Below are 103,560 nucleotides of genomic sequence, written 5' to 3'. Positions count from 1 at the left end.
CCGCCGCCGATGACGCCAAGGCCCTCGTTCCCGAACTCGAAGCCGTTGTCGGCACCGTCAACGCCGCCTACCCCCAAGGCCGCGGCGGCGAATCCATCCTCGAATGGATCCAACCCCTCATCGACGGCCAAGGCCCCGACAAAAACGGATCCCTCGCTCACCTCGCCGACCACTGGACCAAACTCGCTGCCGCCGCCGACTCCGGCGGCGACCAACTCCAAGCCGCCAAACTCAACTTCTACATCGCCGGCGCCTGGCTCCTCACAGAACTCGCCTGGGCCGCCGCCGCCGGACCCGGCGCACCACTAGCCCACGCCATCGTCATCGCCCAAGCCCGAAAACTCTTCACCTGGATGGGCAACCGCCTCGCCAGAGCCATCGCCCACACCGTCGCACGCAACGTCACCGAAGAAGTCCTCGAACGCATCAGCGTCAAACTCGTCTACGAAATCGTCCAAGAATCCCTCGTCGAACTCGGACAAGGCACCAGCCAAGAACTCGCCGTCCAACACATCCAGAACACAACCGGCCACATCAACGGCTACGACTGGAAAGCCGTCGGACTCAACGCCGGCATCTCCGCCATCGCCGGCGGCGTCGGCGGCGCCGCAGGCTTCGGCCTCGGCCGCAAACTCCCCACCACCAACGGCGGCTGGACAGGGGCCCGCAACGGCGCCACCACTGGCGCGGGCGCAGGCCTCGCCGGCGCGACCGCCGCCTACCTCGTCACCGGCGCCTTCACCGGCCAATGGGACTTCGACCCACGCTCCTTCACCGGCGGCGCCGCCTCCGGCGCCGGCCCCTCCGCCATCCACGGCTACCGCGGACACACCGACAACGCCGGACCCATGAATTACACCGGCAACACCACCCGCACGGGAAGCCCCAGCCCTACGAACAACACCGAAACCAACACAGGCAACGGCAACGGCGCAGGATCGGGCACCGCCGGCACCACGAACGACACCGACACCACCGATGCCAGCGCCTCATCTACAGCCGATCCCGCCGAATCCGTTCAGAACTCGTCCTCCACATCACATACCAGCCAACCCGCCGAACAAGCAGCCACCGTCCCAGCCGGACTCGGCACAGACGCCGCGACCGAACCATCCATCGCTGCCGGACCCACCACCGAGTCCATCCAATCCCCCACGGTTACCCCACAAATCGGCACAGCATCGGCCGAGACCACCACAAACCCCGTCGCAGGCGACTCGCCCACCCATCCAGCAAACGAGACGACCGGTTCCGGCTCGCCGAGCGGCACGACGACGGAACCGGACAACGGCGCTCCCACCTCGCCGGGCGTGACGGCCGAATCCTCTGTCACCAGCGACGTCGGAGACTCGGCACCGACGACCACCAGCGGTGCGATGCCCGCCACGGGCGTCGATTCCACACCGGTTCAGGCCGATACACCCTCGTCCGCAGAACCGAGCACGCCCACTGCGACAACAGCGATCAAACAGAGTTCCGCACCTCAGGTCGGCGCACCGCCCGCAGCAACGGTCGCAGGGTCGACGCAGACGAACTCTCCTGCAACGCCCACACCCAGCGGCGGATCGGCCCCCGAGGCACGTATTCGACGCAGACCATCCCGCCCGGGCGTCACTCCCGATACCACGCCGAACCCGATACCAGCGTCCACCGTCGACTCAGCGTCGCGTGGTGGACGGGTGCCGGAACCGCTCGCGGGAGCGAACACCACCCCGATCGACGTCCCTCTGCAGGCACAGGCGACGGAAATCGAATCCCCCACCAGCTCATCCGATCCCGCGATCATCGACGACACCGAGAATCGCGTCCCGCCGACGCCGCCCACCACCACACCACGATCAGAACCGGCTACGACGCCCGAACCCACAGCTCCACCCGGTGCAGGGGTCGAACCAGCCGACATACACGTACCTGCCCACGGCCGAATCGATGACGACGGCGCCGGCCGAGCGGAACAACCGAACCCCGACGATCATCGAACACATCGGGCCGAGCGAAACCAGCTCGACGACAACGTAGCCGGAGATCGTCGTACCCCTGAACCGGGCACGACTCCATCCCAACCCGCCCGACCGGAGAGCGGCGGCCTGCCAGATCCTGCGCGCGCGGACACACGCATCGAACCCAGCCTCCACTCGATCCGATTCGATCTCTCCGAACAGACACTGCGTCGTGTCGAATCGCTTGCGCGAGAACGTGACCAGCTGATGGATACGATGCGCACCGAGTCGGCGCTCGCCTACGACGATCCGCGCATCCAACAGGCCGCGGTCAAGACCGCGGCGGCCGCCGCACTCGCAGGCGCCGACTATCTCACCGCGATCGGTGCGGAGTTGGTGACCGAGCGCGTCGCGCTGCTGCGTTCCGAGCCGACCCGGATCCTGCTTCTCGCCAACGGCGACATCCCGGACCGATCACGGATGCAGCAATTGCTTACCAAAGCTCTGACGAGCAGCCCAGAGTTGTCCGCCGCGCTGGCACGTCCCGACACCCGGGTCGAATTTCTCCGCGTCCTGCTCGCCGATTCGGCAGCTCATATCCGAGTCCTCCGCACTGAGACCGCCGCCGACGTGGCGGCCTGGATCGAGGCCGGGCCACTGTCGAGTGCCGACCCGGATGCGAGTCACGCCGACGCGGTCGAGAATCTGGTCAGCCAACGCGACGCGCTCAATCACGAGCGTCACCTGCAACGGATCAAGCGGGACGAGCGGGCCGAACGCTTCGGGATCGATGACCCCGCGCAAGCCCTGAGCGCGAGCAATATCGAGACGACCATTCGCCGGCTGTCCGACAGCATCGTCGGTCGCGAGTACGTCGGTGCGCGAGTGGACCTCGACGACTACACCGTCGCCGAGGAGGTCTCGGAGGAGACCTTGATCGACCGGCGCAAGGAGATCGCCAAACTTCAGGCGGCCGCGTGGCGAGTGGTCAAACTGGACTGGGACTGGTCGGCTTACAGCCGACGGATCTTCGAGTCGACCGGCGAAACCAACGACACAGCGATCTCCCCCGCGGTGCTCACGGAACTGGATGCCCTGGCCCTGGCGCGGGTCGAGGCCACTGTCGCCGTCGAACCGTACCGGGTCATGCGCGACGACATCACAGCCCGACTGGCCGAGGACAACATCGGGCCGCTGGGACGTCAGCACCTCACCGAGCTGCTCGCCGAGGCCACGCACCGAGTCGAACTGGCCGAGAACGCGATCGGCCGCGTTCTCGACCAGATGTCACTGCTGCGCGGTGCGGGCCGATCCGAGGTGCTCGAGCAGGGCGGTCGGATGCTCACCGAGCGCGTCGGCCTCGTCCCCGGTGAGACCCCACGCCTGATCGTGTTCGCCGCCCGCGAGGCATCGGACACCCCGCTGCACGAGTTGGACACAGCCCTCGAATCGGCCCTCCTCCGGTCCCCGGCGGCGGCGATCGCATTTCGTACGCCCGCCACGAGTATCGAGTTCAAGCGCGTGCTCGCCGACGAAAACGGCGGGTGGCGACTCGCCGACGTGCCGTCCCCGCAGCGGCTCATCGCCGAGCCACAACGAACCCGCCTCGCCCAGCACATGCCCGCGACGATCGTCGGCTGGCTCGACGCCACCGGCAATCATCGGTTCGTCGACGAGACCAAGCCGTGGACGACGGGCCACAGCCGCGAACCGGAGTGGTTCGGCGACGGCAAGGAACGCGACCCGACCAAGGAGCCGCCGAAGGGAATCACCGGCTGGGCGATGGATCCGCTCCAGACGTCGGTGCTCGGCAATTTCGAAACGCTCCCACCGGGACACGTATTCACCGAGCTCACGCCTGCCCTGCCGGGCGCGCCGGATCACTTCGAAGTACCGATGGATGTCTACTCGTCACCCATCGACGGCCTGCTCTACAACGCCGCCCGCCTGGTGCTGGAGACGGTCGGCGTGTTCGCGGGAATGCGGCTGCGTCGCGATCCGCTCAATCCCGCGCGACTGATGGTCACCTTCAAATGGCACCGTCAGCTGAGTTGGTTCGCACGCAGAACCAACCCCGACTACCGGCCGCCCATCGATGTCCAGCCGCGTATCCATCAGTGGGACGCAGCCGAGCACGCCACGGTCCTCGATCCGCCGTCCATCCCGCTGCAAGAGCGCGAGCGTGCGGAACAACAGGCATGGGCTCGTGTCCAGGAATGGGCGGATACGGAATATCGTCGATTCCGTGCCGGCGATCACGATATCGATCGCATCGTCGCCAACCTCGCGGCACGCGACGAGGATTATCGAATCCGGCACGCGGACAAGGTCATCGACAAAGTACAGGCGACCATCGCACGGCTGAATCCTGACTTCGGCCGAGCCAACGACGAAACCCTCGCGAAACTCACCGACTGGGTCGCCGAACAACTACACGAGGACTTCCGCGAGCAAGCGCCGGACATCGTCGACGCCATCGTCCATCGCGAAACGAGTATCGCCGGTACGGTTGCCGATCGCCTCGCCGGGTCGACCTTCTCGCACAGCGAGATCACGCAGATCAAGAACTATCTGATGCGCGATCTGCATCTGGCGATCGATCGTCGCACCGGAGATCCGGTGCGGCAGCGAATGGATGCCGTCGCGGATATCGCGGAAGCCTGGATTCGGCTCGCGTACGGCGTACCGGTGGACGAGGACATCCTGCTGCTCCGCAACAGCTCGGCCGGCAGCCGGTATCTCGCCGAGAACCCGGACGCGCTGTGGCGCGAGGCTGATCGGCACGCCATCGGTCAAGGCTTCGACTGGAACAACCATCGTCCGCATGCCGCGCCGTGGCGCATCGACATCAAATACGCGCCTCAACCGCTCGAGGCCCCGAGTTCACCACTCCCCCTCTCACGTCGGGCTACCGCACCGGATCCGACACCAGCGATCCCGTCCGAGCCCGGGGCGAGACCGACAGCGTCGCTATCCGGTCTCCTGGCGCGGGCCGAGGCGGCCGAAGCCGAGCAGCGCAGGGCCGCCGCCCGAATTTCCGAGATCGCCGCTGCGGTAGCCGGTCCGGTGACACCGGGCCCGAGCCCGCGCGCACTCGGTCGCAGTGTCATCGACCACATCGATGCCGAGCTGACGCGCCCGGAACCGGAACCGAACACCGTGCCGACCGGCCCGGACGACATGGTGCGCTCGGTCTGGGAGCGCTTGGCGCGCGACCGGGAGCACGAGCGCCTGGCAGGCGTCCGGGCCGATGTCGAGCAACAGCTCACCCGCTACCTGGATGCACGCGCCGCTGAACGCGAGCTTCGTCGTCAACTGCACGACGTCGCCGCAGGCGAGGCATTACGGGCAGCCGGCGCACGGGTGCTTGCCGACCGGATCGGCATCATCGACGGAGACGTCCCTCGCGCGCTCGTCCTGAGCACGAACTCCGCAACCGAGCCCCTCGTAGACGACCAAGGCTGGCGGGGACTCACAGACGCCGACACCGAGATCACTTTCAAGCGGGTAGTACTCGACGACGCGGGACGACCACACCTGGTCGATTGGCAGGTGCCGCGCGAGGACGGACGGTATCGCACCGCCAATGAGCGCCTCGACGTCATCGAAGGAAGCGCGCGCCGCCGGATCGACGAGATCGCGCTTACCGCAACATCTTCCGTCAGGCAATTCGTGGTCGATCCCGCGTTCGCAGAGCGGATCGAAGAGGCTCGACAGCAGGCGATCGCCCGACTCGCGGCCGCCCGCCAGTCGGCCGTGTCGGAAATGGCCGAAGGCCCCGATGTCCGGCCTGTGCAGGCAGGTGCGCATCTGACCGCCGAACTTTCCGACGTCGTACACGAATTCACCGCAACGGTCGCACAGGAGCAACAAGCCCACGAGATTTCTCGCGCACCGGACGCCACCTGGTTCTACGGCACCCCCCGTCCGCACACGACCTCACCGCAGGTCGCCGCGACGATCACCGACCAGACCGCCCAGGCCGCCCGGGCGATACGGCGCGCGAAGTCGGCCGCTGACGCACTCACCGGAATTCACAGCGCACTCGACAACGGCGCTACGGCAACCGGGCCACGCGTCACCCGCGACCGGATCGATCAGCACATCGAGACGGCGATCGCCGCAGCGCGGGAAGCAGTCGGCCGCGACGGTGCACCGCAGGCCGACCAGATTGCCCTCTATCAGGAAATCCGCGCCCTCAACTCGCTGAAAAGCGCAGCGGCAGAGCATCTCTCGTCCTACCTCTCGGCGCGCGCCGAAGCCCAACGATTGTCGGACGCGGCCACTGAACTGGCCATCGCCGATGTCCTCGCCGCGGCAGGCGTCACCCAGGCTGTCCAAGGGATCGGTGTACTGCCGGGGGCGCCCGGCCGCATACTGGTCACCTTCGAGGGAGCCGATCCACACCTGAGCGCCCTGTCGGCCAAGGACCATCGGCAACGACTAGCACGCGGTGAACAGCTTCTTTTCCAACGTGTCTTCGTCGACGAACACGGCCAGGTGCATGTCGTCGACGCCGAGCTTCGCGGCGGCACACGCGACGATGGACTCGATACTCCGGTCAGAGGCCCGAACTCGGGCGGGTCGCCATCGATCACTCACACCACTGTGGCCGTGACACCCACGGCCCCTGCGGTGATCACCGGTCCGCACTACGACATCATCCGCGGGCCGACCAACGACGACGCAGCTTTCGAACTGCGCATCCGGCTGCGACTCGAGCTGGATCCGTCCGAGTCCGGCGAACTGGCCCAGTCGATCGTGGACGCGGCGCAGAGCATCGTTTTCGGGCCCGGAAAATGGTATTCACCACTCACTGGCGAGCCCTATCAGTTCACTCTGGACCCGGTCGATTCGCCCACCGCGCACCTGCGCCTCGGTCTACCTGCCGAGACGACCGATATCGGCGACGCCGCGCGGCTGCTCGCAGTCGCCCTACGCGATCACCTCGGCCTGCCTCCGACAAGCTCCATGTCGAATGGGCTCACCGTCGACGAGGGTGATGTCGAGGCACTGACGAGGGAAGCCCGGTTGGGCGGCCTCCGGCTGGCGGTCCCGGACGCCCACTACGCGTTCATGACCACCAGGGGGCGAGAAACGCTGGCGCCACTGGAAAGTCGGTCCCTGCAGGCCGCGCTGGAACAGGCGGCTCGCGTACCCGAAGGCGGATATGTTCGTGGGTTCGATCCACGAACCAGCGCGGTTGCCGACCTGATCAACCCTGGCGGCGACACCGCGCCCGGTCGCGGCGGCAACTGCTGGGCAGTTGTGGCGTCGGCGTTGCTGACTTTTCTCGGTGATCCGCAAGTCGCGCCGCCCGTGCGCGGCGACAGGGCTGCCGGGACCGCGGCCACCATGGCTGATTGGTTACGCGCGGGCCTCATGTCATGGGGCAACCGAGAAATCGACCCGTCTTCGTTCGAGATGCTGCAGCGACAAGTAGCCGAACTCGGGCCCGGTTCCGCCGCACCAGTGTTCGTCGGTTGGCAGGACACGGACCAGGACGGCAATCTGGAGTACCGTGCGGACGGAACCCCCGTCCTCATCGGCCACGCCCTCCTCGTTGTATATCCCCTCGACGCGCCCCATCCGGTGTGGTGGTGCCCGCAGGAACAAGCCACCTGGGATCGGCCCCCGAGCAAATACGTCGAGAACGCGCGAATCCTGACCGCCATTCCGCTACTACCCGATGGGACAGCCGCACTTGAATACACCGATCCGAACGCCGGAGGAAGCCCAGCAGTACATTATCCGAGCTCTGCGGCTCACCGACCCCGTGTCGGTCTACCCGTTCGAGTACGGCTGGATAGCGACGTTGGTACTGCCGACCCCGGCGGACCCACTGGACATGCCGGCCGGAACTCCCCGATTCATTCTGAACTCCCGAACCGGAGTGATCACCAGCCTTCCGAGCTCGGCGAAGAATCCCTTGATCGACCGATACATCGAGGCGATGAAAACTGGGGCACCACTACCCGGGCACCAGCTGTACCCACCGCTCACGCGGGTACACCTGCAACTGACGTCCAACGAAATAATGCAGGTCCGCTACCTGATCCGGCTTCAGTCCCTGTCCGAGGACAGCGCACCGGCCCCGGGATACCTGCTGACGATCGACAAGCTGGACTCGGAATACAGCCCGACGTCGCTTCTCGACACTCGAGCAGCGGATTGGATTCTGGAGCAGCGAGCCCGGACGGGCGACTGGCCGGAGACGGGCGTACTGGAGATCTAGATCGTGGCGATCAATACGCGCCGGCCGAAGATACAGCCGATCGGCACGACCTCGCCCCTGGCGCCTCACCCCTGCCCGATATAGCCGGAACCCGGGAGTTCGGACCGGGACGCATAGCGCCGTTGGAAACGGCGGCGTATCAGGAAGCGGTGGAGCGAACAGCGGGCGGTAGAGCCGGATTCGATCCGCGGTCCGATCCGGTGCCGATCAACGACGGTGGCATGTCGGTTCCGGGTCGCTTCACCAACTGCGTCGAATGTGTGATGGCAGGCCTGTCGTCGTTCTTCGGACGACCGACAGTCGCCTTCCCTCGTGAGATCCAGCTCCGCTCGGACGGCACCCAGGGCTACACCAGCGGGGAGAGTCCACAGCGGGTCGCGCAATGGGTCGGCGCGGAGCTGCTGCACTTCGACCCCGCGCTCGATGTCACCGAGCACTATCAGCAATTGCACGACCTGATCACCGAACTCGGGCCCGGCTCCGCCGCATTCGTCGCCACCCGCTGGCAACGGATCGACGGGGCCGGCCGGCGGGCGTTCCGGTCCGACGGCAGCCGAGTTCTCAAAGGTGGACATGCCAGCACCGTCGTGTTCCCGCTCGAAGCCGACGGCCCGGTGTGGTGGGATCCGCAGTCGGGTGCCACCGACGACCATCCGTCGGCGAAGTTTCTCTCCGATGCCGGCCAACTACGAGTCATCGTCCTGCGACCCGACGGGAGCATCTACCGTGCCGAAACCGATCCGAACCGAGGCCGAAGCCGAGACCTACCTGTCGACAGCACTTGGCCACGGCCGGAAATGGCAGCTCGTCCCGGCGGAGTTCGGCTGGATCGCCTCACCGGAACCGACGGACCAGGAACTCGCGGACGAGGAGTACATGAGCCTACCGATGCTGGTGCTGGACAACCGGACTCGGCAGATCCTCCAGTATCCGAGTTGGTCGGAGCGAGCGGTGGCCGAGAGTTACCGAGAATCGATGAGATCGGGTATGCCGCCGACCGGGGTGCAGATCTACCCGCACCGCGTCCGGTTGCGTCTGACACTGCGGCGACACGATCCGGCCGAGCTGGAATACCTGATCCGGGTCGAGTCCCTGGAGTCACCGAAGGCACCGGTGACGGAGTACTCGATGCTGATCGACCAGCGCACCGGTCATCACCGACCGACATGCGAGGAATCGGCACACGCGGCAGCGTGGATACGCATGCGGAACCACAGCGAGAGCAGTTGGCCGACCCACGGGACAGTCGTGTACTGAGTCCCCTCGTCGCCGAAGCCCACGCACAGTACGGATCAGACACCGAAGCCGGCGTCGCGCACCATTCCGACGACCCGGCGATGGCCGATCTCGCGGACCGCGTACGCCGCGACGACCGGTACTTCACCGCCGATGTCCACCTCGACCACACCGGCTCGGCGGTGATCGGCGGGCGGCGCTTCGCCCCGGAGGAGTACGGCGACCTGCTCAGGCACCACACCCGGTGGGACGGACGAACGCCCATCCGTCTCATCGGCTGCGACGCCGCCTCCGTCTCCTTCGCCGCCCGCCTGGCTGCCCATCTGGGCACAGACGTCCTGGCACCGACAGCCCGCGCATGGACCGACGAACATGGCCGCGTCTACACCAGCGGCTTCGAGATCGACTCGACCGGCAACCGCCGCCCGCGCATCCCACCCGATGGCCAATGGATAACCCATCACCCCGACGGCACAACCACACGCACCACCACTGACGGCTTCGCGCCCAGAACCCCTGCGACGGACCGCTCGTCACTCGACCCGAACAGTGCCCGTGAGCGCGGTTGGCGCGACCGCTTCCGCAGTCGACCCGGGTCTGCACAGGATGCCTCGACCGAGACTGCCACCACAGACCCCCACCAGCCCTCGCCCGCCGCCACACCTGAGCACCCGAGCCGCGAGTCGAGCACCTCGCAGTCGGTCGCCGAGCCGACGAATGCGACGCAGCAGCCGCCGGCCGATGTGCCGTTCACCCTGTCAGCGGCGCCGACCGTCGCCGAATCGGCGGCTGTGGACTACGTCGCACCCGACCTCTCCGCGATGCCGCCGCTGCGTGATTTCGTCGAGGGATCGAGCGACGACGAGCTCATGAGCATCCTCTCCGCGATGAACGGCCGTTACGGGCCCTTCGACGTGCGGATCGATGAAGCCGAATATCATGATGTCGCCAACCTCCCCACTATGGAGGCTCGATTCGATGTGAAAGCCACGGTCCACGACCCCGAATCCGGGAATATCGGCAGAATCGAATACTTCATCTATCTCAACGACGATGGAGAACTAGTCCTCTTCCACCAGCTCATCAAGCTGAACGATTCCGCTCGAGGCAAGGGGTTCGCCGGCCACTACACGCTTGCCATGAACGCATACTACCGACGCTCCGAACTGGATGTTGTCGAAATAAAGGCGGGGCTGAGCGAGGGCGGCTACGTGTGGGCCCGGCGAGACTTTCTCTTCGATCCGTCACCCAGCAAGTTGAAGAGTTCGATCCAGAACATATTGAAAAGAATTCGCTCCGTCTACCCTCGGTGCTCACCTGCGGAACAGGTGGTCTTGGATGAGATGACGAAGCGACTCTCCACCCGTACCGGCGATATCGACCACTACCCCAAGCCGAGGGAGATCGCCGATCTGGCAGGCGACGACGGAACGCTTGGAAAGCGAATCTTACGAGGCTCCGAATGGTGGGGCAGGATCGAGTTGAACCATGGACTCTGACGACCTGGAATTCATCGCCGAGCGCGACAAGGCGATGTCGGATCATTTTGCGGACTTCGTCGAACGAAACGGTCTGAGCTCGGACCGCTCGCTGTGGCCGGAAGATCTCGAAGTGGAGTTCTTCGTCCAGCGGACGGAGCTGGAATCCACGTGGCACCAGAAGGCCGACATACGCGCCGAGCGGCGCAGAGCCTTCACCGAATCTCCCCGTGTCGCCCCGGTCTTCGACGGGCACGAAGAGGGTGGTCGCCCATTGCACCGACGCCCGCTGCTGAAGAAGCTGCACCAACCCCTTCTGAACTACCTGGAATCCGCCCCCATCATCTGGTCGGAACCAGGGTTCGGCGAGGACGAATTCGCGCCGGGCGCATTCGACGTACCGCTGAACTACCGCACCGACGGAGCCTGGATCTGGGCCGGCGCCGTCCCCCACTACTTTCGCAAGCACGGCTTTCCACCGGCCCGCGAACTCAAGCGACACATCATCGACAACGAGTTTCCCCCAATCGCCGTCGACGACGACAGACTGTCGCACGCCAGGGAAGTCGTCGCACGGCTCCGGACATCAGGAGTCGGCGTTCCGCGTCTGGCACACGTCTACGACGGACGTGGCGCCGACGGCAGGCCTGTCGCCGACCGACCACCCGTGCCCCACGAGATCCTCACACCCCTGCTGACCTACCTCGAGTCAGCCCCGATCATTCTGTCCGCCCGCAGTTTCGACGCCGATGAATTCGTCCCCGGCGACCACGATGTCCCCTTGAATTTCCATACCGACGGCACCTGGATTTGGTCCGGCGCCGTTCCGCATTACCTGCGCAAACACAGGTTCCCCCCGGAACCCGGGCTGATCCAGCACGCCATCGACCACGGATTCCGAGTCGCTGAGGTCGATGACGAGACCGCACAGCGTGCCCTCACGGTGATCACCGAGCCATGAATTTCGCTCGGCCGCATCGCTATCCGGGCGTGCCAGGCCGCTCGGTGGCGAACTGGTTGACGGCACGTCACCTGTGCCTCTGCTTACAACGGCGGCAGATGTGCGATCTGAATCATCTCTTCCCCACGCGTACGCGAGACAAGAATGCCGCGTCCGGGCGGCAGCTTGGACGGGCGCACATCGCCGAAGATCCGCCCCTCGTCTCGTGGACCACTCATCACCAACGCGTCGACCGACATGTTCTTCATTGCACCGAGCACGCCGGCGAACAATGCTCGCGAGACACCACCGGCACGGCGGGCGATGACCAGGTGCAGTCCGATGTCACGCGCCTGGGGCAAGTACTCCAGCAAGGGAGCCAGCGGGTCTGAGGCTGGGCTGGCACCGGCCACCATGTCGTAATCGTCTACCACGACATACAACTCGGGCCCGGTCCACCAGTTGCGTTCGCGCAGTTGCTGCGGGGTGATGTCGTCGCCGGGCAGCCGGGTGCTCATGTAGTGCGCGATTTCCTTGACCAGTGTTCCCGCGGTCTGCGACGTCGACGAGTAACCGGCCAGGTGGGGCTCGTCCACCACGCCGAGCATCGTTCGCCGGTAGTCGATGAGAACTACCTTGGCGGCCTCCGGCGTGGAGTTCTCGATGATTCCCATCACGATGTTGCGCAGCAGGGTCGTCTTGCCCGATTCGACATCGGCGAAGGCCATGAAGTGCGGCTCGGTGCCGAAGTCGAGGACAAGTGGCTGCAGTTCGGATTCGCCGATGCCGACGATCACCCTGGTCGGGCCGAGCTGTATGCCCTCGGCGCGGGCTCGGTCGAGCAGTTCCGTGCGCTCGATCTGGTGTGACAGCATGCGCACCGCGGGCGCCCGGACGTCGCCGTACAACGCGACGAGGTCGGCTTTCGCGCGGGCCGCTCCGTCGGACACGGTCTGCGGGTCGGAGTCCGAGTCCAGGCGAGGTAGTGCGATCAGCAGGTGCAGCTGGTCTGCGGTTAGTCCTCGACCGGGACGGCCGACCGGAACCAGAACGGCTGCGCGGCGGCCCATTTCGGAATCGGACGGGTCGCCGAGCCGCAGCTCGATGCGGGTGCCGATCTGGTCTTTGACAACGGGGCGGATCTGCGCCCAGCGAGAAGCGGCGATGATCACGTGGATACCGTAGGAGAGCCCACGCTCGGCGAGGCCGTTGATCTGGGTCTCCAGCGACTCGAACTCCTCGCGGATCACGCTCCAGCCGTCGATGACGAGGAACACGTCGCCGAACAGGTCGTCGGCGAGCGGGTGGTCGGCGGGCAGCACCCCACCGTTCGCGGCGAGCGCGGAGAACTTCCGCCGCCGGAAGTCCGCCATCGATTCGATCCGCAGCGCGCTGAACCGTTCCTCGCGCTGGCGGGCCAGCGTGCTCAGTTCGGCGATGGTGCGCCGGACCAGGTCGACGTCTTGCCTGCCCGCCACCGAGCCCACGTGGGGAAGTCCGACCAGACCGGCCAGGCTGCCACCACCGAAGTCCAGGCAATAGAACTGCACCTGTACCGGTGAATGTGTGGCGGCCGCGGCCATGATGATGGTGCGCAGGGTGGTCGACTTGCCCGACTGCGGGCCACCGACCACCGCGATATTGCCCTGGGCGCCTGCGAGATTGAGGGTGAGAACGTCACGGCGCTGTTCGTAGGGCTTGTCGATGATGCCGATCGGCATCACCAGCTGACCGTTGCGGTTGACCGGCGAACGCCAATCGGGTTCGGGGAGCAGCATGTCGACCGACGGTGATTCCTCCAGCGGCGGCAGCCACACCTCATGAGCGGGGCGTCCGTGTCCGACAAGCCTTTTCACGACGACCTGGAGCAACGTGTCCGGCACGCCCTCGTCCGGTGAAGGTGGCAGCCCGAGTGGGTCGTCCAGGTCCGCAGGCTCCGGTGCCCGTTCGGGAAGTTCCGGCAACTCGACCGGCGCACCGGTGAAAACGCGGGCGGGCAGGTCGAGAACGACCTCACCGTTGGAGCGACGCGTGACGGTTCGCGGCGCGATGTAGGCGCCGGACACATAGGTCGCGTTGAATCGCAACGGGTCCGCCGAGTCGCTCTTCAGATAGGCCGAACCGGGGACGCCGGGGAGGTGATAGGCGTCGGTGATCCCGAGTACCGCGCGGGATTCGTTGGCGGAGAAGGTGCGCAGACCGATCCGGTACGACAGGTGTGAATCGAGGCCGCGCAGCTTGTTCTCCTCCAACCGCTGCGAGGCAAGCAGTAGGTGCACGTGCAGCGACCGGCCGAGCCGACCGATCATGACGAACAGGTCCGCGAAATCCGGCTTCTGCGAGAGCAGTTCGGAGAACTCGTCGACCACGACGAACAACGCGGGCAGTGGGTCGAGTGGCTGGCCTGCCGCACGCGCCTTCTCGTAGTCGTTCACATTGGCGAAGTTGCCAGCCGAACGCAGCAGCTCCTGACGACGGTTCATCTCACCGGCGAGCGCGTCCTTCATGCGGTCGACGAGTTCGAGTTCGTCCTCGAGGTTGGTGATCACCGCGGCCACGTGCGGAAGCGGGTCGAGGCCGAGGAAGGTCGCGCCACCCTTGAAGTCGACGAGCACGAGGTTCAGCTGGTCGGGCGAGTGTGTCGTGACCATCGAAAGCACCAGCGTCCGAAGGAATTCCGACTTGCCAGAGCCGGTGGCACCGATGCACAAGCCGTGCGGGCCCATACCGTTCTCGGCGGATTCCTTGATGTCGAGCTCGACCGGACTGCCGTCGGGTGTGATCCCGATCGGTACCCGTAGCCGCTCACGACCGGTGCGCGGCCGCCACACCTGGGCCGGGTCGATCTGGGCCGCGTCCGGGATCCGCAGCAAGGCCATCAGACCGGGATCGGTCGACCCCGACGTGTTGTCGCCGAGGCTGACGATCTGGGCCGCGGTGGCCAGCCGATACCGGGCAAGGTGCCTGGCGAACGTCGCGGCCTCCTCCACGGTGACCAGATCCGCGGTGGCGAATTTCTCCGTCCCGGCGGCGCTGCGCGCGAAGAGCTCATCCGCGACGGCCACCAGCTGCAACCCACGTCGAGCGGCCAGACCGTTCTCTGGCGCGGTCAGGTCGAAGACGGTGACCGCGTCCAGGCCCGATTCGCTGATCAGACGCTCGGAGCCGCTGACATACCCGTCGTCGATGACGACCACGAGATGCGAACGACCGTCGGGAACCTGGGAGTTGCGCATGAACCGGCCACGGTCGAGGAGCTCGTCGCCCATCGCGGTCTCGAGTTCGGCGAGGGATTGATACATCATCCGCGCCGATCCCATTCCGTCCTTCACGGTTGGATGCTGCAGATGCGGCAACCACTTCGCCCAGGACCACGCGGGCCCGTCGGCCTCGGCGCACACGATGGCGACAGACAGGTGGTCCGGCCCGTGGAAAGCGGTGAGCTCCATCAGCACCACCCGCATCAGGCCACGGGCGTCCTCGATCGAGCCGCCGACATTGATCGCCGGAAACGCGCGAAGCGATATCGCGGTCGGCAGCAGATGCACCACCGAATGGGTGCGCACGAAGCGTCGCAACGCGACGGTCGATACCGGCTCCAGATCCTCGAGTGGACCGGTCTCCGGGCGGGCCAGCTTGGTGGCGAGACGATGACTGCCCAGGCCGACCCGAACGTGCCCGAAATCGGGATCGTTGGGCCTGCGCTCCCACATCCGCCGGGTGCCGAGCAGCGACCGCAGGTCGGCGGGGGCCGGATGGCTCCAGATCAGGGTTTCCAGCTGCTTGTTACCCGTCCGGCGCACGTCCTTGCGGATCTGGTCGAGGTAGCGGAAATAGTCCTTACGCTCCTCGTTGAGCTCACCGGCCGCCTTCGGGCCGCCCCCGCGTCCCATGCCCGCGAACATGCCGACCATGGACATCAGCATCATCATCGGAAACATCATCATCATGGGATTGGCCAGCAGGTTGCGGCCCATCATCACGAACATCGCGAGCATGCCGACCACCGCGACGACCATCACCACCGGCATCAGCTTCAGCAGCATCGGGGTGGGAATCGGTCGCTGGATCTCCGGCGGCGGGCTCAGCGTCACTTCGCCCCCCGGTGCCCTCGGTGGTGCTATCCGTGGGCGTCTGACAAAACCTTCGGTAACCATGGTTCCCCCTCCGGGTTACGAATCAAATTCGGGCAGTTGCTCATTCGCCTGCCTACGCCGGTACGGCGCCGCGGCCGCGAAGCCGATCACCAGACCGCTCAGGCAGGCCAACGACCCGAAGACAGCGATGCGCCGAGGCCATGGGCTCTCGGCCGCGGGTGGCGGCGGCGGCACATACGCCTGCGGGCTCTGCGCGTTCGCGCTGATCGGCAGATCGGGCAACTGGTCGGTCAGTGCGGCGGTCGGATCGATGAGGCCCGCACCGATCCGGTCGTCGCGGCCCGCACCCGGCTGGTGCGCCGTCCGGACGATCCGGTCGATGACCTGCTGCGCAGTCAGATGCGGAAACCTCGCCCGCACCAGCGCCGCCAGGCCGGCGACATAAGGTGCGGCGAAACTTGTCCCCTCGATCGTGGCCGGTCCCTCCGATGTCTCGACGGCATCGACCAATCCGGTACCGCCCGGCTTGCTGTCGAGGGAAACGATCTGCCTGCCGATCGCGGCGACACCGATCCACGGGCCGTTGAGCGACAGCTCCGACGGTGCCCCGCTCGGATCCACCGACGCGACCGCGAGCACATACGGCGAGAACCAGGCCGGGCTCGCGATCGTCTTCACGCTCCCCCAGCCGGTGCCGTCGTTCTGCGCCGCACACCCACCGTCGCTCTGCACATTTCCGGCGGCCGCGACCACCACCACATTGCGCTCGTAGGCGTAACGAACGGCGGCACCGAGCGCGCCGTCGGCGGTGTCGCTACCGGCCGCCGCACAGGCGACCTCGGAGATATTGATGACCGTCGCACCGAAATCGACAGCGCGCACGACCGCCCCCGCCAGCGTGAGCACGTTTCCGTAGCCGGAGTCGTCGATGGTGCCCGGTGGCGGGTCGCCCCGCTTGTTCTTGGCCTGGTACGCGAGACTGAGCTGTCTGATGGTCAGGATCTCGGCCTCGGGCGCCACCCCGACGAAGGCGTCGTCCGGGCTCGGCCGCGCGGCGATGATGCCCGCGACCAGGGTGCCGTGACCGTCGCAGTCCACTGTTCCGTCGGAATCGGCGACATAGTCCCCACCGCTCTGCAGGGCTGGCAGACGCGGATGCCGATTGACTCCCGTATCGATGACAGCGACCTTCTGACCGGCACCTCGACTGAACTGCCAGGCCGACTCGAGGTCGAGAACACGTTGCGCGACAGGTGCTTCCTTCGGCGGTGAGCCGATCAGGCGGGGCTGAGCGCAGACCGTTCGCTGCTCCGTCGGTTCGAGCGGTGCGGCCCGTCCGCTGATGTCCTGGGCGACACCGAGCGCGGCGGAGTCGATTCCGGGCGGCAGAATCGTCGGCAACAGCGGTGCGGCGGCGGCCTGCTGTCCGCCGAGCTGCGCCACGATCGGTGTCGATGCCACGAGAAGTGCTGCCGCACAAATCATTCGCACTCTTGTGCGGCGTGCGGGTACTCGGCGCGTCATAGATTTCGGGCGATCGAATACACATCCATGATCCACACCACCAGCGGCACCATCGAGATGATCAGGATGTATTCGAAGATCTCGATGGCGCGCTGCGTCGGCGGGGTCGCCTCGGTGTGCGGCCCGAGGACACCGAACACCACCGAGCCGATCGCGAACAACAGCAGCAACCCGACCGAGGTCAGCAGCATGTCCGAGTCGCCGAGCGCCAGCGTGACGATCAGCGCGATGAAGCTCAGGCAACCGGCGGTGATCATGACGCATGCCTGGGCCAGGTCCGCGAACGAGCGGCCACGCAGGCAGAGGATCGTCGCGGTGACAACCGCCAGGGCGATTCCGGGGCGCCCCGCGTCACCGAACGGGTCGGCCGCGACGACTGCGGCCGCTGCCGCGACGAACGCGGCGGCGGCGACGATTCCGGTCTGAAAGTTGTTGGCGTATCGGGCTCTGAGGCCGAGGCCGGTCGCCGAGGGCAGCACGGTCGCACCGATCGCGCCGATGCCCTCGATCGTCGGGCGCGGCTCGTGGTCGGCCGGGTCGATCGCCGCGCCGGCCGTGGGGACTGGTGGGATGGGCAGCTTGGCGAAGCCCGCCGCCAGCCTCGCCGCCGCGGAGAAGAGCACAGTCGCACCGACCACGAGCCCGGCGGCGATCGAGTCGAGACTCGGCTCCCAGAACAACCGGACCGCGGCCGCGACGGCACCGAGCGCACTCACGGTCCCGGCCGCGGCGATCATCGTCGTCCCCACCCGCGCGAGGCGATAGCAGCCGATCGCGGCGACGAAAGTGGCTGTGCAGCCGAGCAGAACGTGCGGCGCGCCAAGGGCTCCCGGCACGATCAGCGCGCCCGTCCCGAAAACCAGCAGCAGCGTGTACAGCACCAGCATGGCGCCGACGAACTCGGCACCGAGCTTGCGCACAGCGATCACCGCGGCGACCAGCGAGCCGATCGCCCCACCGGCCAGCATGATCGGCGCGATCAGGTCGGCGCCCTGGCCACGGGTCAGCGCGGAAAGCCCGAGACCGGCGACGATCGCGATCGCGGCGAGGACCAAGCCGACCAGCCGCGCCGCGTCGGCCGACCAGCCATGGAACACCTCGGCGGTCAGCCGGGAAACGGCATCGATGACATCGTCGAACAACGCCGGCGATTCGGTCGAGGCTACCGACCGCAACACCAGCAGCTCACCGTCGAAAACCTCTGCCTCGGACAGTGTCTGGTTGGGCGCGAGCGCGTCGCGGCCGAGCCGGGCGAGCGTGTGGTGACGCGCCTCCAACGGCGCCGCGCCGTCCTCCTGATCGGGCTGCTGCGGATCCCGTGACTCGATCAGGGCCACCAGGTCGTCGATGAATGCGATGATCGGAACATTTGCCGGTAGGCCGACGTCGAGCTGGGTGTTTCCCCCGATGACGGACACACGGCACAATTCGGGTTCGGTGGTTCCCAGGCCACCGCTCGATTGTGCTGACACTTGCTAACTACTCCCCCTGCATGTCAGGTTTGCCCGAATCGGGCAATCGTTCATAATGTATCCGACCGTTCGAGTCGGTGCACGGCCACGACGTTCGGACGCTACAGTGGCGAAAGCTACACGGGGAACAAAGATTTCGGGGGAAGCGCGGATGGCTGATATTCGCCAGGCACAACGGGCATTCGACGCGGGGGTCCTATCGCTCGGCCTGAGCATCGACGGACAGGAATCCAGCCGCGACCTCGAGTACGCGAGATTGGCATTCACGCGAGCCACCGAATGGGACGACGGAATGTGCGACGCCTGGCTGGGCCGCGCCGCCGCAGGCGAACTCACCCAGGAAGTACTCGTCAATCTGCACCGGACGAGCACCATTTCACTCAATCGCGAGCAGCGCAGGGTCGGTTTGGCGCCGCGTCAGCTCGCGGGCCGGTTCACACCCGGTCTCTACATCGACTACCCGCTGTCGAGCTTCACCGAGATCTGGCTCGCCTACGCGGCACATCTGATCGCGGACAAGCAGTACGGCGACGCCGAGCGGGTCCTCGACGAACTGGCCGCGCATCGGGCCGCGAAACCGGCCGATCCCGACAAAACCGCCGACGACCGGATCTGCGCCTACATCCGCGGCGTCCTGCACTACCAGACGCAACGCTGGTCCGACGTGATGTCGGTGCTGCCAGGATCCGCCGAATGGGACGACCCGTATCTGGCCGCGGGCGCGCACGTCATGGTCGGTTCGGCCTGTGCGCAACTCGGTTTGTTCGGTGAGGCCATCCGGCGGCTCGAGCAAGCCGAGGCGGGCCCCATTCCCGCGGCCCGCACCACCGCCATGTTCTGTCGCGGCCTGTGCCTGCGGGAATCCGGCAAGGCCGAGGAAGCGCAGAAACTTTTCGAGCAGGTCTATTCGCAGGCACCGGACTTCGAGGCCAACACCGCTGCCATGCGGGACAAGACCTACCGGCTCACGGTGACCACCCGCGAGGCCCTCGAAGCGAGGACCGACAAGTGGGATCCGGCCTCGGCGCCGTCGATGTCCGATCTCGAGGACGCGCAAATCCAGGATCGGGCCAAGTCCGTGCTCGCTGAGGCGCGTGCCGAACTGACCAAACAGATCGGGCTGGCCTCGGTCAAAACGCAGGTCGCCAAGCTGCAGTCCACCGCCCAGCTGGCCCGGATCCGCGCGGAGAAGGGTTTGTCGAGTGCGCCTCGCGGACAGCATCTCGCGTTCACCGGTCCACCGGGAACCGGCAAGACCACCATCGCGCGGGTCGTCGCCAAGATCTATTGCGGCGTAGGCATTCTCAAGACCGACAAGGTCGTCGAGGCCAAGCGCGTCGACTTCGTCAGCCAGAATCTCGGCGGCACCGCGCTCAAGACCGAGAAGGTGATCGACAGCGCGATGGACGGCGTGCTGTTCATCGACGAGGCCTACACGCTCATCCAGACCGGCCTGTCCGGCGGTGACGCCTTCGGACGTGAGGCCGTGGACACCCTGCTGGCCCGCATGGAGAACGACCGCGACCGGCTCGTGGTGATCATCGCCGGCTACGACGGCGAGATCGACCGCTTCCTCGCCGCGAACGACGGTCTGGCATCGCGCTTTTCGAAGCGGTTGCAGTTTCCGTCCTACACACCGGAAGAGCTCGGTCAGATCGGTGAGGTGATCGCGGCGTCACGTGACTCCACGCTCTCCGAAGGCGCGCTCAACCGACTGGTCCTCGCCTGCCGGGATCTGTACGAAACACACAGCACCGATCAGAGCGGCCAGCCTCGCCGCGGTGTCGACCTCGCGGGCAACGGCCGTTTCATCCGCAATGTCGTCGAGGCGGCCGAGGAAGAACGCGAGTTCCGGCTCGCCAACGACGATTCCCTCGACCTGGCCGACGTCGACGACTCGGTTTTGATGCGCATCGAGGAACCCGACATGGCGGTGGCTCTGGACGGGCTGCTGGCCTCGCTGGGGTTTTCGGCGAACTAGCGCGCGGCGCACCCGCGCGGCTCGGGATCGACCTGCGCGGACACCAACTGAGATAGGCAGACGAGCGCACAGCTGTCGGTGATGCGCTCGGGTCGGGGGAGATCGGTGAGTATTCAGCAGCTGTCAGAAGACCGGACATCCCAGGAGCCGGAACCCGAGGAGCCCGGCACCGCCGGGTTGAGCTCGCAGGAGTTCTGGTTGTTTCGGCACCTACCACTGGGCTTGGTCATCCCGATGGCCCTCATCGAGGTCGCGGCATCGCTGATCTCGATCGCGCTCGACGCGCCGTGGTGGGCGACGATGATCGTCTGCCTCGTGGTGGCCGCCTGCGGATTCGCTCCGGTGCGCGGGGTGCCGATCGGTCTGCGGATCGGCGCCTGGGTCCACTACCGGTGGCGCCGGCGCACCCGTACCATCATCGAACAGGATTCGACCTTCGACGTTCCACTACCCGACGGCGGCAGCGCCGGTGTGCGCTGGGACGGCCGATGCCTGGTCACCATGCTGCGCGTGGACTCGCCGCCGGACACGCTGACCCTGCTCGACCGTGGTTCGCTCAGCACCGATCAGGTGCTGCCGCTCACCGAAATCGCCCATTGCCTACGGCAATTCGATATCGCGCTCGACTCCATCGATGTGGTGAGCACCGGGACTCGGACCACGAGCACCGACGCCGTGCTCACCGGGTACGCCGCCCAGGTGGCACCGCTGGGCCGCATGTACGACCAGATCCTCGGCCCGTTGCCCGCCATCGCCCAGCGCACCATGTGGATCGTGCTCCGCCTCGATCCGTTGGCCAACGCCGAGGCCATCGCCAACCGGGGCAGCGGACACGAAGGCACGCTGCGCGCGGCCATCATCGCGACCCTGCGGGTGGCCAACCGGCTCGCGACCAACGGCATCAAGGCCGCGATTCTGACCTCGGCCGACATGAGCGTCGCGATCAGGGAACTCAGTCGCGGCATCGCGATCGACCAGTTCGACGAACGCCCCGACACCCTGGAGCAAGCCGACGTATTTCTGACGAGCTACCAGATCGGCGACGAACTCATCACCGCCGACGGCTTCGCGCGGGTGTGGGCGGTGCCGAGTCTGGCGACAACGGTGATGGTACGGCTGCTGTCCGGCGACGACACCCGGGCCCGACTCGGGCAGCGGCGCAGGATGATCGAAGTGGACGCGCGAGTTCGCTACGACACCTATACCGAGTTCGAGGAAGTACCGCTGGCGGGCCTGCGACCGCTGCCCCGCCGTCAGCTCTGGGCCTTGGCCGACAGCCTGCCGATCGGCAGCCGCGACACCGGGGCGGTGGGCTATCGGGGTGGGCTCGACGCGCTCGCCGACCTCAGCATCCCCACCACCGGATGCGGGCAGCTGATCGGTGCCGACAGCTCGGGCCGGGGCGTCGCCATTCCGCTGGTCGGTGTCGGCAGCCGCCGGATCGAGATCGTCGGCAACCTCTATCTGGCCCAGCAAGTGATTCTGCGCGCGATCGCGCTCGGAGCCGGTGCGATCGTCCACACGGATCGTCCGGCCGCGTGGCACACGATGGTCGCCAATGTCGGTGCGCCGAACGCTCTTACGTTGGCACCGCGCAATGCGGGTGCCCGGGTGACGCCCGCCGGCGGCGGACCACACGCGCCCGCGATCGTCATCGTGTTCGACGGTGTTCCGGCCTCCGCACCTCCCGGATCGGCGACCGTTGTGAATATCGCCCGCGAATTCACCTCGGTACCGAGGCCGGAAGTCGATGTCACCATCATCCAGGATCCTCGGTCGGCCACCACGATCACCGTGCATACCCCCGCCTCGAAGGCCACCGCCACCCTGGTCACCACGCCCACCGAGCAGTACTATCTCGGGGCCTGAGCGGTCCCCTGCAGACAACAGGGCCCGTCCGGCCGGGTCGGCTGGACGGGCTCTGTTGTGTCGACGGGCTCAGCTGCCGGTGGGCAGGGAGTCGTATTTCGTGAGGGCCGACTGCTTGGACAGCGTCGCTCCCGGCACGAGCTGGCCGACGATCTCCCACGGAGCCAGCTTCGGGGTACGTCCGAGGCCGAGGACTTCGGCGGTATCGAGATCGGGGATGCCGTAACGGATTCCGTTGTCGGCGACGTAGAACAAACTGCCACGTCGCGGGCTGCCCGAGCTGATTCCCGTGATCTGGATGAACTCGCCGGACGACGGCGGGATGTACGCACCGTCGATCCGGTCTCCGGTGCCGTCCGAGGTGGCCACGGTCACCGCCTTCGCCGAGTCCGGGAGCGGCAACCGGGTACCGGCCAGCAGTGTGACAACGGCCCGGTCGGCGGGCGCCTCGGTGGCATCCGGGGCTTTGGTCGGGATCGCCTTCGCCTTCGTCCACGACAGGCAGGCCACCGGAGCGTCCTCCGCCGTGAGAATCTTCGGAATCTCGTCGGGGAACTCGTTCACCGGCAGTCCCGACACCGTCGCCATGCCATCGAGGATGTCCGGCGGCATCGATTTGATTTCCGACATCCCTTGGGAATTCGCGTTCCTGATCACCTGCGCGGTGAACGGCGAGATCCGCTGCACGCCACCGGCCTGCACGACATACAGCGCTTCCCCCTCCGCGGTGGACACCTTGATCACGCCACCGATCGGCACGTCGCTCAACCTGCCCGGCCCCGGCTGACCGGCCAGCGCGATATTCGGCGGGGTCAACACGGGCACCTCCCGCGCGGCATCGAGCAGCCCGGTGCTCACCGCCCGAGGCTGATACTCCGAAAGCCGCAGCGTCCGTGCGATCGCCGTGTTCTTCGTGTCGATCTCGGCGCGCTTGCCGTCGTAGATCAGGTAGGTCTTGTCACCCCGGCTCACCAGCAGCGTCGCCGCCGGATCCGCGTCGCGGATCACCGCGTTCACGTGCGGCCGGCCGGCAACCAATGTGGTCACCACACCGGGCGAGGAAATCGCGCTACCCGACTTGGACAGCTGCACCGTGTCGCACAGCGTCCAATCCGATCGTTCGCTCTGCTTCGAACCGGGCAGCGCCCCCGGCGCACCCGGCAAGCCGAGAATAGGCCCGCGTGGCGCCGAATCCAGCTTGCGATCCTTCACCGAGGTAGGCGTTTCACTACTCCCGGTGATCAACCGGGCCGACGCCAGATTCAGCACCGGATGAAGCGCGGTGATGTTCTTGTTGTTGTCCCGGACAACAACATAGAGCGCACCACTGTCCTTCCCCATGACGATATTCGCATCGCCGATCGCGCCCTGCGGCCGCAGAAACGCCATGATCGCAGCCCCGGCGACGATCAGCAGTGCGAGGATCGCGCCGGCCACCAGTGAGCGCAACTGAGAACGCATGGGGTCGTGCAGCATTCGCACATCACGCCGGATCAGGGCATGGTCCAGCCTGCGCAATAAGAAGCGGTAGCCGTTGACCTGCGCGCGGGTGGTCAGCTGGGCAGGCACTGTTCCTCCAATGAACTATTCGAACCGGTGCACAGTAGTCGCCGATATGGCTAGGCACCCCTTTCGGTTGTTCGAAAGGGGTGCCTAGCCGATGGCCGCTACTGGATGAACCAGTCACCGACCTTCTGGTCGGTGGTGGTCGCGTTCTGCAGCGCGGTCTCCACCTTGTTCGCCAGGTCGGTCAGCTGAGCCGCGGTGTCGCTGAAGTCGGTCTTCCAGACCTGGTACACGGTGTTGAAACCGGTGAAGGACTCACTGGTCTCGCCGGAATTCGGATCGATCCAGGCGTTCTGCATCTCGGTGTAGCCGTGCTCCATCTCGCCCGCGACGGTGTTCAGCTTCGTGACCTCGTCACGAAGCGAAGTGATCAGCGGGTTGATGTAAGTCGGGTTATAAAGCTGTTCGGACATGATTGCCTCCGTTTATAAAGTTTGCGATTAGACTTTGAGAACTGTGAACTCTGCGGCGTTGGCCTGGTTCATCTGCGACAGGCCCTGGGTGCCGCTCTGAACTGCCTCGTGGATCGCATCGAGCTTCTGGTTCAGATCCGCGGACTCCTGGTTCCACTGGGTGGACACCTTGTCGAACTGAGTCTGCGCGTCACCCACCCAGCCGGGCCGTGACGCTTCGATAGACGACGTGATCTCCTGCAACGTCCGACGGACGGACGCGATAGAGGTCTCCATTACATTGGCTGCCGCGACAGCCTTCACTTCATCCTGAAACTGAGCCATGAAAGGCACCTTCCTGAAAGTGTTCCGGACCTTCCGGACCGATTCGCCGAATTCGGCAGCACCGGCTTCTACTTCTGGTGGAGAAACCCTGATCTAGCTGGGCATCCACCTCCCCCCCGGCAGAGATTCGACCAACCCCGCAATCGCCTGCGCGACCCGGTGATCGGTCCCAGGCGTGACGGTCGACCACGCCTGCTGGTCCGGGGCTGAACCGGGAGCGGCCGCGATGCGGCCCTGCGCGGTGTCGTAGACGACAACGGCTCCCGGAGAACTTGTGGTGGCGCCGTCCTCGTGCGCATAGGCAACGATTTCGGCGTATGAACGGCACGAACCAAATGCCAACCCGTATGCCGTGGCGTCACGTCCCTGCACTCCGAGGGCGTATACCGCGTCGGCGTAGTCGGATGACTCCGTCGCACCGTCGAGTCGTTCGGCGACCTCGGCCGCCGGTGCGCTGAAACTCGCCACCTGGGCGGCGTCACAGCGGCCGAGAGCGTCCAGGATCGGGCGCGCGAGCGCGGCCCCTGATCCGTCGCTCCAGATCGAGCTGATCTCGAAGTGGTCACCGCGCCGGATCGCGAACGCATGGTGCTCGCCACGCCGGACCAGACACATCCGCACGGTTTCGCCCTCGCCGTAGACACGGACGACCAACTCGCGTTCTGGATTGGCGAGTGCGGTCAGCGCGTCGCTCAGCTCGAGCGCGACCTCGCCGTAGGCGTCGATCGAACCATCGGCTTTCAGCTCGACGAACGCATCTTCGCGTGCTTTCAGCAGTTCGTCGTATGTCTCCCACCGCGGCCATACCGCGAGCACGGTGGGCAATGTCTGCACGCCGAGCCGATCGGTCAGCGTCAGCAGCCCGTCGGTGGTCAGAGTCGTCACGCGCTCGCCTCCTGCGCCGGTGCGGCTGCCTGCTGCACGTTGGCCGCGGAACCACCGAGCACGGCGGGCGCGGCTTGCACTCCGGCGTCGACGAAATCACCCTCGCCCGCCGACAACAGACCTGCCCGGCTCGTGTGCTCTTCTTCCGCCTTCGACGCCGCTATGGCGCCCGGTGCCATCGGCACCGAACCCTGCGGCACGGTGACGGGCTGAGCAGTAGTCACCGGTGCGGCGACCGAGGTCACCCCGGCGGCAACCATCCGGCCACGATATGCCGTCTGCCGCATCGGAACCGACAGTGCGCCGAGGCCGAGCGGCATGGCGATGCTGCCGGTCGAGGTGGGTGTCGTTGTCGCCGTGGTTGTTTCAGCGTGCAACGCGTCGGCCGTCGCGATGACCGGCGGCTGCGGCTGTTCCCATGGTGTCGCCAACGGCTCGGTGACGAGCTCGTAGGTCCGCATCACCCGCGCGGCTGTCGCCTTGGCGAGGTCGGCTTCCCCGTCGATCTGCGCGGCCTTCGCCAGCATCGGCGCGCCGAGGGTGGCACTCACCGCTTCCAATGCCTGCTGTGCGGACTGGATCGCGGCGATCGCGCCTGCGTCAGGCATCGCCAGCCTGGCCACCTGGTGGGCGGCGGCGTGTGCTTCCGCTTGCGCGGCGTTCGACGCGGCGGCGGTCGCCATGTCGAGGAACCAATGCCGCAGCGCGGAAATCTTCTCGACCGTTGCTCTGGCCCCGTCGGACTGCCACGCACCGTCGATACCGCCGAGAATCTTCTCGAATTCCACCACCGCGAGTCCGAGACCGGCGCCGAGCCGCGCCCACGCCAATCCTGTCTCGGCCGGGGTCCGTGCGCCTGCCCCGGTGGACAAGTCCCGGGAAAGATCCTGAGGCAACTTCGCCTCCCAGACCTGGCCGGTGAAACCCGGGGGTGCCGGTTCGAGCATCAGCGAGTCCCGTCAGACGTTCCGCGAACGGAACTCGTCGGCACTGATTTCCTCGTTCTGCACAACCCGATCGGACTGTGCGCGCAGGTTCGCGGCGATCTTGCGTAGCTCGAGCACCCCGTCGATCAGGTTGCGCTGAAACGATTCACCGACGGTGGTGAGCGTCTGCGCGGCCCGCACAGACACCGCGTCACTGCCCGCCGGCGCGGGAGAAAGTGCGTGCTGTTCGAGACGCAGATCGTTTTCGAGCCGCTGAGCCAGCGCATCCAGCTGCGCGGCCGCGTTCGTTGCCGCTACCGAATCGAACCGGATCTCGCCCGACTCACCCCCGACAGAAGCGTTTGTATCAATCCCCATTGCCACTGCTCCTAATTGCGAACGAAAATCCCGCTCCGAAATAGTTCGCAGCGGTTACGAATTCGACCGAAAGTCAGCGCGACCTGACGGAATTCATTGCGGCGGCGCCGAGCTGCTCGTCGAGCTGAACCGCGCCGACAGTTTGCGCCGATACCAGGGCAGTACCCGCATGCACCGCCGCGATCTCGGTCACCGATGCCAGGTTGTTGCCCTGTGCGACAGCGAACGCGGCAAGAAAATCCTGCCCGATCAAACCGAAGATCGGCACCGCGGCCGCCATCGATGCGCCGGCATCGGCAGCGCCGGCGGCCGCCACCTGCGTAGCCATAGCAGCGTTGGCGGCACCATAAGAATAAATCGCCGCAGTATCGGTACGAATCAGAACGGCCATCGTCCCCTCCAGAATATTTGATGGTCGACATCAGCATACATTGCTGAAAAACGTTGTGCTACAAGGCTTAAGGTAATCATAAGGAGCTCGAAAGTTAACGAGACATTACCGCGCGACCTCGGCGTTGAACTCCTCGATCAACTGCGCGCGGCGCGCAAAAGCGCTGGCCGCGGCCGCGGCGGCGGTAGCGACAAGGGCGGATTCGAAGCCGTCCGGCGTCATGCGGGTGACGGCGTCGGAGAATTCCAGCGCCGTCATCGCACCATTTCCGTCGACCTCGACCGTCATCGCATCGTCCTCGGACGCCTCGCGCTCCCTGATCCGCGTGAGTTGGTCATGCAGATCGCGCATACGATAGACCTGTCGCTGCACTCGATCGACCAACTCGTCCATGGAATCGACCACGATTCCCCCCTTCCATCTCGTCATCTACCGACGAGACTCCAAACCTGTTGTTACAACTACCATCTCGGCGCCGAAAACACCATAGATCATCGTCTTTTCTGCCACCATCGGCGGCAAAACGGTCGAGCCGACGGGTCGCAATACCTGAAAAGTGTTCATGGCATTCGACAAGCGCCGAAATGATGACCGCTGATCATGTCCGACATTTTGTCGGCGGGATTTTCGATTCTCGCGCAGCGAGTCATTCACTTCGGGAGTTCATCGGCGACTACCCGCGCGCGTCGACCAGTCCCGCCAGCGAAAGCTGATACCACGCGCCGTCGACATCGCCGACTGAACCCAAAGCATCCTTCAGGAGATCGCGGGTGACCGCCCCCACCTCCGCCGCCGCGACCAAGACCGCCGCAGCGGACCGCGGCGCATCGGCGGAACCAGCGGCACACACGGCGTCCACGACCTCCTCGGCAGTCCGGATCCCCGGCATCGCGACAGCCAACTGCTCGACCTCGGCCGACTCGCCCCGATACCACTTCCCGCGATCCCACCAGAAGCAGAACGACAAGAGCCCATTCGCCGCACGGGGATTGAGTACCTGGTTGGCCACCCACTCGGGAGCACCCGCGTAGTAGTCCGGAAGCACTCCGGTGCTGTTGTACGCCACCTCCAGATCCGGAGCCCCCCAGACACCGCCGGACAACACGGCACGGTCCCCCGGCAGCAGATACAACGTCGACCCGCTACGCCCATCCCCCTCGAAGATCCCCATCGACGGGAACACCCGAGGCCCCCGCTCCGACTCACCCGCGACGAACGCGGCCGAGAGCACTGCCCACCGTCCCCACACCGCCGCCAACCCAGGCAGCCCCTCCACCTCTCGCGCCGAAGCCACCCCTACCGAACGCGCCCGCGCAGCCGCCTGCCGCGCCGAGCGTCGCTGCGAATCCTCCTGCCGCACATAGGCCGCCAACCACACCGGGACTCGGGCGCGCGGAAACGCCTGCAGATCCGCAAGATACGCATCGGGAGTCAGCAACTGATCACCCGGAAACGGTTCGTCGCCGTAGTCGTACTCGACCTCGGAACGCCCGTCCGCCGACGCCCGCACGACCATCCGCCACCACGGCCCACGGAGCGAACCGATTTCGCGCACGCGTTGCTCGCGAATCAGATCGAGCACATCCTCCGGCACCTCGGAACGCACCGCCCGACCTTCCCGGTCGAACCAGTCGACTCTCGCCACACCCGTGCCACCAGCCAATGCGACAGATGCCTCGAGCCTCCTCCACCCCGCTGGACCGACCTCGCCGAGCCGACGAATCAATGTGTCCGCCAGTGGCTCCCGAGCCGACAACACCGGACGACCGACTCCCGCAGTATCCGAACCGAGCTCGTCCGAAATCGACGCCCCCTGTGAACCGAGCACCGAGTCGACGCCGTTTGCGGCTGGGCGGTTCACCGCCTTCTCGTCGTCCGCAGGCGTCACCCCGAGCTGGAATCCGATGTCGGTGGAACCGAGCAGCCTGCCCCCAGTACCCTCAGCGTCCGACGCTGCACGGACTCCCCGTTCGCTCACCTCGGTTACCCTCCCCACTCCACTCGGCATCCAGATGTAGCTACCCGATCCTGCCCCGTGTCCCCTACGGACGCCAGCGCACGGCGCCGATGCCGAAACCACCTGCCCTGTGGCACTCACCCCGCCAGAGCGGCATAATCCCCAGAGGTAGCTCGCCAACGCAAGACGGGCTACCGGGGGGACAGGACAGGCGGGGGGAGACATGATCGCTACCGTCGCACGACCAACTCCGAAGCCAAAAGAAGCACTCGAGGGGAGCTGGCGTGACCGACTGGCGAGAGCTACAAGCCAAAGCGCAATTACCGAGCGATGCGCTGATGTTCAACTCATCGGTGACAGCCACTGCGTTGAACTCTTGCAACCAACTCCTCGGATATCTACTGCTCGTCAAGCAGCACATTCCGAATGTGAACAATCTCAAGCCGTTCGCAGGCCCGAGCTCTATCTTTTGGTCAGGAACCAAGCTGGCGATGGAATTCTCCACCCAGGCCGACAATCTCGATCGAATAGTGCAGTCGCACGTCGATATCGTCAATGCGATGGCCGATACATTCAAGGCTGCCGGTCTCGCTTACGCAAAGGCCGAAAACCAGTCGACTGACGCGTTCAAGGACATCTTGAACACCACCACCGCAGGCCGACCCACCACACCGAAACCTTTCCTTCCGGACTCGTACCGGCCGTCCTACGACGTGCCTGTTCCAGGAGCACCACGCAAGACACCCGAGCTCGGTTATCCAGCCAAGACGGTGAAGCCCGAGGTTCAGACGTATGGGCCACTGCTGGACAGGAAGAGACGCAATCTCGGTAGTGACCACAAACCTCCGTCGGACACCCGCGCGGTGCCACCCGAGAACGCCTTCTCCAAACCCTGGGTTTCCTTCTACCAGCTCGGCGAAAGCATAAATGCGGGGACGATCGCATTCGCGGCGGAGAATTGGGAGTGGATGGCAAACCAACTGGCCAACGGCTTCGCCCAGTTCCGCTCCGATGGCCCGAAAATGCGGTCGGGCTGGACCGGTGCCGGGGCAGATGCGGCGTTGAAAGCCATCGAAGACTACACCGCCGATACCGAAGGTCTGACGCTCAATATGAAGTACGTCAGCAGCCGACTTTACGACTTGGCATCGTCTCTCAGAGAGACACGAGTGCGCATGCCGACTACGCCGCAGGATCCAGCTGAACAAGACAAGAGTGGAAAAACTGAAAGCAGACTGAAGTACATACAAGAGGACTGCGATGCCTACTACATCGCCGGCATCATTCGGTACAATTCGGAACTCTTGACTTTGAAGTCGCCGAAGAGCAGAGCAGGTCTTGCTCTCCCACCGCAGGAGGCCGCACCGGAGGTACCGGCACCTGCCGCTGTACCCGGCGCGAATACCGGAGGTGGCGCGGGCGCAAATGGAGGAGGCGGCGGCACTCCTCAACTCACCACGCCTGAAACCCCCACTACTCCAACGACACCGGAAACACCGACGACGCCGACAACGCCCGATACCGGTGACCTGACTTCCGCTCTCGAAAGCGCGTCGGAGGCCGCCCAGAATCTCCTGTCATCCGCCACGGATTCTGCGGACACCTCATCCCTCGAAGACGCAGCGAACAGCGCGCAGGAAGCCGCGCAGGATGCGACCGAGGATGCCTCGAGCGCTCTCGAGCAAGGACTGGAGGCTGCGCAGCAGGCGGCCGAAGAGAGCTTGCAGGCCGCCCAGGAGGGTGTCGAAACGGCTCAGGAGAACAGTGCGCTGAACGGTGTGGTACCCACCGGACTTGCGGAACTTCCCACATCGGCCGGCGGTGCCGGTGGTGGCGGTGGCTCCCGAGCCGGTCTTGGGGGCGGAGCGGCCGCGGCGGCTCCACTGACTCGGGATGCGACCCAGTCCCGATTGTTCCCTCGCGCAGCAGCGATCACGACGGCCGACGCCATGGTGAGTCGTGCCGGGATCGCGGCTGGGGCCACCGGTGCGGCCGGCGCACCGGGCATGAGCCCCGCCGCCGCTGGGCAAGGGCAAGGCCAGGGCAAAGAGCACAAGCGCCCGCAGTATCTGAATTCGACTGAGAATCTCGATGAAGCACTTGGCGACGCACCGGTCGTGGTTCGGCCGGTGGTGGAACGATGAGCCGGACGTGGCGGCTCACCGATCTGGAGCTCGTGGTGATCTGGGAGTCGCTCGGTGAAGCCGGCACGCTCCCCCATCCACTCGTATTCATCAGTAGGACCCCCATGTATTACGACTACTTGCGTGAGAAACGGGAAGTTGGTGAGGGTTTGAGCACCAAGCTGGACAGCTCGTTCAAGAACGTCCTCGAAGCACTGACCCAGCCAGATATCCGGATCGTGGTCAACGGTCTGGATTCGCGCGACCCCCATCGCGCCGACGGCCGGGTCAGGATGTTGGCGTTGCGCCGCGCGAATCGCGGCTATCTGATCACCCAATTGCCCGGCGAGACGTATATGCACAGCGGAGGGTTCACGGTGACCGAATGTGATCCGCTGAAGCTGGCGGACATCATTGTCAGCGCGTTGCCCCCGGCCGAGGCCGGAAAGATGCCGGAGATTCCGTTGATCGAGACTGCCGTCACCGATGTCGAATACGACTACGGCCGCTCGTTCGTGGAGGACGATTTCGATGAGCGGACGAAGGTCCGTTCCAGCAAGTTTCTCGCGAAGCCGACAGCATCCGTCGGATCGATAGGTGTGGTGCAAGGCCACTCGGAATTCGGACCACGCGGGATCACCGAGCGCTGGCTCCAGTGGCGGGATCTAGAAGACGACGGCCGATACGCGGTGACTCCGGGACCGAGTTCCACAGCGATCCCTGCGGATTCAGCTCAGTTGATCTCGATGGTCAATGCTCGGATCGCCGCGGTCATTCGTGCGATCAGGGATGAACGCAAGTCCTACAGTTGACTCTTGGCGCAAGCGCGGGTGTGCAGTCGCGGGCCGCAACCAAGACTATTGTGCCTTCATACTCGTTGTGGCACAGTCGAATAGGTGGCCACAGGTGCGGTCACTGTGGGACAGTTCGGGGGGAACCGATGACAGAGCCGATCGAAGTGAACACCGCCAAGCTGGCACAAGTCATCCACGACATCGCCGCGATCGCGGACCAGTTGGATACGATCGCTGCCGCCGGTAAGGCAGCTGTCGCGCCGGGAGCGGCCGCTTGGGGTGATGACCGGTTCGGCAGCAAGTTCGCGGACGGGGCAGACGGTTTCGAAGCCGGGGCTACCAACATCGTGGAGAGCACGAGCACGCTGTCGACCTCGATGGGCAACCTGTCCAACGGGATCTTGTCGGGCAGCAAGCGTAGCGACGAACGCGAGCAGGAAAACGTCGACGGCTTCGGGAAGTAGACTTTCGATGAACAATGAAGCCGAAACCGCCTCTCTGCTGGCCACTTTCAGCCAGCAGATCAGTGCGATCGCGGAAGCGGCGCAGAAACGCGCTCTGCTGACCGGGACCGGGATCACCAACGACAAACGTGTCACTGTGACGATGAACGCCGATGGTGCGGTGATCGAGACGAAGTTCTCCTCCGACATCGACGAACTCACCTATGACGAAATCGCCAAGGCTGTCACGACTGCCGCGCAACGCGCTCTCGCCGATGTCGGGCGTCAGACCGAGGAGCTGATGCAACCGATCGCGGATCAGCGGGCCGCGATGCCGAAGCTGCACGAACTCATCGACAACCTTCCCGACCTCGATAGTCAGGCGCCTACGCTGCCGGCGGCCTCGATGGCACCACCCAACTCTCCCGAACGCGTCAGAGCCGAGGAGGCGGCGCCGACCTTCGACAATGCCGAGGATCACGCCAGGTGGACGGCCGAACGTCGTACCGGGGTCACAGATTCGGGCTGGTAGCCGGATTGTTTACCGGGCCGGTGGACTCGCGTCCAGTTGCCGCGCCCGGTTCGATGGTGCGATGTCGTACAGTCGAGACCCGGTCGGCCCGGGGGCGAATATTCACTCATAAGTCGCCCGTCCGGACCAGCTTCCCTACCCCACCGAGTCGACGCCGAGAGGACAGATAGTGATCGACGACGACGAGGCGTGCCGATTCTGTGGCCGATTCGTGCTCGAGGTGGACGGATGGGCGGAGTCCATGCAGCCCTACCACCAAATGCGTGCCTCGTGGAATGAGAACGCGAGCTTCTTCTGGGGCTCGTTCCACCTCGTGTGCATCCGAAACTTCCCGGAACGGGAAACGTTCAGGCGGGAGGCTGCCGCCTGGGTTTCGACGGTGGAGGATGTGGTGCTGCTCCGGGGCGGTGACGGCGAAACACACGAAGTGCCCCGCCGCGGACTCGGTTTTACCGATCTGGTGGCCCGCCTTCCCAGTGGGGAGCTCTACGAGAATCCTCGGTTCAACGAATGGGCGTATGTCGAGGAATCCGGCCCCTTTCATTTCATCGACATGCACCGTGCAGAGGCTCTCGGTCGAGGCGAACGTGTGCGCGGTAGCGCCGGCGGGCGATCGATACTGTTGAGCAAGGACCCACAGGTCGATGTATCGACATGGGACCTGGTGGAACTGTTGGACTTCCTCGATGTGCGCGACCTCTATCAGGAGATGCTGGACACGCTCGAGCCGAAGTACCGCTACGTGGACTCCGGGCGAAACCGCTTCGGCCTGGTGCTCGATTATTCGCTGTCCTGCATTCAGGCCTACCCGTCGGACCTCGCCCGCTTCTTCGGTGAATACCTGTCCGGCTATGTGCCGAAGCGGCTAGAAGACGCTTGAGCTCGCGCCAGACCTGCCGTGGCCTGGCACCCGGCCGTAGCCCGTGCCCACCTCCGCTGAATCATGCGTGATGGTGCAAGCAGCTCGAATCACTCGGCAACAACAGCGAATTGCTGCGTTGTAGTTTATATCTACTTGTGGCACAGTCGAACTCGTCGACACCGCGATGTCGGCTAATGTTTGGTTGCACCAGCCGTGGGGGGCTTCGATGACGAGTGCTGTCGCCTACCCATATCTGCCGTGGGTTGTGCCGGTGGATGCGCGGGTGTTCCGCATCGAGTACCGGTAACCCGCTGTGGCACTCGGATTCCCGTCCTGGCTCGAACCCGTGGAATGGCTCGTCGGAGCCGACTGGCCACACGGCAACGAAGACCTCATGTGGCAAATGGGCAAAGACCTCCAAACCGCCGCCGATGACGCCAAGGCCCTCGTTCCCGAACTCGAAGCCGTTGTCGGCACCGTCAACGCCGCCTACCCCCAAGGCCGCGGCGGCGAATCCATCCTCGAATGGATCCAACCCCTCATCGACGGCCAAGGCCCCGACAAAAACGGATCCCTCGCTCACCTCGCCGACCACTGGACCAAACTCGCTGCCGCCGCCGACTCCGGCGGCGACCAACTCCAAGCCGCCAAACTCAACTTCTACATCGCCGGCGCCTGGCTCCTCACAGAACTCGCCTGGGCCGCCGCCGCCGGACCCGGCGCACCACTAGCCCACGCCATCGTCATCGCCCAAGCCCGAAAACTCTTCACCTGGATGGGCAACCGCCTCGCCAGAGCCATCGCCCACACCGTCGCACGCAACGTCACCGAAGAAGTCCTCGAACGCATCAGCGTCAAACTCGTCTACGAAATCGTCCAAGAATCCCTCGTCGAACTCGGACAAGGCACCAGCCAAGAACTCGCCGTCCAACACATCCAGAACACAACCGGCCACATCAACGGCTACGACTGGAAAGCCGTCGGACTCAACGCCGGCATCTCCGCCATCGCCGGCGGCGTCGGCGGCGCCGCAGGCTTCGGCCTCGGCCGCAAACTCCCCACCACCAACGGCGGCTGGACAGGGGCCCGCAACGGCGCCACCACTGGCGCGGGCGCAGGCCTCGCCGGCGCGACCGCCGCCTACCTCGTCACCGGCGCCTTCACCGGCCAATGGGACTTCGACCCACGCTCCTTCACCGGCGGCGCCGCCTCCGGCGCCGGCCCCTCCGCCATCCACGGCTACCGCGGACACACCGACAACGCCGGACCCATGAATTACACCGGCAACACCACCCGCGCGGGAAGCCCCTCCCAAACGGACCACGCCGGATCGAATACGGCAACGAACAACGGAGCAGGCGACAGCCGGAACAACGGCAACAACAGCGGCTCGAACAACGGAACTGACACCGAGGCCGGCCCGGCCGACACAGGCACCAACCAAAACTCTGGAAATGCCGACACCGTTGACCAAGCGTCCTCGGAGAATTCGGCCAGCACACAACAGACAACCTCACCCGCCGGACAGACTGATCCCGGCGTCGGTACCGGGGCCCCCGCTGCACAGTCCACAAGCGACGTCAGTCCCTCGAACGCCAATGCTGATACCGCTCACACTCCAACGGATTCAGCTATCGATGCGGCGTCGACCGGAGTGGAAGCCCCATCGAGTGTTGTCGACGAGAACTCCCATTCATCCACAACCGAATTCGGTGGGAGCCATGCCGACCCGACGGCACCGGACAGCGCCACAACCAGCACCGACAATGCCGTGCCGCAGACAGATGCCACTCGCGATCCACAATCTCAGGTCGGCGACCCGGGTACTGTCGCACCGGCCGCGCACACCGCTGCGACCACGGTCGATCTCGCAGCATCGGCTGCCGAAACAGAAACCACAACATCGCCGGTAGCCAGTGCTCCTGCGGCGCCGTCGCCCACCGCGCCCGTCGCCGCAGCGGGCGCCACTCCAGCGGCTATGCCATCGACGCCGGCTACCACACCCACGTCGTCCCAGAAGGCGACTTCGAATCGAACCGATTCCGAACGGCACGCGCCTGCTGCCGAGAACAGCGCGCCCACATCGCGACCCGGTCACCCCGGTCCGCTGGTCGCTCCAGCGTCCGGCCCTCGGGCCGCCATCGACTCCCATACGCCGGCGACAACCGCGCCCGTCCAAGCCGCCAGCACGAATGTCGTTCCGCCCTCGTCGAATTCGACGGCCACGACTTCCCACCATCAGGAGACCGCTCCGCCTCCGGATCCGTCGACCGACGTCACTCGGGAGATGGCCAAGCACTACAAATCCAACTCGCGGATGCCGGGCGGTGAGATCACGTTCGGCGAACTGTCGCCCAAGGCCAAACAACTGGTCAACGCCTTGGCGACGAACGAGAGCATTCCGATCCGGCCGGGCGAGGTGAACATCACCCACCTCGCCGAACTGCAGAAGTTCGCGGACAACGAGCATGCCGTCGTTCAGAACGCCGACGGCGACCTGCGGCTCTTCCGCGGTGAGAGAACCCGTTCGATAATCCCACCCGGCTTGGCATCCACGTATAAATTCATCCTGCACACGCATCCGGAGGATCGGCTACCCGGTCCGCCGTCGCCGGAGGAGCGTCGACTCCGACCCGACTGCGTCAACAGCATGCACCAGGATCTCCGGTTCAAAAGGACGCCGCATGTCGAAGCCGTCGTCAGCCGTGACGGCCAGGTTCGCTTCTTCGACAACGAAGGTGTATTCGACTTACCACCGGGAGAGTATCCGCGCGGCGGCCCGATCAACGACCGGGGATACGTTGTCCCGGTCGCAGGTTCGACTTCACCGGCCACGGCGAACCCCGGCCGGGCGATGTCCGGGGATCCCGACAATCGGCAAGAACGGCCGGCGCCCTCAGCCGACGTACCACCCGCCGACGCGCACGAAACCACCAGCCCGACAAGTCAGCCCGCCCAGGAGATCTCCGATGACCGACAGCAGCGTTCCACCACTGACCGAGGCTCAACGCCAAGCGTTCTGGCGGCGGCGGGGGTGGACACCGGACCTTCCGACGGACAAACGGACAGCGATCGAGCAGTACTGGACGGACGAGATGATCGAGGAAGCGGAGGCCCACGGCTTCTGACCGATCTCGGCGACATCACCCCGGTCGGGGTCAGCTCGCTGACGACCGCCGACGCGGACCGTCTCGCCGCACTCGGACACAGCACGCCGGACCTCTTCGAGCTGGCACCGGCCGACGCCGACTTCTTCCGTCGGCGAATGGTCCTGCTCACCGAGAACAATCGTTTCGCGGCGTCGGTGCACGTCTACAGCACCGAGGAATACCGCACCATGCGGTTGTTCGTCACCGACGACGGTAAAGCCGGCATCGCCTTGAAAGGCGACGAGATCGTTTCGGTCTTCGCCCATCGCGATACTCGCTATCCTGGCGCGTCGATCGCGATGCTCACCATCGCGATCGATCAGGGCGGCCGCAGGCTCGATTGTTTCGACACAGTTCTGCCTCGGCTCTACGCCGAGGCGGGCTTCGTGCCGGTGGCCCGACTCGCCTGGAACGACGAGTATGCTCCGCCCGGTTGGGATTACGAGACCTTCCGCAAGCACAACGGTGGTCGGCCCGACGTGGTGTTCATGGCCTACGACCCCGCGGCGGTCGGCTCGGAATACCATCCGGGCGCGGGACGATCGGTCACCGACTACGACGCGGGTATCGAAGCTGCGCGCACCCACAGCCACACCGTGGCCGACCATTCGGCCGCTACCGATCCACTCGCCGATGACGACGCGCGTACTCCCGAGCACCGCGTGGATGTCGGTCTGCCCGTCCAGCACCGGCCCCACAGCACCACCATCGGCGACGACCCCACCACGCGTCGTGTCAGCGAGAACCTCCGCAACGAGGGTGCCCACGACGTCGTCGTCCACGGCAACGACATCGGCCGCCCCGTCGACGATATGGGTATCCCGGTCGATCCCCAGCGGGTGGTCGAGGCCATCCGCGCCAATCCCGACTATGTGCCGGGCACTCCCGTCCGGCTCGTCTCATGCCACAGCGGCAACGACGCCGGGTGGGCACAACACATCGCGAACGAACTCGGTGTGCCTGTCCACGCACCCACCGACATCGTCGGTGTCAGGCAACGCCCCGACTCCCCCGCCGTCGTTCACAACGACGGCAATTGGCGCACGTTCCATCCGGCGGATGCGGACGGGAATCATCGGCCGCCGACCACGCTTCCCGTCGATCCTGCGAACTCGGACCCCGGTCGGCAGGGCGACTGGGACCTCATGGCCGACGACTCCCTGCCGACGGATCCGCTGACATCCGCCGACATCGAATCGGTCTACGGCATTCCGATCAGAAACCAACGCCGTATCCAAGGATTCATCGACAGATTCAACCTGATCATCCAGGTCCGCCCGACCAATCCTGATTCGGTGCCGCACCTGAAAGCCGGCGCCGCGCCCAAACCGATGGTGATCAAAGACAAGACGATCAACGATCTCGATGTCGCGCTCGGCGCACCGGCGCACGCCAAGGGGCTGGTCGGGCGGTTCGAGCCGGGGACGTTGCGTATGCCCGACACCACCGGCATGTCGGACACGCAGATCGAAGCACTCGAGCAGCGACTACATGACCGCGCCGAGGACTTCGTCGCGTATGCGGCGGATATGGCCGAGCTGGCGCACGATTTCGTGGTCGAGAACGGCATCGTCCATCAGAAGATCAACGGTGACAAGGTACCCGTAACCGGCGACCACGACATGTTCGAAATCCTGCACGCCGACGGAACTCGCCTGACACCAGCGGAGCTGAGTCTCTACGAGCGCCGGCTCGCCGTGATCGGTGCGGGCATCATGCACGGTCCCCACGTCTACTGGAACCCACAGAGTTCCTTCCAGCGGGCACGCAACTACGAAAGCATCATCGACCAGCACCAGTTCGACCCAACACCGGAGTCGAAGAACGAACCCCTGATCGAGTTCCGGCCGGGTACGCAACCCGCCGTCACCTGGGCAGCGAAGACCCTGCAGGAAGTCGATCGGGAAATGACGCCGTGGCATGTGGCCGCGGTCATCGATGGAATGGAACGTGCCCGGCTGGCAAGCATTCCCGGGCTGGTCGACACGCATTTCCGGGACTCCGAAGCCGGCGAGAGCGAACGAGCGCACCACACCGAAAAACTCCGCCGACATGTCGAAACCGAGGTCGAGCACCTTCGACAGCGCGCCGCCGAACTCAAAGCCCACCCTGATTTCGACCTCACGGTTTTTCACGCCTGGGCAGACAAGAACACGAAGACTTCCGCCCCGGACGGGCCGAACGGGCAATCGATGACGGCCATCCGAACTCAGCAGGACCATCCCCCATTGGTCGTCCCGACGGATTCGCCCGAACACGAGTTGGCGGCCCTCGAGAAGCAAGCCGCAGCACTGCGCCATCTCGCCGACCGACGAGACGAAGCATTCACTCACAGTGGACAACTCGCCGCCGAGCGCGGTGAGCGCACCGCCGCGGGCATCGCCCATCACACCGCCGATCCCGGCCGCGCCGACCTCGCTCGCCAGGTGCCGGCCGCCCCCGGTTACTTCACAGCCGACGTTCATCTCTCCGACGACGGCCACGCGCTCATCGGCGACCATGCCTACACCCCTGCCGAATACGGCGACCTGTTGCGCGCACACGGCTGGGACCACACCACCCCGGTCCGGCTCATCGCTGGCAATGCGTCCTCGAACGGGTTCGCCACCCGACTCGCCCAACATCTCGGCATCGATGTCCTGGCCCCGGCCCGGGCGGTGTGGATCGATGCCGACGGCAGTATCCACAGCGCTACGGCGGCCTACCCGGCCGGGCCACCCGTTCAGCAGCCGACGACCGTCAGCACTGCGCGGTACGACTTCCGGCAAACCATCGACGGCAATGGCCGCCGGACAACCGAAGTGAAGATCCGTGCCTACCTCGAGCAAATGCCGGGGGTCACAGCCGACCGAATGCAGACGGTCGCGCGCACCATGATCGAGGCGAGTTCACAGCTGTTCGGTGACCCGTCGAAAGCGCCACCAGCCGCGTTGTTCCCCGAGAAGGCAGGTGCGGCAGACACTTCCGCGCCGAACCACATCCTGCTCAACGGTGACGGCTTACGGGTCGATATCGAGTTCGTCGACAATCCCGAACACGCACACCTACGAGCGGCCATTGCGCCCAGCACCGAGGTGACGGGCCCGCACTGGGACCCTGATGTCCCCGTCGAAACGGTAGTTCGAGCCATCGGCGAACACATGGGACTCGTCGACGCCACCGCAGGCGTGGACTCCACGGACATCAACCGGCTCAGCCACGAGCTCGCTCACGCGGTCGCCGGGGCACCGCAGTCCACCCTCGCAGGGGTCTCCTTCTCGCACGGCACGCACAGCACCACGATTGGTTCCGACCCCGCGGCGCGACGTGTCACCGAGAACCTGCGCAACGACGGCGCGCACGATGTGATCCTGCACGGCGACGAATCCGGGCACCCACTCGACGGCAACGGTGCCCCGCTGTCACCACAGCAGGTCGCCGACGCGATCCTCGTCAACCCGAATTACGTTCCCGGAACACCGGTCCGGCTCGTTTCCTGCTTCAGCGGCGGTGACATCGGGTGGGCCCAGCAGATCGCCGACCGGCTCGGTGTTCCAGTACACGCGCCCACCGATATCGTCGGTGTCCGGCAGCGCCCGAACTCCCCCGCCGTGGTCCACAACGATGGCAGTTGGCTCACCTTCTCGCCGGAAAGCGCCTCCGAGGAGCGAGCTGACGCCACGTCGGCGCCGGGCGAACGCACATCGGAACGCGCCGAGGTAAACGGGCGCGACGGCTGGGACTTCATGGCCGACGAATCGAGCGATCCGCCTGCGATCGACGGTCTTTACGCGATACCCGAGACAACGCACGACTCCCGAAGCTCAGGGCCGCCAGGCCCGGCTCCACATGTGGGATCGATACCGGCCGGCATGATCGTCGGTAATGACGGACTGCTCCACAAGCCAGATGATCGAGCCGACAGTTACCGCACCGAAGACGGGCGCCTGCATCATCTCCTGGACGCCCCCGGTACATTCCGGGACACGAAATTCGCGCTGCACGACGGGAACCGGTTCGTCACGGACCCACTGACGTCGCAGGACGTCGTGCACAAGGCGCAGAAAGAGATTCCGGAAACCTATGTCGTGCGTGACGAAGCGGTTCGTGAGGAACTGGAGCGGCATTCGCAGGAGCGCCGAGCGCAGCAGCATGAAAGAGACCGCGCCGGGGCTGTCGTCAAAGGCCACATGGCGGAATTCGGGATCGAACGCGTCCACGATCTCAAAGCCGCGGAACTCGACAGGATCATCGTCGCCAAGCGCGAAGCCGTGCTCGCCGATCGGGAACTCAGCGACGCACAGGTAGACGCGAAACTCGATCGCCTCGACGAACTGCGCGACAACGCCAAAATATACAACCGCCTCGGAAACGAGATGGTTGCCACCTCCAAGGCGATGGGCGAGCTGGGCGGAAACGCCTACGCGGTCGACAGCGAACTCCGCCCGAACGCCACGCTGCTTTCACCCTTCGCAGGCGCCTTCGACGGCTACAAGACCATCGACACCATAGCGTTCGTTCCGGCTACGGAAAGCACCCCTCCGACGCTTATCGGTACCGAGAACAAGGGCCTCGGCTCGCCATTGGGTGACGCGCTCACAGTTCATGGGAAAGCCGAGCAGGGTTCGACCGAGTACGGACTGCACACGTTGAACATCGACCAGAACCTCCAGCGCATCCTGACCGAAACCCACGACGAGATGCGGGCTCGGGGGGTGGACCCCGACAGCCCCGAAGGTAGACGGGTCATCGAGGCCCGTGAAGATCTCACGCGGGCGCTGCACGATGGAACCCTGCGCATGGAGTACCACTACGTGCACGCACGTATGGACGGCTCCATCGAGGTATCGAGGTTCCTCGTCGACGGTGGCCCGAACACCAGCATCGCCGCAATCGGTGGAGTGGTGCGTGACGCCGAATACCCGTACCGAAGCCGCGACGAATTGGAGCAGGTCCTCTCCAGAGAGATCGAACGGAAAAGGGAAGCGCTACTCCGCGGTATCGACAGTCCCGATCTCCTTCGTGCTGTGCCAGATGCCGTCGGCTTCAGCTATGGAGCACGCGACAACAGCACCATCGGCAAGGCCACGGACATGGCTGACCGGCTTTCGGCCCAGCAAGCAGCAATCAGTCGCGACTTGCAACTCGGATTGGCTCCGGAGGCTGCCAGCCGACTGATCGCCGCCGCGCAGGAACAGGCTGCCCGCATGCAGGAAATCGAAATCCAGAGCAGAATAGCCGTGTTCAGAGACGTGGAACTCGGCCCCCACCGCGACCTGGTCGAGAAACTGATCCGACTCGATGTCGAGAGTCGCGCGCTGTCGCTGACTACAGAAATAAAATACAACGAACGTGTGATGCTGCGCGATGCGAAATCTCTCGCGATTCGATTCCGTGAGCACGAGGATCCGGCACGGGCGAGATTCGTCGAGCACATGCTCGAGTTGACTCGCGAGATTTCCGTGGCCCGAAGCCAGGGCGCCGAACTCGAGATCACTGGACTGGTCAAGGAATACAGTGCTTTGGCACAGGTGATTCAAATCGAACGTGCCGCCGAGGTTCGCACTATCGAGGCGATGGGGCTCGACGCCCGGCACGCCGAACAACTGGCCAAGATTCTCGATATGGACCGAACCAACGACTTCGGGCGTCCCGTGGAGGCACTCGGCCGAGAGATCGTCAGGCAGGGCACCGCCCGGGCCGTCGAAGCCCGCGAGCTCCCGGCGCTGGAACGAGGCCGGGTGGCCGAATTGGCCCTGAGCCGCGTTCAGGAGATCGAACGCACCCTGGAGCAAGGGCGCGAACCCGGTCCGGCCCTGGTGCGCGAAACGATGGATACGCTCGGCGGGCTGGTTCAGGCCGAGCGTGCGGCCGAGGCCCGCACCCTCGAAGCACTCGGCCTGAGTCAGGAACACCGTCAGGAAATCGTCAAGACGCTGGAATTGGAACGCACCGAACTTCTCGGCCGGTCCATGGAAACCCTCGACAGGGAACTGGTTCGACAGGACCATAATAGAACCGTGGGCGATTCCCGTTTCCGGATAGGCCCGGAGCTCGCGAAGACATTGGATGTCCGTGCCTATCGGCAGATTTCCAACGATATGGGGCGCGCTGTCGAAGACAGAGCACTCGATGCCGGCGACAAATCACGTCAGCCACCCGTCGTCGAATTCGACTCGCCGGAACGCCGGCTGGCGCTCGCTGCCAATCTTCTCAGCCGTGGGTTGTCACTCGAGTTGACGGAGGCGAGGATGCTGGTCGAAATGGGTCAAGGTGTCCCGCCGAGTCTCGCCATCCGGATGGAACAGGAGGGGCGTAGTCCGGCGCGGTTGAGGCAGGTGGCGCGGGAGCGCGAACGGGCGCGCGATCCACGAGGAATGGAACGTGGCCGATGAGTTATTCTTGCCGAATACGTCCGGCGGGGAAGAACAGGACTCGAATATGAAAGAGTGGAAAACACTTTCGGAGAACGAGATCGCCGATCTGGCTACCCGGTTGCGCGACCTCGACTGGTCTTGGCAGATGACCGACGTCGACGCCCTCGCCGCGCGTTTCGGTTGGCGGGTCGAGGCCACCCGACCGCACTCGGTGCGCCTGGACACCGGCTTCGGTCGCGCCAGTGGTTCGGTGCAGGGCTATCGGGGTCGCGCCAACGAGATCGACCTGGCCGTCACCGGGTTCACGAGCGAGACAACCGCTACCCGTGCCGATATCCGAGACGCCTTTGTCGTGATGGCAACCGCGATCACCGGTGCGGTCGGCGCGCCGACGAACAGAATTCCCGGCGAGTACGCCGAAGTCCGCTGGGCCGGCCCTGACACCACACTCCGACTGATCGAGATGACCAGCAGCATCCACCTGTATTTGGACACGAACGCGGGCTTGGCAGTACACGACGAAACCGTGCGGCTCGAAGCAGAAGGAGTGATTTGACCGACTGGACCGAGTTCGCCGACGGACTCGCACAGCAACTGATGTGGCTCCCCGCCGGCGCCTTCCTCGTCATCACCGCGTCGCGACCACCCCACGATTCACGCAGATTCGTCCAGTTCGCCCAGACCGATGACGAACTCTACGGCCAGCTGGCCGGCGACGAGTCGACAGATGAGAGCGATCGCATCACCGCCGAGGAATATCGACTGCTCATCGAAACCGGTTGGCAGGAACCTCATCCCGATCACGTCGACAACTGGTGGGTCGAACTTCCCTGGCCCGCGCCCTCGACCAGCTACCAGAAACTGGCGTCGATGGCGGTTGTCGGTCTGCGCGATGTCTTCGGTATCGCGGCACCGGCACTGCTCACCTACCGGGCGTGGAACGGCAAGGCGGGCAACAGGGATCTGGACCTTCCGCTGCTGGGCCTTGCCTCCACGAACTCGGGCGACGATGCATAGGATTCATAGGAAATGAGCGATACCTTCAGGGCGGAGCGCAGAAATCTGCTCGACGCGGGGAACCGGATAGTCGAGCTGTACAAGTCGGCGCCCGATACCGAAGAGGGCGACGCGATCATCTACGACGCCTTCGAATACTTCGAACGATATGTCGAACTGCTCCCGGAAGTACTTGTCTCGCGATGCCCGTTCTCCGGCGCCGCTTTCCGGTGGCCGATGGACAACGTCGACCTCGACGGCTGGTACTGGGAATACGACAAGCCCCATCGTCGTCGGTCGAGTATCGTGCCGCGCACCTGGCTCGCCATGGGTGGCGCTGTCCGCCTCACCGAACCTGTTGCCCCCGCGCCCTTCTCGCGCAGGCCCGGACCCGACGTTCCCTACGTCATCCCAGCGATTCTGAACCACCCGACCGTCCGTGCGGTCATCACTCAGATCACCATCGGCCCACACACCGGGTGGGCCACCACCTACTACAGCACCGTCCGCGAGCTGGGGGTGCCCCTCGAAAACACTTGGGGCGCCGACAACTACGACACCTATGACGTCGATGGGGTCTGGCGTGGCTGGGACGAACACACCTGGGCACTCGGTGATCACGACTTCGACCTTCGCCCTTGGTTCGACACCGGCAAGCTGCTCTGGATCGCCCCCGACGACCCCACCGCAACTCTCCGTGAAGGGGCGACCGACTGCCCTTACATCGACCTGGACGGAACGCGCCTACGCCAGAGAATCGACGGCGGCACCGTCAGCAGGTATTGACCGACCGGGTGCCCGGACACCGCGAAGTGTTTCCGGGCGCCCGGGTCAGACCACCAAACTTCCCGACGATTCGTCGAACGTCTCCTCGTCCGCGCCGATCACCGGCATCGACGTACCGCTCACAGCACCGACGAGCTCGTCGCCGTGTGAACCGGCGACCAACCCGGTGCGCTCGGGGTCGTGCGTTCCGGCGTCACCCGCGCGACGGGCCGCGCCAGCGCCGGGAACCATACCGCCCGGTGCACCGGCCGTTGTCTGGCGCGCGGAGTCCGCGGCCTGGCCGGTTGCTGCCACGTCGATACTCTGCCGACCGGCGAGCGGGGTGCTGCTGAGTGGGGAGCTGCTCGGTGGCATGCCGCCGAGTCCGCCCATGCCACCCATGCCGACCATACCCATTCCGCCGCCTCCACCACCGGCACCGGCCGAGGCGGAGCTCGGGTCGGTGGACAGTGCGGCACTGCCGTCTTCGGAACCTGTGGTGGCACCGAGGTTCTCGGTGAGGCTGTTGGCTTCGGCGAGCTCGGAGGACACCGTTTCACCGAGCTGGGTGGCCGCGTCGGTCAGGGTGCTCATGACATCGGCGCCGGTCGATGCCGCTTCGGTCGCCGCGTCGACACCCTCGCTGACCGCGCTGGTGGCGCTGCTCGCCAGGCCCGACAGTGCCTCCACGCCGGTCGAGGCCATGCTCATCAGGGGTGTTGCCACGTTGAGTGCGGTGGTCAGCCCGGAGATGATGTTGGGCGCCTCGGTGACGGCGATCTTCTGGCCGGCAGCGGTCATTTCGCCGGCCTTGGTGGTGAGCGCCGCTTGGGTTTTCGCGACGATCGCGCCGCCCTCGGCGATGCTCTCGTTGGCCAGCGCGATCGCGGCGGCCTGACCCCACGGGGTCCACAGCATCGGTGCGAGCGCGGTGATCCCCGCGACGAAACGTGCGATGACGGCGTTGATTTCGGCCACGCCGGTGCTGACATCGGCAGCGCCCGCCGCCACCAGCTGGTTCATCTTCTCCGCCTGGGCGGCGGTATCGGTGGTGTTCTGCGCGACCTCGGTGGACTTGGTCGCCGCGGCATCGGCGCCGGTGCCCTCCCAGAGCGCGGTCGCCGCCGACAGCGCGTCTTTGGCCAGATCGACCACCGTCGAGAGCGTGTCGGTGATACCGGACAGTGCCGAGGTCGGAGAGCTGCTCGAACCGCCGCCTGAACCGCCGGTGGAACCGCCGCCCGAGCTACCACCGGTATCACCGCTGCCGAACGCGGACGCCATTTCCAGCACCGGCTCGATCAGGCTCGACAGGGGAATCGAGGAGGCCGCCTCGGCCACGGAGGACAGATCGGGCAGCTGCGGAAGCTGCAACGAGCTGAGCGCGTCCGGCACCGACATGTCGAGCAGCGATCCCAGACCGTGGGCTTCGAGCAGCTCGCGGATGATCTCCTCAACGGTCTGCTGTGTCTCGCCCTCGGCGGTTTGGGTGGCCGCGGCAGGATCTGCGACCATCCCTTCCGCGGGCGCGCTGTCTTCAGTCGCCATGGCTAGGGCATAACCGTGTTGAAATCGGCCGCGGAGCTGACTTCGGTGGTCTGGTACGCACCGGCTGCGCTGACGGCCGCGGCCGAAGTGGCGGCGTGGACGGCCGCGATCTCACCGATGGTGCTCAAGTGGTTGCCGGAGGCCACCGCGAACGACGCGAGGAAGTCCTGGCCGATGAGGCCGAAGATCGGAACCGCCGCGGCGACCATGCCGGCCGCACCCGCGCCTGCGCTCGCGACCTGACCGGCGAGAGCGGCGTGCTCGCTGCCGAATTGGGTGATCGCGGCCTGTGAGGTCTGCAAAACCTGGTTCATTGAATTCTCCTTCGAGCTTGGATGAGTAAAGTCGGCAACGTCAGGACGTGGTCGCTTCGGTGAATTCGGCCACGAGCCGGTTGTGTTGTTCGAGTGCGCGTCTCGCGCCTGCCTCCGCCGCCGCGACAACCGCCGTTTCGAACTCGGTGGCCGTCAGTTCGGAAATGTCCTCGGTCAATTCGAGATCGACCAGCGCGCCGGTGCCGTCCATCACGACGATCACCGCTCCGTCCGCGGCACCGACGCGCACGCGGATCGCCGCGAGCTGATCGCTCAGATCCTGCAGCCGGTATGCCTTGCGCATTACCCGATCCATCAATTCGTCCATCGAACCGACCATGATCGCTCTCCTCAGTTCGACGGGGACCAGATCTGCGGGTCGGCACCGTATCGCTGTTCGTACTCGAATTCCGCGCGCGCGACCTGTTCGCGTGTGGGAACGCCGATGGTGGCGAGCGACTGCGCGCTCATTCCCGCGGCTTCCAGCTGCGCCCGCCTGGCCAGCGCACCCCGGTCGGCGGCGCGGCGGCACAGCGCGACGATCTCGGCGGCGAGGTCGTCGGGCTGTCGGTAGAGTTCGTCCTGGCGAATCCGCAACCGCAGCGGCTGGCCGCGTTCGGTGGCGCGAACCGCGATCGCCCCCGATGCGGATGTCGCCGTGAAGGTCGCCGGATCGGCCTCCGGCACACCGGAATCTGACTGAACCACGAGATTTCCCCCCTGAAAGATCTTGCTCCGTACAGCATTCCGCAAATGCGACGAATGGGCAACCTTTGATATAACTTCCGGCGGCTCGCCTGTGATCTTCGAAATGTAGATCCGAAAATGCAGGACCCGCACTGACACAACGGGTTCGACAACGTCGCGCGCTATGCTCACGTCGACGAACTTCGCGAGGATCGGAGGGCCGCGGCCTCCGCTGCGGGAAGCAAATCGGGGAATTGCTCCTGAAAGGAAGCACATGCTGGAACTCGAACCGGTCGGCATCTACCGGGAAATGTATCGGAGTGGTCATGACGACCTGCCCTCGCTGCGTGAATCACGCACCACGCATCAGCTCGAAGATCGCGCCCGGATCCTCGAATACATGGTCGCTGCCACGCCGGTATTCGACGTCATGGGTAGCGTGGTCGACCTGTTCGACCCGAATACGTCGATCAGGAGTGGCCAGTCGTTGATCTCGGACGGCACGTGGCTGTGGCGGGTCGATTCGATTCACTATCTGACCCGCTACGATCTCGCGATTCCGGATGAATTCGTCGAACATGTTCGCGCGCGGAACTATCAGCCGGCAGCGGATGTCGATCTGGCCGACGAGATCTACGACGCGGCCATCACTGCCTACTTCTAGACGATCCGGTTCGCAGCACCCGCTCGAGGTGCTGCGAACCATCGCATCGCGATTGTCAGACCGAAAGGTCGACCTGCCCCGATCGCGGTGCGCGTTGCGCCGCCGCACCGACCACCGGCTGGGCCGTATCGGCGATATCGCCGATGACCTCGTCACCGTGCTCGCCGGTGACCAGGTTGGTTCGCACGTCCAGACCGCTGCTCGCGTCGCCCGCCCGGGCGGCGTTGGCCATGCCCTGACCGAGCGGCAGCATGCCGGGCCCACCGGTGACCGCGCCACGACCACCGCTCGACGCGCTGGCAGTGGCCTCGGTAGCGGCGCCCGTGGTGGTGGCGCCACCGGTGGACCCACGTCCACCGGACCACGCCCCGAGAGCCGGTGCGACCGCACTCACCGCGCCGATACCTCCGACGCCACCGCCGGCTCCCCCACCGAGGCCACCGGCCGATGCACCGATATTCGCATCCTGTTCCAGTGCGACATCTTCCACGTTGTTCGTGTCGGTGGTCGTCTCGCCGGTCAACGCGGAGGTGAGCTGTTCGGATGCGGTCGTCGCCAACGAGAGCAGCGGCGTGATGAGGCTGGACAGCTGCGAGAGCATGTTCGAGGAATCCATACCGGAGGGTGCGCTCGTCACATCCACTTTGGTGCCTGCCGCGTTCATCGACGCGGTGTGGGCGGTCATCTCCGCACGCGTCTGCGCGACGACCGCCAGCGCCTCGGCGCCGGCCTCGGCTGCGAGACCGAGCAGCGCCACCTGACCACCCGGTGTGGCCGCCAGCGGAGCCGCGGCGGTCGCGGTGGCGATGAACCTCGCAGTGATGGCTGTCAGCTGCGCCAGCCCTTTGGCCACCGAGGCGGCCGCCTGGGTGACCACCGACTTCTGTTCGGCGCTCTGCGCGGCGACCTCCGTCGAATTCTGCTGCACGGCTTGCGCTTTCGAAGACGCCGCGTCGGCGCCCTCGCCTTCCCATTCCTGCATGAGCGTCTGTAAGGCGCTCACCCCGACTTCCAGCGCCGTCTGCAAGATGGTGCCCGCGTTCGACAACGCCTCGGTGGGATCGAAAGCCGTGCCGGTCCCGATCTGCCCGGTGCCGAAACCAGCGGCCAGGTCGGTGAGCGGTTGGACGAGAGCCGACATATCGATCAGGGGCAGCGCGGGCAGATCCGGCAGTGCAGGCAACGCCGGAAGTTGCGGCAGGGTGGGCACTCCCATGTTCGCGAGCGCCGAACTCACCGGGAGATCGAGCGCCGGTCCGATCGCGCTCGCACGCAACAGCTCCATGGCCGAAGGCTCGGTAGCTACCGTATTCATGACAATCTCTCCTAGCGATTTCTGATCACACCGACCGCAGCCAGCTGTCCGGCTCGGTGTCGTAGTCCTGCTCGGCAACGACCTCCGCGGCGGCCACCGACTCCGGAGTGGGCAGACCCAACGACGTGAGCACGTCGGAGCTCACACCGGCAGCCGACAGCTCGGCTCGGCGCGCCAAAGCCGCGCGATCGGCCGACTGCTTGCACAACCGCAATACCTCGGCGGCCAGCTCACCAGGCGCACGACGCAATTCGTCGGCTTCGATGGTGATTCCCAGCGGCAGTCCCTGTTCGGTGGTGCGAACCTCGATCGCCCCCGTGCGAGACAACGCGAAGAACACATCGGCGTGCGACGCCGACCCCCCTTGTGCTGACATCGATACTGCTCCCCTTCGATTCCCCACCCGAGCGCTGTTACGCACAGCGTTTCACGGCGACGATACCGCGATTATCAGCCGTAACATAGTGTGTGGCAGAAGATTTCATCTGCTGCCCGGGTGGGGGTTCGATCAGAGCGGTGGCAGGTCGGCGATCTGTACGAGTTCGATGCCGAGACTGCGCGAGACGAGGGTGCCTCGACCGGGTGGCATCTTGCTCGGGCGTACGTCGCCGACCAGTTTTCCTTCCTCGCGTGAGCCGCTCATGATGAGCGTTTGCACCGACATGTTCTTCATTCCGCCGAGTACCGAATCGAAGAGCGCGCGGGAAGCGCCACCGATGCGGCGCGCCACGATCAGGTGCAGGCCGATGTCGCGCGCCTGGGGCAGGTACTCGAGTAGTGGGGAGAACGGGTTCGTCGATCCGGTGACGACCATGTCGTAGTCGTCGACCACGACGTAGATCTCCGGGCCCGACCACCAGCTGCGATCACGCAGCTGCTGCTGGGTGATGTCGGAGCCGGGGATGCGTTTGCTGAGATAGCCCGCCACCTCCGAGATCATCGGCCCGCAGGTCTGTGACGACGTGGAATATCCGGCGAGCTGGTCGCCGTCGAGCACGCCGAGCATGGTGCGTCGGTAGTCGATGAGGATCACCCGCGCCTCGTCGGCGGTGGACTGTTCGGCGATGCTCATCACGATATTGCGCAGCAGCGTGGTCTTGCCGCATTCCACGTCGGCGAAGGCCATGAAGTGCGGTTCCACAGCGAAATCCAGCACCAGCGGCTGCAATTCGGACTCGCCAAGACCCACGACGATCTTGCTGCGGTCCAGGTGCACGCCCTCGGCCTTGGCGGCGGCGACCACCTGGTCGCGGGGCACGCTCAGCGGCAGCATGCGCACTTCCGGGGCCCGCCTGCCCTGATAGAGGGTCGTGAGTTCCTCGCGGGCCCGGGTGACACCGTCGGCAATGGTCGTGGGATCGGAGTCGGAATCCAAGCGGGGCAACGCGATCAGCATGTGCAGCTGTTCCGGCGTGAGACCGCGGCCCGGCCTGCCGACCGGAACCTGGTGGGCGGTACGGCGATTCATCTCCGAGTCGCCGGGGTCACCGAGGCGCAGCTCGAGCCGGGTACCGATCTGATCCTTGACGACCGGGCGGATCTCGGCCCAGCGCGACGCACCAATCATCAGGTGGATGCCGAAGGAAAGACCCTGGGTGGCAATGGCGTTGATCTGCGGTTCGAGTACCTCGAACTCCTCGCGGATGGCGCTCCAGCCGTCGATGACGAGGAACACGTCGCCGAACAGGTCGGCGGCGAGCGGGTCGCCTGCCGGGGCCTTGGTCCCGTTGATCTGGCGGGCCTCGAGAGCGGAGAACTTGCGCCTGCGGAACTCGGCCATGGATTCGATGCCGAGTTCGGCGAAGCGCTCCTCACGCTGGCGCATGAGCGAGGTGAGTTCGGCGACGGTGCGGCGCACCCGGTCGCCGTCGAGGCGACCGGCGACCGAGCCGACATGCGGGACGCCGACCAGGCCCGCCATGCTGCCGCCACCGAAGTCGAGGCAGTAGAACTGCACCTGTTCGGGGGTGTGGGTCGCGGCGGCGGCCATGATGATGGTGCGCAGGGTCGTCGACTTGCCCGACTGCGGACCACCGACCACGGCCACATTGCCCTGGGCGCCCGCGAGGCTGATGGTGAGCACATCGCGGCGCTGCTCGTAGGGCTTGTCGACCACGCCGATCGGCATCCACAGCTGGCCGTGCCGGTTCACCGGCGAACGCCAGTCGGGGTCGGGTAGCAGCATGTCGGCGGTGGGAGACTCCTCCAGCGGCGGCAACCACACCTCGTGGGCGGGGCGGCCGTGACCGGTGAGCCGCTTGACGACGACGTCGAGCAGCGAGTCCGGGATGCCCTCCTCGCCTGCGACAGCGCCGCTCGGCGGTGGCGGCGGCAGTTCCGGCCTGGCACGCTGGGCCGGCTCGTCTGCCTCGTCGGCTGCCGCCTCGGTGACCTCGACCGGCGCGGCGGTGAATTCCACCAGGCGCTGCCTGCCGACCGGGGCGCCGTCGTCGTCGACGACAGTGCCCGCCGGTGCGACGTACGGGCCGGACACATAGCTCGCGTTGAACCGAAGCGGTTCGGACGCATCGCTTTTCAGGTAGCCCGCGCCGGGCACGCTCGGCAGGTGGTAGGCGTCGGTGATGCCGAGCACCGCGCGCGACTCGTTGGCCGAGAACGTGCGAAGACCGATCCGGTAGGACAGGTGCGACTCCAGGCCGCGCAGTTTGTTCTCCTCGAGCCGCTGCGAGGCCAGCAGCAGATGCACGTGCAGCGAGCGGCCGAGTCGGCCGATCATCACGAACAGTTCCGCGAAATCCGGTTTCTGCGAGAGCAATTCGGAGAACTCGTCGACGACCACGAACAGCGCGGGTAGCGGGTCGAGTGGAACGCCTGCGGCCCTGGCCTTTTCGTAGTCGGTGACGTTGGCGTAGTTGCCCGCCGAACGCAGCAGCTCCTGGCGGCGGTTCATCTCACCGGCCAGCGCGTCCTTCATGCGGTCGACCAGCGAGAGTTCTTCCTCGAGGTTGGTGATAACCGCCGCCACGTGCGGCAGCGAGTCGAGACCGAGGAAGGTGGCGCCACCCTTGAAGTCGACGAGCACCAGGTTCAGCGCGTCCGGCGAATGCGTGGTGACCAGCGAAAGCACCAGTGTGCGAAGGAATTCCGACTTGCCGGAACCGGTGGCGCCGATGCACAGACCGTGCGGGCCCATACCGTTCTCGGCGGATTCCTTGATATCGATCTCGACGGGGGTGCCGTCGGGGGTGATGCCGATGGGCACCCGAAGACGTTCGCGAGCTGTACGCGGACGCCATACCTTCGACGGGTCGATCTGGGCGGCGTCGGGGATCTTGAGCAACGCCATCAGGCCCGGATCGGCGGTGGTCCCCTCCCCTAGGCTCACGATCTGGGCCGCCGTGGCCAGTCGGTACCTGGCCAGGGTGCGGGCGAAGGACTCGGCTTCGGCCGGGCTCACGGTGTCCGCGGTGGCGAACTTCTCCACACCGGAGGCGCTGCGCGCCGACACCTCGCCCGCCTCGGCGACCAGTTGCAGACCGCGGCGCGCGGCCAAGCCGTTCTCCGGGGCGGTGAGGTCGAGAACGGTCACCGAGTCGAGGCCGGATTCGCTGATGAGGCGTTCGTTGCCGCTGACGTACCCGTCGTCGATGATGACGACCAGGTGCAACCGGCCCTGAGTCGGTTGCGGATTGCGCATGAAGCGGCCGCGTTCCATCAGCTCCGAGGCGAGCGCGGTCTCGAGCTCACCGAGCGAGGTGTACATCATCCGGGCCGAACCAAGGCCGTCGCGCTGGTTCGGGTGTTGCAGGTGCGGCAGCCACTTCGCCCATGCCCACGGCCCATCCGGGTCTGCGCAGACGATGGCGACGGCCAGGTGATCGGGACCGTGGAAGGTGGCCAGCTCCATCAGCATGGAGCGCACAAGCATCCGCGAGTCCTCGGTGGGGCCTGCGATATTGATGGCCGGGAAGGCGCGCAACGACACCGCGGTCGGCAGCTCGTGCACCACGGAGTGGGTGCGGACGAAGCGGCGAAGGGCAACGGTGGAGACGGGTTCCAGGTCTTCGAGTGGACCGGTCTCGGGGCGGGCCAGTTTGGTGGCGAGCCGGTGGCTGCCGACACCGACGCGGACGTGCCCGAAGTCGGGGTCGGCGGGTCGGCGTTCCCACATCCGGCGGCCGCCGATCAGCGAGGGCAGGTCCGCGGGCTCCGGGTGACTCCAGCCGAGCGCCTCGAGCTGTTTGCCGCCGGTGCGTCGAACGTCCTTGCGCACCTGGTCGAGGTAGCGGAAGTAGTCCTTGCGCTCCTCGTTCAGTTCGACGGCGCGCTTGCCGCCGCCACCGCGAACGCCGGCCATCATGCCCGCCATCGACATGATCATCATCATCGGGAACATCATCGACATGGGGTTGGCGAGCATATTGCGGCCCATGGTCGCCATCATCGCGATCATGCCGATCACCGCGACGATCATGACTACCGGCATGATCTTCATCATCAACGGCGCGGGCAGCGCGCGCGGCACTTCGGGTGGCGCGGTGAGTGCCACCTCGCCACCCGGCGCGCGCGGCGGCGCGATCCGTGGGCGACGGACGAATCCTTCGGTAGCCATGGTTCCTTTCGATTACGGCTCGAGGTCGAGCTCGGCCCGTTTTCGTCGGTAGGGGTAGGCCAGGCCGAGCCCGATGAGCAGGCCGCCGAGTACCACGGTCGTGCCGATCACGGCGATGCGGCGCGCGCGGGGGTCGGGGCCGGGCGGCAGCACCGGGGCGGCGACCAGGTGCGGCACCTCGGCGCCCTCGGCGACGGGCTGGTCGGGCAGCTGCGCGGTGAGGGCGGCCAGCGGGTCGATCAGGCCGTGGCCGATGCCGTCGTCGCGACCGTTGCCCGGTCCGTGCGCGGTGCGGGTGATGCGGTCCATCACCTGTTGCGCGGTGAGTTCGGGGAAACGCGAACGAACAAGGGCGGCAAGGCCTGCCACGTAGGGAGCCGCGAAACTGGTGCCTTCGATGGGCCGCACGCCCTCGGTGGTCTGCACGCCGTTGACCAGCCCGGTACCGCCGGGTTTGCTGTCGAGGGAGACGATGTTGCGCCCGATCGCGGCGACGCCCACCCACGGTCCGCGCAGCGACAGCTCCGACGGGCCGCCGTCGGCGTCCACCGAGCCGACCGTCAGCACGTAGGGCGCGAACCAGGCGGGGCTGGCGACGGTGCTCACCGACGACCACCCCGAGGACTTGTTCTGCTCCTTGCACGCCCCGTCGGTCTGGACGTTGCCCGCCGCCGCCACGACGACGACATTGCGGTCGTAGGCATACTTCACCGCGGCACCCAACGAGGCGTCGGCGGTATCGGAACCCGCTGGGCTGCAAGCCACTTCGGAGATATTGATGACCGTGGCACCCATGTCGACGGCGCGGACGACCGCGGCGGCGAGGGTGAGCACACTGCCGTAGCCGTCGTTGCTGATCTCGCCGGGGTCCTGGCCGCCCTGTTTGTTCACCGGTTCGAAGGCGAGGCTGAGCTGACGGATGGACAGGATCTGGGCGTCGGGTGCCACCCCGACGAAGGCGTCGTCGGGGCTGGGCTTGGCGGCGATGATGCCCGCGACGAGGGTGCCGTGCCCGTCGCAGTCCTCGGTGCCGTCGGAGCCGGCGACGTAGTCACCGCCCGGCTGGAGGTCGGGTAAGCGCGGATGTCGTTGCACGCCGGTGTCGATCACCGCCACCTTCTGCCCCGCGCCACGGCTGAACTTCCAGGCAGACGGCAGGTTGAGCACCTGCTGGGAGATCGGTGGTTCCGAGGGCGGCGACCCGGTGAGCAGCGGTTCGCTGCACAGCGCCGAGGGTTCGGTTGGTTCCAGCGGCGCCGGGCGCCCACTGAGCCCCGCGGCCGCACCGAGCGCACCCGCATCGATCTGTGGCGGCGAAACGGCCTGCGCAGGCGAAGCGAAACTCAGGCTCGCACCGAGAACCAAGGTGGCACACCCGAATCGGAGCGCCCGGCGACCGGAGCCGGTCATATGTTCCTGGCCATGGAGTACACCCCCATGATCCACAGGACGAGCGGAATCAGCGCGATGATGAGGATGTACTCGAAGATCTCGATGGCGCGCCTGGTCACCGGCGACACCTCGATCGTCGGCCCGATCACACCGAAGCCGACGGTGCCCGCCGCGAAGGCGAGCAGCCCGATGGCGAACAGCTCGATGTTGTCGCCGCTCAGCCCGATTCCCACGATCAGCGCGACGAACGCGAGGCAACCACCCGCGATCAGGGTGGCCGCCTGGACCAGATCGGCGAAGGAGCGACCGCGCAGGCACAGGATGATCGCGGTGGCGATCGCCAGCACGATGCCCTGCCAGCGGGCCGAACCGAGCGGGTCGGCGGCACCGAACGCGCCGAGGGCGGCCGTCGCGGCGCAGGCGATGATGAGCCCGGACTGGTACTGATTGGCCGCGCGCGCCCGTTCGCCGAGGCCTGCGGCCGACGGCAGCGCGGTGGCACCGATGGCACCGATGCCCTCGATGGTCGGGCGCGGTTCGTGGTCGGCCGGGTCGATCGCGGCGCCCGCGGTCGGCACCGGCGGCACCGGAAGCCTGCCGAGCAGCGCGGCCATGCGCGGTGCCATCGACAGGATCGCGATGCCCGCGAACAACAGTGCCGCCGAGAGTTTGGGCAGGCCGGGATGCCAGATCAGGTACACACCGCCCGCGACACACGCGACGATGCCCAGTGACGCCGCCGCCGTGAACAGGGTGAGCCCGCTCCCGGTGACCCGGTGGCCGACGACGGCGGCGACGATCGTCACGGCCGCGCCGAGCAGCAGATGTGGTCCGCCGAGGGTGCCGGGCACGAAAAGCGCCGCGCCACCGAACAACAGCAGCAACGCGTCGAGCGACAGCCAGTCGGCGGTGAGCCGGTCCTCGTACTTGCGCGCCGCGATCCCCGCCACGGCGAGCGCGAGCACACCGAACCCGGTGAGCCCGAAGGCCGGGGCGAGCGGATCGCCCTCGCCGCGCGAGATCACCAACATCACCAGCGCGGTGAGCACGGTGAGGGTGGACGCGACCAGGCCGAGCCAGCGGGCCGACACACCGGTCCAGCCCCGGAACTCCTCGGTGGTCAGGCGCGAGACCGCGTCGATCACGTCGTCGAACAGCGCTGGTGCTTCCTTGGCCGAAACCGACCGGAGCACAAGCAGTTCGCCGTCGTAGACATCGGCCTCGGTGAGCGTGCGGCTCGGTGGGATGGCGTCGCGGCCGATCCGGGCGAGGGTCCAGTGCTTGGCGCGTAAGGCGCCGGGTTCGTCCTCGGAATCGGTGGGGTCGGGGTTGCGCGACTCGATCAGTTCGACGAGATCGCCGATGAACCCCGCGATCGGAACCGTCACGGGCAGACCGACGTCCACCTGAGTGTTGCCACCGATCACCGATACCCGGCACAGATCCGGCTCGAGTGAACGTTGATTCGCCGCTGGTGCGTCAATCACGGTTCGCACCCGCCGACCACGAGTTGCCGTTCACCCGTTCGATCCCGAAACACCGCACGCGGCGGAACACCCCCTGAGTGAACAACTCTGACACCAGCCAAGAACTCTCACACGTAGAAGACAGTTTGCGTTGCAACCTCTCGGCAGCTGAACCTAATGTAACGGACAGACCAGACCCCCGCGATCGGTAGTCTGGGTAATAAGTGAACAGCGCAGAAACCACACACCAAGACTTCGGGGACTCGACAGAAATGACCGGCAATCGCCAAGCTCAGCGTGCCTTCGACGCCGGAATCCTGTCGTTGGGTCTGTCCATCGAGGGACAGGAATCCGAGCGCGATCTGGAATACGCGAAACTCGCGTTCCAGCGCGCGACCGAGTGGGATCCGACGATGTGCGACGCCTGGCTCGGCCGTGCCGCCGCGGGCGAGGTGACCAAGGACGTCCTGTTCAACCTGTACAAGACCGCGGGCACCAGTCTGTACCGCGAGCAGCGCCGGCTCGGGTTGCCGCCGCGCGCGCTGGCGGGCCGCTTCCTGCCCGGCCTCTACATCGACTATCCGCTGGCGAGTTACACCGAGGTCGCGCTGGCCTGGGCCGCGCATCTGATCGCGGAGAAGGAGTACGACGAGGCCGAGCGCACGCTCGACGACCTCGCCGCCCATCGCGCCACGCTGCTTTCGGACCCGGACAAAGATGTCGACAACCGGATCAGCGCCTACATCCGTGGCGTGCTGCACTACAACACTCAGCGCTGGCCCGACGTGATGACGGTGCTCGCCGGTTCGGCCGAGTGGGACGACCCGTATCTGGCGGCGGGCGCGCACGTGATGGTCGGCACCGCGTGTGCGCAGCTCGGGCTGTTCGGTGAGGCCATCCGCCGCATGGAGGCCGCCGAGCGGGGGCCGATCCCGATGGCCCGCTCCACCGCCATGTTCTGCCGCGGGCTGTGCTTGCGTGAGACCGGCAGCGAGGACGAGGCGCAGGCGCTGTTCGAGAAGGTGTATTCGCAGGCACCGGATTTCAGCGCCAATACCGCCGCGATGCGCGACCGCACCTACCGGATCACCGTCACCACCCGCGAGTCCATCGATGCTCGCACCGACAAGTGGGATCCCGCGACCGCGCCGTCGCTGCAGGCGATCGAACAGGCCGAGACCGAGGACCGAGCCAAGCGGGTGCTCGCCGAGGCGCGCGCCGAACTCGACAACCAGATCGGCCTCGTCTCGGTGAAAACCCAGGTGGCCAAGTTGCAGTCGTCGGCACAGCTGGCCAAGATCCGGGCCGAGAAGGGCCTCGCCTCGGCGGCCCGCGGTCAGCACCTGGCCTTCACCGGCCCGCCGGGAACGGGTAAGACGACCATCGCCCGCGTGGTCGCCAAGATCTACTGCGGTGTCGGCCTGTTGAAGACCGACAAGGTGGTAGAGGCCAAACGTGTGGACTTCGTGAGCCAGAACCTCGGCGGCACCGCCATCAAGACCGAGAAGCTGATCGACACGGCCATGGACGGTGTGCTGTTCATCGACGAGGCCTACACGCTGATCCAGACCGGCCTGTCCGGCGGTGACGCCTTCGGCCGCGAAGCCGTCGACACCCTGCTGGCCAGGATGGAGAACGACCGCGACCGCCTGGTGGTGATCATCGCCGGCTACGACGGTGAGATCGACCGCCTGCTGGCCGCCAACGACGGCCTGGCATCACGGTTCTCCAAGCGCCTGCAGTTCCCGTCCTACACGCCCGAAGAGCTCGGCCAGATCGGGCAGGTGATCGCGAAGAAGCGCGACTCGCAGCTCTCCGACGACGCCGCCGCGCTGCTCGTCGAGGCCTGCGCGCACCTCTACGCCCAGGAGAGCACCGACCAGAGCGGGCAGCCGCGCCGCGGCGTCGACCTCGCCGGTAACGGCCGCTTCATCCGCAATGTCATCGAGGCGGCCGAGGAGGAGCGCGAGTTTCGGCTGGCCAACGACGATTCGATCGACCTGTCGGCGGTGGACGAGTCGGTGCTCATGCGCATCGAGGAACCGGATATGCGCACCGCGCTCACCAGCCTGCTGAGCACGCTGAATGTGAATTGGCCTGCCTGACAGGCGAAACCGAGGGCGCCGGACGCGACAAGCGTCCGGCCCTTTCTCGTTTCAGCGTCCCGACGGTAGCGAGTCGTAGGACGCCAGCGCTTCGGTGGGCGAGAGCGTCGGGCCCGGAACCAGCTGGCCGATGACCGACCACGGCGCGAGCCGCGGGTTGCTGCCCAGGCCGATCGCGGTCGCCACCGCTGCATCGGGTACGCCGTAGCGCACACCGTTGTCGCCGACGTAGAACAGGCTCCCCCGCCGCGGGCTGCCCGGCTCCATGCCGGTCACCTGGATGAATTCGCCGGTGCCCGGCGGCACGTAGACCCCGTCGACCCGGTCGCCGGTGCCGTCGCCGGTCGACAGTTCCACGACCTTGGCCGATTCCGGGATGGGCAGGCGGGTGCCTGCCAGCAGCGAGACAACCGCGCGTTCGTTGGGGCCGTCGCCCGCCTCCGACTTGCGTTGCGCCGGACTCGTTCCCGGTGTCTTGGTCCAGGAGACGCACGCGACGGGCGCGTCCTCGGCGGCCAGGATCTCCGGTGTCTGCTCCGGGAAGTCGTCGACGGGCAGCGTACGCACCACGGCGACCTCGTGGAGCACGTCCGGCGGCAGGGTCGGAATCTCGCTCAGCCCATGGGAATCGGCATTGCGGATGACCCGCGCGGTGAACGGGCTCACCGGCTGCACACCGTCGGCCAGCACCACATACGTCTCGGCCTTCGCCGTACGGTCGGAACTGGCCACCTCGACCACACCGCCCACCGGGATCTTGGACAGCGGGCCGGGGCCCGGCTGACCCGCGTTCGGGATGACCGGCGGCGCGAGCGGGGGCACTTCGGCGGTCGCGCCGAGCAGACCGGGACCGATCGGGCGTGGCCGATGCGCGGACAGCCCGAGCGAGCGCGCCAGCACCTTGTCATCCGGGTCGACCGCGGCGTGTTTGCCGTCGTAGACGAGGTAGGTCTTGTTCTCGTGGCGCACGAACAGGGCGGCGGCGGGGTCGGCGGTGCGGATGCGCTCGCCCAGTTCCGGTTTGCCCGCGACGACGGCGGTTGTCGCACCGCTCGCCGATGCCGCACTGCCGCCCTGGGACAGCTGGATGGTCTCGCACAGCGACCAGGTGGAGCTGTCGCCCTGACCGGAGCCCGGCAGCGCGCTCGGCGCACCGGGGATGCCGAGCAGCGGACCGCGCGGCAGATCGTTGAGTTTGCTGTCCTTCACCGCGTGTGGTTCGGCGTTGCTCTGGGTGATGAGCCGCGCGGAGGCCAGGTTGAGCACCGGGTGCAGCACCTTGTCGCCTTCGGCGGTATGGCGGACCACGTACAGGGCACCGGAATCCTTGCCCGACACGATCAGGTTGTCACCGATCGCGCCCTGTGGTCGCAGGAATCCCAGGATCGCCGCACCGGCGACGACCAGCAGGCCGAGCGCCGCCCCCACCCAGAGTGAGCGAACCTGCGAACGCATCGGATCGTGCAGCATCCGGACGTCTCGGCGCACCAGCGCGTGGTCGAGACGACGCAGCAGGAAGCGGTAGCCGTTGACCTGGGCGCGGGTTGTGAGCTGTGCCGGCACTCGGCCCCTCCATCGAGCTATCCATCACCATCTCAGCCGACACGGTACCTTAAATCCGACATTGCCCTGAACCAACTTTCGAACGCACGCCGAGCTGGGACAACGATGGGGAACGACACGATGAACGGCCGGAGAACCGGCGCCGCAACCCTTCCCGAGCGGGAACGGGATCAGGCCGGGGAGCAGGACCCAGCGCAGCGAAAGCCGTTGTCGCCGTACGACACTCTGCGCGATCCCGAGTTCTGGTTGTTCCGGATCTTCCCGCTGCGGGCGGTGGTCGGTGTCGTGCTGGTCGCCGCGGCGGTGGCCTGGGTGGTGCTGGCGCTTTCGGACTCGGTGTGGGGTTCGGTCGGCGCGGGTGCGCTGATCGTGCTCATCGGCCTGGTTCCTGTGCGCCGGACGACGCTGGCCGGCCGGATGGCGGTCGGGTTCGGGCGGCGGCGTGGCCGGGGCGCCACCGAACGACTCGCCCAGGCGCCCGCGTTCGATGTCCCCCTGGCCGACGGCGGCAACTGCGGAGTGCGCTGGGACGGCGACCTGCTGCTGACCATGCTGCGGATCGACCCGCCGCCGGACACGTTGACGCTGCTGCGGCACGGTTCGCTCAGCACCGACCAGCTGCTGCCGCTCACCGAGATCGCGCGCTGCCTCGATCAATTCGACATCACCCTCGCGGGTATCGACGTGGTGTCAACGGGCGCGCGCACGGCGGGTACCGGTGTGGCGTCCTATCTCTACGACCGCATCCTCGGCCCGCTGCCCGCCGTCGCGCACCGGACCCTGTGGCTGGTGCTGCGGATGGACCCACTGACCAATGCCGAAGCCGTCGACAAGCGGGGCGGCGGCGCCGAGGGCGCGCTGCGCACCGCGATCATCGCCACGCGGCGGGTGGCGAACCGGCTGGCGGCCCGCGATATCGCCGCCTCCGTGCTCACCTCGTCCGAGATGAACAGCGCGGTGCGGCAACTCACCCACGGTTTCGAGATCGATCAGCTCGAGGAGACGCCGACCGCGCTCACCACGCCGAGCCGCTGCCTGACGCACTATCAGGTGGGCGCCGAACTCATCACGCCGCGCGGGCTGGCCGATATCTGGGCGGTGCCGAGCCTGTCGACCACGCTCACGCTGCGGCTTCGCCCGGGTGCACCGCGCCATGACCAGCGCAGCGATCACGCGGGCACCGTGGTGCTCAACGCGGTGGTGCGCTTCGACACCCTGGTCGAGCCCACCGACATCCCGATCCGGGGTCTGCGCGACATCACCGGTGGGCACCTGCGCACCCTGCTCGACACCCTCCCGGTGGCATCGCTGGGCCGCTGGTCCGACGGCGAGGGCTACCGCGGGACGCTGACCGCCCTCACCGACATCGCGGTGCCGACAGCGGGCTGCGGGCAGCTGATCGGCGCCGACGAACGCGGCCAGGGCATCGCGGTGTCGCTCATCGGTGACGGCACCCGCCATCTCGAGGTGATCGGCAATCTCGATCTGGCTCAGCAGGTGATCCTGCGCGCCACCGCGCTCGGTGCGCACGCCATCGTGCACACCGCCCGCCCGGAGGCCTGGCATTCCATGATGGCCAATCTCAACGCACCGCAGGTGCTTTCACTCGCACCACGCTCCGCGGGCGCCAGCTACCACCCGCCCGGCCCGCCGCCGACGCCCGCCGCGCCCTACCCGAGCACGACGGTGCTGGTGTTCGACGGCATCGAACCGACCACCCATGCCGGTGGCGCCACCATCGTCCACGTGCGCGCACCGCACGAGCAGAGCGGTGCGATCGACGCCGACGTCACCCTCATCCAGGATCCCTCCGCACCCAACCGGATCACGGTCCGCACACCAGCCGCGACAGCGACGGTGAACATGGTGACCACCCCGGAAGAAATGCACTACATCGGCGAATCCCTAGCCGCCCGCTAGCCACCGAACGACGAACGGCCCGACACAATCCGTCGGGCCGTTCGACTGATCTGGCAAGAACATGGGTAACTCACCGGGAACGGGCTAACGCTCCCATCACCCAAAGTCTTGCCGCGTCAACAACTCCCACCGCACCTGAGTCTGGCCAAAAGACCCGGGGAGGCGGAACAGCTCAGAAGTCGGCGAAGCCGTCGCCGACCTTGCCGTCGGCCTCGATGGCGCGACCCAGTGCGTTCTCCACCTTCTTGCCGAGGTTGTCGAGCTTGACGAGGGTGTCGTCGAGCTCGTTGGTGACGTTGGTGTGCGCGGCGTTGAAGTTCTCCACAGCCGACTGACCGTGCAGGCTCTCCCGGAACGCGTTGGCGGCGCCGTTGAGCTCTTCGATCTGGGCCCGCATGTTGGAGCCGTAGTTGTTGAGGTCCGAGACCATTTCGGTGATCTTCGGCGAGTTGTACTGAATCGTCATGATCTGTTCCTTGTCTGTCGTGAACGGCTACTCAGCGCGGAGGGCTACAGGCCCTCTTGGTCGGAGGCGACGATCGTCTGCTTGCCGGAGGTGACGGCCTGCGACAGGCGGTCCAGCTTCTCGTTGAGCCGGGTGACCTCGTCGTGCCATTCGGTGGCGGCGGTCTTGAACTGACCGTGCGCTTCACCCGACCAGCCGGCGGCGACGGCCTGCACGGAGTCGTCGATCTGGTTGATGGAGGTCTTGAGCGTGGAGATCGCGTCCTCCATCCGGCTCACGACATTGTTGATGCCGCCTTCGTCGACACCGTAGTCGCCCGAGCCGCCACCGAGGTTGGTAAGAGACATATTTCAGAACCTTTCATCAGAACTTGTGTGTGCGCGAGGATCCGATCGATCTCGCTGAGCTGGACGCAGACCGACGCTGCGACGCGGAACTACGGCGGCATCCACCTCCCCCCGGGCAGTCCCTCGATCAGCGCCGCGACCGCTTGGGTCACCCGGTGATCGGTACCCGTGGTGAGCGTCGACCAGATCTGTCGATCCGGCGAGATCGTCGGGGCGGCGACGATGCGCCCGCGCCCCGTGTCGTAGACGGCGACAGCACCCGGCGCGCGGGTGGTCGAGCCGTCCTCGTGGCTGTAGGCGACGATTTCCGCGTGCCCCGTGCAGGAGGCGAACGCCGCGCCGAGCACGGTGGCATCGCGCTCGGTGGCATCGAGGGCGTACAGGCCGTCGGCGAATTCCGCGGCTGTCGTCGCGCCGTCGAGCCGCCGGGTGAGTTCGTCGGCGGGGGCGCTGAAGCCGCTGAACTGCGCGGGTTCGCGGTGACCGAGCGCGGCCAGGACCGGGCGCGCCAGCTCCTCGGCCGAACCGTCGCACCACACCGCATTCACCTCGAAGGTGTCGTCGGTGCGCACGGCGACGGCATGGGCGCCGCCCCGGCGCACCACGCAGACGCGCTTGGCGCCGTCTTCGGCGTAGACCCGTACGGCCAGCTCACGATCCGGTTGGGCAAGCACGAACAGCGCGTCGGCCAGGCCGGGGTCGACCTCGCCCTCGGCGTCGATGAGGCCGCTGTCGCGCAGGTCCGCGACCGCCTGCTCATGGGCGCGGCGCCACTGTTCGTAGGAGTCCTGTTGCGGGCCGACGCGCAGCGTCAGCGGCAAGGTCTGCACGCCGAGGCGGTCGGCGACGGCGAGCAGGGCGTCGTTGGTCAGTGTTGTCACGACCCACCTCCCGGCTCCGCCCCGCCCTGTTCGGTGCTCGCGGCCCTGGCCGCCTGGCCGTGATCGCCGAGCACCGCGGGCGCGGCGCGGATCTCGCCGTCGAGGCTGAACTCCTCGGTATGCTCGGGCAGGCTCGCCCGTGGGAACCGCGCGGTGTCCTGGGCCGCGGCCTGACCGACCGGGCCCGGCGCGATCGGCGCGGCCTGCGTGCCCGCGGCGGGCGTAACCACGGGGTTCGGTCGGGCGGTGACCTCTGCGCTGCCGGCCGACTGCGCGTACACCGGCGCGTTGTAGCTGGTCAGCGTGCGCGGAACCGATTGCAGGACAGGCATTCCCGGGATACCACCGAATCCCGGCATGGCACCGGGCTGGGTCGCGGTCGGCTGTGGCGGCACGGCGGCTCGCTCGGCGGCCAGCGCCGTGGCGGGTGCGATCGGCGGCGGATCCTGGTGCTGCCACGCCGACGCCAGTGGCTCGGTGGCCTTCTCGTAGTTCTCCATCACCCGCGAGGCAACGGCCTTGGCGACATCGTGCTCGGCGTCGGTATCGGCGGCGACCGCCTTGATCGGCGCACCGAGCATCCCGCTCACCGACTCGAGGGTGCGCTGCACCTGCTGGATGGCCTCGATGTCGGCGGTGTTGGGCATCGCCAGCCGGGCCACCTCGTAGGCGGCGACCTGCGCCTGGAATTTCGCGGCGTTCGCGGCGGCGGCCGTCGAGGTCTCGAGCAGCCACTCGCGCAGCGCCGTAACCCGTTGCACCACTTCGTCACTGCGCCCGGACTGCCAGGCGCCGCGCAGGTCGGCGAGCACCTTCTCGTATTCCAGTACGGCCGCGCCGAACGACGCGGCCAGTTGTGTCCACGCGCCGATCGCCTCAGCCATGGGGACAGACCCCGCCCCCGTGGTGAGGTCACGCGCCAGCTGTTCCGGCGGACGCGCCGACCACACCACGCCGGTGAACCCTGGCTGTGGTGGTTCGATCATTGCGGCGGAGTACCTCCGAAGTCCGCCGTGTTGTCGCTTTCCATCCCGCTGAAACGGTTCGCCTGCAGGCGAAGCGTCGCGGCGAGCTTGCGCATCTCCTCGACGCCGGCCTGCGCGCGGGTCAGGTACGACGCGGCCACCTCGTTGGCGGTCTGCGCCGAGCGGCCCGACACCTCGTCGGCCCCTGCGGGCGCGACGGTCAGCGCGTGCTCGGCCGCCTGCAGGTCGGCCGCGAGCCGGTCGGCCAGCGAGTCGAGCCCGGACGATGCCTGGCTTGCCGTGGCGACGTCGAACTGCACGCCGTCGTAGATCTCACCTGTCACGTCGGCCATGGTGAACCTCCTGTGTGCGAACGAAAATCTGCGTCATAGCGTCAGTTCCTTGTCGGGCGGCGCTTCCGAGGTCGTGGTGTCAGCCGCACCGACAACCGGCAGCGAGACACCCTCGATCTGGCCGATCACCTCGTCGCCGTGCGAGCCGGTGACCAGCTGACCGCGCACCGCGTCGTCGGTGGACGATTCGCCGTCGCGCGCGAGCCCGGCGCCCATGGGCGCGCCCATCGGCATCGCCCCCGTACCGGTCGCCGACGACCCACCCGAGGTGACTGCCGCGGCCGACGTGGTCGAGGCGGCCGCCGCACCCATCGCGCCGGGCAGCGTGCTCAGCGCACCGCCGACCGAGCGGGTGTTGGGGAACGGGCTCAACGGGGTGCTCGCCGCGGCGATCGCGCCGACGGCGCCACCGGCTCCGCCGCCGATTCCGCCACTCGCGCCACCACCCGCACCGTCGGTTTCAGCACCGTCGACAGTTTCCTTGGCGGCCGTGTTGTCGCCCTCGGTAGTGGTCTTCGGCGCCGACAGCGAGGTATTCGCCGCGGCCAGCTCACCGAGCGACTGCGCGACCGTGGTCGCCGTCGACATCAGCGGGGTGATCATGCTCATCAGCTGCGTCAGCTGCTCGGTCGAGTTCACCCCGGTCGGGGCGTTGGTGATCGGCACCTTCTCGCCCGCCGCGGTCATGCTCGCGCTGTGCCCGACCAGTTCGGTCTTGGTCTTGACGGTGATCGCCAGCGCCTCGGCGGTGGACGAGGCGGCCGAGGCGACCAGGAAGGCCGCACCGGCGCCCGAGCCCATCAGCAGCGGCGCCATCGCCATGGTCGCCGAGAACTTCGCGATCACCGCCGCCATCAGCCCCGCACCGGTGGCGACGCTGACGGCGCCGTTCGCGAGAACCGCCTTCTCCTGGGTGCTCTGGGCCGCGAGCTTGCCCGCATCGGTCTGCGCCTCGCTCGCCTTCTGCGCGGCCTCCATCGCCGCGATGCCCTGCCACACCGACATCACGGTCTGGATCGCCGTCGAGCCCAGCGACATCACCGTCTGCATCACGGTGCTCACGTTCGACAGCATTTCCGTGGGGTCGGTCGTGGTTCCCGTGCCGTCGCCGGTGGAGTTGGCGCCGAGCTGACCGGTACCGAACGCGGACGCCAGATCGGTGAGCGGGCGCATCAGCGCGCTCAGATCGATCGTCGGCAGCGGCGGCAGTTCGGGCAGCTGCACGAACTCCGGCACCTGCGGCAGGGCGGGCAGCCCCATCGAGCCGAGGATGTCGTTCACCGGCATGTCGAGCATGGGGGCAAGCGAACTGCCGCGCAGCAGTTCCAGCACGGTCGGATCCAGCGGATCCGCGCCGGGCGGCGGGGTCGCTCCTGGGAAGGTCATGACTGGGTGCGTACCGAACCGATGTCCATGCCCGAGGCGCCGTCGACACCCTCGTAGGTGGCCGCACCCTGGTGCGCGGTCAACGCGGTGCCCGCGTGCACGGCGGCCAGTTCGGCGACCGAGGACAGGTGGTTGGCCTGCGCGAAGGCGTACGAGGCGAGCAGCTCCTGGCCGATCAGCCCGAACACCGGCACGACCGCGGCGACTGTCGCGGCCTGATCCACCGCCGCGGCCGAGGCGACACCCGACGCCATCGCCGCCGACGCGCTTCCGTAAGCACGCAACGCATCAGGGACAACTTCGAAGTGGCTCATGTCAATCGTCCAATCTCGAAACATCACTTGATGTTTCGTAGTCAACCTTAACCAGCCGAGACGGCGCGCGACGATCGCGCAAGGGTAAACAGTCGATGACTAACCCGTGCTCTCTTCGTTGAACGCGGTGATGAGTTCGCCGCGTTGCGCGAAGGCACGATGCGCGGCGGTGCGCGCGGTGTCGACGAGGGTCTGCTCGAGTTCGGCGGGCGTCAGTTTCGCGATGCCCGGTGCGAAACTCAGGCCGACGAGTGCGGCGTTGGCGTCGACCTCGACGGTCACCGTTCCATCCGGCGATGTCTCGGTCACCAGGATGGCCTTGGTCGCATCCTGGAGATCGGTGAGCCGGTAGAGCTGTTTCTGTACCCGAGCGATGAGCTCGTCCATCGTTTCGACCATGTCGCCTCCCCAATCCGCTTGCCGTTCAGACCGATCGCAGCCAGCTCTGCGGTTCGGTGTCGTAATCCTGCTCGTCGAGGATCTCCTGGCGGGCCACCTCTTCCTCGGTCGGCAGGCCGGTGAGCGCGAGCATCTCCGGGGACATCCCCGCCGCGCGGAACTGCTCGCGCCGCGCCATGCCCGCCCGGTTGGCCGACTGCTTGCACAGGCGGAGCACCTCGGCGGCCAGCTGCGCCGGGTCGCGGCGCAGCTGGTCGGGCTCCAGCCGAAGACCGAGGGGCAGACCATTTTCCGTGGTCCGTACCGAGATCGCTCCCGTCACCGATGTGGAAACGAACTCGGTGGGAAATTCGTCCTGCTGTGCCGACGTCATCGCCTCGCCCCCTCAGACTCGTTCATCTTTGATGGCCCGCACCACTTCCGCGATGCGCTGATTGATCAGCTCGGTGAAACGCTTCGCATCCGCCGCCACCGCGACCCGCGGCACCTCTTCGGCGATCACATAGCGCCCGTCGTCGACCACGTCGCGCCAGCTCAGCTTGTGCCGGGTGACACCGCGCGGCCCGAACCGCGAGCGTCCCTGGATCACCTCGACCTCGCCTGCGCGCACCAGCGGCGCGGACTCGAACTGCTTGGCGCGCACCGGAGCCGGGTCGTCGAAGGAATCGTGGACCGACGAGATGGCGTACGAGTAGTCGAGTTGCGCTGCCCTGTCACCGGTTTCGAGCACCAGATCGGCCTCGCGGCCGGGTGCGTTCTCCGGGAGTTCGCGGACCACGTAGTCGGCCAGACCGACCGCGTCGCACTCGGTGACGACGTAACCACCGCTGTCCCAATAGGTGTCGCCCGGTTTCTGGCGGATCACATAGCCCCGGTCACCCCGCCGGCAACCCATGACACGCACCAGTGCGTCGACCTTCATGTCGTCCACGCCGTCGTGGCCGTGGACGATTACCTTGATGTCGGGATCGAGCAGCGCTTCGAGCACGAAGCCGACGAACTCCGGCTCGTTGCGCTGCAACCCCGCGAGCGCGTCGGCCTTCTGCCGGTCCAGTTCATCGGCGTCGAGGGTTCTGGTCCGGCAGAAGAACGGCCACGGCACGAAATCGGAGGTGGCCCACTCCCAGAGGGTGAACATCTCCAGTTCCGTCAGGTTCCACGTGCGGTTCATTGCTCGACGACCGGCCTCACGACGGTCTGCGCCTCGCCGATCGCCTCTTCCAGGTGCTCGACCGAATCCAGGTAGTCGGCCCGCTTGTGGTCCTTCTGCTGACCACCGGCACCGGCGCCCGCGCCACCGCCACCCATGGGTCCACCCATCGGCATGCCCGCTCCGGCACCGGCGGCATTGGCCAGACCGGCCCGGCTTGCCATAGCGGCGAGATCGGTGGTGGCCGTCGCGCGGGGGAACAGTTTCGACGCCTTCTCGAGGTTCTGGCCCTCGACCTTGGCGCCGAGCCCACCCCCGGCACCGCCGCCCGCGCCTCCGCCGCCCTTGGAACCGGCGAGACCCATCTTCTTGGCCGCTTCGTCCAATGCCGCAGCGCTGGTGGGGATCCCACTCAGCCCGGCCATACTCGCCTGCTGGGCAGCCTGGGACGCGGCCTGCTCGGCAGCGGCGGAGATCTGCTCGCCGATCTGCGAGGCCTGCGAGGCGGCCTGGGAGGCAAGCTGCTGCAAGGCCTGGGAGGCGGTCTCCTGCGCTTGCTGCTGTTGCTGCCGTGCGGCCTGCTGCGCGGCAGCGCGTTCCGCGTCCTTGGCGGCCTGCTCCTGGGCTTTGCGCTGCGCCTCGGACTGCTGCAGCGCCGCGAGCTGTTGCTGGTGTGCGGCGTCCTGCTGGGCTTTCAGTTGTGCGGCCGTCGCCGCGTCGTTGTTCTGCGACCCGCCACCGCCACCCGCGGGATTCCCGGGGCTTCCGGGATTACCGGGGTTGGTGGGGTTGCCGGGCGGGTCCGCGGTGACCCTCGCGGTGCCCGCTGGTCCGGGCAGTGCGGGCAGGGCACCGATCGCCGCCGCGTAACCCGGGCGGTACCAGTTGTTGAAGACGGTGCGCGCGTGGTCTTCCCACGTCTTCCGCTCGTGGGCATTGAGTTGCTCGGCCGGTTTGTCCGGCATGTTCGCCTGGGTGGTCTGGGCCCAGTTGTAGGCGTCGAGCAGCAGTTCGCTGACTCGGTACATGGTGCGGGTCAACTCGAGACCCCGCCCGGTGTACCGGTGGACGGCGTCGCGCGCGTCCCCGGCGCCGCGCCCGGTCCAGCGTTCCTTGTTGTCGACCAGAGTCCTGATTCTGGTGTCGTAGTCGCTGAAGCCGCGGCTCATCTGCGAGGCCATCCGGTGCCAGTCCGACGACATGTCCCGCAACCAGCTCGATCGCCGCAACGAGATGCCCAGGTTGTAGAAGTCCGTGTAGTTCAGCGTCGATCCCGGTTCCGCGGTGTGCGAGGCCGACACCGTTTTCAGGCTCTCCTTCGGGGTGTTGGCACCCGACGGAAGGCCGCCGTACTGACCACTCTTGTCCGTATCGGTCTTCTTGTATTCCCCTGGTTCCCGACCGCGTGAGTCGTCGATCCAGGCGGTGTCACGCGGATTGATCTGTCCCAGGTGCTGTTCGGCGTGGACGATGCTGTCGGCCGGATTCCGGGTGGACAGAATATTGCTCAACTCGTCTTTCGACTCCTGGTCCTTGTTCTTGTAGTTGTTCCCGGCGATCAGGAACGACAAGGCCATGTCGTTGAGAACTTGCTTGTGGTCCTTCAAGATGTCGTCGCGGAACTCGCGCCCCAGCGTGTAGAACTCCTGCGTGAGCGCGCGGCCCGAGGTGAGGTGACCGAGGAGGTTCTCGGTTTGACCGGCCCCCGTCGTGTCAGGCGAGATGATTTCACCGACCTTGCCCTCGACCAAGGCGATGATGTCGAGCACATCCGCGCAGTATCCGGCGGCTTCGGTCGCCGCGCCGTCCTCGAGCTTGAGCGACCCCGAGTTGCGGTATCCCCGCCAGTCGTCCATCGGTGTGCCCACGAGGTCACACTCCCACTGTCTCGACGGTGCGGTTCCTCATCCGTAGACGCCCCTCCTCATCGCTGGCACACCGGCCGGTCGTGCCCCAGCAAACATGGCAGCCGAGTCTTACAACGCGGCAACACCATTCTTAAATCACGCTAACGATTATAGGGTTACCGGCGCGTATCCGCATCAGGACGAGACGACCGACCGATGTCGCTCGTAGAAATTCTCCGCGAACTCCACCGCGAACACCTCGGGCGCCACCGCCGACGAAGAACGATGCAGCACACCGTCGTCGGCGACGTAGAAGATCGCCCGGCCAACCGCGATCTCACCGGGTTGCACCGGGACGAAAACCATCCAGCCGACGCTGATGCGTTCGGCGTGCAACTCGTCGGGTGGATAGAGCACGGGGTCGGCGGATGTCTCGGTCAGGTGCGCGCGCACCACGTCGATCGCGTCTTCGCGCGGCATCGGCTCGGGTAGGCGAGCGGTGACCCCGGCCATGGTGAGCTGGAAGAAGGCGGCGTCGACATCGAAAAGCTCGGCGTCGCTGAAGACTTCGACGACCGTGTCGCGGGTGACCACGCCGGCTTCGGCCGCCGCGACCAGGGTTTCGACACCCGCGCGCTGGTGCTCGTCGGCACGGACGCCGAGCAGGTCGGTGACGATTCTGGCGACGGTCTCGGAGCTCCAGAAGCCGGGAACGGCCTCGGCGATCCCGTCGGCGGTGGGCGAATCACCGTGGTACCAGCGCCCATTGGCCCACCAGTAGCAGAACGACAACATCCCGCCCGCGGCACGATGGTTGAGCACCTGCGCTGAAATCCACGACGGCGCACCCGTGTACAGCCCCGTCGGCGGTCCGCCCTCGGCGTAGGCGGCGGCGAGTTCCGGCGAGTTCCATACGCCACCGGAGAGCACGGCGCGATTGCCGGGCAGCAGGTAGAGCGAACTCCCGCTGCGCCGCACCCCTTCGAACCAGTTCAGCGAGGGCAGCGAGCGCGGTCCGAATTCCGAACCGACCGCGACGAAGGCCGCCGACAGCACCGCCCAGCGCGCCACCATCAGCGGCAGGGGCGGCAGGCCCACGTCGGAATCGCTGGCGCACAACCCTTTTCGTCGGTCGGCGAGTTCCTGTTCGGCGGCGGCGCGTGGTGCGCGGATCTGTTTGTCGTCGTGCCCCACATATGCCGACAACCACACCGGCACCGATCGGCGCGGGAACGCCGCCAGGTCGGCGCGATAGGAGTCCTGGGCGAGGAGGTGTTCGTCGGGAAACGGTTCGTCACCGTAGTCGTAGTCGACGTCGATCTCGCCTGCGCGCGACAGACTCAGCACCAGACGCCACCACGGGCCGTCACCGAGCTCGGCCGACAGCAGCCGGTGCTCCCACACCAGGTCGATGATCTCCTGCGGCGGCGTCACCTGCACGGGTTCGATGGTGTCGCCGGAGAACAGGGCGATCGAGGAATGCTCGAGCACCGTGAGAGCGAAGGCCGCGTGCAGGCGCTGCCAGTCCGGTGGGGCGAGCGAAGCCAGATCGCGGGCGACCTGGTGCATGATCTTCCTGGCCCGCTCGGCAGGGTCCTCGGGTTCCGGTTCGTCGTCGGCCATGGTGAAACCGACATCGGGCTCGTCCTCGGCGGGCTCGTCCTCGGCGGACGTATCGACTCGGGCGAGTTCGGAGTCCGGTTCGGCCGGAACGGGATTCGGTTCCGCGGGAACAGATTCGGTGGATTCGTCGTGGTCCGGTTCGGTGGTGCGCTCGTCGAGCCGGTCGCCTCCGCTGGTCATGTCGGGCGGAAATCCCCTCATCTGGTTCATCGGTTGATCGGTCAGGTCGCCAGGGGCAGACCGAGCTGTGGCAGCTCGATCAGGCTGTTGCCCCGGCGTTCGTTCCAGGCGTCGTAGGTGAACGAATCCGGTGTCGCCAGGCCGAATCCGTCGCGCAGCCCGCCGACGACCATGTCGGCGAGGCGTTGGTAGTCGGTTGACGGCGCGGGCCAGGTCAGGCGGGTCCACCAGTTCTCGTGGTAGCGGTCGCGCGGCTGCCAGCCGAGTTCACGGATCACCGTCGTGCCCTGCCTGCCTGCGCGGAGTTCGGCGGACAGCCGGTCGTCGTCGACGAGTTCGGCTGTCAGTTCGGCATCGGTCTGCAGGAACTGGGCGAACCTCGACGGGCGTTCCTCGCGTGATTCCGCGATCTTCACGATCGCGCCCGCGGGCAGGCCAGCCAGCTCGCGCGCCAGGGTTTTCGCGAAATCGTCCCAGGTCACCGGGATTCCTCGGCAGCCAAGGCGTCGGCTTGATCGCCGAGCATGAGCCAGTTGTTGTCCATCAGCGTCAGCTGCAGGGAAGCGTCCACGTCGCGCAGGATCAGGGTATGGTCCTCGCCCGCCCAGCGCACCGCGGACACCTCGCCCGGGATGCGGGTGGTCGGTGGACCGAACAGTTCGGTCAGCAGTGCCACCCACCGGGCGAAGGTGTCACGCGCCCAGGCGCGACCCTCGTCGTCCTGTGGGACACCCTTGGTGAGCCACAAGGTGATGTCGACGATGCGGCCGTCCTCGGCGAAGACACGGCCGCTGGTCGGGCCGAAGCCGATATCGAGACGGGCACGGTCCGCGTGCGGGCTCAGCACCCGCCAACCGAAACGGGCAGCCAGGTCGGGCAGCGAATCCATCGGCTGGGCGCCGCCGAGCCCGCGCAGGCCGGTGGCGATCTCGGTGAGCTGTTCGTCGGTCAGCACCCGACGGCGGTCCTCGCTCATGCCTGCACCTCCCCGGTCATCGGCGCTTCTTCGCCAGCTCGGCGAGCCTGCGCTGCCGGACCTGGTCCGCTTCGCGCGCGTTCGACCCGTCGAGTTGCCCCGCGAACGCCGCCCGTGCGGCCCGGACCAGGTCGTCGGAGGCGTTCGGGTAGGCGCGGGCCACCTGCCACAGCGCGTCCTCGGTCTTCATGTCGAGTCCGGTCTCGGAATGGATGCCACCACCGCTGAGCACCGAAGCGAGCATCTTGTCGAAGTTCTGCCGAATCTCGGCCTCGGTCGGTTCGGTCTCCCGCACCGCATGCCTCCTCACATCGTCGCGGCCTGAGCGTCATCGGGCGAAAATCGTGGTCCGCCGCTGGTCATCGTGCACCACGTCACGGATGTAGGCACCGAGGTCCAGCTCCGGTGGCAGCGCCCGATACACCAGCTCACAGACGACAGTATCGCCGATGACGATGGCGAACCGATTCGTCCGCCAGGCGACCGTTCCCCAGTCGACCCGGGCGTCACCCTCGAGCGGGAACGTCCGATCCCCCACCCGCACGGCCAACCCGTCCATCGACCGGTAGAACACCATCTTCACGCCGTTCAGCTCACCGTAGACGCCGCTGTCGTGCCCTGCCGACTGCCCGGCCTGCAGGGCACCGGTGATCGGGTCGAACAGGGAGCGGACGCCGTAGCCGGCGAAGGGGCGTACGACCAGGCCGTCGGTCGAGACGGTCCTGGGGTAGTTGCGGGCGGGGTGTCCGTTCGTTCCGGCAGTGGACGGGGGCGCCGACATCGGCATGGGCGGTGGGGCGCCGTAGGTGGGTTCCTGTGTGTGGACAGGTTGGAACGGAAGTTGGCTCGTCGGCGGAGCGACAGGTGGGTGCCCGGTGCCTGGGTATTGGGCGAGCGGGGGTTGGGTTGTGGGGTGGTGGGGCTGTGGCACGGGGTTCTGCGGACCCGGTGCCGTCGGGTACTGGGGTGAGGAGCTGTGTGGAGACGATCCATTCCCGTTCGGGTACAGACCGGCCTGGTCATTCGCCGGATATCCGGCCTGCCCGGTCGGGTACTGGAATCGACCCTGATCAGCGGCGCCCGTCGGGGATGCCGCATTCGGGTACGGCGGCAACTGCGCAGGGGTTGAGCCACCCGCATCGATACCCGGAGGTGGCACGAACGACCCGGATGCTCCGTTCGCTTCGTACCCCGGCTGCGCCCAGGGAGCGCGCGGCACATCCCTTTCGCCAGACGGAACCTGTAGTCCCCGAAGGAAATCCGGAGCCGCAGCATCACCAGTGGCTCCGATCTGCCCCGGCCGCAACTCATTCGGACCGCCCGAGGACATCGGATCAGGAAGTGGCATGTCCGGCGAGCCTGGGATACCCGGCGGCACCTGGAAGCCAGGCACCGGAATCCCCGGCGGCAAAGGCAGACCCGGTACCTCTGGCGGCACCGGAATCTGCGGTGCCGGCACATGCGGTGGCATGGGAATACCAGGCGGCACCGAGCCATCCGGAGGAACCGGAAGATCAGGCTGCGAAGGACTACCCGGGGCCGGCGGTATACCCGGTGGCATCGGAAAGTCAGGCGGGTTCGGAATGCCCGGATGCACAGGCACACCAGGCGGCACCGGGAAGTCCGGCAGGGTCGGCGCACCTGGCGGCGTCGGCATACCTGGCGGGGTCGGCACGCCCGGCGGGATCGGTATACCCGGCGGGGTCGGGAAGTCCGGCGGGGTCGGCACGCCCGGCGGGGTCGGCACGCCCGGCGGCGTCGGCACGCCCGGCGGCGTCGGCACGCCCGGCGGCGTCGGCACACCTGGCGGCGTCGGCACACCTGGCGGCGTCGGCACGCCCGGCGGCGTCGGCACACCTGGCGGCGTCGGCACGCCCGGCGGCGTCGGCACATCCGGCGGCGTCGGCACGCCCGGCGGCGTCGGCACATCCGGCGGCGTCGGCACATCCGGCGGCGTCGGCACATCCGGCGGCGTCGGGTTCGAAGGGCCAGGCGGGGTCGGGGGGTTTGGTGGGGTCGGGGGGTTTGGTGGAGGGGGCGGGTCTGAGGGGGTTAGGTCGAATTCGAGGGGTGGGAGGGGGGAGATGGGTGGGGGGACGGGGAAGTCGAAGTCGTAGTCCTTCGGGGGGTGCGGGATTCGGGAGCGGGTGGGGCCGACGGGGCGGTTTGTCGGCTCGGGGGCCGTGTGCGGTGGTGCGGTGGTCGGCGAGCCCGGGGTGCCATTGGACGAGCTGTCGGTATCCCCCGCAGGGTGTGCCTCACCATCGGCCGCATCGTTGCCGGCTCCGTCGGTGCCGGGCTGCTTCTCGCCTGCCTCATCCGTGCCGGCGTCGGCACCGGTCTTTCGCGAACCGGAATCGTCGCCACTGGAGTCCTTTGTGGCAGACGACTCTGCACTGGCTTCGCCATCTACGAAACGATCCGCGCCAGCGTCGGCAACGGGCCCTCCGTCCGAAGCTCCGACCTCCGACCCGTCTGCCTCGAGGCCGGGGTTGACGGGCCGACTAGTACCAGGCCCTGTGTTGACGGGCAGGCTCGGACCGGGCATCTCTCGATCTGTGTTGGGCTCTTGCGCAGCGCGATCACCGCCGACCTGTCCGTTCGTAGTCGGGGCGGCGCCAACGGAACCGTTGACACTGGTGTCGTCGACGTCGGACGCGTTCACAACCGGCGGGTCGGTGCTGACACCGCGCTGACCGTTCGGGGCGGGAAGACTGTTGACGGGACCGCCGGAGCCCAGTTCGTTGGAGGGTTGAGCGGGAAGTGGGGACTGGCGGGTAAGGCTTCCCGGCGGTAGGTGGGTGGGGTTGGCGAGGGCGGTGTCGATATCGGTCAGGGTGGTGCGGGCCTCGTCGACGCGCTGAGCGGCTTGCTCCAGGGCGGTGAGACGGTTCTGCCAAGGCTGTTGCTCGTCGACTCGCATTGTGCGCGAGCGCAGTTCGGCGATGGCGTCGGCTCGGGTGCGTGGGTCGATCAGATCGGATTCGTTGATCGGAAGGCCCTGGCGGGCTTGTCCGAGGGCGGCTTCGGCGTCGGCGAGTTCCCTTGTCGCTTCGGCCCTTTGCTCGGTGAGGCGCTGCACCTCGTGGTCGGCCGCGCGATGCAGCAGGTCGGTGAGTTCGGTGATGTCGGCGGCGCGGCGCAGAACTTCGTCGCGCAGTTCGGCCTGCACCTCGGCGAGTTGTTCGGGCGTCAGGCGTTCGTGCTGGTCGATCTTGCCGTCGCGGTAGATCTCGTAGACCTCGGCCCAGCGCTCGGCGGTGGCATCGGTGAGATCCAGGCCGAGGATGCGGACGAAGTCGCGGCTCGCACCGCGATCCGGACCGGGCGCGATATCGGTGTTACCGTCCAGCAGACCGAGCAATTCGGGCACGTCGACCAGGGCGGACGGGTCGCCGACGAGGTCGAGCAGATGCCGGACAGCCTTGTCGTGCACCGGGAACTCGGCGTCGGGCACGCGCGGGTCCACGGCGTTGACACCATGTGCGCGCGGATCGAAGTGGTCGATCTCGGCGAGTTCTGCCGCATAGTCGGTGAGCGCGTCGACCAGCTCTTCGCGAATGCCGTTGCGGTGCACCAGATCGGCGACCACCTCGCCCAGTTGCTTGATCGACGTCACCACCGGTTCGTCGGAACCCGGTGGTCGGCGCAGTGCGTCGAGTCGGCGGACCAGCCGGTCGTCGGCCGCCGCGACCCGCTGGGAGTCGATGCCGCTCAACTCTTTCGCGTACTTCGCCAGCGCTTCGGCCTGCTGCTGCCTGCGTGGGTTGCGCTGACGCTGGTCGGTGAATTCCTCGGCCAGCCTACGCGGCGTCATCTCCTCGGCGTCGAGTCCGAGCCGATGCGACACGCGGTGCCGCGCTGCTTCCACCTGGTGGAAGGTGTCGATATCCCATGCGGTGCGGGCGTAGTCGATGATGGCTTCGATCTGGCTGGCGCGCACCGCGTTCTCGGCCCGCAGGGTGGCGAGCTTGTCCGCCAGCGACTGCGCCGACGATCGATCGGCCGCGGTGATGCCGAGCCGATCCACGAGTTCGCCGACAGCCGCGCTGATTTCGTCGGGCGAGCGAAGATCGGCGCTCTCGTCCGGATCGCTCACCGCGAGTGTGTCGTCGACCGGTTCGTCGGGAACCACCCGCCACCCCGACCCGTCGTTCACAGTGGTCACATCAACGGATCGACCGTCGACCACACCGCTGAAGTGCCGTACGTCGCGCAGCCCTTGGTCGAGCACGAGGATGCGTTCGGGTATCGCCTGACCGTCGGCCAGGGTCCGCCCGGGCCGCACATCGGTACCGATGTAGCGCACGTCGACCACACCGTCATTGACCGCCTGCGCCAGGTCCGGGTAGCGGCCGAGCGCATCGGCGAGCACTCGATCATGTCCCGTCGGCCCGTCGAGGACGACCAGCCGCAACGAACCTTCGGAATCGCCTGGAACGAGGCCGATTCCGGTGCCGTCGTCGAGCATGGCACCACCACGCGAGAGCACCCAGTCCCGGCTCGCCATGTCACCGATCAGATCGGCGAGTTCGGCAGCCTCGCTGTGCGCGCGCAAAAATCTTTCGGCGTCGCGAGCGAAATCGGCTGCCAGCGCGTCGTATTCACGAATGCGGTCCATTTCGGCGGTGAACACGTCGCGCAGGTCGCCCGCGTCCAGGTCGGACAGGTCGGTCTGTAGCAATTGCGCCCACACCGCGCGCTCGTCGCGAATCTGGTCTCGCCGCAACGCGTTCTCGAAGTACTCGCGCATGCCCTGGTCGATGCCCGGCTGATCGGAGTAGGTGAGGTCGCCCCAGTCGCGCCCCGGTTCGCCACCGTTGTTCACTCCCTGCCAGTTCAGCAGGGTCGGGTTGCCCTGGTTGGCCCGGACCACCTCGATCAGGAAGCGGGTCATCGGATCGCTGTCGAAGAAGTCGATCTGGTCGGTGAACGGGATGCGCTGGTGTTCGGCGGCGAAGCGGCGGGCCGCCTCGGCCATGCCGGTGAGGGCACCTATCCGGCGCAGCTGCTGGTAGCGGATCTGGTCGAGGGCGCGGCGCACGTTCTCCGGTGTCGGGTCGCCGAGGGTGACCTCGAGGTCGTCGGCGGCGTCGGTCAGCGTGTCGGCGAGGTCGTCACGCAGGGTCGCCGCGTCTTCGAGTTCCCTTGTCCAGCTGTCGATCTCGGCAGTCGAGCGCGCGACCTCGGCATTGCCGGGCAGCGTGTCCGGCTGCGCAGGCAATTCCGGTCGCTGCTCGCCTGCGGCGAGTTCGCGGGCCTCGGCATCGGCCTGCCGCTTCAGATCCTCGAGTTCGACACCGAGTTCCCGACGCACCAGCTCGGGGTCGGCTTCGTCGAGCGCGTACCGGTATTCGGAGCCGTCACGCAGGGTGGGCGGACGGTTGTCCGGCGCCGCCTGGTCGGCGATCCGCGAGGTGAGGTGCTTGAAGAACGGCACAAGCTCGCGGCTGCGCCACATCGTGATGGCTTCCTTGAGGATGCGCACCGGGCTGAATTTGGTACTCAGGACATCGTATTCATCACCCGGCGCCGGGCTCGGGTCGCGCTGACTGGTCAGCGGCAGACCCGCCTGGTGGCCGAGCATCGACTGGCCCGCGCTGTCGATACCCGAACCGGACGGGTACTTGGGCGTATGACCTTCGTACCCGAAGTTCACCGCGTCCCACATGCGGCGCAGCAGGGACTTGCGCGGCGCGGGCGTGTCGGACGGGTCGGCGGGGGTCGGGGCGGGCGGGTCGAGGCGTTCGGACTCTTCGACCCGCCAGCGGGAATCGCCGTCGGGCACGAGCCGCGCGGGTACGCGGTCTCCGTCGACCTGGATGTTGTAACGGCGGGACCCGTCCGGATTCTCGCCACCCTCGGTGACACGGACCGCATCGGCCAGGTCGAGGATGTCGTCGGCTTCCCGGCGGACCTGGGCGCGAGCATCGGCGATCGCACGATCCGGGTCGCGCACGAGGGTGTCGGGGTCGACGCGGAGCCTGCAAGCCCAGCCGTCACGCGCGCCTTCGGCTTGGGCGCGCAAGGTGGGATCGCTGATTCCGGCGACGCGGTCCACCGCAGCTGCCATGGCCTCGACCATGGCCGCGCGCAACAGGTTTCGATACCGCAGGTGTGCGACGGTATCGCCGAGCTGGGCGAGATCGGCATCGCTGAGATCGAACCGGCGCATCAGACGATCACGGGTCTGATCCACCGATTCGGGCGTTGGCACGTGGTCGGCGGCGTGGTTCGGATCCGAGTCCGGCACCCGGGCTGCGGGGCCAGTCGGATTCGACGCGAGAATCGGCGAACCCTGCGGCGGTATCTGCCGCGTCGGCATGGACGGCTGGTCCACCGGCAGACCGGCGCGCCGAAGATCCTCCTGGACCTCACGCAATGTCGCATCGTCGGCCTCGGTGAGCCAGTACTGCTCGTCACCGTAGAGGTCGGTGTCCGACAGCGGCCCGAAGTCGGCCGGGTACCGCATAGCCGGCCCGTCGGCGCTGTCGAGGAACCCACGAGCCCGCGCCAACTCCGCAAGCTCGGCCAACGCCGCCAACGGTTGCCGCAACCCGGAGAACCGCTCCCCCAACCCGAGCGCCGCCCCCAACGCCCGCGCATACGAAGCCGCATCCTCCGACAACGGCGCCGCATCCCGCTGCCCAGGAAGATCCCGCTGCTCCCGCAGGAACTCGGCCACATCCCGCAGGGGATCCCCACTGCGCGCCTGGGCGTTGTCCCCCGACTCCGGAGAACCCGAGGGCGGTGTCGGCGGCATGGGTGGGCCGCCCGGCGGCGGGGTGGACGGGGTGTCCGGGGTCGACGGTTGCTCCGGCGACGACTGCGTATGGGGCGCAGAAGGCGACGAGGGCGTCTGCGGCACAGGCGTAGTCGGTGACGAAGACGGCGGCGACACAGAAGGGGTGGGTGGTGCTGACGGCATCGGCGGCGCAGATGGCATCGGGGGCGCCGACGGCACCGGCGGTGCGGACGGCACCGGCGGTACCGAAGGCATGGGCGGTGCGGACGGCATCGGGGGCGCAGATGGCATCGGAGGTGTCGAAGGCATCGGCGGCGCGGACGGCATCGGCGGCGCCGAAGGCATCGGCGGCGCAGATGGCATCGGCGGCGCCGAAGGCATGGGCGGTGCGGACGGCATCGGGGGCGCCGACGGCATCGGAGGTGCCGAAGGCATCGGGGGCGCCGAAGGCATGGGCGGTGCGGACGGCATCGGGGGCGCCGAAGGCATCGGAGGTGCCGACGGCATCGGAGGTGCCGACGGCATCGGAGGTGTCGACGGCATCGGAGGTGTCGACGGCATCGGAGGTGTCGGGTTGACGCCCGGTTGGGGTGGTGGCTGGTTGGCGGCGCCAGGAGTGGACGGGGGCTTGGACGGTGTGGGGTCGGGGGTGGCGGGGAGGCCGTCGTCGGGGCCGTCGTCGTCGGGGCCCTCGTCGTCGCGGCGGTCGAGTTCGTCGAATTCGGCGGCGATTTCCCGGCGGGTCTGGTCCAGGAGTTGTTCCAGGCGGAGGGTTCTGGCCTTGGCGAGGAGGTCGGCTGCGAGTTGTTCGCGGTCGAGTTCGGTGTCGACGGAGCGGTCGTCGAGTTCACCGCGCAGTTGGGTGATCTCGTCGAGGATGTCGCGAATTCGGCTGTCCGGGCTCGGCTGGGGTTGCGGGTCGCGGGCGGCTACCGACTCGTCGGGTTGCGGTGCGGGCGACTCGTTCAGTCCCTGTTCCAGCTCCTGCTGGACCTGTGTCAATCGCTCGAGCGTCTCCGCGAGACGAGCGTCGGCGGCCTCATCGTGCCGATCGAACACCTCGTCGGTGGCCGCAGATTTCCGGCGGGCCGCGTCGTCGAACGGGTTGCCGTCCGAATCGCGGTCGTGCCCACCATCTTCCGGTTCATCAGACGACGACCGAGGCGGCTGCACGGGCGGCTTTCCGCCCCCACCGTTCACGGTACGAGCAGGACCGGACGCCCCTTGCTGCTCAGCAGAATTCGGTCGACCGGGCGCGCCCTCTCCCGGCAGCCCACTACCCGCCTGCTGTGGACGCCGGGGCGGAGTGCTCTCGCCCGGCTCAGTGCCGAGATGGTTGTCGTTCGTCCCGAAGTAGTCGTGCACCAACTGCCGCAGCGCCGTCAGCTTGGCCGCGCGATCGGCGATTTCGATGCGCAATGCCCGGATCACGGCCGCCATCTGCTCAGGCTTCAGGCCTTCGTGCTTTTCGATCTTGCCGTCGCGGAACGCCTCGTAGATCTTGGCGTACGTCACGCCGTCCGCGCCCGCCAGGTCGACGCCGACCAGGCGTGCCCAATCGCGGCCCGCAGACGGCCGATTCGTATTGCCGACGTTGCCGGGGACGGTGAGGTCGAGGTTGCCCGCGCCCTCAGCGACCGCGCGCGCGAAGTCCGCCACGTCGACACTGCCGAGCGCGTCGGCGATCACCCGGCGCATCGCGTTGATGCTGTCGGGCCCCTGCAGCGGCATCGACTCGCGGACAAGCCTCGGGTCGGCGATTTCCTTGCCGTCCGACCGCGGGTCGCTCTGATTCTCCGACCGGACGACGTCCTTGCTGTCCGTCGGCGCGAGGGCATAGCGGTCGATGTCGCGCAGCGCCTTGGCGAATTCGGTGAGTGCCTCACGCACCAGTTCGCCGTTGCCCTGCTGTTCGTGCATCCGCACCAGCTGATGCAGCTTCTTCCCACTCAACCCCTTCGGGTCGACGGCGAAGACCTTGTCGTCGTCCCTGTGCCCACCCGGCCGCTCGACCCGGCCCGGGGGCAGCAGCGCCGCGACCCGATGGTCGACACCGGCGAGATCGGCGTACCGCGCGAGCCGCTTCTGCTTGCGGGTCGGCCGCTCGGTGGTGGTCGGGCGTTCGTCGGCGGGTAGCGAGTCGTGGCGGTGCGCCGGATGGATGTGACTGTCGGGCACGAGCCGGTCGGCCAACCGCTGACGCGCCGCGTCGAGCGCCTTGGAGTCGAGGTCGCGAAGGGTACCGAAGTACAGTTCGAGATCGTCGAAGTTCTGCGCGCGCAGCGCTTTTCGTCGAGACGCGTCGGCGAGCAGGTCACCGAGCTTGCCCGCGGTCATCTGTTCCTGGGTCAGGCCGAGGGCGGACGCGAGGCGGCCGCGCGCGTTGCTGACGGTGTGGAAGTCCTCGACGAGGTTTCCGGTGCGCAGGAAGTCGGCCAGACCCTCGACCTGCGCGGCGCGCACCGCGTTGTCGAGTTTGAGTTCGGCGATCCGTTCGTCGATGTCGCCGGGCAGCACATCTGCGGGGGTGAGCTCGAGGGCGAAGATCAGATCGACCAGGTCGGCGAGTATCTGCTCGCGGGTGCGCTGCACTGTCGCACCGTCGCCGGGGACGGCATCCGAACCGATGATCGGGCGCCAGGCGCCGTCACCGTCGCGCAGCAGGGTGATCCGCACATCTCGTCCGTCGACGGTTTCGGTGTGGTCGCGCACCTGCGGTGTGTCGACCGGTTCGAGGTGGGTCTGTCCCCTGAAGTCGGTGAGCACCTTGCGGTAGTCGACCAGCAGGTCGCCGTCGCGGATCTGCGCTGCCAGATCCGGTCGGGAGGCGAGCACATCGGCGAGAACCTGGTCGCGTTCGCGTGCCCCGTCGGTGATGACGAGCCGATCGGGCGCGCCGTCGCCGCCTGGCAGCCGGGCAACCTGGTCGCGAATCGGCTCGCCGAGGGTCGGGCCGTCGGTGTCGCGCGGTGGCAGCCGATCCTCCACGGCCGCGATCAATTCGGCGAGCCGTTCGGCCCGTATCTGATTGATCTCGAACAGCCTCTGCACGAAGGCGTCGACCGTGTCCGGCGTGAGCTGGTGCGGCCCGAGGCCGAATGTGCCTGCCCACGTGTCCAATTCGTGGGCCAGCTGGTCGCGGCGCAGCGCGTGCACGAAGAAGTCGCGCAGACCCTGGTCGCGGCCGAGCGCATCCGGGTCGCCGAACATCGGCAGCGGTTCGGCGCCGTTGTCGAGGGGGGTCGTGGCGAGCACGCCGGGATCGCGGCCGAACGCGGCGATGAACTCAGTCAGGAACCGGCCCATCGGGTTCTGGTCGATCATGCTCACCCGTCCGCCGAAGCGCACCGGAGCTTGCGATTCGCCGTCGGCGGAGGTGTAGGGCGCGTTCTGCTCGATGTGCGCGCGGATGAAGGCATCGCCGAGGCCGATGATGGCCGCGGTCTGCCGCATCACCATGTATTGCTGCCGGTCGATTTCCCGGCGCAGCGCATCCGGCTCGTCGGCCACCTCGATACCGAGCAACCGGTCGAACATCTCGCGCAGCGTCTCCCCACCGGGCGGCGGCGGGTCGACGGGCGGCGGCAGCGGCGGCAGCGGATCGGGCTGCGGCTTGTTGTGCAGTTCGTCGGCTTCGTCCTGGGTGATCAGGTCGTTGGCGAGCATGTCGCGCAGGATGCGTTCGCGCTGTCCACGCCCGGCATGCTCGAAGGCCTCGAGTAGATCGTTGCGCGCGTCCTCGGGGGTGACGCGCTCGACCCGCAGATCGCTGATGATCTGCCTGCGCACCAGGTCGGCGTCGGCATCGCTGAGCTCGGGACGGTATTCGGACCCGTCCTCATTGCGCATCGCCGGATACTCGCCGCCCGAACGACGCACCCGGCCGGACAACTTGCCGAAGAGCGGGAGGTACTCGCGGTTCTGGATCAAGACCGGGGTCTGCTGGGCGATCCGCAAGAACGTGGGGTCGGGCGCCGAGGCCTCGGGTCCGGGCCCGACCGTCGGAACTCCCGGCGGCGTCGGGCTGGGCGGAGGCAGTTGCGCCGGGCCAGGGTTGGCGATCATGTCGCCGATCCCGAGGACACCGTCGCGGATCGCGGCCTGTCCCGCACTGTCACCGATGTTGGGCGCGCCGGAGGGCTGCTTGAGGATCGGGAAGTGGTTGTTCAGTTGCGCGAGCGCACGTTTCAGGAACGACCTCGGCTCGGCCTGGCGCATGGTCGTGTCTTGCGGCGCCACCTGCCACTCGCCGTCGGCGTCGCGGTACAGCGGCACAACCACCTGTTCGCCGTCGATGTCGAAGAAGACGCGTCGTTCCGGTTCGGCCGGGATCGCAGGCTGTTCCGATCGCCACCACCGGCGCCGGCGTGGCGTTTCCTCCGGGGAGTTGTTCTGACGCGGCGCTTCCGGCTGCGGCTGGGCGGTGCGCGGTGGATCGGTGTGCGCACCGTCGCGCGTCAGCTCGCCGTCGCTACGCGTGCGATCCGATTGCGAGCGGTCCGGCTGCGAACGATCCGGATCTCCGGCCTCGGGTTCCGAACGTTCCCGCTGTGAGCGATCCGGGTCGGACCCATCCGGTTCCGGCCGATCCGGGTTCCCCCTATCGGGCAGTTCCATATGGTCGGCACCCTGTTCGGGCAGGTTGTGCACATAATCGCGGGTCGGATTCTGTGCCTCCCGCATCAGCAGGTCGTAGAGCGTGCGGGCGGGCCAACTCGCTCGGTCGTGGCCGACCATGAGCACTTCGGTGAACGCCTCGGCGAGCGCCTCCGCCGGGTTCAACCGACCGTCGGGGCCACTGCGGCTGTAACCGCTGAGCTGACGCCGCCACGAGTCCGGATCGTCGTACCCGTCGGGGTTGTCGTGGAAGGCTTCGTCGAGCGTCCCGTCGGCGTCGGCCCGGGCCGCGAGCCGGCCTGCCGCGTCGAGCGCGTGACCGTACTCGTGCGCGGCGATGGCGTACACCGGCCGGTCGAGCACGCCCGGATGGAAGTGACCCGAGTCGACCGACTGCTGCATCGACGACCGCAGGTGGATGGCGCTGATCGCGTAGTCGTAACCGAGCGTGATGTCGGTATAGGGCAGGCCCGTGGTCCGGTCGGGGGTGCGGGTGGTCTGGCCGAGCACGCCGTAATCGAGGTCACCGATGCCGACGCGACGCAGATCCGTCTGCGGGAAGGCGTTGTACAGCTCGACCATCGACCGCGCGTAGTCGCGAACCACCTCGGCATCGAGCCCAGGCAGGTCGAAGCCGTACACGTCGAAGTCCGGGTTGTTCATCGCCTCGCGCAGCACGTCGCGCAGGTGGTCGCCCACCTCGCTCGGCGAGAGGTCCGACCATTCGTCGTCGCGGGGTGCACCGAGATCACCCAGGTCGGGGATGTCGTCCTCCCACGGCGGACGTAGCTGCATCTCGTCGGCCGCGCGATCCACGGTCATCGCGTCGGAGCGCGGTACCTGCGCCGCGTCGGTGAGCAGGTCGTACATGATCCGCACGGCCGGGCTCACCCGTTCCGGGTGCAGCGCGCCGTCCGCGTCACGGGTGGCTTCCATTTCGCGGAAAGCCTCGGCGAGCGCTTCGCCCGGATTGAGCTCGCCGGTCCGGCTGTTCATGCTGTAGCCACTGAGTTCGCCGGCGAGCCAAGGGTTGAAGCCGTCGCGGTCGCCCAGCCGGTTGCGGTGGTAGTGGTCGTGCAGACGCAGCCCCACCCGTTTGCGGGTTCTGGGTTCGCCCGCGTAGTCGAGGGCATGACCGAACTCGTGCACCGCGAATCCGTACACCGGACGGTCCCACAGGCTGCGGGTGTAGAAGCCGGGCTTGCTGGCGCGCATGAGGTTCTGGAACAGGCTGCCGTTGCCGGCGAAGTACTGCTGGTTGAACGTGATCGACTTGGCGCGGTAGCCGCCGTTCGGGTCGCGTTCGGGCGCTGTCTCCGCGACCCGGCCGGGTCCGGTCTCCCCGATACCGACGCTGCGCACATCGACACTCGGGTATCGGGTCTGCATGTCGACGATGCCGCGGGCCAGTTCGCGGGCCATCGCCGGATGCACGTTCGGCTGGTCGAAACCGAAGGTCTCGACATCGTGTCCGGTGATGTCGCGCATTCGTTCGGCCAGATGTCGCCCCACCTCGGCCGGTGGCAGATCGGACCATTCGTCGTTCACCGGGTCGGCCAGGAGGTCGCGGTCGGCGCGATCGGGCACGTCGTCGGGTTCGGCGGCCCGTTCGGCGTCCTCGGACAGCGGCCAGGTGACCGATTCCGGTGGGCGCGCGGCGATATCGGTGACCAGATCGTGCAGGGCGCGTACCGGTTCCGGGCTGGTGTCGTCGCCACCGAGGGTGCGCAGCATCTGCGCCGCGAACGCCTCGGGCACGGCTTCGCCGGGACGCAACCGCCCGTTGCCGTCGAAGCTGTAGCCGCTGAGCTGCCGCAGCCAGTCGTCGTAGGACTGGGCGGGGTCGCGGGTGGTGTCGTCGGCGTAGCGCTGGATGAGCAGGTCTTCGGCCTGGTGGCGAGCGCTCTGCTGACCGGCGTAGTCGAGCGCGTGCCCGTATTCGTGGGCGAGCACCGCGTACACCGGCCGCCTCAGCACCTCGGGCGCGAAACGGTTGTTGTCGACACCGAGCTGCATACGCTGACGGAAGTACTCCGCGCTCTGCGCGTGGTCGCGGCTGAGCACGATGGATTCGGTGTAGAGCCTGCCGGTCGCCGGGTCGATCCTCGGCTGCGACATTCCGATCACGCCCGTCGGCAGCTCGCCGATGCCGACGCGGCGCAGGTCGACGGTGGGGTTGCGGTCGAACAGGTCGACCATGGCGCGGGCGTATTCGCGCGCCACCTCCGGATTCACGGAGTCGGAATCGAAGCCGAACACCTCGAATTCGGGGTTGCCGGTGACCCGGCGCAGATGATCCTGGAGGCGCTCGGCGACTTCCTCGGGGCTGCGGTTCGACCACTCGTCGGAGTCGGGGGCACCGAGCTGGTCGGCGTCGAAACGAGCCGCTTCGTCCGGGTTCTCCGGGCGGACAGGGGTGTCGTCGTCAGTGCGCGGGACCGCATCGGATTGCAGTGTGGGCGAATCGTATCCACCGACATTGTCCATGCGCACGAGGTTGCCGTCGCGCACCAGATCGAACTCGCTGACAGTCACGTTGCCGTTCCTGTCGGCGTGCACGTGGTGGTACTCGAACCGCAGCGTGCCTGCCCGGTGCGCGTCGAGCAGGTCGTTCCTCGCGCGGATCAGCGCCTGCCCCTCCGGCGATTCGGGGTCGATGCCGCGTTGCCGCATCTGCTCGGGAGTCTCGGCGAGTATGCGGTGCAGGTTGTTGTCGATGCGCAGGGTGCGGCGGTAGTACTCGGGCGAACCCTGTTCCGCGCTCGCGACTTTCGAGCCACCGAGCTTGGAACCGACACCCTTCGCCTCGTGCGAGATCAGCGCCGGCGGCGCACCGGCGGTACCCGGCACGTAGACAACCACGTCGAGCACGTTCGCGCCGTCGATGACCGGGCGACCGTCGATGTCCCCGTCGAACGGTGAAAGCAGCACGGCGCCGGGAAATTCGGCCGGGTCGAGGCCGAACGCGCGGGCGGCGAGCTCGCCGAGCGCCTTCGAGTGGGCGACGAGCTGCGGTCGCAGCCTGTTGAAAGAGGCTGCGGCGCGTTCGAATTCGTCGAGTCGCTCGAGTTTGTCGATGATCTCGGTTTCCCGGCGTTGCAGCTGGGGGTCGTCCGGGCGGTCCGCGAGGTCACGTTGCAGGTCGTCGTAGGCGTCCTCGAGCTTGCGCCGCTGCTCGGCGACGACCTTGTCCAGCTTCTGACTGCTGGCGATATCGCCGAGCTTGGCGACACCGAACTCGCCCATCAACCGGTTGACGATCTTCAGCGCGTCATCGCTGCGCTTCTGCACCACCGTGCGGTCGGCCACGATGTCGGCCATCTGCCTGGCGATCTCGGGATCGGCGACCTTGTAGGTGCGCTTGGGGCCCTCCTGCGCGAGATACCGGAACTCGCTGCTGGTGAGCGGATCACGACAGAACCCGTTGGCATCGTGCAGCCGGAAGTTGACATCCCGGAACGTGCCCGCCGGGTCGAGCACATGATGCCACTTGCCGTCCGCGGACTGATAGACGTCGTTCTCCAGGCCCTCCTCGATGTCATCGGACTCGGCGAGGAAGTCGGGTGTCTCGTCCAGCGGTGGACGCCGCGTGAGATCCCGGACATCCTCGGGCCGCACCGAACCATCGACCTCACGATTGCGGTCCGCACCATCGGATCCCCGTGCGGGCGCCGCACTTCCGTTCCCCTCAGGATTGCGCTGCGCACCATCCGGTGTCCGCTGCGGCCCGGTGCTGTCGGGCATCCGCAGTGAGTCCGCCTCCGACGTGCGCTGGCGGGTGCTGTCCACGTCGGGCCTGCGCGGCGCGGCGGAGTCAGGGTCGTTGCGCCGTGGGGCAGTGGCCTCCCCGGCAGGCTGCCGCACCGTGTCCGGCCTGCGCTGCTGGGTGGGGTCCGCATCGGGCCGGCGCGGAGCCGAGCTGTCGGCATCCGGGGTACGTGGGCGAGCGCCGTCGGCGTCGGGCCTGCGCTGTTGTGTGCTGTCCGGGTCGGCTGCCCGTGAAGGAACATCGGGCGTCCGCGTGGGGCCCGAATCCGCATCAGCGGTGCGCGGGGATTCATCGGAGTGCGGGCGGCGCGCCTGCGCATCACCGGCGTCCGAATGTGAAGGCACGCCGTCGGAATCCACGGTCCGGGTGGGGCGCCCATCAGCGTCGAGCGTGCGCGACGACGCCACATCCGAATCCGGCGTGGGCGTCACATCCGAATCCGGCGTGCGCGGCGGTGTCGCATCGGCATCCGGCGTACGTGGTTGGGACGCAGCCTGGTCCGGTGTGGGCGTCACATCGGGGTCGGGTGTGCGTGGCGGAGTTGTGTCCGAATCCGGGGTGCGGGTCGGCGGTGCTTCGGGCTCCTGGGTGCGTTCCGGGGTCGAGTCGGTGGCCGGTTCGCGGGAAGGTGTGGCGCCCGAATCCGGCGTTCGCGGCGGTGTTGCTTCGGAGTCGGGGGTACGCGGGGCCGGGTCGGGGGTGTGGGTGGTGTCGGGGTCCGGGGTGCGGGGGGTCGGGTCAGGGGTTTCGGGGCGGCCGCCGATGACCTTCCATTGGGCGTCACCGTTTTTGCGGTAGTTGTTCGCGTTCCACTCGGCGCGTTTGGCCTCGCGGATGAGGTTCTTGCGGGCGTCCTTGTCGAGGCTGTCGCCACCTGCGGCGATGAGGGCGCGCAGGGCGGAGGCTCGGTCGGCTTCCCGGGTGGCGAGCTGGTCGGAGCGTTCGGCTCGGATGCGCCAGCTGTGCTGCTTGGGGGTCTCGCCGTCGCGGCGGCCTTCGATCGTTCCCTCGCGGGTGTAGATCGACCGCTCGTGGGCGGGGCGCACGCGAGTATCGGAACCGCTGGGGGACACGGCTTTTCCGTTGCCGTTGAACAGCACGGCCGAGACATTGCGTGCCTCGCTCGGCACAACGGTGCCGGGGCGGGTGCCGGAAGCGACCACGTCGAAGCCGCCGTCGGCGTTGGGACGCGCGGTGAGGACATAGGCGTCGGCGCCGACCCCACGACCGTTCACCACGTGTTCGGCGACGACGAGGGCGCGCGGCAACTTGCCCTTGGCGATGTCTCGCGCGCTCAGCCCCTCCGCCATCCGCACCAGCTCGTCGGCGACGCCCTGGTGTCTCGGCTGGTCGGACGTGCCCGCCGGGAACTCGTGCATCCGCCCACCGGCCGCGTCCTCGATATCGCGCAGCGACATCCCCGCCTCGCCCACCGGCCCCTTCGGCGGCTTGATCCGCCGGGTCCCCGTGGCCTCCTTGATCTCGCGCAACGCCTCCTGCGCGGGATTCTTCGGCGGGTCGTCGTCCGAATCACGCTGCGACGCATCACCATCCGGCTCCGAAGTCGAGTCACTATCCGCATCCCGACGCCCCGAACCATCGCCGTCCGTTCGACGCCCGGGCCGCCCGTCCCCGTCACCGCCAGCCAAGGGAACAACGAGCAGCCCGTCGTCCGACCGACTCCCATCCCCGTCTTCATCGGAATCACCCGAACGGGGCTGGGTCCCGTCACCCTCCCCATCACCCACGCGAGAGGGAGCTGCGCCGTCATCGGGATCACCAGCACGAGGACGAGTTCCGCCACCATCGGAATCACCGACACGCGGCCGGGCACCATCCCCGTCGGACTCGCCCACGCGGGGCCGGATGTCGTCGCCGTCGGACTCGCCCGAGCGAGGAAGGGCACCGTCCTCGTCGGAATCCCCCGAACGGGGCCGGGCGCCTTGCCCATCCCCGTCACCCATGCGAGAGGGAGCGGCGTCCACATCGGAATCAGCAGCGCGAGGGGCAGTTCCGTCGCCATCGGATTCGCTTATGCGCGGCCGGGCGCCATCCCCGTCAGCCTCGGCCACACGCGGGCGGGCACCATCCCCGTCGACCTCGCCTGCACGGGGCCTGACGCCATCGCCATCGGTTTCCCCTGCACGTGGACGGGTCCCGTCGCCATCGGACTCACTCACTCGCGGGCGAGCACCGTCACCATCGGACTCACCCACACGCGGGCGAGCGCCATCACCGTCAGACTCACCCACACGCGGCCGGGCACCATCGCCATCGGAGCCACCCGTGCGAGGACGAGTTCCCTCAGCACCGGATTCATCCACACGAGGCCGAGCCCCGTCGGAATCCCCTGAACGCGGGCGGGCACCGTCGCCGTCGGAATCACCCGCGCGAGGACGAGTTCCCTCAGCACCGGATTCATCCACACGAGGCCGAGCCCCGTCGGAATCCCCTGAACGCGGGCGAGCACCGTCGCCGTCGGAATCACTCGCGCGAGGGCGAGTTCCATCGCCATCCGATTCGTTGGTACGAGGTGGGGCACCATCTCCATCGGACTCGCCTGCACGCGGCCGGGCACTATCCCCATCAGGCTCGCCCACGCGAGGCGTAGTGCCGTCACCATCAGACGCACCCGCTCGCGGTGGAGTACCCGCGTCATTCGCTCCGCCGAGTCGCGGCGGAGAACCATTACCATCGGGCGACCCGGTGCGCGGGGCGGCGGTGTCGGCCTCGCCTGTGCGCGGCGGCAGGCCGGGTCCGTCCGGCGCGCCTGCCCGGGGTGTGCCCGCTTCGGGAATGCCCGAATCGCTTGCCACCTGGAGCGTGTCGGCAGCCTCTTGGCGCGAATTCGCCTGGGGCACTTGCTCGCCGGTCGGAGCGGCGTGAACAGCCGGACCACCTGCGGTGGGTGCCGGTGCCGAATCGGCGACACCGGCGCGGCTGGATGCGGCATCTGGCTTGGCGCTTTGCGTGCGGGGTTCGCCACCGCCTGCGGAGCGGTTGTCGCCTGCGGTGGGACTCGACTGAGAACCTGGGTTCGCGGCCGGGGCCGAGGCTGCCGGAGCGCCCGCGGCTGGCGCACCTGCGGTCGCCGGAGCACCCGCAGTCGCCGGGGCCCCAGCTCCGGCCGGAGCGCCCGCAGTCGCCGGAGCCGCCGCTTGCGGTGCGCCGGCGACACCATCTGCGCCGACCAGTGCACCACCAGCCGGCACACCATTCTGTTGTGCCGCAGCGATATTCGGTTCGGCAGTGAAGGGAGAACTGCCGTTGTGGGCGCCGTTCTCCCCAGTCAGACCCGCACCGCGATCGCCCGCCTGGTCGTTCGAGGAGCGGTCGCTGGACGAACCGCCCTCCCCGCTCGACGACTCCCCCGAGGTCGAACGATCACTCGACGAACCTTCGCCCGACGAAGACCGATCGCTCGATGCGGAATCATCCGCGGCGGAAGATCTGCCGTTCTGTGATCCCGCGCCGTCGCCTCCGGAACTCGCGTCGCTCTGTGCGGAGCTGCTCGAATTACTCTGCGACCCACCAGATCCGGAAGACTGCGAGGCCGCTTGGTTCCCGCCGCCCGCTGCGGCAGGACGCGTCTGCGTGCCGGGACTGCTCGACCCGTCCCCAGCCACGCCCGCCCGGCTCGGCGAATTCGACCCACCGGTCCCGGCTCCGGAGTTCGCACCTGCCCCGCCGGGTTCGGCACCGACCCGTGGCCCACCCACGTCACCGAACAGGCTGTTCATCCGGGTCGCGAGGTCGGGACGGCTCGACAGCACCGGCGCGCCCTTTTGCCAGGCGTGACTACCGGCGGTCCGTGCCGCGCCCGTCAACGAGCCGCTGAGACCACCCGCCGTCAGCATCCGGTAGTCGAACGGCCCCGCCCCGAAGGGAATGGTCACCGCGTAACCGGCGAGGGCACCCGCCAAACCCGCCGAGATACCGGTGATCTGGCTGTTCATGTACTGCCGCGCCCACGACGGATTGTCCACCCCGCGCATCAGACGCTTGTTGATGAGACCGGCAAGCGGCCCCGCAACGGCCCCACCTGCCGCCGAACTCAGCGCCGTGAGACCGACCTGCTCCCATTTGACCTTGTCGCGATGCCCCTTCTCCACCTGATACTGCTGAATGGCGAATTCCTGCATCGTACCGATGACGGTATCGATCATGATGTGCCGGAAAACGAACTTCACCACCGCATTCGCGGCAATCTTACCGACCGCGCGAATAATCGACGCGAGCAACCGATTCGCGATGAGGCGAACAGCGATGCGGGTCGCACCGATAGCCAGCGCATCGAGTCCGAGTTTGAACGGACCGGCCGCGAAAGAGGCCGCCATTTCCGCCGCCAGCAATGCCAGCGACGAGATGTACATCAGTTTGGCATATTCGATCTCGGTGCCGGCTTCGTAGGTGCCGTCGCCGGTTTCCTTGAAATACTTGGCCAGCGTTTTCAGCGACCGGTCTTTTTCGGGATCACCACCGGACCGGAGCAGGCTGTCGAAGGAATTGACCATCTCGGTGTAGCCGTCGCCCGCCGGATACGCCTTGATCGAAGCCGCCTTCGCCGCCTCGACATCTTTGATGACCTTTTCCAGCTCGGTGGCGGCCGTGCGCCAGTCCTCGCCGAGCTGCCACATCTGGTCTTCGTTGCCCTCGGGCCATTCCATGCCCGCAAGGATTTCGAGGTGCTGTAGCCACCCCGGGATGGTGATCGCCATATTCGGTTACCCGTGAAAGCCCGGGCTCACCAGCTCGAGTCGGTGACCGAACCGCCTCGATCACGGCCGAGGTCCACGTCGACGGTTCCGGAGAACTCCATCGGCTTGTCGTCTTCGGCCGGGCGCGCCGGCGAATTCGGTGCCGACGTGGGTGCTTTCACCGGCTCCGGGACCTTGATCTCGGGCATGCCCTCCACCAGGTCGGACAGTTTCGGCATGCGGGCGCGCTGGGTGTTCAGCGGTTCCAGCAGCTCGCTCGTCTTGCGCGCCATCTCGGCGGACGCCTGCTTGGCGGCCTCGGTGACCGCCTTGGCGATCTCGGCGTAGCTGAGGTCTTCGACGTCGGGGCCGAATTTCGTCTCGATCACCACATTGTCCGCGTTCACCGTCACTGTGACGTGTCTGCGGACCGTGGCGCTGGCCGTCAGGGTCGCGCGTTCCTGCTGGAGCCGGGCGATGGTGCGCATCTGTTCCTGCACACCTTCGAGAATGTCGGCCATATCGGCTCTGGCCTGCTCGTTCACCATTGTCGCGAATACCAGCTCAGCGCAGCCCGTAGCGGTTGTCGAGTTCCATATTGTGCAGGAACTCGGCGGATTCGGTCTGCGACTGGGACATGTTGGCGAATCCCTCGGCCACCGCGTCACCGTTGTCGGTGAGCAACTTGCTCGACTTGGTGTAACCGCCCGAGCCGTCCTGGCCGTTGGCGAAGGTTGTCCCGATGGTGTCGTGTCCCCAGCAGCCGTGGTGGCTTTCGACCGAGGCTTTGAGGGTGTCCATGATGCTGGTGACCCGGTCGTTCACGTGACCGGTTTTGGCAGCCGCACCGCGGAACAGATGCTCATCGAATTCGACCTTGTCTGCCATCTCGACGCTCCTCCACCATCGGGTAATACCTCTCGAGTATGCCACGGCGAGCACCCGCACGCAGGCCTCCAGAACGACAGGCGCACACCGATACTGACCCTTTCCTGCGGTTTCGCACCCACTGGTCACCAGGAGTTCATCACGGCGACAGCCGCATCCACAGCTGAGCCGCGCGGTCGCGCCAACTGTGGCAGACTCGGTAGACCACAACCTGGGTCGGTGCGCCGACCTGCGCAGCAACGATGATGGGGCCCGAGATTGACGTCGCGACGGAACCGCTCATGACCGACCTGAGCGGCCTCGAACGGCGCGTTGCAGCCGATCGCGCCAACACCCGCAGCCAGCAGCCCGAGGACTACCTCCGGCTGGCCGGTTCGCTCACCGAACTGGCCCAGGGGCTGCTCGCCACCCGCGACGACCCGTCCGGTCGCGACCGCACCGCGGAGGCGCTCGAGCCCGCGCAGGAAGCGGTGGCGATCCGGCTGCACTGGCTGGTCGAGGGCTTCGTCTCCTATGAGTACGCGGGTGCGCTCCAGGACGCGCTTCGGCTGTTCGAGCAGGCGACGCGGCTGGTCGGGCACCGCCAGCTCGCCACCAACACCATCCGCAGTGCGTGTTCTGCGTATCGGCAAGTGGCACAGGACTATCCGGACGTGCAGGCGATGTGCGCCGACGGGTTGTCCAAGTGCGGCGTGTGGTTGATGCGCCTCGATCACGAGGCGGCGGTGGCTGCCACGGAGTCGGCGGTGCGGATCCGGGCCGCGATGTACGCGCGGGCACCCGAGCAGCCGGGCAAGTATCTGGCCAGTCTGAGCACGCTGTTGCGGACACTGATGGTCGGACGCTCGCGCAAGCAGGCCATCGCGAGCTATCGCGCGCTGTACTCGGAGGTCACGTCCTCGGCGAGCACGGCGCAGCTGCGCGAAACCCGGATCGAGGACCTCGATCTGACCCTCAAGACCACCCAGGCACTGCACAAGCTCGGCGCTGCGACACTCGAGCGCGCCGGCCGGTTGACCCAGCAGCAGATCCTGTACCAGTCGGGTGGCGACCTGGCGACCATCGACGAAATCAACTGGCGTCTTGCCCTTGTCGGCCTGAAGCCGCTCGCCGCCGGCGCCATGCCGGAACCGCCGTCGCGGCCCGTGGAAATCACCGCGACCTACGGCGCGATCGCTGTGCGCTGCTCGGCGCCCGACGCTCTGGAGCAGGTTCGAACCGCTGTCACCGCCGCCTTCGCCGCGCACGGCGCTACTCCTGTCGACGCGGGTCGTTTCGCCGGTGTGCACGAACGGCATTGGGGCGTCAAAGAACCGAAGGTGAACCCGGACACCGAACTCGGCGCCGATGTGGTGCTCGTCGAAAAAGCCTCGGGCAGCTGGGTTTCGGTGAAGAGCCTGAACTGGGAGATCGGCGCACTCGGCAAACACCCCCTGGCGGTCGCGTTGTCGGCGAAGTGGCCGGTGCTGACCGTCGCCACCATCGAGAACATCTCCTACGAGCTGTGCCTCTACGACAACGGAGTGGCCACCCAGTACGCCGCCCTCGGCCGCCCTGCGGGCCAGGCACCACTCGAAACTCCCCTGGCCCCCCTCGACTTCGCCACCCTCGCCGACTACGGCGCCGACTACGCTTCCGAAACCCAGGTCCGCGCGGCCTTCGGCAACGCGGCGATGTTCGCCAAGGTCACCGAACTCCCCGGCAGCGGCATCCGCCAAGCCGCCGAAAAAGGCCCCCTCACCGACTACGGCCCCGACATCCTGTTCTTCGGCAAGGACTGACACACCAAAGCCGCTGCCCTCCAGACATCGAGGGCAGCGGCTTTTGTGTGCTCAGGAATTGCGGTTCGCGTCTCGCTTGATCCGGGCCGCGCTGCCGAAGCAGGCTGCCGCCGTCACCAGCAGGCCCGTGGTGATCGCGCTGGTGAAGCCGCTCGGCTCCATATCGAACGCCGAGAACATCAGAATGAACACGCCGAAGCCTGCCAGTGCTGCAATTCCCCCCATGAATAGATTCTTACGTTGCTGCACTTGATCTTCCGTCATACCGGTAAAAGTATCGGTTGACGGCGGGAATTGTAAACCGCAGCCGGACAAAGCTTTCGAAATTGCCGAATTGCTCGCAACAATTGATTGCACCCCGATTACCGTCGATCCGGGTCACCCGGCATGATCGATTACTGTGCGAGTACTGCTGCAACGTGTGACCACCGCCCAGGTAACAGTCGACGATCAGGTCGTCGGCCGGATCGACCCGGCCACGACGGGTGCGCCGCACGGCCTGCTCGCGCTGGTCGGCGTCACCCACACCGACACCGAGGACATCGCGAAAGCACTGGCGGACAAGACTTTCCGCCTGCGGATCCTCGACGGCGAGCGATCGGCCGCCGACCTGAACGCGCCGATTCTCGTCGTCAGCCAGTTCACCCTCTACGCCAACACCGCAAAGGGCCGCCGCCCCTCCTGGAACGCGGCCGCTCCGGGCCCGGTCGCCGAACCCCTGGTGGACACCTTCGCCGACACCCTGCGCGACCTGGGGGCCACCGTGGCCACCGGAAAATTCGGCGCCCACATGCACATAGACCTGACCAACGACGGCCCGGTCACCGTCCTGCTCGAAGGCTGAACTAATTGTCGCCAGGCCGGTACGGGATGCCGTCTGCGGCGGGTGCCACGGCTTTTCCGATGAATCCGGCGACCACGACGAGAGTCACCACGTAAGGCAGCATGCCGAGGAATTCGGTGGGGATCGGGTTGCCGGGCATGGTGTTGAGGAACCGTTGCAGCGCGCTGGAGAAGCCGAAGAGCAGGGCGGCCAGGAGGGCACCGACGGGGTTCCAGCGCCCGACGATCATCACCGCGAGCGCGACGAAACCGAGGGCCGCGGTCATGTTCTTGCTGAAGGCCACATTGTTGGCGATGGTGAAGAAGGCGCCACCGAAACCTGACAGCGCACCCGCACAGGTGACGTTCCAGAATCGCAGCCGGTTCACGTCGATACCGGCGGCGTCGGCGGCCGCCGGGTGCTCCCCGACGGCACGGGTCCGCAGCCCCCACCTGGTGTGGAACAGCAGGTAGGACAGCCCGAACACGCAGGCCAGCGCCACATAGACGAAGAGATTCTGGTCGAACAGGACCGGTCCGAGGATCGGGAGGTCGGTGAGGAAACCGAGGCCGATGTCGTGCAGGAATCCACCGATGCGCGGCACCGTGCTCGGCTGGTTGAGCGAATGGTCCATGCGCATCAGCCGCTCGAAAAGGAACCCGGTGAGGCCGAGCGCGAGCAGGTTCAGGATCACACCGGTGACCAGCTGATTCACCTCGAAACGGGTGGCCAGCCAGGCCAGCAGCAGCGTGGATATCATGCCGCTGAGCACCGCCGCGAGTATGCCGACATAGGGGTTGCCGGTGATGGAGGCGAACAGCACCGCGGTGAAGGCGCCCGCCAGGAACTGTCCCTCGATGCCGAGGTTGATGACACCGGACCGCTCACACACCACCCCGGACAGGGCACCGAAGATGAACGGCAAGGCCAGGAACAGCGTGGTGGCCAGCACGAACTCCACCGGGAACCCGACGCCGGGCGTCACCACCCAGGACAGCACCGCGATCACCAGCGCGGTCGCCGCCACCCCGACGATCACCCCGTGCGTGCGCGCACTCACCGCCCGCGCGAGCAACAGCACTCCGAGCAGCACGGTGAGCACCGCAAGCGTCACAACGATGCCGAAAGTGCCGACGGTCCAGCTGCTTTCGACGGTCTGATCCAGACGGAACGTGGTGGCCCGCCCATCGGGCATCCACAGCAACGCCGCGACGGCGAGCACCGCCCCGAGTACGACGAGCACTGCCCCACCCACCGGGTGACGCACGGTCTCGGTCACGACGACCGGTTTCGATTCGGCGACAGCGGTACTCACCAGCCCCTCGCTTCCAGCGTGTTGAGCCCACCGCGCGGAGTGCGCAGGTGCAGCAGGGTTTTCACCAGGGCGGGCGCGGCGATGAACAGCACGATCACCGCCTGCAACAGCGTCGACATCTCGACCGGGATGGCGGGCTGCATGTGCAGCGTGCCCGACTTCAACGCACCGAACAGCAGCGCCGCCGCGACGATCCCACCCGGATGCGCCCGCCCGAGCAATGCGACAGTGATCCCGTCGAAGCCGAACTCGGCAACCGTTCCGGGGTTCACCGTGTACGGGTTCAACCCGAGTACGAGCGCCCCACCACCGATCCCGGCGAGCGCACCCGACACCCCCATCGTGGTGATGAACGTACGACCCATGTCGATGCCCGCCGTTTGCGCCGCGTGCGGATTCGCCCCGACCGCGCGGATCCGGTACCCGAAGGTCGACTTGCGCAGCAGCCACCAGATCCCCGCCGCCAGCGCCAACGCGATCAGCAGCCCGGCACTCACCCGCAGCCCCGATCCCGCCCAGCCGAGGAGCCGAGGCAGCCGGGCCGAGATGTCGGCCGGTTTGGACACCAGCTCCTGCGAGGTCAGCGAGTGGATGAAGGTGGTGCTCAGCGCCCAGAGCAGGAAGTAGGTGGCGATATTGTTCAGCATGATCGACGAGATCACCTCGTGTGCACCGGTTTTCGCCTTCAGCACACCGGGAATCGCACCGAAGAGCCCGCCCGCGAGCGCACCGGCGGCCAGCGCGAGTGGCACGTGCAGCAGCGGCGGCAGATCGATCGCGAACCCGACGATCAACGCACCGAGCATGCCGAAGATGAACTGCCCGTGCCCACCGATATTGAACAGTCCGGCCCGGAACGCCAGCCCCACGGCGAGCCCGGTGAAGATCAGCGGGGTGGCGTAGGTGAGCGTCTCCGAGATCGGGCGCAGCACCTGGGCGAGGGTGGCTGTGCCGTCGAAGAACTCCTGCAGGCGGCCGATGTCGAGGATGGCGCCCTCGAACAGGTCACGATAGGCCGTGCTCACCGCCTGCCAGGAGAAACTCAGCGCATCGGTTGGCCGGTTGAGAAAGTAGCCCCAGGCCCGGCGCACCGACGGATCGGAAACGATGATGAGCAGCGCGCCGATCGCGAAGGCGAGCAGCAGTGAATAGATGGTCACCATCACGCTGTTGGCTTCGGTCAGATACCGGGTAAAGGTGCGGCCGAAACCCGGTCTTTCGGGCCGGGGCGATTCGGTCTCCGGCGCGGTGGTCGTACTCGGCATGGGAATCCTCGAGGATGTCGGCGCCAGTTCAGCTCGGGGTGGCGGATTCGGTGGGGCGGTGGCCTGCCATCAGCTGACCGATGATCTCGCGCGGGGTGTCCGGCCCGACCTCACCGACGATCTGCCCGTTGTGGATCACCGCGATCCGGTCGGACAGGGCGAGGATCTCGTCCAGTTCGGCGGAGATGAGCAGCACTCCGGTCCCCGAGTCGCGTTCGGCGACGAGCCTGCTGTGGATGAACTCGATAGCGCCGACGTCTACCCCTCGGGTGGGCTGTGCGGCGACGAGAACCGCACGGGGACGGGAGAATTCGCGGGCGATCACCACTTTCTGCTGATTACCACCCGACAGGGCGGACACCGGTTCGCCGGGCCCACGGGTGCGGATGTCGAAGTCGGCGATAGCCTTGTCGGCCAGCGTGCGGACAGCGTCGCCGTCGAGCACGCCGCGATGCGACAGCGGTGCGTCGCGGTACTGGTTGAGCACGAGGTTCTCGGCCACGGTGAAGTCGGCCGCCAGTCCGTCGCGGCCACGGTCCTCCGGGATGTAGCCGAGCCCGGCGACGATTCGCCGGTACGGATCCCACGAGGTCACCGGCACCCCACCCAGCTCGACCGTCCCGCCGTCCGGGCGGACGGTGCCGAGCACGGCCCTGGCGAGTTCGGTCTGGCCGTTGCCCTCCACCCCGGCCAACCCGACGATCTCACCGGCGCGCACCGTGAGGTTCAGCCCGTCGAGCACCGCCGTGCCCCGCTCGCCGAGCACCGTCAGATCCTTCACCGCCAAGGCGACCTCACCTGGATCGGCGGGCGTGCGCTCGACGGTCAGGATCACCGACCGCCCGACCATCGCCGCCGCCAGCTCGGCCTCGCTGTCCTCGGGCGAGGCCTGGGCCACTACCTTGCCCCGCCGCAGCACCGTGATGGTGTCGGCGATGGCCTTCACCTCTTTGAGCTTGTGGCTGATGAAGATCACCGACATGCCAGCGGCGGTGAGATTGCGGATGATGCCGAGTAGTTCCGCTACTTCCGGTGGGGTGAGCACGGCGGTCGGTTCGTCGAGGATCAGCAGGTCGGTGTCGCCGGAGAGCGCCTTGACGATCTCCACCCGCTGCTGCACACCCACCGGCAGGTCCTCGCAGATGGCATCCGGATCGAGCGCGAGACCGTAGCGATCCGACACCGCGCGCACCGCGTCGCGTGCCGCCGCCCGGTCAAGAATCCCGCGCTTGGCGTGTTCGCGACCCAGCTGCACGTTGTCGGCCACACTGAACGGGCCGACCAGCTTGAAATGCTGATGCACCATGCCGATTCCGGCGGCGATCGCGTCGCTGGGCGAACGGAACCGCACAGGTTCGCCGTCGATGAGGATCTCGCCGCTGGTTGGTTCGAGAATGCCGTAGAGCATATTCATCAGGGTGGATTTACCCGCGCCGTTCTCACCGAGAATCGCGTGCACCTGGCCGGGTTCCACCACCAGATCGACATTCTCGTCGGCCAGGAAATCGCCGAAAGCCTTTGTCAGTCCCCGTACTTCGAGTCGCATGTCGTTGTCCTCAGAGCTTGGGGGCGGCGGGTGAGTCGATCACGATCCGGCCTTCGACGATCTCGGTGCGCAGGGCCGTGAGCTCCTGTTTCAGCCGCTCGGGTACGGCACCGTCGAAATCATGGAACGGCGCCAGGCCCACCCCACCGTTGCCGAGCGTGCCGACATACCGGCCGTCTTTCGGGCCCTCGGCGAAAGCGTTGTCGATCGCGACGCGCACCGCGGCGGAAATGTCCTTCATCGACGACGACAACATGATGTCCTTGTATTCCGGCACGGCTTCGTACCCGTCGGAATCGACCCAGATCATGCTCACCCCAGGCGAATCCTGCACCGCCGACGCACCGCCCATACCGACGGGACCGGCCACCGGGTGAATGACGTCGGCGCCCTGGGCGATGAAATTCTCGGTCAGCGAGCGACCGGCGCTGGTGTCGTCGAAATTGCCGGTGAACGAACCGTTCTGCTCGGCTACATTCCAGCCGAGCACCTCGGTACTCGTTCCGTGAACCTGGTTGTACCTGGCCACGCCCGCCGCGAAACCGTCCATGAAGATCGTCACAGCGGGGATCTGCATGCCGCCCCAGGTCGCGACACGTCCGGTCTTGGTCATGCCCGCCGCGAGATAGCCTGCGAGATAAGAGGATTGGGCGGCGTTGAACTCCATCGAATAGACGTTGTCCAACTCCACGTGCGCGTCGACGATGGCGAACCGCTGATCCGGGTACTCCCCCGCCACCTGCGCCACCGCCTCGGCCATCAGGCCGCCGACCCCGATCACCAGATCGCAGTCGTCATCGGCCGAGGCCCGCAGGTTGGGTTCGTAATCGGCGGAACTGTTCGACTGCCGGTAGGAACCGTAGACCCCGGGGTTGGCGTCGATCGCCGCCTTCACCCCGTTCCAGCCGGATTCGTTGAACGACTTGTCGTCCACCCCGCCCGCATCGGTCACCATGCAGGTCTCGAAACCGGCACTCGCCGAACCGTAGGTATTGCCCGATCCCGTGTAGCGCGACTCGGCGGGCGGCTCACCGCAACCGACGAGCGACGCCGCCGTCGCACAGGTGGCGACGACGGCGATCAGCGCGATCCCAGATCTCATTACTCAGAGATACAGGATCCCCCCGGCACGGAGCCGGATTCGAAACATTACTTCACCGAAAAGTCGCGAAAGACTTTCCCGAAGTCACTCCGGGCGCAGGGTGAGGATGCGTGGGCCGTCCTCGGTGACGGCGACGCTGTGTTCCCAGTGAGCGGCGCGGGAACCGTCGGTGGTGACCACGGTCCAGTCGTCGTCGAGGGTTTTGGTTTCGGTGGTGCCGAGGGTGAGCATCGGCTCGATGGCCAGGACCGATCCGACGACCAGGCGCGGGCCCTTGCCCGGGGCGCCCTCGTTCGGGAGGAAGGGGTCCATGTGCATCTCGCGGCCGATGGCGTGGCCACCGTAGCCGTCGACGATGCCGTATTTGCGGCCGTGCACCTCTTCGGCGGCACGGGTGCCGAGCTCGATCGCGTGCGACACATCGGTGAGCCGGTTGCCGGGCACCATCGCGCCGATACCCGCCTCCATCGACCACTTGGTCGCCTCGCTGAGCAGACGATCGGCTTCGATGATGTTGCCGACGCCGAAGGTCCAGGCGGAATCACCGTGCCAGCCGTCGAGAATGGCGCCGCAGTCGATCGACACCAGATCGCCCTCGGTGAGGATCTCACTCGCCGAGGGGATCCCGTGCACCACACGGTCGTTGACCGAAGAACAGATCGAGCCGGGGAAACCGTGGTAACCCTTGAACGACGGAACCGCGCCCGCCTCCCGGATCACCTGCTCGGCGACCTCGTCGAGCTCGAGCGTCGACACCCCGGGCTTGGCGGCATCGCGCACGGCGACCAGCGCCCGCCCGACGATCGCGCCCGCCGCCGCCATGGCGTCGAGCTCGCCCGCCGTGCGGAACGGCACGACCTTCTTCTTCCGACCGAATGCCATTACTGGCCGAGAGCCTTCAGCGCTCGCGCGTTGACGTCGTCGACCTCGCCGAGACCGTCGACGG

The 103,560-nt window shown here is 67.0% G+C and carries 70 protein-coding genes and 3 pseudogenes (1 of these 73 running past the window's edge); 20 read left to right on the top strand and 53 right to left on the bottom strand.

Going from position 1 to position 103,560, the window contains the following annotated elements; translation table 11 throughout:
• Positions 1 to 221, bottom strand: a 221-nt coding sequence (locus LDL21_RS24530; protein WP_225281926.1) for a hypothetical protein, incomplete at its 3' end; no start/stop codon positions are given.
• 132 nt (positions 222 to 353) lie between these two features.
• On the opposite strand from LDL21_RS24530, the gene LDL21_RS24525 reads away from it, so the two are divergent.
• Positions 354 to 10,910, top strand: a complete 10,557-nt coding sequence (locus tag LDL21_RS24525; RefSeq protein ID WP_225281925.1) for a toxin glutamine deamidase domain-containing protein — start codon at positions 354 to 356, stop codon at positions 10,908 to 10,910.
• Complete coding sequence (locus tag LDL21_RS24520; protein WP_225281924.1) at positions 10,900 to 11,850, top strand: hypothetical protein; 951 nt, start codon at positions 10,900 to 10,902, stop codon at positions 11,848 to 11,850. The genes LDL21_RS24525 and LDL21_RS24520 overlap by 11 nt, the downstream gene beginning before the upstream one ends.
• Positions 11,851 to 11,933: 83 nt before the next feature.
• Here the strand turns inward: LDL21_RS24520 and eccCa (LDL21_RS24515) are convergent, their stop codons facing one another.
• The 3 genes from eccCa (LDL21_RS24515) to eccD (LDL21_RS24505) are packed head-to-tail and all read right to left on the bottom strand — an operon-like array spanning position 11,934 to position 18,922.
• The gene (gene eccCa / locus LDL21_RS24515; protein WP_225281923.1) at positions 11,934 to 15,986 is read right to left on the bottom strand and encodes a type VII secretion protein EccCa; all 4,053 of its coding nucleotides are present in this window, start codon (positions 15,984 to 15,986) and stop codon (positions 11,934 to 11,936) included.
• A 15-nt stretch (positions 15,987 to 16,001) separates the two neighbouring features.
• The gene (gene mycP, locus LDL21_RS24510) at positions 16,002 to 17,450 is read right to left on the bottom strand and encodes a type VII secretion-associated serine protease mycosin (protein WP_225281922.1); all 1,449 of its coding nucleotides are present in this window, start codon (positions 17,448 to 17,450) and stop codon (positions 16,002 to 16,004) included.
• Positions 17,447 to 18,922 (bottom strand): type VII secretion integral membrane protein EccD, encoded by a 1,476-nt coding sequence (gene eccD, locus LDL21_RS24505; protein ID WP_225281921.1) that lies wholly within the window; start codon positions 18,920 to 18,922, stop codon positions 17,447 to 17,449. Before eccD (LDL21_RS24505) ends, mycP (LDL21_RS24510) begins: the two co-directional genes overlap by 4 nt.
• A 151-nt stretch (positions 18,923 to 19,073) precedes the next feature.
• Here eccD (LDL21_RS24505) and eccA (LDL21_RS24500) point away from each other — a divergent pair, with 151 nt between their 5' ends.
• Positions 19,074 to 20,903: a type VII secretion AAA-ATPase EccA gene (gene eccA / locus LDL21_RS24500; RefSeq protein WP_225281920.1), complete on the top strand. Its 1,830-nt coding sequence runs from the start codon at positions 19,074 to 19,076 to the stop codon at positions 20,901 to 20,903.
• Positions 20,904 to 21,008: 105 nt separating this feature from the next.
• The gene (gene eccE, locus LDL21_RS24495; protein WP_225281919.1) at positions 21,009 to 22,772 is read left to right on the top strand and encodes a type VII secretion protein EccE; all 1,764 of its coding nucleotides are present in this window, start codon (positions 21,009 to 21,011) and stop codon (positions 22,770 to 22,772) included.
• A gap of 69 nt (positions 22,773 to 22,841) precedes the next feature.
• Here eccE (LDL21_RS24495) and eccB (LDL21_RS24490) read toward each other — a convergent pair whose 3' ends face one another.
• The 9 genes from eccB (LDL21_RS24490) to LDL21_RS24450 all read right to left on the bottom strand — a co-directional run bounded on the left by eccB (LDL21_RS24490) (position 22,842) and on the right by LDL21_RS24450 (position 29,261).
• Positions 22,842 to 24,341, bottom strand: a complete 1,500-nt coding sequence (gene eccB, locus LDL21_RS24490; protein ID WP_225281918.1) for a type VII secretion protein EccB — start codon at positions 24,339 to 24,341, stop codon at positions 22,842 to 22,844.
• Positions 24,342 to 24,439: 98 nt separating this feature from the next.
• Positions 24,440 to 24,751: a WXG100 family type VII secretion target gene (locus LDL21_RS24485; protein ID WP_181699419.1), complete on the bottom strand. Its 312-nt coding sequence runs from the start codon at positions 24,749 to 24,751 to the stop codon at positions 24,440 to 24,442.
• A 27-nt stretch (positions 24,752 to 24,778) separates the two neighbouring features.
• Positions 24,779 to 25,075 carry a WXG100 family type VII secretion target gene (locus LDL21_RS24480; protein WP_181699421.1) on the bottom strand — a complete coding sequence of 99 codons (297 nt, stop codon included), beginning with the start codon at positions 25,073 to 25,075 and terminating at the stop codon, positions 24,779 to 24,781.
• A 93-nt stretch (positions 25,076 to 25,168) separates the two neighbouring features.
• The gene (locus LDL21_RS24475; RefSeq protein WP_225281917.1) at positions 25,169 to 25,960 is read right to left on the bottom strand and encodes an ESX secretion-associated protein EspG; all 792 of its coding nucleotides are present in this window, start codon (positions 25,958 to 25,960) and stop codon (positions 25,169 to 25,171) included.
• Positions 25,957 to 26,907 (bottom strand): PPE domain-containing protein, encoded by a 951-nt coding sequence (locus LDL21_RS24470; RefSeq protein WP_225281916.1) that lies wholly within the window; start codon positions 26,905 to 26,907, stop codon positions 25,957 to 25,959. Before LDL21_RS24470 ends, LDL21_RS24475 begins: the two co-directional genes overlap by 4 nt.
• 12 nt (positions 26,908 to 26,919) lie before the next feature.
• Entirely contained in the window at positions 26,920 to 27,264 is a 345-nt protein-coding gene (locus LDL21_RS24465) for a PE family protein (RefSeq protein ID WP_225281915.1), read from the bottom strand.
• A 73-nt stretch (positions 27,265 to 27,337) separates the two neighbouring features.
• Positions 27,338 to 27,655, bottom strand: coding sequence for a hypothetical protein (locus LDL21_RS24460; protein WP_225281914.1), 318 nt, complete (start codon positions 27,653 to 27,655; stop codon positions 27,338 to 27,340).
• Positions 27,656 to 27,760: 105 nt separating this feature from the next.
• Positions 27,761 to 28,060, bottom strand: coding sequence for a YbaB/EbfC family nucleoid-associated protein (locus tag LDL21_RS24455; protein ID WP_225281913.1), 300 nt, complete (start codon positions 28,058 to 28,060; stop codon positions 27,761 to 27,763).
• Positions 28,061 to 28,328: 268 nt separating this feature from the next.
• Positions 28,329 to 29,261 carry a hypothetical protein gene (locus tag LDL21_RS24450; protein WP_225281912.1) on the bottom strand — a complete coding sequence of 311 codons (933 nt, stop codon included), beginning with the start codon at positions 29,259 to 29,261 and terminating at the stop codon, positions 28,329 to 28,331.
• 635 nt (positions 29,262 to 29,896) lie between these two features.
• Here LDL21_RS24450 and LDL21_RS24445 point away from each other — a divergent pair.
• The 6 genes and pseudogenes from LDL21_RS24445 to LDL21_RS30270 all read left to right on the top strand — a co-directional run.
• The gene (locus tag LDL21_RS24445) at positions 29,897 to 31,756 is read left to right on the top strand and encodes a hypothetical protein (RefSeq protein WP_225281911.1); all 1,860 of its coding nucleotides are present in this window, start codon (positions 29,897 to 29,899) and stop codon (positions 31,754 to 31,756) included.
• Positions 31,753 to 32,547, top strand: a complete 795-nt coding sequence (locus LDL21_RS24440; RefSeq protein ID WP_225281910.1) for an ESX secretion-associated protein EspG — start codon at positions 31,753 to 31,755, stop codon at positions 32,545 to 32,547. Before LDL21_RS24445 ends, LDL21_RS24440 begins: the two co-directional genes overlap by 4 nt.
• A 128-nt stretch (positions 32,548 to 32,675) precedes the next feature.
• Positions 32,676 to 32,993: a WXG100 family type VII secretion target gene (locus LDL21_RS24435; protein ID WP_225281909.1), complete on the top strand. Its 318-nt coding sequence runs from the start codon at positions 32,676 to 32,678 to the stop codon at positions 32,991 to 32,993.
• A gap of 7 nt (positions 32,994 to 33,000) precedes the next feature.
• Positions 33,001 to 33,504 carry a YbaB/EbfC family nucleoid-associated protein gene (locus LDL21_RS24430; RefSeq protein ID WP_225281908.1) on the top strand — a complete coding sequence of 168 codons (504 nt, stop codon included), beginning with the start codon at positions 33,001 to 33,003 and terminating at the stop codon, positions 33,502 to 33,504.
• 169 nt (positions 33,505 to 33,673) lie between these two features.
• On the top strand, positions 33,674 to 34,384 hold the full coding sequence (locus LDL21_RS24425) for a hypothetical protein (RefSeq protein WP_225281907.1): 711 nt from the start codon (positions 33,674 to 33,676) through the stop codon (positions 34,382 to 34,384).
• Between the two features lie 376 nt (positions 34,385 to 34,760).
• A pseudogene (locus tag LDL21_RS30270) lies at positions 34,761 to 35,060 on the top strand (WXG100-like domain-containing protein); the annotation flags it as partial.
• A 33-nt stretch (positions 35,061 to 35,093) separates the two neighbouring features.
• On the opposite strand, the gene LDL21_RS24415 reads toward LDL21_RS30270, so the two are convergent.
• The 3 genes from LDL21_RS24415 to LDL21_RS24410 form a co-directional block, all read right to left on the bottom strand.
• Positions 35,094 to 35,537, bottom strand: a complete 444-nt coding sequence (locus LDL21_RS24415) for a hypothetical protein (protein WP_225281905.1) — start codon at positions 35,535 to 35,537, stop codon at positions 35,094 to 35,096.
• Positions 35,538 to 36,664: 1,127 nt separating this feature from the next.
• Positions 36,665 to 36,793 (bottom strand): hypothetical protein, encoded by a 129-nt coding sequence (locus LDL21_RS29880; protein ID WP_255675418.1) that lies wholly within the window; start codon positions 36,791 to 36,793, stop codon positions 36,665 to 36,667.
• Between the two features lie 577 nt (positions 36,794 to 37,370).
• Complete coding sequence (locus tag LDL21_RS24410; protein WP_225281904.1) at positions 37,371 to 38,297, bottom strand: hypothetical protein; 927 nt, start codon at positions 38,295 to 38,297, stop codon at positions 37,371 to 37,373.
• Between LDL21_RS24410 and LDL21_RS30295 the strand changes: the two are divergent.
• The 5 genes and pseudogenes from LDL21_RS30295 to LDL21_RS24390 all read left to right on the top strand — a co-directional run.
• Positions 38,178 to 38,450 (top strand): annotated as a pseudogene (locus LDL21_RS30295) (DUF8616 domain-containing protein); the annotation flags it as partial. The gene LDL21_RS24410 and the pseudogene LDL21_RS30295 sit on opposite strands and share 120 nt — an antisense overlap.
• A 210-nt stretch (positions 38,451 to 38,660) precedes the next feature.
• Entirely contained in the window at positions 38,661 to 43,889 is a 5,229-nt protein-coding gene (locus tag LDL21_RS24405) for a DUF8616 domain-containing protein (RefSeq protein WP_225281903.1), read from the top strand.
• 46 nt (positions 43,890 to 43,935) lie between these two features.
• Entirely contained in the window at positions 43,936 to 44,427 is a 492-nt protein-coding gene (locus LDL21_RS24400) for a DUF6301 family protein (protein ID WP_225281902.1), read from the top strand.
• Positions 44,424 to 44,888 (top strand): TY-Chap domain-containing protein, encoded by a 465-nt coding sequence (locus tag LDL21_RS24395; protein ID WP_225281901.1) that lies wholly within the window; start codon positions 44,424 to 44,426, stop codon positions 44,886 to 44,888. Before LDL21_RS24400 ends, LDL21_RS24395 begins: the two co-directional genes overlap by 4 nt.
• Before the next feature lie 12 nt (positions 44,889 to 44,900).
• Positions 44,901 to 45,653: a hypothetical protein gene (locus tag LDL21_RS24390; protein ID WP_225281900.1), complete on the top strand. Its 753-nt coding sequence runs from the start codon at positions 44,901 to 44,903 to the stop codon at positions 45,651 to 45,653.
• Between the two features lie 45 nt (positions 45,654 to 45,698).
• Here LDL21_RS24390 and LDL21_RS24385 read toward each other — a convergent pair whose 3' ends face one another.
• Genes LDL21_RS24385 through LDL21_RS24370 form a run of 4 tightly spaced genes read right to left on the bottom strand, consistent with a single transcriptional unit; the run spans position 45,699 to position 48,202 of the window.
• Positions 45,699 to 47,180 carry a hypothetical protein gene (locus tag LDL21_RS24385; protein ID WP_225281899.1) on the bottom strand — a complete coding sequence of 494 codons (1,482 nt, stop codon included), beginning with the start codon at positions 47,178 to 47,180 and terminating at the stop codon, positions 45,699 to 45,701.
• Positions 47,181 to 47,182: 2 nt separating this feature from the next.
• Entirely contained in the window at positions 47,183 to 47,494 is a 312-nt protein-coding gene (locus tag LDL21_RS24380) for a type VII secretion target (RefSeq protein ID WP_181699468.1), read from the bottom strand.
• A gap of 40 nt (positions 47,495 to 47,534) precedes the next feature.
• Entirely contained in the window at positions 47,535 to 47,834 is a 300-nt protein-coding gene (locus tag LDL21_RS24375; protein WP_225281898.1) for a YbaB/EbfC family nucleoid-associated protein, read from the bottom strand.
• 11 nt (positions 47,835 to 47,845) lie between these two features.
• Positions 47,846 to 48,202, bottom strand: a complete 357-nt coding sequence (locus tag LDL21_RS24370; RefSeq protein ID WP_225281897.1) for a YbaB/EbfC family nucleoid-associated protein — start codon at positions 48,200 to 48,202, stop codon at positions 47,846 to 47,848.
• Between the two features lie 163 nt (positions 48,203 to 48,365).
• On the opposite strand from LDL21_RS24370, the gene LDL21_RS24365 reads away from it, so the two are divergent.
• Complete coding sequence (locus LDL21_RS24365; RefSeq protein WP_225281896.1) at positions 48,366 to 48,845, top strand: hypothetical protein; 480 nt, start codon at positions 48,366 to 48,368, stop codon at positions 48,843 to 48,845.
• A gap of 55 nt (positions 48,846 to 48,900) precedes the next feature.
• Here the strand turns inward: LDL21_RS24365 and LDL21_RS24360 are convergent, their stop codons facing one another.
• The 5 genes from LDL21_RS24360 to eccD (LDL21_RS24340) all read right to left on the bottom strand — a co-directional run bounded on the left by LDL21_RS24360 (position 48,901) and on the right by eccD (LDL21_RS24340) (position 57,612).
• Positions 48,901 to 50,160, bottom strand: a complete 1,260-nt coding sequence (locus tag LDL21_RS24360; protein WP_225281895.1) for a hypothetical protein — start codon at positions 50,158 to 50,160, stop codon at positions 48,901 to 48,903.
• A gap of 25 nt (positions 50,161 to 50,185) precedes the next feature.
• Complete coding sequence (locus LDL21_RS24355; RefSeq protein ID WP_181699477.1) at positions 50,186 to 50,536, bottom strand: hypothetical protein; 351 nt, start codon at positions 50,534 to 50,536, stop codon at positions 50,186 to 50,188.
• 132 nt (positions 50,537 to 50,668) lie between these two features.
• Positions 50,669 to 54,733, bottom strand: a complete 4,065-nt coding sequence (gene eccCa / locus LDL21_RS24350; protein WP_225281894.1) for a type VII secretion protein EccCa — start codon at positions 54,731 to 54,733, stop codon at positions 50,669 to 50,671.
• Between the two features lie 12 nt (positions 54,734 to 54,745).
• Entirely contained in the window at positions 54,746 to 56,143 is a 1,398-nt protein-coding gene (gene mycP, locus LDL21_RS24345) for a type VII secretion-associated serine protease mycosin (RefSeq protein WP_225281893.1), read from the bottom strand.
• Complete coding sequence (eccD, locus tag LDL21_RS24340; RefSeq protein ID WP_181699483.1) at positions 56,140 to 57,612, bottom strand: type VII secretion integral membrane protein EccD; 1,473 nt, start codon at positions 57,610 to 57,612, stop codon at positions 56,140 to 56,142. The genes mycP (LDL21_RS24345) and eccD (LDL21_RS24340) overlap by 4 nt, the downstream gene beginning before the upstream one ends.
• Before the next feature lie 251 nt (positions 57,613 to 57,863).
• Between eccD (LDL21_RS24340) and eccA (LDL21_RS24335) the strand changes: the two genes are divergently transcribed.
• Complete coding sequence (gene eccA, locus LDL21_RS24335) at positions 57,864 to 59,696, top strand: type VII secretion AAA-ATPase EccA (RefSeq protein WP_225281892.1); 1,833 nt, start codon at positions 57,864 to 57,866, stop codon at positions 59,694 to 59,696.
• A 51-nt stretch (positions 59,697 to 59,747) separates the two neighbouring features.
• Here eccA (LDL21_RS24335) and eccB (LDL21_RS24330) read toward each other — a convergent pair whose 3' ends face one another.
• On the bottom strand, positions 59,748 to 61,259 hold the full coding sequence (gene eccB / locus LDL21_RS24330) for a type VII secretion protein EccB (RefSeq protein ID WP_225281891.1): 1,512 nt from the start codon (positions 61,257 to 61,259) through the stop codon (positions 59,748 to 59,750).
• Positions 61,260 to 61,379: 120 nt separating this feature from the next.
• Here eccB (LDL21_RS24330) and eccE (LDL21_RS24325) point away from each other — a divergent pair, with 120 nt between their 5' ends.
• A complete protein-coding gene (eccE, locus tag LDL21_RS24325) occupies positions 61,380 to 63,179 on the top strand; it encodes a type VII secretion protein EccE (RefSeq protein WP_225281890.1) in 1,800 nt (599 codons plus the stop codon).
• A 172-nt stretch (positions 63,180 to 63,351) separates the two neighbouring features.
• Here eccE (LDL21_RS24325) and LDL21_RS24320 read toward each other — a convergent pair whose 3' ends face one another.
• From LDL21_RS24320 to LDL21_RS24225, 20 genes and pseudogenes are all read right to left on the bottom strand, one after another.
• Complete coding sequence (locus tag LDL21_RS24320; RefSeq protein ID WP_181699491.1) at positions 63,352 to 63,645, bottom strand: type VII secretion protein EsxR; 294 nt, start codon at positions 63,643 to 63,645, stop codon at positions 63,352 to 63,354.
• Between the two features lie 44 nt (positions 63,646 to 63,689).
• Positions 63,690 to 63,992: a WXG100 family type VII secretion target gene (locus tag LDL21_RS24315; RefSeq protein WP_181699493.1), complete on the bottom strand. Its 303-nt coding sequence runs from the start codon at positions 63,990 to 63,992 to the stop codon at positions 63,690 to 63,692.
• A gap of 89 nt (positions 63,993 to 64,081) precedes the next feature.
• Positions 64,082 to 64,873 (bottom strand): ESX secretion-associated protein EspG, encoded by a 792-nt coding sequence (locus tag LDL21_RS24310; protein ID WP_225281889.1) that lies wholly within the window; start codon positions 64,871 to 64,873, stop codon positions 64,082 to 64,084.
• Entirely contained in the window at positions 64,870 to 65,859 is a 990-nt protein-coding gene (locus tag LDL21_RS24305) for a PPE domain-containing protein (RefSeq protein ID WP_225281888.1), read from the bottom strand. Before LDL21_RS24305 ends, LDL21_RS24310 begins: the two co-directional genes overlap by 4 nt.
• The gene (locus tag LDL21_RS24300) at positions 65,856 to 66,191 is read right to left on the bottom strand and encodes a PE family protein (protein WP_181699500.1); all 336 of its coding nucleotides are present in this window, start codon (positions 66,189 to 66,191) and stop codon (positions 65,856 to 65,858) included. Before LDL21_RS24300 ends, LDL21_RS24305 begins: the two co-directional genes overlap by 4 nt.
• A 33-nt stretch (positions 66,192 to 66,224) precedes the next feature.
• A complete protein-coding gene (locus LDL21_RS24295) occupies positions 66,225 to 67,577 on the bottom strand; it encodes a hypothetical protein (RefSeq protein WP_225281887.1) in 1,353 nt (450 codons plus the stop codon).
• Positions 67,574 to 67,891, bottom strand: coding sequence for a type VII secretion target (locus LDL21_RS24290; RefSeq protein ID WP_067491029.1), 318 nt, complete (start codon positions 67,889 to 67,891; stop codon positions 67,574 to 67,576). The genes LDL21_RS24295 and LDL21_RS24290 overlap by 4 nt, the downstream gene beginning before the upstream one ends.
• A 99-nt stretch (positions 67,892 to 67,990) precedes the next feature.
• A complete protein-coding gene (locus tag LDL21_RS24285; protein WP_181699504.1) occupies positions 67,991 to 68,290 on the bottom strand; it encodes a YbaB/EbfC family nucleoid-associated protein in 300 nt (99 codons plus the stop codon).
• Positions 68,291 to 68,315: 25 nt separating this feature from the next.
• A complete protein-coding gene (locus LDL21_RS24280; protein ID WP_181699506.1) occupies positions 68,316 to 68,663 on the bottom strand; it encodes a hypothetical protein in 348 nt (115 codons plus the stop codon).
• A gap of 12 nt (positions 68,664 to 68,675) precedes the next feature.
• Entirely contained in the window at positions 68,676 to 69,461 is a 786-nt protein-coding gene (locus LDL21_RS24275) for an ESX secretion-associated protein EspG (RefSeq protein WP_225281886.1), read from the bottom strand.
• On the bottom strand, positions 69,458 to 71,308 hold the full coding sequence (locus tag LDL21_RS24270; RefSeq protein WP_181699510.1) for a hypothetical protein: 1,851 nt from the start codon (positions 71,306 to 71,308) through the stop codon (positions 69,458 to 69,460). Before LDL21_RS24270 ends, LDL21_RS24275 begins: the two co-directional genes overlap by 4 nt.
• 174 nt (positions 71,309 to 71,482) lie before the next feature.
• Positions 71,483 to 73,090, bottom strand: coding sequence for a hypothetical protein (locus LDL21_RS24265; protein WP_225281885.1), 1,608 nt, complete (start codon positions 73,088 to 73,090; stop codon positions 71,483 to 71,485).
• Between the two features lie 41 nt (positions 73,091 to 73,131).
• Entirely contained in the window at positions 73,132 to 73,572 is a 441-nt protein-coding gene (locus LDL21_RS24260; RefSeq protein ID WP_225281884.1) for a TY-Chap domain-containing protein, read from the bottom strand.
• Positions 73,569 to 74,066, bottom strand: coding sequence for a DUF6301 family protein (locus LDL21_RS24255; RefSeq protein WP_225281883.1), 498 nt, complete (start codon positions 74,064 to 74,066; stop codon positions 73,569 to 73,571). Before LDL21_RS24255 ends, LDL21_RS24260 begins: the two co-directional genes overlap by 4 nt.
• A 16-nt stretch (positions 74,067 to 74,082) precedes the next feature.
• Positions 74,083 to 74,361: a hypothetical protein gene (locus LDL21_RS24250; RefSeq protein WP_225281882.1), complete on the bottom strand. Its 279-nt coding sequence runs from the start codon at positions 74,359 to 74,361 to the stop codon at positions 74,083 to 74,085.
• Positions 74,362 to 74,394: 33 nt separating this feature from the next.
• Positions 74,395 to 90,687, bottom strand: a complete 16,293-nt coding sequence (locus LDL21_RS24245; RefSeq protein WP_225281937.1) for a hypothetical protein — start codon at positions 90,685 to 90,687, stop codon at positions 74,395 to 74,397.
• Between the two features lie 686 nt (positions 90,688 to 91,373).
• Entirely contained in the window at positions 91,374 to 91,856 is a 483-nt protein-coding gene (locus LDL21_RS24240; protein WP_225281881.1) for a hypothetical protein, read from the bottom strand.
• Between the two features lie 1,642 nt (positions 91,857 to 93,498).
• Positions 93,499 to 93,834 (bottom strand): annotated as a pseudogene (locus LDL21_RS30265) (WXG100-like domain-containing protein); the annotation flags it as partial.
• A 107-nt stretch (positions 93,835 to 93,941) separates the two neighbouring features.
• Positions 93,942 to 94,442, bottom strand: a complete 501-nt coding sequence (locus tag LDL21_RS24230; protein WP_225281879.1) for a YbaB/EbfC family nucleoid-associated protein — start codon at positions 94,440 to 94,442, stop codon at positions 93,942 to 93,944.
• 16 nt (positions 94,443 to 94,458) lie between these two features.
• A complete protein-coding gene (locus tag LDL21_RS24225) occupies positions 94,459 to 94,782 on the bottom strand; it encodes a hypothetical protein (protein ID WP_225281878.1) in 324 nt (107 codons plus the stop codon).
• Positions 94,783 to 95,063: 281 nt separating this feature from the next.
• Between LDL21_RS24225 and LDL21_RS24220 the strand changes: the two genes are divergently transcribed.
• Positions 95,064 to 96,563, top strand: a complete 1,500-nt coding sequence (locus LDL21_RS24220; RefSeq protein WP_225281877.1) for a hypothetical protein — start codon at positions 95,064 to 95,066, stop codon at positions 96,561 to 96,563.
• A 51-nt stretch (positions 96,564 to 96,614) separates the two neighbouring features.
• On the opposite strand, the gene LDL21_RS24215 is transcribed toward LDL21_RS24220, so the two are convergent.
• The gene (locus LDL21_RS24215) at positions 96,615 to 96,827 is read right to left on the bottom strand and encodes a hypothetical protein (protein WP_225281876.1); all 213 of its coding nucleotides are present in this window, start codon (positions 96,825 to 96,827) and stop codon (positions 96,615 to 96,617) included.
• 136 nt (positions 96,828 to 96,963) lie between these two features.
• On the opposite strand from LDL21_RS24215, the gene dtd reads away from it, so the two are divergent.
• On the top strand, positions 96,964 to 97,407 hold the full coding sequence (gene dtd, locus LDL21_RS24210) for a D-aminoacyl-tRNA deacylase (protein WP_225281875.1): 444 nt from the start codon (positions 96,964 to 96,966) through the stop codon (positions 97,405 to 97,407).
• Position 97,408: 1 nt separating this feature from the next.
• Here the strand turns inward: dtd and LDL21_RS24205 are convergent, their stop codons facing one another.
• The 6 genes from LDL21_RS24205 to LDL21_RS24180 all read right to left on the bottom strand — a co-directional run.
• Positions 97,409 to 98,701 carry an ABC transporter permease gene (locus LDL21_RS24205; RefSeq protein ID WP_225281874.1) on the bottom strand — a complete coding sequence of 431 codons (1,293 nt, stop codon included), beginning with the start codon at positions 98,699 to 98,701 and terminating at the stop codon, positions 97,409 to 97,411.
• Positions 98,698 to 99,966, bottom strand: a complete 1,269-nt coding sequence (locus tag LDL21_RS24200; RefSeq protein ID WP_225281873.1) for an ABC transporter permease — start codon at positions 99,964 to 99,966, stop codon at positions 98,698 to 98,700. Before LDL21_RS24200 ends, LDL21_RS24205 begins: the two co-directional genes overlap by 4 nt.
• Before the next feature lie 28 nt (positions 99,967 to 99,994).
• Positions 99,995 to 101,512 (bottom strand): ABC transporter ATP-binding protein, encoded by a 1,518-nt coding sequence (locus tag LDL21_RS24195; protein WP_225281872.1) that lies wholly within the window; start codon positions 101,510 to 101,512, stop codon positions 99,995 to 99,997.
• Positions 101,513 to 101,522: 10 nt separating this feature from the next.
• Positions 101,523 to 102,614: a BMP family lipoprotein gene (locus tag LDL21_RS24190; protein WP_225281871.1), complete on the bottom strand. Its 1,092-nt coding sequence runs from the start codon at positions 102,612 to 102,614 to the stop codon at positions 101,523 to 101,525.
• 84 nt (positions 102,615 to 102,698) lie between these two features.
• Complete coding sequence (map, locus tag LDL21_RS24185) at positions 102,699 to 103,496, bottom strand: type I methionyl aminopeptidase (protein WP_225281870.1); 798 nt, start codon at positions 103,494 to 103,496, stop codon at positions 102,699 to 102,701.
• Positions 103,496 to 103,560, bottom strand: the 3' portion of a protein-coding gene (locus LDL21_RS24180; protein ID WP_067491064.1) for an adenylate kinase. It continues 481 nt past the right edge of the window; 65 of the gene's 546 nt are visible here — the last part of the coding sequence; its start codon lies beyond the right edge, outside the window; it ends in the stop codon at positions 103,496 to 103,498. Before LDL21_RS24180 ends, map begins: the two co-directional genes overlap by 1 nt.

It is taken from the genome of Nocardia rosealba, from assembly GCF_020216065.1.
In the GTDB taxonomy this organism is placed as follows: domain Bacteria; phylum Actinomycetota; class Actinomycetes; order Mycobacteriales; family Mycobacteriaceae; genus Nocardia; species Nocardia rosealba.
This window is presented reverse-complemented; position numbering and strand designations above follow the sequence as displayed.

Excerpts from the sequence above, each read along its gene's own strand:
- LDL21_RS24525 (WP_225281925.1), top strand. The coding sequence starts at position 354 with ATGGGCAACCGCCTCGCCAGAGCCATCGCCCACACCGTCGCACGCAAC.
- LDL21_RS24520 (WP_225281924.1), top strand. The coding sequence starts at position 10,900 with ATGGACTCTGACGACCTGGAATTCATCGCCGAGCGCGACAAGGCGATG.
- eccCa (WP_225281923.1), bottom strand. The coding sequence starts at position 15,986 with ATGGTTACCGAAGGTTTTGTCAGACGCCCACGGATAGCACCACCGAGG.
- mycP (WP_225281922.1), bottom strand. The coding sequence starts at position 17,450 with ATGACGCGCCGAGTACCCGCACGCCGCACAAGAGTGCGAATGATTTGT.
- eccA (WP_225281920.1), top strand. The coding sequence starts at position 19,074 with ATGGCTGATATTCGCCAGGCACAACGGGCATTCGACGCGGGGGTCCTA.
- LDL21_RS24485 (WP_181699419.1), bottom strand. The coding sequence starts at position 24,751 with ATGTCCGAACAGCTTTATAACCCGACTTACATCAACCCGCTGATCACT.
- LDL21_RS24480 (WP_181699421.1), bottom strand. The coding sequence starts at position 25,075 with ATGGCTCAGTTTCAGGATGAAGTGAAGGCTGTCGCGGCAGCCAATGTA.
- LDL21_RS24470 (WP_225281916.1), bottom strand. The coding sequence starts at position 26,907 with ATGCTCGAACCGGCACCCCCGGGTTTCACCGGCCAGGTCTGGGAGGCG.
- LDL21_RS24465 (WP_225281915.1), bottom strand. The coding sequence starts at position 27,264 with ATGGGGATTGATACAAACGCTTCTGTCGGGGGTGAGTCGGGCGAGATC.
- LDL21_RS24460 (WP_225281914.1), bottom strand. The coding sequence starts at position 27,655 with ATGGCCGTTCTGATTCGTACCGATACTGCGGCGATTTATTCTTATGGT.
- LDL21_RS24440 (WP_225281910.1), top strand. The coding sequence starts at position 31,753 with ATGAGCCGGACGTGGCGGCTCACCGATCTGGAGCTCGTGGTGATCTGG.
- LDL21_RS24435 (WP_225281909.1), top strand. The coding sequence starts at position 32,676 with ATGACAGAGCCGATCGAAGTGAACACCGCCAAGCTGGCACAAGTCATC.
- LDL21_RS24430 (WP_225281908.1), top strand. The coding sequence starts at position 33,001 with ATGAACAATGAAGCCGAAACCGCCTCTCTGCTGGCCACTTTCAGCCAG.
- LDL21_RS29880 (WP_255675418.1), bottom strand. The coding sequence starts at position 36,793 with ATGTTCACCTCGCCCGGCCGGATCGGAATGCTCTCGTTCGTCGCCAAG.
- LDL21_RS24405 (WP_225281903.1), top strand. The coding sequence starts at position 38,661 with ATGGCCGACGACTCCCTGCCGACGGATCCGCTGACATCCGCCGACATC.
- LDL21_RS24400 (WP_225281902.1), top strand. The coding sequence starts at position 43,936 with ATGAAAGAGTGGAAAACACTTTCGGAGAACGAGATCGCCGATCTGGCT.
- LDL21_RS24390 (WP_225281900.1), top strand. The coding sequence starts at position 44,901 with ATGAGCGATACCTTCAGGGCGGAGCGCAGAAATCTGCTCGACGCGGGG.
- LDL21_RS24385 (WP_225281899.1), bottom strand. The coding sequence starts at position 47,180 with ATGGCGACTGAAGACAGCGCGCCCGCGGAAGGGATGGTCGCAGATCCT.
- LDL21_RS24380 (WP_181699468.1), bottom strand. The coding sequence starts at position 47,494 with ATGAACCAGGTTTTGCAGACCTCACAGGCCGCGATCACCCAATTCGGC.
- LDL21_RS24375 (WP_225281898.1), bottom strand. The coding sequence starts at position 47,834 with ATGGTCGGTTCGATGGACGAATTGATGGATCGGGTAATGCGCAAGGCA.
- LDL21_RS24365 (WP_225281896.1), top strand. The coding sequence starts at position 48,366 with ATGCTCACGTCGACGAACTTCGCGAGGATCGGAGGGCCGCGGCCTCCG.
- LDL21_RS24360 (WP_225281895.1), bottom strand. The coding sequence starts at position 50,160 with ATGAATACGGTAGCTACCGAGCCTTCGGCCATGGAGCTGTTGCGTGCG.
- LDL21_RS24355 (WP_181699477.1), bottom strand. The coding sequence starts at position 50,536 with ATGTCAGCACAAGGGGGGTCGGCGTCGCACGCCGATGTGTTCTTCGCG.
- eccCa (WP_225281894.1), bottom strand. The coding sequence starts at position 54,733 with ATGGCTACCGAAGGATTCGTCCGTCGCCCACGGATCGCGCCGCCGCGC.
- mycP (WP_225281893.1), bottom strand. The coding sequence starts at position 56,143 with ATGACCGGCTCCGGTCGCCGGGCGCTCCGATTCGGGTGTGCCACCTTG.
- eccA (WP_225281892.1), top strand. The coding sequence starts at position 57,864 with ATGACCGGCAATCGCCAAGCTCAGCGTGCCTTCGACGCCGGAATCCTG.
- eccE (WP_225281890.1), top strand. The coding sequence starts at position 61,380 with ATGAACGGCCGGAGAACCGGCGCCGCAACCCTTCCCGAGCGGGAACGG.
- LDL21_RS24320 (WP_181699491.1), bottom strand. The coding sequence starts at position 63,645 with ATGACGATTCAGTACAACTCGCCGAAGATCACCGAAATGGTCTCGGAC.
- LDL21_RS24315 (WP_181699493.1), bottom strand. The coding sequence starts at position 63,992 with ATGTCTCTTACCAACCTCGGTGGCGGCTCGGGCGACTACGGTGTCGAC.
- LDL21_RS24305 (WP_225281888.1), bottom strand. The coding sequence starts at position 65,859 with ATGATCGAACCACCACAGCCAGGGTTCACCGGCGTGGTGTGGTCGGCG.
- LDL21_RS24300 (WP_181699500.1), bottom strand. The coding sequence starts at position 66,191 with ATGGCCGACGTGACAGGTGAGATCTACGACGGCGTGCAGTTCGACGTC.
- LDL21_RS24295 (WP_225281887.1), bottom strand. The coding sequence starts at position 67,577 with ATGACCTTCCCAGGAGCGACCCCGCCGCCCGGCGCGGATCCGCTGGAT.
- LDL21_RS24290 (WP_067491029.1), bottom strand. The coding sequence starts at position 67,891 with ATGAGCCACTTCGAAGTTGTCCCTGATGCGTTGCGTGCTTACGGAAGC.
- LDL21_RS24285 (WP_181699504.1), bottom strand. The coding sequence starts at position 68,290 with ATGGTCGAAACGATGGACGAGCTCATCGCTCGGGTACAGAAACAGCTC.
- LDL21_RS24280 (WP_181699506.1), bottom strand. The coding sequence starts at position 68,663 with ATGACGTCGGCACAGCAGGACGAATTTCCCACCGAGTTCGTTTCCACA.
- LDL21_RS24275 (WP_225281886.1), bottom strand. The coding sequence starts at position 69,461 with ATGAACCGCACGTGGAACCTGACGGAACTGGAGATGTTCACCCTCTGG.
- LDL21_RS24265 (WP_225281885.1), bottom strand. The coding sequence starts at position 73,090 with ATGACCAGCGGAGGCGACCGGCTCGACGAGCGCACCACCGAACCGGAC.
- LDL21_RS24255 (WP_225281883.1), bottom strand. The coding sequence starts at position 74,066 with ATGAGCGAGGACCGCCGTCGGGTGCTGACCGACGAACAGCTCACCGAG.
- LDL21_RS24240 (WP_225281881.1), bottom strand. The coding sequence starts at position 91,856 with ATGACGCGGGTACTCCACCGCGAGCGGGTGCGTCTGATGGTGACGGCA.
- LDL21_RS24230 (WP_225281879.1), bottom strand. The coding sequence starts at position 94,442 with ATGGTGAACGAGCAGGCCAGAGCCGATATGGCCGACATTCTCGAAGGT.
- LDL21_RS24225 (WP_225281878.1), bottom strand. The coding sequence starts at position 94,782 with ATGGCAGACAAGGTCGAATTCGATGAGCATCTGTTCCGCGGTGCGGCT.
- LDL21_RS24220 (WP_225281877.1), top strand. The coding sequence starts at position 95,064 with ATGACCGACCTGAGCGGCCTCGAACGGCGCGTTGCAGCCGATCGCGCC.
- LDL21_RS24215 (WP_225281876.1), bottom strand. The coding sequence starts at position 96,827 with ATGACGGAAGATCAAGTGCAGCAACGTAAGAATCTATTCATGGGGGGA.
- LDL21_RS24200 (WP_225281873.1), bottom strand. The coding sequence starts at position 99,966 with ATGCCGAGTACGACCACCGCGCCGGAGACCGAATCGCCCCGGCCCGAA.
- LDL21_RS24195 (WP_225281872.1), bottom strand. The coding sequence starts at position 101,512 with ATGCGACTCGAAGTACGGGGACTGACAAAGGCTTTCGGCGATTTCCTG.
- LDL21_RS24190 (WP_225281871.1), bottom strand. The coding sequence starts at position 102,614 with ATGAGATCTGGGATCGCGCTGATCGCCGTCGTCGCCACCTGTGCGACG.
- map (WP_225281870.1), bottom strand. The coding sequence starts at position 103,496 with ATGGCATTCGGTCGGAAGAAGAAGGTCGTGCCGTTCCGCACGGCGGGC.